This is a genomic window from Streptomyces gottesmaniae (assembly GCF_031845845.1).
In the GTDB taxonomy this organism is placed as follows: Bacteria; Actinomycetota; Actinomycetes; order Streptomycetales; family Streptomycetaceae; genus Streptomyces; species Streptomyces akebiae.
The window spans coordinates 228,988-341,554 of record NZ_JAVRFJ010000002.1 but is presented as its reverse complement, the minus strand read 5'-3'; the positions used below and the strand labels follow the sequence as shown (position 1 = coordinate 341,554).

Genomic DNA, 112,567 nt, shown 5'->3' with positions numbered 1-112,567 from the left:
GGCGCAGGCACTCACGGGCGATCTACGGCTCAGTTCCGTCTCCGGGGACCTGACCGTCATAGAGGGCTCCTGCCCCACCGTGAAGGCCGACTCGGTGAGCGGCGCCATCATCCTCGACCTCGACTCCACCGGCGGCCCCACCGACATCGGCCTCACCAGCGTCTCCGGCGAGATCGCCATCCGCCTCCCCCACCCCGCCGACGCCGAGGTGGAGGCCAACACGGCAAGCGGCACCATCTCCAACGCCTTCGACGACCTCCGCGTCAGCGGCCCCTGGGGCGCCCACAAGGTCACCGGCCGCCTCGGCACGGGCAACGGCCGCCTCAAGGCCACGACGGTCTCCGGGTCCATCGCCCTCCTCCGCAGGCCACCGGCGGAGGAGGAGCCGTGGGACGACCTCGACGCCCCCGAGACGGACGGCACGGCCGCTGACGCGACCGACGGCACGACCTCTCGCACGACCGACAAGAAGGTGCTCTGACATGCCTCCCGTCTTCGCCCACGGCCGCCTGCGGCTGTATCTGCTGAAGCTGCTCGACGAGGCGCCGCGCCACGGCTACGAGGTGATCCGACTGCTGGAGGAACGCTTCCAGGGCCTGTACGCGCCCTCGGCCGGCACCGTCTACCCCCGCCTGGCCAAGCTGGAGGCCGAGGGCCTGGTCACCCACACCACCGAGGGCGGCCGCAAGGTGTACGCGATCACCGACGCGGGCCGGGCCGAACTGGCCGACCGCAGTGGAGAGTTGGCCGACCTGGAGCTGGAGATCCGTGAGTCGGTCGCGGAGCTGGCCGCCGAGATCCGGGCCGACGTCCGGGGCGCGGCGGGCGACCTGCGCCGTGAGATGCGGGCGGCGGCCTCCGAGGCCCGCAGGGGCGGCGGGGAAGGTGCTCCGCCCGGGGAGTCCGAGGAGTACGCCGACAACGAGTCCTGGCGGGCGGCGAAGGAGGAGATGCGCCGCGTCAAGCAGGAGTGGAAGGAGCAGGCCCGCCGCGCGAAGGACGAGAGCCGCCGGGCCCGGGAGGAGGCCCAGCGCGCCCGCCGCCAGGCCAAGGAGGCTCAGGAGCACGCCCGCACCCAGGCCCAGGAGGAGTTGCAGCGCATCGCCCAGCGGGTCCAGGACCACGTGCAGGACCACTTCACGCGGGGCGACTGGCCGACGGGGGTACGCGAGGGCCTGACCGAGCTGGCCAAGGAGTTCGGCGAGTTCGGGAAGGAGTTCGGCGAGTTCGGGAAGGACTTCGGAAAGGAGTTCGGCAAGGACTTCGGCTTCGGACGGACGGGTGCGGAGCCCGGCTCGGGAGCGGCCGGCGCAGCGGGCAGCGCGGGGACCGGGACCACCACCGGCGGGGTGCCGGAGTACTCGACCACTCCCGAGGACTTCCCGGCCGGCTACGAGCCCGCCTGGGTGCACGAGACGCCCACCGGCGATCCGTCCCGGGACCTCGACCGCCTCCTGGACCGCTTCCGCGACGACATCCGCGACGCGGCCCGCGACCACGGGGTGACAGAGGACCAGCTCCGTGACGCCCGCCGCCATCTGTCGACAGCGGCGGCGCACATCGGGGCGATACTGCGAGCACCCAAGGGATGAACCCCGCGACGCCCGGAGAACCCGCCGCGGAGCACCTCACGTCCGTCGCGCTCAGCCCGCCTCGGCCTCCCCCACCCCGTAGAGAACCCGCTCCAGCGCCTCGTACGTCACCCCGTGGTCCGCGAGGACCTCGGCCGGGACCCCGGGGCGGGTGGTGAGGGCGAGGAGGAGGTGCTCGTCGCCGATGTGGCGGTCACGATGGGCGTGGGCGGTGCGCAGGGAGCGGGTGAGGACGTCCTTGGCATCGCGGGTGAAGGGACGACGCCCCGACGACCGGCGCCGCCGTCGGCCCTCCCCGCCCGAGTCCAACGCTCCTGCCCCGTGGGCCTCTTCGACGCGGGAGACGATCTCCGAGAGGTCGATGCCGAGACCGGAGAGGGCGTCCGTGTCCGCCCGGGAGAGGCCACCACGGCGTCGGGCCTCGGCGAGTGCCCGCTCGACGGAGTCGCGGCGTTCACGCTCGGCGAGCCCGAGCGCGCCCAGGGCGAAGGAGGCACGGCTGGCCTCCCTGTCCAGCAGCGAGAGGAGCAGATGCTCCTCGGTCACCTCCCCCGCACGGGCGCGTTCGGCATGCTGGACCGCGCCCAGGACCACGGCCCGGGCATCCTTCGTGAAGCGCTCGAACATCAATGCCTCCCGTACTTCTTGTGGACGGCCTGCCTGCTGACGCCGAGTTCCGCGGCGATCTCCTGCCACGACCAGCCCTGATTGCGCGCGCTGCGCACCTGCACCGACTCCAACTGCTCCAGCAGCCTCCGCAGTGCGGCGACGGCCCGCAGCCCGATCCGGGGGTCTCGGTCGCCCGCGCGCTCGGCGAGATCCGTTGCTTCGGTCATGCCGTCAACTTACGTTGACATGACCCAAGACGTCAACCCTGGTTGACATGACAACGGCCGGCCCGGAGATCCGGGCCGGCCGTGATGAAGAAGGAACCGTCAGGGGTTGGTGAGCACGATCTTGCCGAACTGGTCGCCGGCCGCCAGGCGTTCGAAGCCCTCACGGGCGCGGTCCAGGGGCAGCACCTCGTCGATGACGGGACGGACACCGGTCGCGGCGCAGAAGGAGAGGAGGTCCTCCAGCTCGTCCTTGGTCCCCATGGTGGAACCGACGACCTTGAGTTCGAGGAAGAAGATACGGGTCAGTTCGGCGTGGGAGGGGCGGTCGCCGCTGGTGGCGCCCGAGATGACGAGGCTGCCGCCGGGGCGCAGGGACTTCACCGAGTGGGACCAGGTGGCGGCGCCGACGGTCTCGATGACCGCGTCGACACGCTGCGGGAGCCGTGCCCCCGACTCCAGCGCCTCCACGGCACCGAGCTCCAGGGCCCGCTTGCGCTTGGCCTCGTCCCGGCTGGTGGCGAAGACCCGCAGGCCCGCCGCCTTGCCGAGCACGATCGCGGCGGTGGCCACACCGCCGCCGGCGCCCTGGACGAGGACGGAGTCGCCGGGGCGTACACCGGCGTTGGTGAAGAGCATGCGGTACGCCGTCAGCCAGGCGGTGGGCAGGCAGGCGGCCTCTTCGAAGGAGAGTTCGGCGGGCTTGGGGAGGACGTTCCAGGTGGGGACGGAGACCAGTTCGGCAAAGGTGCCCTGGTAGCGCTCGGTGAGGATCGAGCGGGGTTCGTCCGGGCCGACACCGTGGCCCGTCTGGCCGATCACCGAGTGCAGGACGACCTCGTTGCCGTCCTCGTCGACACCGGCGGCGTCGCAGCCGAGGATCATGGGCAGCTTGTCCTCCGCGAGGCCGACCCCGCGCAGGGACCACAGGTCATGGTGGTTCAGCGAGGCGGCCTTCACCTTCACGGTCGTCCAGCCCGGCCTCGATTCCGGCGCGGGCCGGTCGCCCAACTCCAGTCCGTTGAGCGGTTGGTCACGGTCGATGCGGGCGGCGTAGGCAGCGAACATGCGCCTGACCATAGGGCGATGCGGGGGGCGATGGAACCGGGCAACGCTGTGACACGCGTCCCGTCGCCCGAACTTCCGCCCGGAGCGGGGGACACCGGGTTGCGCGGCGAGTGACAGCACAGGGCGCAGCCCCTGCCTTTCGGGGCCGCGGGGAACGGCGCGACCAGCCCCCACCGGACGCGCACCTGACGCAGCAGGGGCACAGCCCCCTCTGCGTGGGACGGGTAAGGGGCGGTGGGGCGAAGAAAACGCCCCCACCGCCCCCAAGAGGCTCAGCTCAGCGCCGAGCCACCCCTTCCGCCCGAGCCGCCGCCGCGACCGCCGCGGTCACCGCCGGGGCGACCCGCTCGTCGAACGGCGACGGAATGACGTAGTCCGCCGCGAGATCGTCACCGACGACCGACGCCAGCGCCTCGGCCGCCGCGATCTTCATCCCCTCGGTGATCCGGGAGGCCCGCACCTGAAGGGCCCCCGCGAAGATCCCCGGGAAGGCGAGGACGTTGTTGATCTGGTTCGGGTAGTCGGAGCGCCCGGTCGCGACGACCGCCGCGTACTTGTGGGCGACGTCCGGGTGCACCTCGGGGTTGGGGTTGGCCATGGCGAAGACGAACGCATTCTCCGCCATCGAGGCCACCGCCTCCTCCGGGACCGTACCGCCGGAGACGCCGATGAAGACGTCCGCGCCCGCGAGGGCGTCCTCCAGGGAGCCCGACAGCCCGGCCCGGTTGGTGAGTTCGGCGAGTTCCCGCTTGACCGGGGTGAGGTCCTCCCGGTCCACGGAGACGATGCCCTTGCGGTCGGCGACCGCGACGTCGCCGAGGCCGGCCTCCAGCAGCATCTTGGCGATGGCCACGCCCGCCGCGCCCGCACCCGAGATCACGGCGCGCAGATCGCCGAGCCCACGGCCGGTCAGCCGGGCGGCGTTGCGCAGGGCCGCCAGCGTCACGACCGCCGTACCGTGCTGGTCGTCGTGGAAGACCGGGATGTCCAGGCGCTCCTGGAGCCGCTTCTCGATCTCGAAGCAGCGGGGCGCGGAGATGTCCTCCAGGTTCACACCGCCGAACGAGGGAGCGAGGCGGACCACGGTCTCGACGATCTCGTCGACGTCCGTGCAGGCGAGCGCGATCGGCACCGCGTCGACGCCGCCGAACTGCTTGAACAGGATCGCCTTGCCCTCCATCACGGGGAGGGAGGCCTCGGGGCCGATGTCACCGAGGCCGAGGACCGCCGTACCGTCCGTCACGACGGCGACGACCGAGGACTTCCAGGTGTAGTCGTTGACCAGGTCCGGCTGCTCGGCGATGGCGGTGCACACCCGCGCGACCCCGGGCGTGTAGGCGAGGGACAGGTCGTCCTTGTCCCGGATCGGCACGGTGGCCTGCACGGCCATCTTGCCGCCGCGGTGCAAGGCGAAGGCGGGGTCGAAGGAGTCGAGGGAATTGAGGGGCTCCCCGCCGCCTTCCTGGCCCGTACTTCCGTCGCCGTTGTCGGTGCGAGGATTGACAATCTCCGCTGCCACTTTGTTGTACCCCTTAGGTCTGCATGGTTTGAGGGTGACCGCTCCCGGTTCGGAGGCGGGCGGGCACCGCGTAAGTCCCAGGTCACCGGTACGTACGGTGACGCCTGCGGGCTCAGACGCGACGGGCGCGCCGCACACGCGCCCTGGGCCCCGGATGAGGGGTGTAAGGAACCTTCTTACCGGACGGACGGCGCCGAGGACGAGTCCATAGGTCTTCATACCTCGAAGGTCACAACTCGAAGGTCATTTGAAGACGATCATGGTTGGTTCGACTCATCGACGGATGGCGGGACAAGTCGGGTCACATCACGACAAGTCCAGTACAGCCACGTGTGCGGAGTTCGCAGCCGACCGCATCCTGAGATGCACCGAAGATCTTCCGGTCGGAAGAGGGGAATCCCGCACAAGGTCCGGTGTGATCACCTGGTCCGCGGCGGTTCGTAGGTCATTCGGGGGTCACCCGTTATCCGATTTTGACATGGCTGGTCATCTGATTGCACATGCCCGAATGGCAAGATGCCGTAATCACACGAGGTCGCCACACTCGAAGACGCGTGTTAATCGTCGACCTGTCGGCAACTCCACACCACCCCCGCCGGAGGAACCCACCATGACCGCAAGCACCACCTGTCGTACGACCGGCCTGCGTTCCCGTACAGCCGCGGTCGGAGCGATCGCGGTCGCGGGCGCCCTGCTGCTCACCGGCTGCGGTGACCAGACCAAGAAGGACAACGGCTCCGAGAGCGCCTCCACCAGCGCGGCGCCGCTGGCGGACAAGCTCCCCGCGTCCGTGCGGGACAAGGGCGTGATCAACGTCGGTTCGGACATCGCGTACGCCCCGGTCGAGTACAAGGACGAGTCGGGCAAGGTCGTCGGCATCGACCTCGACATCGCCGCGGCGATGGGCAAGCAGCTCGGTGTGGACTTCAAGTTCCAGAACGCCACCTTCGACACCCTCATCGGTGGTCTGGCCGCCAAGCGGTACGACATCGCGATGTCGGCCATGACCGACACCAAGGACCGCCAGGAGGGCATCGACGCCGACACCGGCAAGAAGGTCGGCGCCGGCGTCGACTTCGTCGACTACTTCACCGCGGGTGTCTCGCTCTACACCAACAAGGGCGACGACCAGGGGATCAAGACCTGGGACGACCTGTGCGGCAAGACGATCGCCGTGCAGCGCAACACGTTCTCGCACGACCTCGCCAAGGATCAGGCGAAGAAGTGCAAGGACGACAAGAAGAAGGCGCTCAAGATCGAGGACTTCGCCACCAACCCCGAGGCCGAGACCCGCATGCGCTCCAAGGGCGCGGACGTCGTCTCCGCCGACTACCCGGTGGCCGCGTACTCGGTGAAGACCTCGGGCGGCGGCGACTACTTCCAGATCGTGGGCGACCAGGTCGAGGCCGGCCCCTACGGCATCGCCGTGGCGAAGGACAACACCGAGCTGCGTGACGCGCTCCAGGCCGCCGTCCAGGCGATCATCGACAACGGCGAGTACGAGAAGATCATCAAGAAGTGGGGCGTCGAGGACGGCGCCGTCACCGAGGCCAAGATCAACGGCGGCTCCTGATCACAGCGCTCCTGATCCTCGGCTCGGTTCTGAAAGGCTCCACCCGTGACTGTTGACGTCAGCAAGACGGACGGTCCCTCGGACACGCCCCCCGCCGGCCCGGAGGCCCTCAAGGCCGTTCCGGTCCGGCACCCGGGGCGCTATGTGTCCGCGGCCATCGCACTCGCCCTCCTCGGTTCGATCGTCTACGCGTTCGCGCAGGCCAAGAAGATCAACTGGGGAGCGGTCCCCGACTACTTCTTCGACGACCGCATCATCGAAGGCGTCCTCAACACCCTGCTGCTCACCGTTCTGTCCATGGTGATCGGCATCGTCGGCGGCATCCTGCTCGCCGTGATGCGGCTGTCCAAGAACCCGGTGACCTCGTCGGTGGCGTGGTTCTACATCTGGTTCTTCCGCGGCACGCCGGTCCTGGTCCAGCTCTTCGTCTGGTTCAACCTGGGCCTGGTCTTCGAGTACATCAACCTCGGGCCGATCTACAAGGACTACTGGTCGTCCTTCATGACGCCGCTGCTGACGGCGCTGCTCGGCCTCGGTCTCAACGAGGCCGCGTACATGGCGGAGATCTGCCGCGCCGGTCTGCTGTCGGTGGACGAGGGTCAGACCGAGGCGTCGCACGCCCTCGGCATGAGCCACGCCAAGACGCTGCGGCGGATCGTGATCCCGCAGGCGATGCGCGTGATCGTGCCGCCCACGGGCAACGAGGTCATCAACATGCTGAAGACCACGTCGCTCGTCTCGACGGTGCAGTACGTGGATCTGCTCAAGGCGGCCCAGGACATCGGACAGGGTTCGGGGTCCACGGTGGAGATGCTGTTCCTCGCCGCCGCCTGGTACCTGATCCTGACCAGCATCTTCAGCGTCGGGCAGTACTACCTGGAGCGGCACTACGCGAAGGGGTCCTCCCGGTCCCTGCCGCCTACACCGATGCAGCGTTTCAAGACGGCCCTGCTGCCGCTGCGCCGTCCGAAGGGAGTCTCGGCATGACCGCCATGGTGAAGGCCGAGGGCATCCACAAGTCGTTCGGCCTCGTCGAGGTCCTCAAGGGCATCGATCTGGAGGTGCGGACGGGCGAGGTGTTCTGCCTCATCGGTCCCTCCGGCTCCGGCAAGTCGACCTTCCTCAGGTGCATCAACCACCTCGAGAAGATCAACGCCGGACGGCTGTACGTCGACGGCGAGCTGGTCGGCTACCGCCAGAAGGGCGACAAGCTGTACGAGCTCAAGGACAGCGAGGTCGCGCTCAAGCGGCGTGACATCGGCATGGTGTTCCAGCGCTTCAACCTGTTCCCGCACATGACGGCCGCGGAGAACGTCATGGAGGCGCCGGTCCAGGTCAAGGGCGTCAGCAGGGCCCAGGCCCGTGAGCGCGCCCATGAGCTGCTGGAGCGCGTCGGCCTCGGCGACAAGGCGGGCAACTACCCCTCGCAGCTCTCCGGCGGCCAGCAGCAGCGGGTGGCCATCGCCCGGGCCCTGGCCATGGAGCCGAAGCTGATGCTCTTCGACGAGCCGACCTCGGCGCTCGACCCGGAGCTGGTGGGTGACGTCCTCGACGTCATGCGCGACCTGGCCGAGTCCGGGATGACGATGGTCGTCGTCACCCACGAGATGGGCTTCGCCCGCGAGGTCGGCGACAGCCTGGTCTTCATGGACGGGGGCGTGGTGGTCGAGTCCGGCAACCCCCGTGACGTGCTGACGAACCCGCAGGAGGAGCGGACGCAGTCGTTCCTGTCCAAGGTCCTCTGACCGGCCCGGAACGCACGGGCGGACGAGACGCGCAACGCGGACGAAGGGCGGTACGGACATCCCGTACCGCCCTCACTCGTGTCACGGGCTCGTGGGTCACGAGCCGCGCCGCGGGCCCGGTCGTCACGCCCGGCGGCCCCCGCCACCGCCGACACCGCGGTCTACTTCACCGCCAGCACCATCGAGTCGGCGGGCGAGCACCACACCGCGCGGGCCTCGGCGAAGCCCTGCTCGCGCAGGACCCGGGCGTGCCAGTCGACGCTGTGGAAGTCGCCGTCGGCGTGTTCGCCGTAGATCTCGAAACGGCGGGCCGTCGGCGCGGCGAGCACGGGGTCCTGGGCGGCGAGCTGCCACCATGCGGCCCAGTCGACGACACCGTCCGCCTTGGCTTGTTCCATACCCGCGTGCCGGTGCGCGCGCTCCGCCGCGTTGATCCGGGGCGTCGTCTCGTCGATCATGTGGTCCGCGTTCATGAAGACACCGCCGTCGCGGAGGAGTTCCGCGACCTGACCGTAGAGGGCGGCGAGGGGTTCGCTGTGCAGCCAGTGCAGGGCTGTCGCCGTCAGGACGGCGTCGTACGAGTCGTACGGCAGCCGGGTCGGCCAGTCGGGGTCGGTGAGGTCGGCGGTGACGAAGGTGACCCGCCGGTCGCCCTCGAACGTGCCCTCGGCGATGGCGAGGAGGGCCGGGTCGAGGTCGACGCCGGTGCTGACGGCCTTCGGGAACCGCGCGAACAGCCTGGACGTGATGGAACCCGTACCGCAGGCGAGGTCGAGGACGCGGGGCTCGGGTCCGGTGAAGGCCTCGACCATGTCGAGCATCACCCGGAACCGCTCCTCACGGTCCGGCAGATACAGCTCCTGCTGCCGGTCCCAGCTCTCCTGCCAGGCCTGCCAGTCGGTTCCGGCCGTGGTGGTCATGAGGTCCCCTTCCTCGGTGCACCGCTTGTACCGCTTCTTCCGGCACATACGTAATACCCTGTAAGCACGAGCAGCCATTACTTGACCCGCACCACGACATTAGAGCGCCCCCGTAAGGACTACAAGTGGAACTGGCCCATTACTCGGACTACGCCGTACGCCTCGTCAACACCGAGGAGCCGGCCCGGGGCAAGGACACGCTCACCTCGGTCGAGGCCGTCCGCGATCTCTTCGGGCCCAGCCGGCAGGCGGCGCGGCGGGCGACGGACGCCGACGTCACCCGGTTCCGGTCGGTGCGAGCCCGGCTGCGCTCGGTCTTCGAGGCGGCGAACGACGGCGACGAGACGCTCGCCGTGGACCTGCTGAACTCGCTGCTCCTCGAATTCCCGGTGAGCCCGCAGATCTCGGGGCACGACTTCCGGGACGACGACGGCCGTCCGCTGTGGCACATGCACCTGGCGGACCACCCGTCCAACGCGACGGCGGGCTACGCCGCCATCGCCGCGATGGGCCTGGCCTTCCACCTCACCGAGTACGGCGTGGACCGGCTCGGCCTGTGCGAGGCGGCGCCCTGCCGCAACGCCTACCTCGACACCTCCACCAACCGCTCCCGGCGCTACTGCTCGGACCGCTGCGCGACCCGCGCCAACGTGGCGGCCTACCGGGCCCGCAAACGCCTGGAGGCGGACCGGTCGCCGAACACCGGCCTGGCCGCCGAGAACGCCCAGCGGGCGAGCGCGAACGGCGAACGCTGACCCTCCGGCCTGGGCCGGTACCGGAACCGCACCTTCCCCAGCACCAGTTCGTCGGGGACGACCCCGTAGTCCGTACTGTCCCCGCCCGCGTACGCGTTGTCCCCGAGCACCCACCAACCGCCGTCGCGCCGCTCGGCGATCCGTTTCACGACGAGCAGATCCTGCTGGAAGGGGTGACGCAGCACGAGGACGTCACCGACCCCCAGGCGTGCCCCGTAGTGGACGAGCAGCTGGTCCCCGTGGCGCAGCGTGGGAACCATGGAGGGCCCTGTGACCTCGGCCACCCCGAAGGGCAGGAGGGCCCTGCCCCGCTCGCTCTCCTGCGACAGCTCCGGCATCCCCGGCACCTCCCCGGTCCGTTCCTCCACCAGTCCCAGTCTGACCCCGGACTTTTGTCCTAAGCCCATGGGGGCACTCGCGAAAACCTCTCTCGTAGGGAGTAATGTCCCACCTGAGAAGACGATCACGAGGAAGGAATGCTCCATGCTTTCCCGCCTGTTTGCCCCCAAGGTCAAGGTCAGCGCCCACTGCGACCTGCCCTGCGGCGTGTACGACCCGGCCCAGGCCCGCATCGAGGCGGAGTCGGTGAAGGCCGTGCAGGAGAAGATGGCCGCCAACGACGACCCGCACTTCCAGGCTCGCGCGACCGTCATCAAGGAGCAGCGCGCCGAGCTCGCCAAGCACCATGTGTCGGTCCTCTGGAGCGACTACTTCAAGCCCCCGCACTTCGAGAAGTACCCGGAGCTGCACCAGCTGGTCAACGACACCCTCAAGGCCCTCTCGGCCGCCAAGGGCTCGACCGACCCGGCGACGGGCCAGAAGGCGCTCGACTACATCGCCCAGATCGACAAGATCTTCTGGGAGACCAAGAAGGCCTGACCCGGCCTCTCTCGTCCGCACCCGGTCCGTATACCGCCGTCTCGCACGGCGGTGTGACGGGCCGGGTGCGGTTGTGTTCGGGGGCCGTACGGGCCGTTCGGCCGGCCGGAGTCAGGTGGTCGGGGCGGGGCCGGGCCAGACCGCCGACGCGTCGTCGCGGTCGGGGTCCGGGAGGCGGAGGGGGCGGACGGGGACGGGGGCCGTGTGGTCGTCGGAGGTGACCGTCCAGGGGGCGGGGCGGCCGGAGTAGCAGAGGGCGGTCAGGGCGAAGACGCCGTCCGCGTAGACCTCGACGTATTCGCCGACCGTCAGGATGCGCAGTGACGTGGGGGGTTCCGGGAGGACCGTCTCGGCGAACGGGGTGCCGGCCGGGCCCGTGACGTGGAGGTTCTTGCCGTCGCAGGTGACGGTGAGGGCGGGGCGGGCGGGGTCGGCCGCGTCGGTGCGCAGGGCGACCTCGACGGGGCGGCCGCCGAGGGCGATGTCGCCGACCGCGTGGAGAGCCGGGTCGGTCGTCGGGTCGCCGAGCCAGGCGTCGAGGCCCGGCCACCAGGCCAGGTGCGGGGCCGAATCCGCTCCGACCACCAGGGACTTGGGCTGGGCGAGCATGCCCCGGCAGGTGGCACCGGCGTCGGTGAGGCCGACCCGGCGCGGTGTCGTGTGCAGCACGACGCGGGAGCCGTCGGGGTCGCGGATGACGCGGGGGGCGTACGCCCCCGTGGGGCCCAGTTGGCCGTGCCGCGTCCAGGGGCCGCGCAGACGGGGGGCCGTCCACGCGTCGAACCCGCGCGTCGCGCCGATCGAGCCCAGGAGGAGCAAGGTGCCGTCGTCGAGGCGCTCCAGGACGGGGCACTCCAACTCGTCCACGTCCCCGGGGGAGATCAGCGGCGGGTGGACCGTCCAGTGCTCCAGGTCCGGCGAGGTGGCGAGGGCCACGCAGCCGCTGACCTCCACGGGGAGCGAGGCGTCGCTCGCGCAGATCACCATGACCCAGCCGTCGCCCTCGTCGTCGGGGACCACGAACGGGTCGCGCCAACCCATGCGGTCGCCGGTGCGGTACCAGCGGGCGTCGGCCTCCACGACCGGTCCGGTGCCGTGGCGCCGCCAGCCCGTGCCGTCCGTACGGTCGGAGTGGGCGAGGCCGACGGACTGCAGGGGCCAGCCCTCCGGGGTCAGTCCGCTCACCCCGGTGTAGAACATCGCGCTGCCGGAGCCGTGGCGGACGGGGTGCATCGTCCACACCGCCTGCTGGTCGAAGCGGCCGGGCAGACCGTTGCCGAAGGCGGTGCCCTCGGGCCGCCAGCCGACCAGGTCGACCGAGGTGGCCCGCCCGTAGGACGTCTCCATCCGCAGATGGTCGAACTCGGCGGTCCAGGGGCCCTGGAGATGCAGCACCGTGTAGGTGCCGTCGTCCTCGCGGAGCAGGGCGAAGTCGTTCACGCAGAGGCCGGGCGGGGCGTATCGCATGCGCAGCAGTCCTGTCGGCTCGTAGCGCCCAAACGCGTGCGCTGACCATGGTTCGAAGAGGTATCGCTTGAGAATCAGCGCAAGTAAAACTGAACGCAAACGCTTGCGCAACAAGGAGGCCGGGTTTACGGTCACGTCACCCACAGACACACCGACGTGAACCCGACGGGAGAAATCCGCCGTGCCGGTCAGCATCACCGATGTCGCCCGTGCCGCCGGCGTCTCGGCGTCCACCGTGTCCCGCGCACTGCGGGGCCGGCCCGGCGTCTCGGACGAGGTGCGCACCCAGATCGCGGCCGTCGCCGCACAACTCGGCTACACGGCGTCCCGTTCGGCGTCCAGCCTCGCCAGTGGGCGCACGTACACGATCGGGGTCGTCGCCCCGTACATCGGCCGCTGGTTCTTCGGGACCGTGCTGGACGCCGCCGAGCAGGTGTTCAGCGCCGCCGGGTACGACGTGCTGCTCTACAACCTGGGTTCGGCAGAGGCGCGCAAGCGGTTCTTCACCAAGCTCCCGGTGCGCAAGCGGGTCGACGCGGTGCTGTCGCTGCTCATCCCGGACGAGGAGGAGTCCGCCGCGTTGCGCTCCCTCGGCGTGCCGCTGGCCTCCACGGTCGGCGGCGCCCGCCCCGGCTTCACGGTGGTCGGCATCGACGACCGGGCGGGCGCGGAGAGCGCCGTACGGCACCTGGTGAACCTCGGCCACCGCCGGATCGGCATGATCTCCGGGGCCAGCGGGCCGCTGCACTGGACCACCCCCGTCGACCGCCGCGCCGCCTACCTGCACGTCCTCGCCGAAGCCGGGATCGAGCACGATCCGGCGCTGGTGGCGGACGGCGACTACACCGTGGACGGCGGCGAGCGGGCGATGACCGAGCTGCTGGCCGCGTCCCGGCCGCCGACCGCCGTGTTCGCCCAGTCCGACGAGATGGCGATGGGCGCGTTGCGCGCGCTCAGACGGCATCGGCTGCGCGTGCCGGACGACGTGTCCGTGGTCGGTTTCGACGATCACGAACTCGCCGATGTGATCGGGCTGACCACCGTCGCCCAGCCGGTCGCCGGCCAGGGCGCGGAGGCCGCCCGGCTGCTGCTGCGGCAGTTGGACGAGCCGGACGTCGAACAGCCGCCCGGCCGGGTGGAGATGCCCATACGGCTCGTCCTGCGCGAGACGACGGCGCCGCCGCGCCCGCGCGGACCCCAGTGACTTCCCGCACGCCCCGCAAGTCCCGCATGTCCCGCACGGCCCGTACGCCCATACGACCCGTACGCCCCGGACCCCGCCACCCCCCTCCCGCCGAACGCCGTCCAGCCCGGCACCCGACCGCCCCAGCACCCGACAGCCCCCCGCACCTCGCACCCTCATCCCGCACGGAGGCACACACCATGAACCCGTCCACCAGCTCGACCAGCAGAAGGTTCCGCCGCACCGCCCGTACGGGGCTGGCCCTGGTCCTCCCCCTGGCGGCGCTGGCCGCCTGCGGCGGGGGCGGTGGTGGTGACACGTCCGCCGAGGCCGGCAGCGGCGAGGGGACGATCAGCGTCTGGGCCCACCAGGGTCAGAAGAGCGAGTCGGAGGCCTTGCAGAACGCGGTGAAGTCGTTCAACTCCTCGCAGGACAAGGTCAAGGTCGAACTGAAGCTGATACCGGAGACCGACTACACCAAGACGATCACCGCGACGGACGCCGGCGAACTGCCGGACGTCCTGGAGTTCGACGGCCCGACGATGGCGAACTTCGTCTACAACAAGAAGCTCGCCCCGATCGACGACCACGTCTCCGCCAAGACCCTCGACAACGCCACCGACGCGAACAAGGCGCAGGGCGAGATCGACGGAAAGCACTACGGCCTGGGCATGTTCGACTCGGGGCTCGGCATGTACGGCAGCAAGAAGCTGCTGGACGCGGCCGGTGTGACGTACCCGAAGGGCCTGGACGACGCCTGGACCGCGAAGGAGTTCGACGCCGCGCTCAAGGCGCTCAAGGCGAAGGACTCCGACGGCAAGGTCATCGACCTCCAGGAGGGCAACGGCTACGCCACCGAGTGGGGCACCTACGGATTCGCCCCGATCGTCTGGTCGGCCGGCGGCGCCCTGCTGAAGGACGGCAAGGCGGCGGGCGCCCTCGACACCCCGGCCGTGGCGTCGGCCATGAAGACCTTCCAGTCCTGGAAGGCCACCACGGACGCCAACACCGACGGCAACGCCTTCGCCAAGGGCCGGGTCGCCCTGAGCTGGGTCGGGCACTGGATGTACCCCGCCTACAGCGAGGCACTCGGTGACGACCTGGTCGTGCTGCCGCTGCCCGACTTCGGCGACGGTCCGAAGACCGGCCAGGGCTCGTGGGCCTGGGGTGTCGGGGCGAACAGCAAGAACGCCAAGGCCGCGGGCACCTTCCTGGACTTCCTCCTCGACGACACCAACGTCGGCGCCATGACGAAGGCCAACGGCGCTCCGCCGGCCACGAAGTCCGCGCTCGCCGCGAGCCCCCTCTACCGGCAGGGCGGCCCGCTCCAGCTCTTCGCCGACCAGCTCGCCAAGCCCTGCGGCGACAGTGACATCAGCAAGTCGTGTGTCGCCGTCACCCGGCCGGTGACCGCCGGATACCCCGTGGTGACCGCGAAGTTCAGCGAGGCGGTGAGCTCGATCTACGGCGGCGCCGACCCGAAGGAGGCCCTGTCGAAGGCCGCTCGCGCCATCGACCGGGACTTCTCGGACAACGCCGGCTACGAGATCCCGTAGCCACGCGCCCGGTCGGCCGCAGCGCACCCATCGGGTCCGGTTGACGGCATCCGTTCAACCGGACCCCGGTGCGACCGCGCCCATCGGCCAGTCGGACTCAACGCGTCCAGCCGAACCCATCGGCCGGGGCGGGCGCGCACCCCGTGTTCGCCCGCCCCTCCGGGAAGAGGACCCCTCCGTGAAAACCGTGGAACCCGCGCCCGCGGCGGCCCCAGGCCGACAGCAGGCCTCACCCTCCGGCGCACCGGCCCCGCGGCCGTCGCGCCGCAACCGCGAATGGCTGCACGGACTGCTCATGTCCGCCCCCGCCGTCGCCGGGCTGATCGCCTTCGTCGGCATCCCCTTCTGCTACGCCGTCGTGCTCTCCTTCTACAACGTGCGCCTCGGCTCCCCGCTGGAACCCACCTTCTTCGGTGTCGAGCAGTACCGACGGCTCTTCACCGACCCCGACCTCTCCGGCCCGTTCCTGCGGGCGCTGCTCAACAACCTGACCTTCGCCGTGGTCGTCGTCCCCCTCCAGACCGGCCTCGCCCTGGGCCTGGCGATCCTGCTGAACCGCAAGCTGAGGGCGATCGGCGTCTTCCGGTCGGTGTTCTTCATGCCGGTCGTCTTCCCGATGGCCCTGGTCGCGGTGATCTGGCGGCTGATCCTCGCCCGCAGCGACCAGGGCATGCTCAACTCGGCGCTGGACGCGGTGAGCCTCGGCAACTGGGGCGCGTTCGACTGGCTCGGCGACGGCCTGACCGCGATGGCCTCGATCATCGTCCTCTCCGTCTGGCAGGGCGTGGGTTTCCAGATGGTCATCCTGCTCGCCGGGCTCCAGCAGATCCCGGGCGAGCTCTACGAGGCCGCCCAGCTCGACCGGGCCTCGCGCTGGCAGCAGTTCCGGCACGTCACCCTGCCCGGCATCCGCTCCACCCTCGTCTTCGTCGTGATGCTCACCTCGGTGCTGTCCTTCCGCGTCTTCGACCAGGTCTACGTCCTGGTCAAGGGCGGCGGGCTCGACGAGGACGCGGCCCGCACGGTGATGTACCAGGCCGTCACCACCGCCTTCGACCAGAACAACATCGGCCAGGCGTCCGCGATCACCGTCGTGTTCTTCCTGATCGTCGTCGCCCTGACCCTGATCCAGCGCCGCGTCGTCCGGCCCGACAACGAGGACTGAGCATGAGCACCACTACGAGCACGCACACGGGTGTGGGTGGGCGCGCGGGCGTGAGCACGGGGGGCGGCCTCTCCCGTGGACCGCTGCGCCGCTTCCTCGACTACGCCGTCCTCTCCGTCCTGGCGTTCGTCTTCGCCCTGCCCGTCCTCTATCTCCTCCTCGGCAGCCTCAAGCCGTCCGACGAGGTCCTGGACGGGCTGTCCGGCTTCCTCCCCACCCATCTGTCCTTCGACAACTACTCCGCCGTCCTGGACAGCCTGAACTCCGACAGCACGGGCTACTTCTGGCAGTTCATGGGCGTCTCGCTGTTGCTGGCGTTCGTGGTGGTGACGGGCGGCCTCTTCATCAACTCGATGGCGGCGTACGGGCTCTCGCGGCTGAGGTGGCGGGGCCGGGAGGCCGTCTTCACCCTGGTCCTGCTGCTGATGCTGGTGCCGTTCGAATCGGTGGCCGTGCCGCTGTTCTACATGTTCAACGACCAGCGGAACACGCTCTTCATCCAGGCGCTCCCCTTCGTCGCCAACGCCTTCTCGGTCTACCAGTTCCACACGTTCTTCCGTTCGATCCCGCCGAGCATCGAGGAGGCGGCCCGGCTGGACGGCGCGGGCCCGTGGCGCACCTTCTTCGCGATCATCGTCCCGATGTCGAAGCCGGCCTTCGCCTCGGTCGCCATCCTGACCTTCCTCACCCAGTGGGGGTCGTTCCTGTGGCCGGTGCTGATGGTCTCGGACCCGTCGGTACGTCCGCTGCCGCTGGAGATGAGCGTGTTCCAGGGGCAGCAGCCCCCGGACTGGGGCCAGATCCTCGCCTTCGGCGTCCTCCTCGTCCTGCCGGTGCTGATCGTCTTCGCCTTCTTCCAGCGGTGGTTCGTCCAGGGGGTGGCCAGCTCGGCGGTGAAGGGGTGACGCACCACGCCGGCTCCGGGGCGGCCGTACGCCGAAGCGCTGTGGCGGGGCCCGCTGTCAGTGGCCGGTGCGATGCTGTGGGCATGAACCGGGACGATCTGGTGCGGCTGCGGCGGGCTCGGGACCGCATGGACCGCGAGTACGCCGAGCCGCTCGACGTGACCGCGCTCGCGCGCACCGCGCTGATGTCCCCCGGACACTTCCACCGCAGCTTCCGCACGGCTTTCGGCGAGACGCCGTACGGCTATCTCATGACCCGCCGGATAGAGCGCGCCAAGGCGTTGCTCCGCCGCGGCGATCTCACGGTGACCGAGGTGTGCCTGGCCGTGGGCTGTACGTCACTGGGCTCCTTCAGTTCCCGCTTCACCGAACTGGTCGGCGAGACACCGAGCGCGTACCGGGCCCGCTCGCACAAGGAGAGCGCGGCCATCCCCGCGTGTGTGGCGAAGCGCCTGACCCGGCCGACCCGACACCGCATACGCACGGCGGAACCCGGCGAGGCGTCCTAGTGCCGCGGCAGGCAACGTTTGCCCGTCAAGGAGCGGCGTCCGGTGCGTGCTCTCGGTGTGCCGGCCGAAAGCCTTCTACTGGATGTACTTGTGGATGTACTTGGGTTTTCGGCCGGTGCGGCGAGAGGGCGTGCCGGGCGTCGCGACGGGGCGAACGTTGCCTGTCGCGGCACTAGCGTGAGGACATGGCTACGAACGATCCGCACGCCGCGCCCGGGCTCCCGGCCCCGGATGTGAAGCTCGCCCAGTGCTTCCTCGCCGTCGACGACCATGACAAGGCGCTCGCCTTCTATCGTGACGTGCTCGGCATGGAGGTCCGCGGCGACGTGGGCTTCGAGGGCATGCGCTGGGTCACCGTGGGCTCCCCGCTCCAACCGGACGTCGAGATCGTCCTGGAGCCGCCGGCCGCCGACCCCGACATCTCCCCCGCCGACCGCGAGACCATCGCCGCCCTCCTCGCCAAGGGCGTGCTGCGCGGTGTCAACTTCACCACGACCGACTGCGACGCCCTCTACAGCCGTGTCGAAGCCTCCGGTGCCGACGTCCTCCAGGCCCCCACGGACCAGCCGTACGGCGTCCGCGACTGCGCGTTCCGCGACCCGGCGGGCAACATGCTGCGCTTCATGCAGCGCCGGGACTGACCGCCCGGACGCGGCGGCGGCCCGGCCCGCGGAAAACGGCGTTGCGTGGAACGGGGCGGCAGGGGACCGTACGAGTCGTTCAGCCGTGGGGCTGGACCGTACGACAGGGAGCGGCGCTGTGGGTGGAGTGGGCGACAACGGCAGTGGCGGCGGGGACGGCGGCTCGATGGGCCGGGCCGGTGGGCCGATCCGGTGGACGTACGCGTTCGTCGACCGGCCTGCGGCCCGGTTCGAGCGGGCCTGTGCCTTCTGGACGGCGGTCACGGCGACGCGGCTGTCCGCACCGCGAGGTGATCGGGGCGAGTTCGTCACGCTGCTGCCCAAGAACGGCGACGCGTGCGTGAAGGCGCACGGCGTCGAGTCGGGCGACGGCGGCGCTCACCTGGACTTCGCGGTCGAGGACGTCCACGCGCTCGTCGACCGGGCGGTCCGGCTCGGCGCCGAGGTGGTCGCCCCGCACGACGACTGGGCGGTGCTCGGCTCACCCGCCGGGCAGCTCTTCTGCGTGGTGCCATGGCGCGGAGAGGCCAAGCGGCCACCGGTGGTGGACGGGAGCCGGCTGGACCAGGTGTGCCTCGACGTGACGCCGGCCGCCTTCGGGGACGAGGTCTCCTTCTGGGCGGCCCTGACGGGGTGGGACTCCCGCCCGGGTTCCCGCCCGGAGTTCCATGTGCTGCGCCCGCCGACCGGCCTCCCCCTCCGCATCCTCCTCCAGCGCCTCGACGCCCCCCGCCCCACCTCGGCTCACCTCGACTTCGCCTGCACCGACATCGACACCACCCGGGGCCGCCACGAGTCCCTCGGCGCGACGTGCGTGTCCCGCCATCCCCCCTGGACCGTGATGCGCGACCCGGCAGGGGGCACGTACTGCCTGACGGGCCGCGCCCCTGAGACAGGCGGACTGCCTCCGACGGCGGGGTGAGGTCGGACCCTGGGGCCCGCGGGCACCGCCGGCTCAGATGTCCTCCGCGCCTTCCAGCACGGGGCGGATGACCACGGGGTACTCCGGGAGCCCCTCGGGGCCGGGGCACTGGGCGACGCGGGCCGCGATCTCCGTGACCCGGTCCAGGTCGGCGCAGTCCAGGAGCCAGTAGCCGGCGAGCAGTTCAGCGGTCTCCGGGTACGGACCGTCCGTGATCACCGGTTTGCCGTCGACGTCCGCCGTGACGAACCGGGTGCGCGCCGGCTCGGCCAGCCCCTGCCCGTCGAGCATCTCCCCGGTCTCGGTGAGGTCGTCGTTGATCGCGCTCATATAGGCGTACATGGCGCGCAACTCATCCTGCGTCCAGGCCGGAGAGTGCTCGGAGGCCTTGCCCCGCATGCCTTCGTAGTCCGCCTGCGTCCCGAGGACCATCATCAGGAACTTCATGAGTCCGCTCCTTCGTCCGCCGCCGGCCGGCTGAAGCCAGGGGCCGAAGCCAGAAACCGAAGCCAGGGGCCGAGCCCAGCCCGGTCAGGCCTTCTCCTCGGTCCTCGCCTCGGCCGGAGCCGACTCCGTCACCTCGGTCGACTCAGCGTCCGCCTCGGCTTCGCCGGGACGCGTCTCATGACCGGCGGGACCGGCATGGGCGGCACCACCAGCGTGACCGCCATGCGCACCATGGCTCCCGTGCGTCCGCCGGGCGACCGCGCGGGGCTTCTCCGCGGCGGCCTCCGCGGCCGCGACGGCCTCGTCGACGTACGCCGCACACTCGTGATTCCTGCACGGACCCGGACCCCACACGGGTACCCACGCGCCCAGCGTCTTGTGTCGCCGTACGACCGTGGCCACAGGCTGTCCGCAGACCGGGCAGACATGCTCGTCGATGCCCATGTCCTCAGGGTAGGGCCGACGGGGCCGGTGCGCTCCCCGCCGTACACCGACAATCTGCGCCCCTCGGCGTCGGCGCCCGGCGCTCAGCGCTTCCTGCTGTACTTCCGCACGACCACCCCGTTGTCGAAGCCGCGCACCTCGTCGAGCGTGAACTCGGAGAGGGCGAATCCGGAGCCGAACATCGGCATGCCGGAACCCTGCACGACCGGGTACGTCTTGATGATCAGCTCGTCGATCTCGTCGATCAGTTCTCCCGCGACCTGCGAGCCACCGCAGAGGTAGATGCCGAGACCGCCGTCCTCCGCCTTGAGCTCGCGGACCTTGCCGACCAGGTCCTCCGAGATGATCTCGACGTGCGGGTCGGGCGACTCCTTCAGCGTGCGCGAGGCGACGTACTCGCGCAGATGGGCGAACGGGCTGGTGATGCCCTCCTTCAGCGCGATGTCGTAGCTGGCACGGCCCTGGATGATCGTGTCGTAGTCCTTGTTGGGGAGGCCGTCGGTGCCGATGAGCCGGCGGACGTGGCTCGGGTTGGTGTCCGGGTGCTCCGCGCGGAGGTACTCGGCGAACTCACCCACCACATAGGGATACATGTACGACGCGTCACCGTCCGGGTCCCCGATGAACCCGTCGATCGAACACGCGATGAGGTACGTCAGCTTGCGCAAACCGGTCTCTTTCCCTCGTCCGACAGTCTTTGGCGCCAGGGCCGGCGGCAGTCGTCCGACACCGCCGCCCCGCAACCACGTCAGTTATAGTACTTCATCTGTAGTGGTTGCAAGGGAATTCGGAATTCAGCACGAAGGAGCCCCGGATGGTCAGGAACCCCGAGCGCAGGGTCGCTCTGCTGGACGCGGCGGTGGCGGTGCTGGCACGGGAGGGGGCACGCGGTCTGACGTTCCGCGCGGTGGACACCGAGGCCGCCGTACCGGTGGGCACCGCGTCGAACTACTTCGCCGACCGCGACGCCCTGCTCCACCAGATCGACGCACGGCTGAAGGAACGCCTGGCCCCCGACCCGGCCGTGGTCGAGGAGCTGCTCGCCTCACCGAAGGACCGGACCCTGGTCGTGGCCTTCATGCGTGATCTGCTGGCCCGCGTCACCGGGGACCGCACCGGCTACCTCGCCCACCTCGAACTACGCCTCGAAGCCACCCGCCGCCCTGCTCTGTACGCCTCGTACACCGAGTCGGTGCGCGGTGAACTGGACTTCGGCATGCGGTTCCACCGTGAGGCGGGCCTCCCCGGCGGCGACGAGACCGTCATGGTGCTCTACCTGGCCATGCAGGGCCTCCTGCTCGAACACCTGACCTTGCCGGACGTCCTCGACGACGCCCTTCCCGGGGTCACCGCCCCCGAGGGCCTGATGGAACGCGTCGTGCGGACGATCGTCCCGTAGGAGCGAAGAACCGGCGGGCCCCGCACACCGTGGGGATGTGCGGGACCCGCCGACCACCCGAAGGCGCCGGCACCGCGCGGGGTCAGGTCCGCACGGCACCGCACCTCCGGAGCATCGACCGCCTCCGGCGGCCCACCTCAGCTGCTGCGGCGCGTCACGAACTCGGCCAGCGCGAGCAGCCCACCGGCCGACTCCGGGTCCGGCACCGCGCGCGAGAGTTCGTGCATGGCCCTGGCCATGCGATCGGCGGCCTGGATCTGCGCCCAGTCGCGCCCGCCGGCCCGCTCCACGACCGACGCCGTGCGCTCCAGGTCCCCCTCCTCGTACGGCAGTCCGTACAGCTCGGCGAGTTCGACGGCCGCCGGGGTGCCGGAGGCCAGCGCCGCGACCACCGGCAGGGACTTCTTGCGGGCCATGAGATCCGCCCCGGCCGGCTTGCCGGTGTGGCTCGGGTCGCCCCAGATGCCGATCACGTCGTCGATGAGCTGGAAGGCCAGCCCGGCCTCCCGCCCGAACGCGTCCAGTGCCTCGACGTCCTCGTCACCGGCGCCCGCGTACAACGCGCCCACCGCACAGGCGCAGCCGAGCAGCGCGCCCGTCTTGGCCTCGGCCATGACGAGCACCTCGTCGAGAGTGACCTCCTCGGGCCGACGGCTCTCCATCTCGGTGTCGGTGTGCTGGCCCGCGCACAGTTCGACGACGCAGGCCGCGAGCCGGGCGGAGGCCGCGGCCGACGCCGGATGCGGATCCTCGGCGAGCAGTTGCTGGGCCAGGGCCTGGAGCGCGTCCCCGGCCAGGATCGCGTCGGGAATCCCGAACACGGACCAGGCGGTGGCCCGGTGTCTGCGCGTGGTGTCCCGGTCCATCACGTCGTCGTGCAACAGCGTGAAGTTGTGCACCAGCTCCACCGCTGCGGCGGCCCGCACGGCGGCGGACTCGCGCCCGCCGAGCGCGGAGACGGCGGCGAGGACCAGTGCCGGGCGTATCGCCTTGCCGGCGTTCCCCGTGACCGGGGTGCCGTCCGCGTCCTCCCAGCCGAAGTGGTAGCGCGCGACGCGGCGCATCGAAGCGGGCAACGACCCGACGGCCCGGCGCAGTTCCGGATCGACCGACCTCCGCGCCTGTTCCAGGATCTCCGCCGCCTCGTGTCCTTCGGGGCCGCTCGCCGTGGCCGCCCGGCCGACCGGCCCGCCCGCACCGGCGGCAGGCGACGTCTTCTCCGGTTCGGTGTCCCCCTCCGACTCCAGAACCTGCCTCGGATTCCACTCGACGACCGCCGCCGGCCTCGGGACCCCGGCGCCGGGGCTCCGCTTCGTCTCCGTCACGGACTCACCCATGGGATCGCCTCGGAGAGGCCGCGGAGGGTGGCGGTTCCGCTGTGTGCGGGCGCGTGCGTGCGGGGTGGTGTCCCCGCCCTGTCGGGCGGGGACATGGCGTCCGGTCGGACAGGGTCACCGCCAGCGGCCGATCTCGACGTTCTCCAGCACGCCGAGTGCGTCGGGGACCAGGACCGCGGCCGAGTAGTAGGCCGTCACGAGGTACTTGATGATCGCCTGTTCGTTGATGCCCATGAACCGCACGGACAGGCTGGGCTCGATCTCGTCGGGGATGCTCGCGGCCCGCAGACCGATGACACCCTGGTCCTCCTCGCCGGTACGCATGGCGATGATCGACGTGGTCCTGGCCTCGGTCACCGGGATCTTGTTGCACGGGTAGATCGGCACGCCGCGCCAGGTGGGGATGCGGTTGCCGGCGATGTCGACGGTCTCCGGGACCAGCCCGCGCTTGTTCAGTTCGCGACCGAACGCGGAGATCGCGCGCGGGTGGGCGAGCAGCAGCTTGGTGCCCCGGCGGCGGCAGAGCAGCTCGTCCAGGTCGTCCGGGCTGGGCACACCGTCGTGCGGCTGGAGCCGCTGGTCGTACTCGCAGTTGTGGAGGAGACCGAACTCCCGGTTGTTGATGAGCTCGTGCTCCTGGCGCTCCTTCAACGCCTCGACCGTGAGCCTGATCTGCTGCTCGGTCTGGTTCATCGGCTGGTTGTAGAGGTCGGCCACGCGCGTGTGGATGCGCAGGACGGTCTGGGCGACGCTGAGTTCGTACTCGCGCGGCGCGGCCTCGTAGTCGACGAAGGTGTGCGGGATGTCCGGCTCACCGCTGTGGCCGGCGGCGAGGTCGATCTCCTTCTCGCCGTACTTATTGGTGCGCTGCGACGGGATCGAGCGCTGTTCCTGCAGGTGCTCGCTCAGCGTCTCGGCACGCTCGGCGAGTTGCTCGACGGCCTGGCCCGGCAGGACGAGCACCGTGCACGCGGTGACCGCGCGGGCCGTGTACTCCCAGATCGCGTCGGGGTCGAGCAGGGCCTGTTCGCCGAAGTAGGCGCCGTCGGCCAGTACGCCGAGGACCGCGTCGTCGCCGTAGGGGCCGGTGCCGACCTTCTCGACCTTGCCGTGCGCGAGCAGGAACACCTCTTCCGCCGGGCTGCCGAATTCGGCCAGGACGTCGCCGGGCGCGAACTCCCGCTGCTCGCAGCGCCGGGCCAGCTCGCCCAGTACGTCGATGTCCTCGTAAGTCCGCAGGGCCGGCAGTTCGCCGAGCTCCGCGGGGATGACGGCGACCTGGTCGCCGGTCTTCACAAAGGTGACGCGGCCGTCGCCGACCGCGTAGGTGAGCCGCCTGTTCACCCGGTACGTGCCGCCCTGCACGTTCACCCAGGGCAGGGTGCGCAGCAGCCAGCGCGAGCTGATCTCCTGCATCTGGGGCGTGGACTTCGTGGTGGTGGCCAGGTTCCGGGCAGCGGCCGTGCCGAGACTCTGCTGCGGCCTGTCCTGCTGCGAGCGAACCTCTTCGCCTACCGACATTCGGATTCCCCTCCGGGTATGCACTGACAGCACTGATCGCGGTCACCGATCTCGCGATCCAGCCTTGCATCACGGAGGGTGCTGATGCTATTACCCGAAAGAGCGGGAATGGATCTTCGGAGACTGGGCAGGACCGCGGGTTCTGTCGACCACGCGTGCGCCCGTCGGAGCCCTCGCCCAATCTGACCGGATCGGTTCGCACGGCCCACGGCCGACTGGCTCCTGCCGGGAGCCGGGGGTACAAGCATGCCTACGAGGCGGCCTCGACCAGCGGCCGTCGCCCGGCACGAAGGAGCCGGCCATGGCCCCACCCATGTCCGCGAGCAGGTTTCTCACCGTCCTCAAAAACGAGGGCGTGCGGGTCGTCGAGGTAGGCGACTGGGAACATCACAACCGCAACCATGTGGGCCCGTGGGGGCCCGTCCACGGCGTGATGATCCACCACACCGTCACTTCCGGCAGCGAACGCACCGTGCGTATCTGCCGTAACGGGTACTCGGGGCTGCCCGGCCCGTTGTGCCACGGTGTGATCACCAAGGACGGCCGGGTGCACCTCGTCGGCTACGGCCGGGCCAACCACGCCGGTCTGGGCGACGACGACGTGCTGCGGGCCGTGATCGCCGAGAAGGCGCTGCCCAAGGACAACGAGTCCAACACCGACGGCAACCGCCACTTCTACGGCTTCGAGTGCGAGAACCTCGGCGACGGCGAGGACCCCTGGCCGGAGGCACAACTCGAAGCCATCGAGCGGGTCTCCGCCGCCGTCTGCCGCCACCACGGCTGGAACCAGCGGTCCGTCATCGGCCACCTCGAATGGCAGCCCGGAAAGGTCGACCCCCGGGGCTTCACCATGGCCCAGATGAGAGAGCGCGTACGGGACCGCCTGAAATAGGGCCCGGCCGCGGGCGCGCCCCACGCCGACCGGTCATGTGTCCGACAATGGGCTCGTGACCGGCCAGCCCTCCGACCCGGACGACGCCACCGTCCAGGACAGCCCCTCCGTCCCCGACGATCCCAGCGCCGCCCTGAACCCCAGGCTGCCGTCCCCCCTCCAGGAGGTCGAGGACGAGCGCTTCGCACGTCACGGCATCCGGCTGCTGCTCAAGCGCGACGACCTGATCCACCCGCGGCTCGTCGGCAACAAGTGGCGCAAACTGGCCCCGAACCTGCGCGCGGCGGCGGGCCGCCCGCTGCTCACCTTCGGCGGCGCCTACTCGAACCACCTGCGCGCCACAGCCGCCGCGGGCCACCTCCTCGGCCTGCCCACCATCGGCGTGGTGCGCGGCCAGGAGCTGGCCGACCGTCCCCTGAACCCGTCGCTGGCCCGCTGCACGGCGGACGGGATGCGGCTGCACTTCATCGACAGATCGACGTATCGCCACAAGTCCGACCCGGCCACCCTGGCGGCCGTCCTCCGCGCCGCCGACGCGCAGGACGCGTATCTGGTCCCCGAGGGCGGCAGCAACGCCCTCGCCGTGCGCGGCTGCCGGGACCTCGGCGCGGAACTGCGCGGCCGGGCCGACGTGGTGGCCCTCGCCTGCGGCACCGGCGGCACCCTCGCCGGACTGGCCGCGGGCCTGGCTCCCGACCAGCGTGCCCTCGGCATTCCGGTTCTCAAGGGCGGCTTCCTCTATGAGGAGATACGACAGCTCCAGAACAGGACGTTCGGTGGCCCGCGCGGCAACTGGAGTCTCGACGACCGCTTCCACTTCGGCGGTTACGCCCGGACCTCCGCCGAACTGGACGCCTTCGCGGACGACTTCGAGACCCGCCACTCCCTCCCGGTGGAGCGTCTCTATGTCGCCAAGTTGCTCTACGGACTTGTCGCCCTGGCGGCGCAGGACGCCTTCCCGCCCGGGACGACGGTCGCCGCGGTGATCACCGGCCGCCCCTTCCCGGAGCACACGGCCTAGGAGACCTCCCGGTAGGCCGCCGCCTCCTCCAGGTCCAGCCTGCGCAGCAGCGTGCGCAGCATCTCGTCGTCGATGTACCGGCCGTCCCGCAGCTTGACGAAGACCGCGCGTTCGGCGCCGATCATCTCCCGGGAGAGGCGGCTGTAGGTGTCGTCGGCGCTCTCGCCGGTCACCGGGTTCACGGCGCCGAGCCGCTCCCAGACGGCGTTGCGGCGCCGTTCCAGGACCGTGCGCAGGCGGTCGACGAGCGGCGGCGGCAGTTCGTTGCGCTCGTTCGCGAGGAGTTCGTCCAGCCGGGCCTCGGCCGCCCGGGACGCCTGGGCCTGGGCGTTGGCCTCGGCGAGGGTCTCGGCCTGCTGGTCACGTCCCGGCAGCTTCAGGACGCGGATCAGCGGCGGCAGGGTCAGCCCCTGGATGACGAGCGTCCCGATGACCGTCGTGAAGGTGAGGAAGAGGATCAGGTTCCGCTCGGGGAAGTCCTCCCCGCCGTGCACGGTGAGCGGGATCGAGAAGGCGATGGCCAGCGAGACGACGCCCCGCATGCCGGCCCAGGCGATGACGAACGGCGCCTTCCAGGTGGGATCGTCCTCCCGCTCCCGGATGCGCCGCGACAGTATGCGGGGCAGGAAGGTCGCCGGATAGACCCACACGAACCGGGACACCACGACCACGAGGAAGACGGCCACGGCGTACCAGGCGGCACGGCCCCCCTCGTACTCGCCGAGCCCTTCGAGGACGACCGGGAGCTGGAGTCCGATGAGGGCGAACACGGCGGACTCCAGCAGGAAGGCGACCATCTTCCACACCGCCTCCTCCTGGAGGCGGGTGGCGAAGTCGACCTGCCAGTTGCGGTGGCCGAGGTACAGGCCGACGACGACCACGGCGAGCACCCCGGAGGCGTGCACCCACTCGGCGAGCCCGTAGGCGACGAAGGGGATCAGCAGGGAAAGGGTGTTCTGCAGCAGTGCTTCCTCGAGGTGCGTGCGCAGCCAGTGCAGGGGCACCATCAGCAGCAGGCCCACCGCGACGCCACCGACCGCCGCCACCAGGAACTCCCCGATCCCGCCGGACCAGCTCGCGCCCTCGCCGACGGTGGCCGCGAGCGCCACCCGGTAGGCGGTGATCGCGGTCGCGTCGTTCACCAGGGACTCGCCCTGCAGGATCGTGGTGATCCGCGACGGCAGCCCCACCCGCCGGGCGACCGCCGTCGCCGCGACCGCGTCCGGCGGCGCCACGACCGCGCCGAGCACCAGGGCGGCGGTCAGCGGCATCCCCGGCACGATCAGGTACACGGCCCAGCCCACGGCGAGGGTGGCGAACAGGACGTACCCGACCGACAGCAGGGCCACGGGCCGCAGTTGGGCCCGCAGGTCGAGGTAGGAACTGTCGCGGGCGGCGGTGTACAGCAGCGGGGGCAGGATCAGCGGCAGGACGATCTCGGGGTCGAGTTCGTAGTGCGGCACCCCGGGCAGGTACGACACGACGAGCCCCACCGCCACCAGCAGCAGCGGGGCGGGCACCGGCGTACGCCGGGCGGCACCGGCGACCGTCGCGCTCCCTGCGACCAGCAACAGCAAGGGCAAAAAGTGCATGGCTTCCGCCGCCTTCGTTTCCGCGCGAGGTTCCGCGCGCCCGTCGTAACCTGGCAATCATGAAACAGTGCACGCACACGGACGCGCTGCCGCACCCCGAGCCCGATCCCCTGAGCGACACCTGCCCGGAGTGCCTTGCCGCCGGGAGCCACCCGGTGCAGTTGCGGATGTGCCTGGAGTGCGGGCACGTGGGCTGCTGCGACTCCTCGCCGATGCGGCACGCGACCGAGCATCACAAGGAGAGCGGCCATCCCATCATGCGTACGTTCGAGCCCGGTGAGACCTGGCGCTGGTGCTTCGTGGACCATGTACTCGTTTGACGAACACGGCCGAGACGACGTACGACGGAACCATGTCACCCCGTGACACGTCGACGTACTCGTGTGACACGGTTCGGCGGTCCGACGCCTGGGTACGTCAATCCGGCGCGCGCTCTTCCTATTTGAGGCCCGCAGACCTCTAGCCACCGAGCGTATTCATAGGCTTACTATGAGTGACAGCATGGGGTGGGGTCCTCAGGACCCCGAGGACACGGCGCTCGGTAGCGCGATAGCGTCACCGCTGAACCACGTAGCGCGTTACCCCGGGGGGCGACCCTCGGCCCCCGAAAAAGCTTGTACCACCTTGGAGGTGAGGGTGTCCCAGATCGCAGGCGAGCCCGGGACCCAGGACTTCGTGGAAGTCCGGCTGCCGGCCGCGGGTGCCTACCTGTCGGTGCTGCGTACGGCGACGGCCGGCCTCGCAGCCCGTTTGGACTTCACCCTCGACGAGATCGAGGATCTGCGCATCGCGGTCGACGAGGCCTGCGCGATCCTGCTGCAGCAGGCCGTGCCCGGCTCGGTGCTCAGCTGTGTCTTCCGTCTGGTCGACGATTCGCTGGAGGTCACGGTCTCGGCCCCCACCACGGACGGCCACGCCCCTTCGCGCGACACCTTCGCCTGGACCGTGCTGTCGGCCCTGGCGGGCAAGGTCTCCTCCGCGGTGGCCGACGACAAAACCGTTTCGATCAGCCTCTACAAACAGCGCGGCGCCGGCCCCGGGCCGGCGTGAGGAACGGGGACGGGCCGGTGCGGGACGAAGAACGCGGCACACGGGAACTGCCCGCGGAGGATGACGGCGGTCCGAGTGGGCCGGCGCATCTGGCGGACGGCGTCGACGGCATCCCCGAGCAGGCCCGGCCGCACCCGGAGGACGAGTCCTCGGCGGCGGCCGGAGCCTCTCGGTGGGCGGAGCCGTCCGACGGCGAGGCATCCTCCGACGGGCAACGGGATCCGGAGGGTGCCCTACGGAGCACCACGTCCTCACGAGGGCGGACTGGGGCCTCCCCCGCTCGACCACAGTCGAGAACTGGGGGAACGGTGACGGCGGGCGGGACTATGAGCGAGCACGAGCGACACGACGAGGCGAGCGCGCAGAGCGTGCGAAGCGCACAGCACGACCCTCATGACCGCAGCGGGGCGCGCGCCCTGTTCGTGGAGCTGCGCGCCCTGCCGGACGGCAGTGCCGAGTACGCGGAGCTACGCAACAGGCTCGTCCGGATGCACCTGCCGCTCGTGGAGCACCTCGCACGTCGGTTCCGCAACCGCGGCGAGCCGCTGGACGACCTGACGCAGGTCGCCACCATCGGCCTGATCAAGTCGGTGGACCGTTTCGACCCGGACCGGGGCGTGGAGTTCTCCACGTACGCGACTCCGACGGTCGTCGGCGAGATCAAGCGGCACTTCCGCGACAAGGGCTGGGCGGTGCGGGTACCGCGCCGGCTGCAGGAGTTGCGGCTCGCGCTGACCACGGCCACGGCCGAGCTGTCGCAGCAGCACGGGCGCTCCCCGACGGTGCACGAGCTGGCCGAGAAGCTGGCCATCTCGGAGGAGGAGGTCCTGGAGGGCCTGGAGTCGGCCAACGCGTACTCCACGCTCTCCCTGGACGTCCCCGACACCGACGACGAGTCCCCGGCCGTCGCGGACACGCTCGGCGCGGAGGACGAGGCGCTCGAGGGCGTCGAGTACCGGGAGTCCCTGAAGCCGCTGCTCGAAGACCTCCCGCCGCGCGAGAAGCGGATCCTGCTGCTGCGGTTCTTCGGCAACATGACCCAGTCGCAGATCGCCCAGGAGGTCGGCATCTCCCAGATGCACGTCTCCCGGCTGCTGGCGAGGACGCTGGCACAACTGCGCGAGAAGCTGCTCGTCGAGGAGTAGCGGGGGCGGAGCCGGGGCGCCGTTCGTGGTGCGAGACAGCTCCAGGAGCCGTCAGCGGCGCCCAGGGCCTTCGGTTTCCGCGGATGCCCGGCCGAGCAGGCCCGCTGCTTCCGCGGATGCCCGGCCGAGCAGGCCTCAGCCTCCGTCCGCCCGGTGATCGGCTGGGCCGCCGGATTCAGCAGCAGTTCGTCGGCCGGCCGGGCCGTCGGCTTCCCCGGCGGTTCGGCTCAGCGGCCGACCAGACCGTCGGCTGACGTGGCCGCCCGGCGACCCTAGGCCTTCGGTTCCCGCGCCCGCCCCGGGCCCTGGATGCCGAGGGCCTGGGTCGTGGCCGGATTGATCAGCAGGACCAGTGCGGCCACCGCGACCACCGCCAGTGCGATGCCCGCCGGGATCGCCACGCTGTCGGCACGCAGCAGGTTGTAGGCCACCGGCAGCGCCATGATCTGGGTGATGATGGCGGGCCCTCGGCTCCAGCTCCGCCGCAGCAGCAGCCCGCGCGCGGCGATCAGCGGCAGCAGGGCCAGCGCGATCAGGGTGATGCCGCCGGTGACGCCGGTGCTCAGGTCGTCCGTGTCACCGGTGACGCCGACGACGAGCATGGCCCCGCCGCCCACCAGCAGGGCCACCCCCTCCAGCGCGGCCAGCGCGGCCGCGGCGGTCAGCCGCCCGGGGCGGGGCTCGGCGTCGGAGGTGTCCGGCGTGGGGGTCTGCTCAGGGCTCACCCCTGAAGGGTAGCCCTCGCCCCGTGACCCGCTCCGCCCCCGAGCTGCCCGAGCCAGTGCTCGGTGTCCGGCACGTATGCCGCGTTCGCGCGCCCCCCACGTGCTCATCGTCACTACCTGATCTCCCCCTTGATCCGCACCTCGGTATGGGCCGGGTACCACCCAGTAGGTACGCTGCAACTCATGCGTGCACTTCTCGTGGTCAATCCGGCGGCAACCACCACAAGCGCACGTACGCGCGATGTGCTGATCCACGCCCTCGCGAGCGAGATGAAGCTGGAGGCGGTGACCACCGAGTACCGGGGTCACGCCCGGGACCTCGCCCGCCAGGCCGCGGAGGGCAAGGGCGACATAGAACTGGTCGTCGCGCTCGGCGGCGACGGCACGGTCAACGAAGTCGTCAACGGTCTGCTGCACCACGGCCCGGACCCCGACCGCCTTCCCCGTCTCGCGGTGGTCCCCGGCGGCTCCACCAATGTCTTCGCCCGCGCCCTGGGCCTGCCCAACGACGCCGTGGAGGCGACCGGCGCCCTGCTCGACGCGCTGCGCGAGAGCCGGGAGCGCACGGTCGGCCTGGGCATGGCCTCGGGCACCCCGGGCACGGAGGACGAGGCAGTGCCGTCCCGCTGGTTCACGTTCTGCGCCGGCCTCGGGTTCGACGCGGGCGTGATCGGCCGGGTCGAGCAACAGCGGGAACGCGGGCGGAAATCCACACACGCCCTTTACCTGCGTCAGGCTTTCCGGCAGTTTCTGGAAGAGCCCCACCGCAGACTCGGCACGATCACTTTGGAGCGGGCCGGCGAGGACCCCATTTCCGATCTTGTGCTGTCCATAGTCTGCAACACGTCCCCCTGGACGTTTCTGGGTAATCGCCCGGTGTACGCGTCACCTAAGGCCTCGTTCGATAAAGGTCTCGACGTGCTCGGTCTCAGCCGCATGTCGACGCCCGCGCTCGCCCGATATGGCACACAGTTGCTCACTTCGTCCCCCGAGCGCGGACCCCAGGGCAAGCACGCCACCACCCTGCACGACCTGACCGACTTCACCTTGCATTCGAAGGCCCCCCTCCCCCTGCAGATGGACGGCGACCACCTCGGACTGCGTACGAGCGTGACGTTCACAGGCGTACGCCGTGCACTGCGTGTGATTGTGTGAGCGGAACGGGCAAAAGTCCTTCCACTCGAACGTTTAGGCCAGGATCCACCCCATGGAAGTACGGCTGTGACACAGTCGACACCGAGGAATCAAAAAAAACTTTCCGGAAGGGGTTGTATCCGCCGCTGAGGTTTGCGAGTCTCTACGTGGCGCTCGGGACAGCCCGCAACACCGGCTCAAGCAAGCGCCAGAACCCCTCCTCAATCCACAGGACCACACCAGTCCGTCTGGTGATCGGCCCTTCACTTGTTGAGGGATTCGTGAAAGCGTTCACATTCACAAGCTAACGTGCATGTAATACCAAGGAGAGGTAGCAGCCATGGACTGGCGTCACAACGCCGTTTGCCGCGAGGAAGACCCCGAGCTCTTCTTCCCCATCGGCAACACCGGTCCTGCGCTGCTGCAGATCGAGGAAGCCAAGGCTGTCTGCCGTCGCTGCCCGGTTATCGAGCAGTGTCTGCAGTGGGCGCTTGAGTCCGGCCAGGACTCCGGCGTCTGGGGTGGTCTCAGCGAGGACGAGCGCCGCGCCATGAAGCGCCGCGCCGCCCGCAACCGGGCCCGTCAGGCATCCGCCTGACATCCCACCCAGCAATAGCCTGAGCTTGGCGGCGCGCACAGCGAGTGCGCTTCTCCCGCCCCCGAGCCGCAGCGCGCAGTGCCCCCGGTGCGCTTAACCAGCCACGAGCCCGAGCCCCGGACCACACAATGGTCCGGGGCTCGGTGCTGTTTCCGGCACGACGCCCCACGGTGCTGGGTTCCGCCGTACGCGCGCTACTTCTGGGCACGCACCGGGATGTCCAGGATCACCTGAGTGCCCCGCTCCGGCGCCGGGACCATGTCGAAGGTGCCGCCCAACTCCCCCTCCACCAGCGTCCGTACGATCTGCAGGCCGAGGTTGCCCGAGCGGTGTGGATCGAAGCCCTCGGGGAGGCCGACGCCGTCGTCCTGGACGGTGACGAGCAGCCGGGTCTCCTTGGAGCTGCCGCCGCGGACGGCCGAGACCTCGACCGTGCCGGTGTCGCCCTCACGGAAACCGTGTTCGAGGGCGTTCTGCAGGATCTCGGTGAGGACCATGGACAGCGGGGTGGCGACCTCCGCGTCCAGGATGCCGAACCGTCCGGTGCGCCGGCCGACGACCTTGCCCGGTGAGATCTCGGCGACCATCGCGAGCACCCGGTCGGCGATCTCGTCGAACTCCACCCGCTCGTCCAGATTCTGGGACAGCGTCTCATGCACGATCGCGATCGACCCGACCCGCCGTACGGCCTCTTCGAGGGCCTCCCGGCCGCGCTCGGAATCGATACGCCGGGCCTGGAGGCGCAACAGGGCGGCCACGGTCTGGAGGTTGTTCTTCACCCGGTGGTGGATCTCCCGGATGGTCGCGTCCTTGGTGATCAACTCGCGCTCGCGTCGCCGCAGTTCGGTCACGTCCCGCAGCAGCACCAGCGAACCGATGCGTGGCCCCTTGGGCTTGAGGGGGATCGCACGGAACTGGATCACCCCGTCACTGGACTCGATCTCGAACTCGCGCGGCGCCCACCCGCTCGCCACCTTGGCGAGCGCCTCGTCCACCGGGCCTCGGGAGGGGGCGAGTTCGGCGGTGGTACGGCCGAGGTGGCAGCCCACCAGGTCGGCGGCGAGGCCGAGACGGTGATAGGCGGAGAGGGCGTTCGGGGAGGCGTACTGGACGATGCCGTCGGCGTCGAGCCTGATCAGCCCGTCGCCGACGCGTGGTGAGGCGTCCATGTCGACCTGCTGGTCGGGGAACGGGAACGCGCCCGCGGCGATCATCTGGGCCAGGTCGGACGCGCTCTGGAGATACGTCAGCTCCAGGCGGCTCGGGGTGCGCACGGTCAGCAGATTGGTGTTGCGCGCGATGACGCCGAGGACGCGCCCCTCCCTGCGCACCGGGATGGACTCGACCCGTACGGGCACCTCCTCGCGCCACTCCGGGTCGCCCTCGCGGACGATCCGGCCCTCGTCGTGCGCGGCGTCGAGCAGGGGGCGGCGGCCGCGCGGGACCAGATGGCCGACCATGTCGTCCTGGTACGAGGTGGGGCCGGTGTTGGGGCGCATCTGGGCCACGGAGACATAACGGGTGCCGTCGCGCGTGGGAACCCAGAGGACCAGGTCGGCGAAGGAGAGGTCGGACAGCAGTTGCCACTCCGACACCAGCAGATGCAGCCACTCCAGGTCGGAGTCGCTGAGGGCGGTGTGCTGGCGGACGAGTTCGTTCATGGAGGGCACGTGTGCGAGCGTACCTGGCGGTACGAACATGACCGGAAACCGCCGTTGATATGGCCGGTACGGGCCCGGGAAGCACCCGCGGGCCGCGGCGCCTGAGAGGGACCCTCAACCCTCCCGGCACCGCAGCCCGGAGCAACATCGGCCGTGGGGTGTGCGGTCCCAGTCGGCCGAAGGATGAGGACCCGGAGCAGTCAGGGCAGAGAGCGCCGGTTCCTCGATTCCGCCTTCCTGTGCGGGGAAGACGGAGGCTTGTCGTCGCGTGCGATCCCGGCGGCGGGCCGCTGATCGATCACATGCTCTACCACGCATTGTTGACTAGACCACTGCGCGTGTCCATGCGTTGGCGGATGTTTGTTGTTGTTCCCTTGCCCGGCCTCCAGCGGCCGGCCCACCCGCAGAGTAGCCCGCTTCGGCCCGGGGCGGGCCGGAACACCGGCACCGGTCCGCCCCGGCGGGCGGCGGGCGGGCCGATCGCCCCCTGTGGAGAAGGGGCCACCCCTGCTAGATTGGTCTACACCACATGGAAGGTGCTTGGCCCCGCAGGTTCCGGTCGAGTCCTCTTGAGTCCTTACTTTCCAGATCGGCAGGCCCAGCGTGGAAGTTGTCATCGTTCCGGATGCCAAGGCGGGTGGCGAGCTCATAGCCGAGGCGATGGCGGAGTTGCTCCGACGGAAGCCCGAGGCGCTGCTCGGGGTGGCCACGGGATCGACCCCGCTGCCCATCTACGAGGCGCTGGCGCGGAAGGTGCGCTCGGGTGCCGTGGATGTCTCACGGGCACGGATCGCCCAGCTCGACGAGTACGTGGGGCTGCCGGCCGAGCATCCCGAGTCGTACCGCTCGGTGCTGCGACGGGAGGTGCTGGAGCCGCTCGGGCTCGGGATGGACGCCTTCATGGGACCCGACGGCACCGCCGAGGACGTGGCGGGGGCGAGCGAGGCGTACGACAGGGCGCTGGCCGAGGCGGGCGGTGTGGATCTGCAGGTGCTCGGTATCGGCACCGACGGGCACATCGGGTTCAACGAACCGTGCTCGTCGCTCGCCTCCCGGACCCGGATCAAGACCCTCACCGAGCAGACCCGGATCGACAACGCGCGGTTCTTCGACGGCGACATCGACCAGGTGCCGCACCACGTCATCACCCAGGGCATCGGCACGATCCTGGAGGCCCGGCATCTGGTGCTGCTCGCCACGGGCGAGGGCAAGGCGGACGCCGTCGCGGCGACCGTGGAGGGGCCGGTGGCGGCGGTGTGCCCCGCGTCGGCGCTGCAGCTCCACCGCCACGCGACCGTCGTGGTGGACGAGGGCGCCGCGTCGAAGCTGAAGCTGGCGGACTACTTCCGGCACACGTACGAAAACAAGCCCGACTGGCAGGGGATCTGAAGCCGCAGGTGGGTGCGCGAAAAGGCGCCACGGCCCGGTGAGGAGGGCCGTGGCGCCTGTGTGCTGTGGGGCGGGGTGCGGGCCGCCTCACGGGTCGTCGAGGGGCCGGGGGCCGGGGGTGCCCGCCGTACCTAGCGCCCGCCCGCGATGATCTCCGCGGCCGCTCTGCCGCAGACCCTTGCCGCGCCGTGGGTGGCGATGTGGAGGGCGGCCCGGGGCGGGGACTGGGGGATGCCCATCTCGACGACGACGGTGTCGGGGCGGGTGGTCAGGAGGACGTCCAGGGCGGCGGTCATCCAGGGATGACGGTGTTCGTCGCGGACGACGGCGACGATACGACGGGTGCCCGCGACCGCCAGGGCAGAGGCTCCGGCGCTGTCGCCGGCGAAGGTGCCCGTCTCGGTGCCGGGGAGGAGGCGGGCCAGTTCCGCGCCGACGCCCCAGGGGGTCTCGTCTCCCACGGCGATGTTCGCCACCGGGGTGAAGGCCGCTACGTACACGGGTTGGGTGGGCGGGTCGTAGGGCGCCGCGAAGGTCGCGGTCAGGGCGCGGCGGGCGGCCACGAGACCGATGTCCGCGCCGGCGCCGCCGGTCTGCCCGCGGAGCTCCTGCGACGTGCGGTCGACGCCGTCCGCTCCCCCGGCGGCCGATCGCGTCCACCGGGCCAGTGCCCGGACCCGGTGCGCCGCGTCCGCCAGGCGTTCCTCGGGGAGCTCGCCGGTGCGGACGGCGGTGACGAGGGCGTCGCGAAGACGGCGGACGGTCTCGTCGTCGGCGAGGCCGCCGCCGACACAGATGGCGTCGGCGCCGGCGGCGAGGGCGAGGACGCTGCCGTGTTCGATGCCGTAGGTGCCTGCGATGGCCTGCATCTCCATGCCGTCGGTGACGATGAGGCCGTCGTAGCCCAGTTCGTCGCGGAGGAGGCCGGTGAGGATGGAGCGGGACAACGTTGCCGGAAGGTCGGCGTCCAGGGCCGGGACCAGGATGTGGGCGCTCATCATCGCGCGCGACCCGGCGGCGATGGCGGCCCGGAACGGGGCCAGGTCCCGGGTGTCCACGAGTGAGCGGTCCGCGTCGATGCGAGGGAGGGAGTGGTGGGAGTCGACGGCGGTGTCGCCGTGGCCCGGGAAGTGTTTGGTGCAGGCGGCGACGCCCGCGGCCTGCAGGCCGGTGACGTAGGCGGCCGTGTGGCGGGCGACCAGCTCAGGATCGGCGCCGAAGGAGCGGACCCCGATGACGGGGTTGGACGGGTTGGCGTTCACGTCGGCCGACGGGGCCCAGTTGAGGTTGACGCCGCACTCGGCCAGGCGGCGGCCCAGGGCGGACGCGACCTGCCTGGTGAGGTCCACGTCGTCGACCGCGCCCAGGGCGTGGTTGCCCGGGAAGGAGGAGCCGGTGCGGACCTCCAGGCGGGTGACGTCGCCGCCCTCCTCGTCGATCGCGACCAGGACGTCCTCGTGCTCGGCGCGCAGCTGGGCGGTGAGGGCGGCGAGTTGTCCGGGCGAGACGATGTTGCGGCCGAAGAGACCGACGGAGGCGAGTCCCTCGCCGAGGCGGCGCAGCAGCCAGTCGGGGGCGGTGGTGCCGGTGAAGCCGGGCTGGAGGACCGTCAGGGCGTCCCGGGTGAGCCCGTCCTGTCCGGACGGGGAACCGGGCGAGCCGGTGGCGAATGTCGTCGGTGACATCAGGGTTGGTTATCCCTTCACGGCGCCCGCGGTGAGCCCCGCGGCCATCTTGCGCTGGACGAGGAGGAAGAGGACGACGATCGGCACGGCCATCATGGTGGAGCCGGCCATCATCGGGGCGTATTCGGTGCCGTGCTTGGTGGTGAAGTTGCCGAGCCAGACGGTCGCGGTCTGGTTCTGCTGACTCATCAGCATCAGGGCGTAGAGGTACTCGTTCCACGCCTGGATGAAGGCGTAGACCGAGGTCGCCACCATGCCCGGCGCCAGCAGCGGGAACACGACGCGGATGAAGGCGGTGGTGCGGGAGCAGCCGTCGACCATGGCCGCCTCCTCCAGTTCGCGCGGGATGTTGACGATGAAGCCGCGCAGCGTCCACACGGTGAACGGGAGGATGAAGGTCAGATAGGTGATGATCAGGCCGGTCAGACGGTCGTACTGGCCGAGGTCGTTCAGGAGCAGGAAGACCGGGATGATCATGGCGACCAGTGGGACCATCTGCACGGCCAGGATGCCGACGATGACGACCTTCCGGCCGCGGAAGGCGAAGCGGGAGATGGCCAGGGCGGCCAGCATGCCGACGACGATGCCGATCACGACGACCGTGAGGGAGACGACGAGGCTGCGGCCGACCGGACCCCAGAAGTCGGCGATGTCCAGCGCGCGGCCGAAGTTGGCGAAGGTGAGGGAGGTCGGCAGCAGGCTGGGGTCGGGGTCGATCGCGTCCTTGGCCGGTTTGAACGCCGTGTTGAGCATCCAGTAGACGGGGAAGCCCGCGGTCACGAAGACGAACAGGCCGAGGAGGTTCCAGCCGAGCTTGGACCTCCGGGGGCCGGAGACGGTGGCGGTACTCATTCGACCTCTCCGATCTTCAGCATCTGGCGCATGTAGACGCCGATCACGCCGAGCAGCAACAGCACGGTCAGCAGGGCGATCGCCGAGCCCTGCGCGTAGTCGTTGACCACGAACGCCTTGTCGTACGAGTAGGTCGTGAGCAGCTGGAACTCGGCCTCCGGGTGGCCGTTGCGCATCACGAAGACCTGGGGGAAGACGCCCATGTCCCAGATGACGGAGAGGGTCGTGAGCATCACGATGATGGGCTTGAGGATGGGGAGGGTGACGTAGCGGAAGACGCCCCAGGCACCGGCTCCGTCGAGGCGGGCGGCTTCCTCCAACTCCTTGGGGACCTGGGTGAGGCCGGCGCTGAGGGTGATGACGACGAACGGCACCGCGCCCCAGACGACCAGGAGCGTGATGACGGCCAGGCCCTCGGGTCCGCTGGCGAACCAGTTGTGGCCGATCATGTCGACGCCCGGGAGCTTGCTGAGCAGCGCGTTGAAGATGCCGTAGTCGGAGTCGAAGAGCCACTTGAAGACGGTCGTGGCCACGATGATCGGCATGCCCCAGCTCGCCACGAGCGCGATGTTGATGAGCGTCTTCACCCAGCCGGAGACCCGCTGGAGGAGCAGGGCGATCGCCATGCCGATGACCATCGTGAAGACCACGCAGGCGGCGGCGAAGACGACGGTTCGGACGACGACCGCCCAGAACTCGCTGTCGCCCAGCACCTCGGCGAAGTTGTCGAAGCCGACCGACTCCGCCGGCTTGAACCCCCACAGCTGGGACTGGCCGAACTCCTGGAAGGACAGGGTGGCGAGACGGACGAGTGGGTAGCCGAGGACGACGGCGAGAATCAGCAGGCAGGGGGCCAGGAGGGCCCAAGGGACAGCGGCCCCACCAGCCCGACGTCTGGTCGGACTGCCGGTGACCACCGGTGGAGTCGGCGGCGGCGCCGGCCGTGCGGGCGGCACCTTCGCGGGGGCAGTCGTGTCTGCGGCACTCATCGCGCGCTCCTAAGCAGATGAAGGAGGGGCCGGCAGCGAGCACCCCGAAGGGGCGCGGGGAACTGCGCGACCAGCCACGACGCACGGGCAGCGAGCCAACCACCCGTCGCGGCACTGTCTGGTGTCACCCACCGGCCCGCGTCACGCACCGGTCCGTGTCAGGCGCCGGCCTGTGTCACGCACCGGCCTGTGACGCTCCCGGTCGGGCCCGGCGTCGTCCGCCGGACCCGACCACGGGTCGCCGTCACTCGGTGTTGATGACCTTGTCGATCGCCGCGTCCGCTTCCTTCGCGGCGTCCTCGACCGACTGCTTGCCCGTGCCGATGGACTGCAGCATCTTCTGGAGGATCTGCGCCTTCTCGACCTGGCCCCAGCCCGGTGCCATCGGCACGAACCAGTTGGACTCGGCCGCGGTGGCCGGGACCGCCGTCGCCGGGTCGTCCTTCAGCGTGGCGAGGTCGGTCTTGTTGTTGGGCAGGTTGCCCTTCTCCATCAGACCCTTCTGCCCGGCGGGCCCGGTGAAGGCGTTGATCCACTCGGCGGCGACGGTCTGCGCGTCGGACTTCACCGGGACGGCGAGGTCGCTGCCGCCGAGGAAGACGGGCAGGTTCTCGCCGGACGGGCCGGGCATCACGAAGTTCTCGACGTTGCCCTCGAGCTTGCCGGTCTTGTCGTTCTCCTTGGCCGCGGCGGTCGCACCCTCCCAGGCGGGGGCGAAGATCATGCCGGACTTGCCCTGGCCGTAGACGATGTACCGGTCGGACTCGTCCTTGGTCTTGTCGCCGTGCATGTAGGTGTCGACGACGTTCTCGAACTCTTCGAGGCCCTTGAGGGACTCCGGGGAGGAGAGGCTGGCCTTCCACTTGCCACCGGACTCGACGGCTATGGAGCCGCCTGCGTCGTAGACGAAGGACATGGCCGCGTACCAGTCACGGGTGGGCTGGTACCAGGCGCTGAACTTGTCGCCCTGCTTCTTCTGGACCTTGTCGAGGGCGGCGGTGAGCTCGTCGTACGTCTTCGGCGGGGACTTGACGCCCGCGGCGGCGAAGACGTCCTTGCGCCAGTTCGCGACGCGGCCACCGGCGTAGTACGGGACGCCGTAGGTCTTTCCCTCGTAGGTGACGGAGGCCTTGAGGCCGTCCAGCCAGGCGTCGGAGTTGTCGAACTTCGCCTGGTCGAGAGGGGCGAAGGCGCCCTTGACCATGTAGGCGAGCATCTCCGTGTTGCCCATCTCGACCACGTCGGGGGCCTTGTCGGTGGCGAGGACGGCGTCGAGCTTGGCGTTCTTGTCGGGCCAGCCGTAGTACTCGTGCGTGATCTTGATGCCGGGGTGCTTCTTCTCGATCGCCGTGTCGGCGGCCTTGACCAGTTCCGGCCAGTTGTTCTGCGCGTCGACCGTGAGCCAGACCGTCAGCTCCTTGGTGTCCGCCCCCGTGTCCGAACTCTTGTCCTCGCCGCCCCCGCACGCCGCGATGGAGACCATCATGCCCGCGACACAAATCGCGGTCGTCAGCTTCCTCTTCACGCCACCCTCCTCAGGGATGCCATTGCTCAGGGATGCCACAAACCCCCCTGCTCCCCGCGGTGACAGACGTACCGCCCATGGGGCCAGGACCTGGACCAATGGTGTAGACCAGTACGCCGGAGCTTGGCTCAGACCATTCACCGTGTCAAGGGTGCTCGAACCCCCTCCCACCAGCCGTTATGCGACCTACATATGCAGGAACCTTTATGTAATAAGCCAGCGAAAACCGCGCGACTGAGCCACACTCTTCGGGTAGACCACTGCGCCCTCCTCAGGTGGACCAGCGGAGACCTCTCCGTGGACTAGACCAGCGAGGCCTGCGAAGGTATACAGAGGGATCACGCCACGAGGAGCCGGGAAGGCGGAGCATGAGCACCGACGTCAGCAGTGCGGAGAACGAGAACGGGGCGACCGTCCGTACCGCACGCGTGCCCAAGTACTACCGGCTGAAGAAGCACCTGCTCGACATGACCGAGACGCTTCCGCCCGGCACCCCGGTACCGCCCGAGCGCACCCTCGCGGCCGAGTTCGACACCTCACGCACGACGGTGCGTCAGGCGCTGCAGGAGCTGGTGGTCGAGGGGCGGCTGGAGCGCATCCAGGGCAAGGGCACGTTCGTGGCCAAGCCGAAGGTCTCCCAGGCGCTGCAACTCACCTCGTACACCGAGGACATGCGCGCCCAGGGCCTCGAACCCACGTCGCAGCTGCTGGACATCGGCTACATCACCGCCGACGACACGCTCGCGGGACAGCTCGACATCACCGCCGGCGGCCGGGTGCTGCGCATCGAGCGGCTGCGCATGGCGAACGGCGAACCGATGGCGATCGAGACGACCCATCTGAGCGCCAAGCGTTTCCCGGCCCTGCGCCGGTCGCTGGTGAAGTACACGTCCCTCTACACCGCGCTCGCCGAGGTGTACGACGTCCGGCTCGCCGAGGCCGAGGAGACCATCGAGACCTCGCTGGCCACCCCGCGCGAGGCCGGCCTGCTGGGCACGGACGTGGGCCTGCCGATGCTGATGCTCTCGCGGCACTCGCTGGACAAGGACGGTCAGCCGGTGGAGTGGGTGCGGTCCGTGTACCGGGGCGACCGGTACAAGTTCGTGGCCCGGCTCAAGCGGCCGCAGGACTGAACCGCCCGGATCCTCCGGACCGACGAGTCGGCGCGCGGCCGCTGTGCCGGGCATCCGCGCGCACGCCCCCGAAGCGGACCTCCGGCAGGCATCCCGCTGCTGTCGAACCATGGGCTTGAACACAGAACCTCCGCATCCGATATCCGGACAGGGGGTTCCGTGCGAAGGAAGCCGTCCCTTACATTTCCTGCGCGTTGAGCAGGTGATCAGCGGTGACCAATGGTGATCAGCGAGGGGACGGAACCGGGACATGTCAGAAGCGTCCGAAGTGAGACCACCGGCCCCGGAAGCGGGACCACCGACGGTGACACCTGTCAGGGTGGTCATCGCCCTGTGCCTGCTCGCACCGTTCGCCGCGATGCTCTGGGTCGGCTCGTACGCCAAGACGGACCCGGCGTTCATCGGCATCCCCTTCTTCTACTGGTACCAGATGGCCTGGGTGCTCATCTCCACCGCGCTCACCGCCACCGCGTACGTCCTGTGGCAGCGTGACCAGCGCGCCCGGAAAGACGGCAGGTCTCAGCAGCCTCAGCAGCCGGAGCAGTCCCAGGACGGGGGTGTCGAGAAGTGAAGGACGGCGTGAACGGCGTGGCACTCGCCGTCTTCATCTTCTTCTTCCTGGCCGTCACGGTCATGGGCTTCCTGGCCGCGCGCTGGCGCAAGGCCGAGAACGAGCACAGCCTCGACGAATGGGGCCTGGGCGGCCGGTCGTTCGGCACCTGGGTCACCTGGTTCCTGCTGGGCGGCGACCTCTACACCGCGTACACCTTCGTCGCCGTGCCGGCGGCGATCTACGCGGCGGGCGCGGCCGGTTTCTTCGCGGTGCCCTACACGATCCTGATCTACCCGCTGATCTTCACGTTCCTGCCCCGTCTGTGGTCGGTCTCCCACAAGCACGGCTATGTGACGACCTCTGACTTCGTCCGCGGCCGCTTCGGCTCGAAGGGCCTGTCGCTGGCGGTCGCGCTGACCGGCATCCTCGCGACGATGCCGTACATCGCCCTCCAACTCGTCGGCATCCAGGCCGTCCTGGACGTGATGGGCGTCGGCGGCGGCGAGGACACCAACTGGTTCATCAAGGACCTGCCGCTGCTGATCGCGTTCGGTGTCCTGGCGGCCTACACCTACTCCTCCGGCCTCCGGGCCCCCGCACTGATCGCGTTCGTCAAGGACACCCTGATCTACATCGTCATCGCGGTGGCGATCATCTACATCCCGATCAAGCTCGGCGGCTTCGACGACATCTTCGCCAAGGCGGGCGAGGCCTACAGCCAGACCAACCCGGCGACCGACAAGCCACGCGGCGCGCTGGTCCCGGGCGACGCCAACCAGTGGACCTACGCGACGCTCGCCCTCGGCTCGGCGCTGGCGCTCTTCATGTACCCGCACTCGATCACGGCGACGCTGTCGTCGAAGAGTCGTGAGGTCATCCGCCGCAACACCACGATCCTGCCGCTGTACTCGCTCATGCTGGGCCTGCTGGCCCTGCTCGGCTTCATGGCGATCGCGGCCGGGATCCAGGTGCAGAACGGGCAGCTGGCGATCCCGCAGTTGTTCGAGACGATGTTCCCCGACTGGTTCGCGGGCGTGGCCTTCGCCGCCATCGGCATCGGCGCCCTGGTGCCCGCGGCGATCATGTCCATCGCGGCGGCGAACCTCTTCACCCGCAACATCTACAAGGACTTCATCAAGCCGGACGCCACGCCCGCACAGGAGACCAAGGTCTCCAAGCTGGTGTCCCTGCTGGTGAAGGTCGGCGCGCTGGCCTTCGTCCTCACCATGGACAAGACGGTCGCCATCAACTTCCAGCTCCTGGGCGGCATCTGGATCCTCCAGACCTTCCCGGCCCTCGTCGGCGGCCTCTTCACCCGCTGGTTCCACCGCTGGGCCCTCATCGCCGGCTGGGCGGTCGGCATGCTGTACGGGACGATCGCCGCGTACGGCGTGGCCTCCCCGACCCAGAAGCACTTCGGCGGCTCGTCCGCCGAGATCCCCGGCATCGGCGAGATCGGCTACATCGGTCTGACGGCCTTCGTCCTCAACGTCGTGGTCACGGTGGTCCTCACCTTCGTCCTGCGGGCCGCCAAGGCTCCCGACGGCATCGACGAGACCAGGCCGCAGGACTACACGGCGGACGCCGGCGACCCGGGCGTCCAGGTGGAACTCCCTCCGGCGACGGCGGGAACCAGCCACTAGGCGGGCGCGGGTCCAGGGGGCTGGCGGCCTGAAAAAGCAGGGGCGCAGCCCCGCTTTTTCAGGGGCGCGGGGAACTGCGCGACCAGCCCCCACCGGACTCGCGGACAGGGGTCGAAGGGGCGCAGCCCCTGGTGGAAGGGACCGGGTAGGGGCGGCGGGGGCGCGCACCCGGCTACGCTGCAACGGTGACCGCTCGCCCCCCGATCGTCCTGGACAGCGACCCCGGCATCGACGACGCCGTAGCCCTCCAGTACCTGCTCGGCACCGACCTGTGGGACCTCAAGGCGTACACCTCGACCGGCGGCAACCTCCCCGCCGAAGCCACGTACACCAACGCCCGCGCCCTCGCCCGGGCCCTGCGCATCGACGCCCACGTCCCGGTCCACAGAGGCGCCGGCCGCCCCCTCTCCCGCCTCCCCTACCGCGAGGCATCCGCCTTCCACGGCCCCGCGGGCCTCGGCGACGAGACCCTCCCCGACTCGACGGCCCCCCACCCGACGGAGTCGTCCGCCCAGGCCCTGCTGCGCCTGTCGAGGGAGTACGAGGGCGAGCTGACGGTCTGCGCCACCGGCCCCCTCACCAACGTGGCGATCGCCCTGCTGGAGGACCCGCACTTCGCCCACCGCGTCCGCAAGTTCGTGTTCATGGGCGGCGCCGCGCAGGTCCCGGGCAACTTCACCCCGGTCGCCGAGTTCAACATCTGGGCCGACCCGGACGCCGCCGAGATCGTGCTGTCCTCCGGCATCCCGTTCACCATGGTCGACCTCGACGCCTCGCACCGCTGGCTGTTCCGCCCCGACGACCTGGCCGCGCTGGAGGCCGCGGGGCCCGGCACGGCCCTCGCCGCCCGGCTGATGCGCACCTACATGGCCGCCTACACCCGCCACGGCGGGGACGGCACCTGCCCGCTGCACGATCCGCTGGCCGTCGGCGTCTGCGGCGACGAGGCGTTCGTCGAGGCCGCCGACGGGGCCGTCGTCGTGGAGTGCGCGAGCGAACTCACACGTGGCCAGACCGTGTTCGTGCCGGCCGCCGCCCGGCGCGTCTACTACTCCGAGTCCCCCGCCCTGACCGCCCGTCTGCAGGCCACCGGCCGCGTCGCGCTGGGACCGGGCACCCGCGACTTCAGCGCGGACTTCGTGACGACGCTGCCCAGGTGGCCGGCGACACCCTGACGCGATCTGATTGTCCGACCATCGGCGGCGCCTGTGGAAAACCGCCGCCGTGCGAAGCCGCCCCTCGTGCACACTGCGACGCATGGACATCACGATCAGGCCGGTGGCTCCCGAGGAGTACGCCACGCTCGGCGAGATCACCGCACAGGCCTACCTCCGCGACGGGCTGCTGGACTTCGGAGAGAGCGACCAGTACCTCGACGAGCTGCGGGACGTGGCGAAGCGGGCCGCCCGGGCCGACGTGCTCGTGGCGGTCGCGGAGGGACAGGTGCTGGGCGGAGTGACCTTCGTCCCCGCGGGCGGGCCCATGGCCGACATCGCCCGCGAGGGAGAAGCCGAGATACGGATGCTCGCGGTCTCCCCGAAGGCCCGCGGACGAGGTGTCGGTGAGGCACTCGTACGGGCCTGCCTGGAGCGCGCCCGCACCGTGGAGGGCTGTACGCGTGTCGTCCTGTCGACCCAGCGGAGCATGCACGCGGCCCATCGCATCTACGGACGCCTGGGCTTCACTCGCACACCTGAGCGCGACTGGAACCCCCTCCCCGACGTTCTGGACCTCACGCTGCTCACCTACGAGTTGACACTCTGACACCCTGCGAAGCCGATGGCGACACAACATGTGGGGGTGACACCGCGCCCCGGCACTAGATGTATGCTCATGCTCGCTGTCGCCGCAGGGGAATCCGGTGTGAATCCGGAACTGTCCCGCAACGGTGTACTCGCGTGCATACGTCGTCAAATGTGCACGCCTGTTCAGTCCGAACACCTGCCGACAGTGCGCCCGGCCGTCCGGTCCGGGTGCCCTGACGTCCGGGCCTCGTGGAATGGGCCGGTGGACGCGACGCCCCCGTGCGCTCGTGTGCTGCCGCCTGCCTTCCGCAGGGCCCCAGCCGAGCGAGGGAGAGCCCCACGTGACCATCGCGCCAGCCGATCCGGTGTCAGCCGACCCGGCCGCAGCCAGGTCGGTTCCAGCAGACCCGACGACGGAGACCGACGGTCCTGGTACCGCGTTGCTGCGGACCCTGACCGAGCTGACCGCCGACCTCCCCGACGCCGATCCCGGCCGGGTCGCCGCCGCCGCGCTGCGCGGCCGGTCGGTGCGTGTGTCCTCCGCCGAGATGGTCGCGGAGCTGCGTGAGCTGGCCACGGAGGCGGCCGCGGGCCTCATCTCCGAGGATCCCGCCTACTCGAAGCTGGCCGCCCGGCTGCTGGCCGTCGGCATCCGTGCCGAGGCGGCCTCGCAGGGTGTCACCACGTTCACCGAGTCCATCGCCGTGGGCCACCGGGAGGGACTCGTCGCCGACCGCACGGCCCAGTTCACCCGCACCCACGCCGAGCGCCTCGACGCCCTGATCGACCCGGCCGGGGACGACCGCTTCGGCTACTTCGGCCTGCGCACCCTGCACAGCCGCTATCTGCTCCGGCACCCCCTCACCCGCAAGGTCGTCGAGACGCCCCAGCACTTCATGCTGCGGGTCGCCGCCGGCCTCGCCGAGGACACGGGTGCCGACGCGGAGGCGGGCATCCGTGCCCTCGACGAAGTCGCCGCGCTCTATGGGCTCATGAGCCGCCTCGACTACCTCCCCTCCTCCCCCACGCTCTTCAACTCCGGTACGCGACACCCCCAGATGTCGTCCTGCTACCTCCTCGACTCCCCGCTGGACGAGCTGGACTCCATCTACGACCGCTACCACCAGGTGGCCCGCCTCTCGAAGCACGCCGGCGGCATCGGCCTGTCGTACTCCCGCATCCGCTCGCGCGGTTCGCTGATCCGGGGCACCAACGGGCACTCCAACGGCATCGTGCCGTTCCTGAAGACGCTGGACGCCTCGGTCGCCGCCGTGAACCAGGGCGGCCGGCGCAAGGGCGCGGCCGCGGTCTACCTGGAGACCTGGCACTCCGACATCGAGGAGTTCCTGGAGCTTCGCGACAACACCGGCGAGGACGCCCGGCGTACGCACAACCTGAACCTGGCGCACTGGATCCCGGACGAGTTCATGCGCCGGGTGAACGCGGACGAGCAGTGGTCGCTGTTCTCCCCCGCCGACGTACCCGAGCTGGTCGACCTGTGGGGCGAGGAGTTCGAGGCCGCGTACCGCAAGGCGGAGGCGGACGGCCTGGCGAAGAAGACCATCGCGGCCCGTGACCTGTACGGCCGGATGATGCGCACCCTCGCGCAGACCGGCAACGGCTGGATGACCTTCAAGGACGCCGCCAACCGCACGGCGAACCAGACGGCCGAGCCGGGCCACGTCGTCCACTCCTCCAACCTCTGCACGGAGATCCTGGAGGTCACCGACGACGGGGAGACGGCGGTCTGCAACCTGGGCTCGGTGAACCTGGGCGCGTTCGTCGACCGGGCGACGGGCGACATGGACTGGGAGCGGCTGGACGCGACCGTCCGCACCGCCGTCACCTTCCTCGACCGCGTGGTCGACATCAACTTCTACCCGACCGAGCAGGCGGGCCGCTCCAACGCCAGGTGGCGTCCGGTCGGACTCGGCGCGATGGGCCTCCAGGACGTCTTCTTCCAGCTGCGTCTGCCCTTCGACTCCCCGGCGGCGAAGGCCCTGTCCACGCGGATCGCCGAGCGCGTCATGCTCGCCGCGTACGAGGCCTCCGCCGACCTCGCCGAGCGGGCCGGCCCGCTTCCGGCCTGGGAGAAGACCCGTACGGCGCGCGGTGTGCTGCACCCCGACCACTACGGTGTCGAGCCCACCTGGCCGGAGCGCTGGTCCGCCCTGCGCGAGCGCGTCGCGACGACGGGCCTGCGCAACTCCCTGCTCCTCGCCATCGCGCCGACGGCCACCATCGCCTCGATCGCCGGTGTGTACGAGTGCATCGAGCCCCAGGTGTCCAACCTGTTCAAGCGCGAGACGCTGTCCGGCGAGTTCCTCCAGGTCAACTCGTATCTGGTGAAGGACCTGAAGGAGCTGGGCGTCTGGGACGCCCGCACCCGTGAGGCGCTGCGCGAATCCAACGGCTCGGTGCAGGACTTCGCGTGGATCCCGGCCGACGTACGGGCGCTGTACCGCACGGCCTGGGAGATCCCGCAGCGCGGTCTGATCGACATGGCCGCCGCCCGCACGCCGTATCTGGACCAGTCCCAGTCGCTCAACCTGTTCCTGGAGACGCCGACGATCGGCAAGCTCTCCTCGATGTACGCGTACGCGTGGAAGTCGGGCCTGAAGACCACGTACTACCTGCGCTCTCGCCCGGCGACCCGCATCGCCCGCGCGGCACAGGGCCAGGGCCAGGCGCAGACCCCGGCCCGGCCCGAGAACACCATCCCCGTCCAGCAGCCGGCCGACCCGGATGCCGTCGCCTGCTCCCTTGAGAACCCCGAGTCCTGCGAGGCCTGCCAGTAATGCCCAGCAACCAGAATCTCCTCGACCCCGGCTTCGAGCTCACGCTCCGCCCGATGCGCTACCCGGACTTCTACGAGCGCTACCGGGACGCGATCAAGAACACCTGGACCGTCGAGGAGGTCGACCTCCACTCGGACGTCTCCGACCTCGCGAAGCTCTCCCCGGCCGAGCAGCACCTGATCGGCCGCCTGGTCGCGTTCTTCGCGACGGGCGACTCGATCGTGGCGAACAACCTCGTACTGACCCTCTACAAGCACATCAACTCCCCGGAGGCTCGGCTCTATCTGAGCCGCCAGCTCTTCGAGGAGGCCGTGCACGTCCAGTTCTATCTGACGCTCCTGGACACCTACCTCCCCGACCCGGAGGACCGGACCGCGGCCTTCGCGGCCGTGGAGAACATCCCCTCCATCCGGGAGAAGGCGGAGTTCTGCTTCCGGTGGATGGACTCGGTCGAGAAGCTGGACCGCCTGGAGTCCCAGGCGGACCGCCGCCGCTTCCTGCTCAACCTGATCTGCTTCGCGGCCTGCATCGAGGGCCTGTTCTTCTACGGCGCCTTCGCGTACGTCTACTGGTTCCGCAGCCGGGGTCTGCTGCACGGCCTGGCCACCGGCACCAACTGGGTCTTCCGCGACGAGACGATGCACATGTCCTTCGCCTTCGAGGTGGTGGACACCGTCCGCAAGGAGGAGCCGGAGCTCTTCGACGACGCATTGCAGCAGCAGGTCACGGACATGCTGAGGGAGGCCGTCGAGGCCGAGCTGCAGTTCGGGCGCGACCTGTGCGGTGACGGTCTCCCGGGGATGAACACGGAGTCGATGCGGCAGTACCTGGAGTGCGTGGCCGACCAGCGCCTCACACGTCTCGGCTTCGCCCCGGTGTACGGCTCGGAGAACCCCTTCTCCTTCATGGAGTTGCAGGGCGTCCAGGAGCTGACCAACTTCTTCGAGCGACGTCCGTCCGCGTACCAGGTCGCGGTGGAGGGCACCGTCGACCTGGACGAGGACTTCTAGTTCGGCGGCCTTGGCCGAACGGGCGGGGAGCCGTGGTCTTCACGCGATCAGGCGGGGCGGGCGACGCGGTGCGACGCCCGCCGCTCCTCCGCCGCCCGTTCGAGCTGCCGGTCGACGCGCCGGTCGTGCACGGCGCCGATGACCGCGGGCAGCACCACCAGGGCGAGGAGTCCGAGGACGGCCAGTGTTCCGATGAGTCCTTGCAGCTGTGTCGTATCCATGGACACCACTGTCGCGCCGAACGCTCCTGACAAACAGTGGCAGGACTGCCGCGCCCCCTCGAATTACTGCCACTTCCGAGGCACACTGGCAGCATGCTGAAGAACGTGGCCGCGATCCTCATGGACGGCGTGCACCCCTTCGAACTGGGAGTCGTCTGCGAGGTGTTCGGCCTCGACCGCAGCGACGAGGGCCTGCCGGTGTACGACTTCGCGGTCGCGTCGGCGGAGGGCCCGACCCTGCGGACGCACGCGGGCTTCACCGTCTCCACGCAGCACGGCCTGGACCGGCTCGAAGAGGCCGACCTGGTGGTCGTACCGGCGGGCGAAAGCTATGTGCACCGGATCTACCCGGCCGAGCTGCTGGACGCGCTGCGCCGGGCCACGGACCGGGGCGCCCGGGTGCTGAGCGTGTGCTCGGGCGTCTTCGTGCTGGGCGCGGCCGGACTGCTGGACGGCCGGTCGTGCACGGTCCACTGGCGGCACGCCGAGGAGCTGTCCCGGCAGTACCCGCGCGCGGTGGTCGAGCCGGACGTGCTGTACGTCGACGCGGACCCGGTGATCACCTCGGCGGGCACGGCGGCCGGTATCGACGCCTGTCTGCACATCGTCCGCAAGGAGCAGGGGCCGGAGGTGGCGAACAAGATCGCCCGGCGGATGGTGGTGCCTCCGCACCGCGACGGCGGCCAGGCCCAGTACATCGAGCGGCCGCTGCCGCGCTCGCAGTGCGACACGGTCGGCGAGGTGCTCGTGTGGATGGAGCGGCACCTCGACGAGGAGGTCACCGTCGAGCAGCTCGCCGCCCGCGCGCACATGTCCCCGCGCACGTTCGCGCGCCGCTTCCAGCAGGAGACCGGAACCACCCCGTACCGCTGGATCCTGCGCCAACGGGTCCTGCTGGCCCAGCGGTTGCTGGAGGCGACGGACGAGACGGTGGACGCCATCGCCTGGCGCACCGGATTCGGCACCGCCGCCGCCCTGCGTCATCAGTTCGTCCGGTCGCTGGGTACGACCCCGCAGGCCTACCGCCGGACGTTCCGGGGCCCGGAGGCCGCCTGAGGCGCCGCCGATCCGGCTCAGTCGTTGGCGACCACGGGGTAGCGGGGCTCGTTCTCGGCCATCTGCCGCAGGGCGTCCTTGCGCTCGCGCTTGGAGAGCCGGTCGATGTAGAGGTAGCCGTACAGGTGGTCGGTCTCGTGCTGAAGGCAGCGCGCGAAGTAGCCGGTGCCGCGCACCTTGATCGGGTTGCCCTTCTCGTCCTGCCCGGTGACCTCGGCGTAGTCGGGGCGGGCGAGCGGCATGTACGCCGTCGGCACGGACAGGCAGCCCTCGTTGCTGTCGTCCAACCGGCGCTTCTCGGCGGGCAGTTCGACCAGCTTCGGGTTGCAGATGACACCGGTGTGGCGCTTGCCCTCGTCGTCCGGGCAGTCGTAGACGAACACCTTCAGATCGACGCCGACCTGGTTCGCGGCCAGGCCCACGCCCTCCGCCGTGCGCTGGCTGGCGAACATGTCGTCCACCAGCTTGGCCAGCTCGTCGCCGAACTCCGTGACGTCCTTGCACTCCTTGTGCAGCACCGGGTTCCCGACCACGGTGATCGGCAACGACGTGCCACGCTCGCGGTACGCCTGCTCGCGCTCCTCGCAGTCCTCCGTGTCGATGACGAAACCCTCGTCATCGACGGGGAGCACGCCCACGTGCTGCTGATCGGTGTCCTGCTGGGCCATGACAGACGTACGCCTTCCTCAAAACAACAAGCGGTGAAGTTGCTGATACAGGGTACGGGGATCGCGCCCCGCGAGGGGCGCGGGATACCGCGCGAGCAACCCGACGAACCCGCGACCGGCATCGAACGGCCCGCCCCTCTAGCAGACCTCTTCCAGATCCCGCCAATCCCGGGAATCCGGACTGTCGGCCACCCACCCGTCCAGCAGCCCCCGGACCAGCGACGCAGGCGCGGCCACCCCGCACTCCCGCTCCGGCGCCCACAACTGCCCGTCCGTCACGTGCCCCAGCGGCCCGGGATGCCCCGGTTCACTGTGATCGTGCGGGTCGAGATGCTCGCCGTCGCCCTCGTCGGACGGCATCCGCGACTCCGAGCACAGCCGGCACAGCAACCGCACCGACGACGACCAGTCCTCCGCCGCGAACCCCGCGTCCGCCGCGAGCCGCTCCAGCGCGTCCCGGTCCGCCTCGGTCGCGGCCTCCAGCAGCACCACCCACGTGGGCACGGGAGACGGCGCCCACAACTCGATCTCGTCGAACACCGGATACGCGTGCCCCGCGACCGTGGTCCGCTCTCCGTGCGGCACCCCGTCGTGCAGGACGACCTCGCCCCAGCGCCGCCCGGAGGACGGCAACGGGATGGAGAGCACCTCGATCCGGGCGGGGTCGAGCCGCCGCCCCCACACCACCTCGGCCTCGCCCTCGGGCGAGAGCCGTACGGCCGCGCTGCCGAGGTCCATGCCCACCGGCTCCCCGGTGTCGCCGGGGCCGCTTCCGGGCTTAGGCCGGGACGCGCCTCCGGGCACCCGCAGCCCGTACGCCTGCCAGGCCCGGCGGGCCAGCGGCCAGTCCTGCAGGGCCGTGGCGGCGATGCCCACGTTCCACCAGTCGGGCGCGCCGGTCTCCCGGTCGAGCAGTGCGACGGCCCGTAGGCCGGCCGCTCTCGCCTGTTCCCAGTCGTGCCGGAACTTGTGCAGCAGGGCGAGGTTGAACCAGGACTCGGACAGCCACGGCTCCAGGTCCGCGGCACGTGTCAGAAGCGCCCCCGCGTCCTCGTACCGACCGTCGCCGATCAGCGTGAACGCACGATCGGTGGCCTGCCGCCAAGAGGCGGAGGGCCGATGCCGTCCCTTGCCGAAGATCCTCACGATTCCCGCCTGCCAGTTACGGTTCCCGCCTGCCAGTTCCGTCGGAGTGGGCTGGCCGTCGCCCCCGGTACACCCTCTCCCTCGCATCCAACCACGACCGGATGGAGGGCCGCTCATTACCCATGGGTTACCCCACCGCGGGCAAGGTCAGACAGTCTCTCGACAGTACCCGCGCGAGCGACTCCACCACCTCCGGGTGATGGTCCCGAGCCGTGCCCAGCCGCAGTTCCTCCAACGCCCTGAGCGGCCCTTCGGGCCCTGCTTCCCGGCCCTTCTCCTCGTATGCGTTCACATCGCGCACGATTCTCGCGCCGACCGGCTGCCCACGGTACGGATCCGCCTGCCGCTCCACCACCACGGCGACCTCGGCGCCCACTCCGGTCCGCCGTACGACGACGCCGCCCAGCAGGGCGATCCGGCGCTGCTCGGCCGCGGGGAGCCCGGCGGTGGCCCCGCCTGGGACGGGGTCGACGAGGCTCAGCCGGCATCGTCGAGACCGTGCCAGAGGGTGTGACCGAGGGCCAGGAGAGCAAGGGCCCGGTGAGGCAGCGGAGGCCGACCAGTGGACTCACGACACTCGCCGCCCACCACCACGGGACGTGGCTGCCCGGTAGGGGCGCGAGGCAGACCAGGTCCCGAAAGGACGACACAGGCGACGTACCAAACGTGCCCACGTGCCCACGTGCCCACGTGCCGGCACCGTCCTCATGGCACCCCTCCCGAGTGCAGGCGCCGGAGCCTGGGACGGGGCGCGGCGGGAGGGCACGGCTAGGGGTGACTCCATCGAGCTACGACGGCCGGCACGGCAGCCGACGCGACGGCCGGATTAACTCCTTCGGGTGATGTGACGCTCCTGCGTCGACCGCCCGGTCGACGCACCGCCGAGCCTCTTCCGCTCAGTGCGCCACATCCGCGGCGAGCACCTTGTTGAGCTGTTCCACGGTCGCCGGGGACTCACGTTGGAAGGCGGCGAGGTCCAGGCCGTCGTCGCCCATGACGGTCAGCAGGGTGCGCTCGCCCACGGCGACGACGATGACGTGCCCCGCGCCGCACCGGACGACGACCTCGCGGAGGGCCCCGGCGCCGGACTGATCGGCCATACGACGGCTGACACCGAGGGTGGCGGCGGCGAGGGCGGCGACGGACTCGGGGTGGACCTTGTCGACGTCGGCGACGACGAGGAGCCCGTCCACGGTGGACAGGACGCTCTCGGCGACGCCCATCACCCGGTCACGCAGCGAGGCCAGGATGCCGATCAGCGATTCGGTCGATGCGTCTGCGGTCATGGGCACGCGCTCCTTGGTCCATACGTCTGCGGTGGGTGTGCGGTCCGAGCGGCAGGGGGTGATCGCGGACTTTCCCGTCCCGGGGCTAGGGCCCTTCGGGCAGGTGCCGGTCGGACTCGGGGAGAGCCCGCAGCCCGCGGCGGACACGCCGCAGCATGTCGACGGAGGGTCGGTCGGCGAGGAGTTCCTCGGCCGACAGCAGGGAGATGGGCGGGAACGGGGACGGCACGGCCGGGTTGTCCGGTGTGTCGTCCGCGGCGTCGGGGGGAAGAGGCGCCGCGCCCCGCACGGGTAACGGCGGCGGCTTGGCGGCGACATCACCGGGGCCGGCGGACGACGGCCGTTCTGCGGCCGGTGCGTCGGTCTCGGTGGGCGGTGGCGGTGCCGATCCGGCCGCCGTCCCACCGGACGGGGGCCGTTCCGCCGCGCTGTCACCGGGTTCGGTGGACGGCGGTCGCAGCGCGTTCGTGGGGACGGGCGCTGCGGACGGTGGGGTTTCGGCGGGCGGGACGGGGCGGTCGTCCACGGGTGCTTTCGGCACCGGACGCCGTCGGAGGCGGGCGACCTTGCTGCGTATACGGCGTTTACGGGCCGGGTCCTTGTGGGGGCTCACTACCCGCCCTTCGCTCCGAGGTCTCCGGCAGGAGAGCCTCCACCGGGCCTGCGTCTGGGCAGGGGACCGGCTCTCGGTGACGGTTCGTCCGGTGCCGGCTGTCCCTGGGGGACCCGGGGCGCGGTGCTGGGCCGGCTGTCGGGGGCCGCCCTGGTCTCCCAGTGGACGGCCCGGCGCGCTTCCAGCCGGATGAGGTCCAGCATCACCGCGTACAGCCCGCGCCCCCGGGCGAAGGCGATGTCACGGGGGGTGCGGCGGCCGTTGGCGCTCTCGACGAGGTCCCGGTGGCGCCCGGTCAGCCGCCCGTCGGACTCCGGGGTGTCGGGACCGTCGACGGGTCGGGGCCGGATCCGGGCCAGTTCGCCCGCCGGACCCCATGACCGGGCCAGCAACGCCATACGGCGGGTGGTCTCCTCGGCCAGCGGTCGCGGCTCGACCCCGGGGCGGGCGAGGAGGGCGGGGCGGCGTCCGGTCAGCTCCCAGCCGCCGGGCGGGCTGAGCGCCATGGCGAAGGCCCCGTCGAACACGGCCGCCGTGCAGACCACCTCCAGTTCGGCGGCACCGATCAGACCGGCGGTGATCAGATGCGCGGCGAGCCGGTCCGCGTCGGGTTCGGCCGCGCAGGCCGCCAGCCAGGCGTCGTCGTCGATCCGGCCCGAGGCGAGCAGCGTGGACGTCGCGGTCGGCGCGCCCGGTGTCTCGATCGCTCCGATCAGTCCGTCCCGCAGGTGAATCGTGCCACCGGGGGAACCGGAGACTTCCACCGTGCCGGTGTAGCCCTCCTGATGCAGGGCCTGCAGCAGAGCGGGGACGTTGCGCGCCGAGGGTGTCTTCACGCCAGCACCTCGCGCGCCCGGTCGCCGAGGCTGCGCAGAGCCAGTGCCATGTTCGCGCGGTCACGGTCGAGTCCGGCCGCCAGCAGCAGCGGGTCACCGGCCGTCCGGTCCACGGAGAGCAGTACGTGATGGCGTCGCCTGCTGGTCATGACCACGCTCTCCAACTCCCCCTCGGCCCCCGCCGCGCCGAGCCGATCGGAGATGAGGGTGGCCAGATCCGAGCACTCCGCGCCCGTCCCGGCCTGAGCGGCGTCGCCGGCGACGGCGTAGGTGAGTCCCGTGACCGCGTCGATCAGGGCGAGGCCGGTGACACCGGGCGAGTCGAGAAGCCGGTCCAGGGAGGCCTGGAGCGCGGGCTTCCTTTCCTCAAGTCCCCCCATTCGCCCTCCACGTTGACGCGCCGCACAGTACTTTGAACGCCAACTTCCGTAACACACAGAAAAGTTGATGTTTGTGACCGGTGAGTCACTCGTGTCGATCGTAGTTGGCCGGACAGTGACCGGTCAGCAGCACTGAGGAATTGGGGCAGCAAATGAACATCGAGACGGCACTCAAAGAAGCCATGGCCCTCGACGGTCCGGTCGGTGTCGCGCTGGTCGACTACGAGAGCGGTATGTCACTCGGCTCCCTCGGTGGCGGGCAGCACCTCGACCTGGAGCTCGCGGCGGCCGGCAACACCGAGGTGGTGCGCTCCAAGATGCGCACGCTGGCCTCGCTGGACATGGACGACGTGATCGAGGACATCCTGATCACACTGGGCCGGCAGTACCACCTGATCCGCCCGCTGAGCAGCAGCAAGGGATCGCTCTTCCTCTACCTGGCGCTGGACCGCACCCGCAGCAACCTGGCGCTGGCCCGGCACGGCCTGAAGCGCATCGAGAGCGGCCTGGAGGTCTGAGGCCGCCGCGCCACCGCGCTCCGCACACGACTGAGCCCGTTCGGGGGCTGCCGGTCGGCAGCCCCCGAACGGGCTCAGAAAAAGGTCAGCTCTCCTGCGGCGTGACCGGCGAGGCCGTCACATCATGCTCGGGAACGGTCTGTCCCGATCGGATCAGATCGATCCTGCCCATCACCTTGGCGCGCAGATCGGTGGGCACGTCGTCCTGCCCGCAACACCGCTTCACCAGCTTCTTGACGGCCTGCTCGAGCCCGTACTTCTCCAGGCAGGGCGAGCACTCCTCGAAGTGGTGCTCGAACTTGGTGCAGTCGGAGTCGGGCATCTCCCGATCGAGGAACTCGTAGAGATGATCGAGGATCTCGCTGCAATCCGTCTCATGCGGCTCTCCGCAGCTCATGAGCCCGAGCCTTTCGCTTCGTTCGACTCTCCGGCGCCGGCCGGGACAAGCCCGCGGTCACGGGCGTAGTCCTCGAGCATGCCGCGCAGTTGACGGCGGCCCCGGTGCAGCCGGGACATCACCGTACCGATGGGTGTCCCCATGATGTCGGCGATCTCCTTGTACGCAAAGCCCTCGACATCGGCGAGATAGACGGCGATGCGGAACTCCTCGGGGATCGCCTGCAGCGCCGCCTTCACGTCCGAGTCGGGCAGGTGGTCGAGCGCCTGCGACTCGGCGGAGCGCAGCCCTGTCGACATGTGCGACTCGGCGCGCGCCAGCTGCCAGTCCTCGATCTCCTCGGCCGCGCTGCGCTGGGGTTCGCGCTGCTTCTTGCGGTACGAGTTGATGAAGGTGTTCGTGAGGATGCGGTACAGCCAGGCCTTCAGGTTGGTGCCCTCACGGAACTGGTGGAAGGACGCGTACGCCTTCGCGTACGTCTCCTGCACCAGGTCCTCGGCATCGGCCGGGTTGCGCGTCATGCGCAGCGCGGCCGAGTACATCTGGTCGAGGAATTCCAGAGCATCCCGCTCGAACCGGGCGCTGCGGTCCGCGGCGGTCTCGGTGCCCTCGGGCTGCTCCGCCTGGCCCCGTTCGGTCCCTGCGTCGGTCCCAGTGACCGGACCCACCTCCTCCAGCGTCTGGGCGATACCGAAACCGGTACCACCAGAATCGGAGGATAGACGACGATCCATGCCCGCCGCCGCCCGAACAGGCGCGCTCTTGGCCGCGTGCAGCACCGTCCAGTCCAGGTCAGCGCGGCTGCTGCGGCTCGGGCAATAGGTCGAACCCATGCGGCGGACTTCCTCTCCTACGGCGGTCAGCACGGTCCTTCGCGCTGTCTGATCCGCACAACAGAGGCCTGTCGCTCCGCATTCCCGCCACCACCGGACGGGTCATCGGAGTGACGCGATCCACTCCACGACACCCTCGGTGATCACCGTCAGCGCCTCGTCCTGCCCGAGGGGAGCCCGCTTCGGCACGGCGAACCCGTGATCGCCGTACGGCACCTCCACGAGGCCGTACGCACCGTCCGGGAACTCCTCCGGCCTGCCGAACGGATCGTTCCCGCCCTGGACGACCAGCGTGGGCACCCCGGCCCCGAGCAGCTCGTCGGCCCGGGACTTCTCCGGTCTGCCCGGCGGATGCAGCGGAAAACTCAGCGCCAGTACGGCCGCCGCGCCCAGCTCCGCCGCCGTACGGCAGGCCACGCGGGCCCCGGCACTCCGCCCGCCGGCGATCACCGGGAGCCCCGGCTTCGCCAGCGCGGGCCACAGGCCCCGCCAGCCCACGTCCAGCGTTCTGGGCGCGGGCGCGAGCTTCTTCCCCGCCACCCGCCACGGCTGCTCCACCAGGGCGACGGTCACGCCGTGCGCGGGGAGGACGGCGGCGAGGGCCCGCAGATCCCGGGCCTCGACGCCACCGCCGGCGCCGTGGCTGACGGCGAGCACGAAGCCCGGCCTCCCGGCCTCGTACCAGCTGACGCGGCCGGTACCGGCCTCGGTGTCGATCTCTTCCCGCGCTGATGCCTCGATCTCGGTCACGTCAGAAGAGTGTGCCCTCCTCGGGCCCCTCCAGCTCCTTCAGCAGCTCCGGGCCGTTGTTGCGGACGTTGCTGACGGCCGTGGTGACGGGGTAGGCCCGCATCAGCCCGGCGGGCGGCGGTTCGAGCAGCCCGCGCAGGGCGTCGGGGTCCGTACGCGCCGGATCGAGCCAGTCGTCCCAGCGGTCGGGCGTCAGCATCAGCGGCATCCGGGGGTGGATCTCGGCCAACGCGTGCGGACCGTCCTCCGGTGCCACCGCCAGCGGGCTCGTCTCGGCCTCCGTCGTGATCACCGAGCAGGTCGCCCACCAGGCCTGCGGATGGTCGTCCGGCAGTGTCCTGTCCCGCCAGAACTCGTAGAGCCCGGCCATCGCGAAGACCGAGCCGTCCGCCGGGAGCACGAAGTACGGCTGCTTGCGCGGCCGCTTCTTCTTCCCCTCCACCTCCAGGTCCCGCTCCCCCTTGCCGGTGACCCACTCGAAGTAGCCGTCGGCGGGCAGGATGCAACGCCGGGCGGCGAAGGCACGGCGGTACGACGGCTTCTCGTGCACGGTCTCCGCACGGGCGTTGATCATCCGCGCGGCGCCCTCGGGGCTCTTGGACCAGGAGGGGACCAGCCCCCACTTCAGCTTCCGCAGCTGGCGAACCGGCCGCTTGTCGTCGGCGTCCTTCAAAGGACGGTCGAGAACCGCGTAGACCTCCTTGGTGGGAGCCACGTTGAAATCCGGCTCCAGGGTCTCCTCCGGGTCCCACTTCTCGATCTCAAAGATTCCTGCGAGATCCTCGGGCCTACGACTCGACGCATACCGTCCGCACATAAGTGCCACACTGCCAGGCCCACCCGTCACCCGACCACCACCCCCGACGATGGCGCCACGCGCCAGCACCTGTCGACAGCGACCCGAGGGAGCCACCGCAGAACATGGAAAGCACCGCAGCCACCTCGCTGGCCTCCTTGTGGGACGAGGTCTTCGGCACTCAGCCCGACCCCGACCTCTGGGTCGTCATAGCCACCGCGGTCGCCGCGCTCGCGGCGATCGTCCCGCACAGCGTCTGGCGGCTCTCGCGCAACGCCATCACCATCGCGCACGAGGGCGGCCACGGACTGGTCGCGCTGCTCACCGGCCGCACCCTCACCGGCATCCGGCTGCACTCCGACACCAGCGGCCTCACGGTCAGCCGTGGCAAGCCCACCGGCCTCGGCATGATCCTCACCGCCGCCGCCGGCTACACGGCTCCCCCGCTCCTCGGCCTCGGCGGCGCCGCCCTGCTCGGCTCCGGCCGCATCACCCTGCTCCTCTGGCTCGCCACGATCCTGCTGGTCGCCATGCTGGTCATGATCCGCAACGCCTACGGCGCCCTGACGGTCCTCGTCACCGGCGGCACCTTCGTCGTCGTCTCCTGGCTGGCGGGCCCCCAGGTACAGGCCGCCTTCGCCTACGCGGTGGTCTGGTTCCTGCTGCTGGGGGGCGTACGCCCGGCGTTCGAACTCCAGGCGAAGCGCCGCCGGGGAGGGGCCGGCGACTCCGACGCCGACCAGCTCTCCCGCCTGACCCACCTCCCGGCGACGGTGTGGCTGGTGATGTTCCACGTGGTGTCGCTCTGCGCCCTGATGGGCGGCGGCCGCTGGCTGCTGGACCTCTGAGATCCGGCGAAGCCGGGGGCCACAGGCGCGCCCCGCGAGGGGCGCGGCCGTATCGGTGTGCGGCTCCGCCGTGCGGGCGCGACCAGCCACAACGGACCCGCGGACAAAAGCCGACCCTGGTTCCCCGGCGCGACCCGGCGGAGCGAACCCCCACTAAAGTGGGCTCATGGCCCTGAACGCACAGCCCGCCCTCTGGCCCGCCCCCGCCGCGAGCGGAGCCGTCGACGCGACGGTCCACGTCCCGGGGTCCAAATCGGTCACCAACCGTGCCCTCGTCCTCGCCGCCCTCGCGAGCGAACCCGGCTGGCTGCGCCGCCCTCTCCGCTCCCGTGACACCCTCCTCATGGCGGGCGCCCTGCGCGCGATGGGCGTCGGCATCGAGGAGACCGTCTCCTCCAGTTCCTCCGGCGCGGGCGGCTCCGGCGAGGCCTGGCGCGTCCTGCCCACCGGCCTGCACGGCCCGGCCACCGTCGACGTCGGCAACGCGGGCACGGTCATGCGCTTCCTCCCCCCGGTGGCGGCCCTGGCCGACGGCCCCATCCGCTTCGACGGCGACCCCCGCTCCTACGAGCGCCCCCTGAACGGCGTGATCGACGCGCTGCGCCTCCTCGGCGCCCGGATCGACGACGACGGCCGGGGCGCGCTCCCCCTGACGGTCCACGGCGGCGGCGCCCTGGACGGCGGCCCGGTGGCGATCGACGCGTCCTCCTCGTCGCAGTTCGTCTCGGCGCTCCTCCTCTCGGCCCCCCGCTTCAACCAGGGCGTCGAGGTCCGCCACACCGGCGCGACTCTGCCTTCTCTCCCCCACATCCGGATGACCGTGGACATGCTGCGCTCGGTGGGCGCGCAGGTGGACACCCCGGAGTCGGGCGGCGAGCCGAACGTCTGGCGGGTCACGCCGGGCGCCCTGCTGGGCCGCGACCTCACGATCGAGCCGGACCTCTCCAACGCGCAGCCGTTCCTGGCGGCGGCCCTGGTGACCGGGGGCAAGGTCGTCGTGCCCGACTGGCCGGCGCGCACCACCCAGCCCGGTGACCAGCTCCGCGACATCTTCACGGAGATGGGCGGCGCCTGCGAACTGACCGAGTACGGACTGGTGTTCACCGGTTCGGGCGCGATCCACGGCATCGACGTGGACCTGAGCGAGGTGGGCGAGCTGACCCCGGGCATCGCGGCGGTGGCCGCCCTCGCCGACTCCCCCTCCACGCTGCGCGGCGTGGCCCACCTCCGCCTGCACGAGACGGACCGCCTGGCCGCGCTCACCAAGGAGATCAACGAACTCGGCGGCGACGTCACCGAGACCGCCGACGGCCTCCACATCCGCCCCCGTCCACTGCACGGCGGTGTCTTCCACACCTACGACGACCACCGCATGGCCACCGCCGGTGCGATCATCGGCCTGGCCGTGGAGGGTGTGCAGATCGAGAATGTGGCGACGACGGCCAAGACGCTGCCGGACTTCCCCGAAATGTGGACCGGGATGCTGGGGAAGAACTGACGGGCGGACCGGGATCATGCGCCGTTACGGCAAGCACACCGACGAGGACGACATCCGCAGCCGCCCGAACCGCAAGGGCAACCGTCCCCGGACGAACATCCGCCCGAAGCACGAGGACGCCGCCGAGGGCATGGTCCTCACGGTCGACCGGGGCCGGCTGACCTGTCTCGTCGAGGACCGTGTCGTCTTCGCGATGAAGGCCCGTGAACTGGGCCGCAAGGCCGCGGTCGTCGGCGACACCGTGGCCCTCGTGGGCGACCTCTCCGGCAAGAAGGACACGCTGGCACGGATCGTCCGCATCGCGGGCCGCACGTCGGTCCTGCGCCGCACGGCCGACGACGACGACCCCTACGAGCGCGTCGTCGTCGCCAACGCCGACCAACTCGCCATCGTCACCGCCCTCGCCGACCCCGAGCCCCGCCCCCGCCTCATCGACCGCTGCCTGGTGGCGGCCTACGACGGCGGCCTCGCCCCCCTCCTCGTCCTCACGAAGTCGGACCTGGCCTCCCCGGACAAACTCCTGGAGCTCTACGGCGACATCGACATCCCGTACGTCGTGACGAGCCGCGAGGAGCTGGAGACGGGCGGCGCCGCCGACCGTGTGCGCGAACACCTCGCCGGCAAGGTCACGGCGTTCGTCGGTCACTCGGGCGTCGGCAAGACGACCCTGGTGAACGCCCTCGTCCCGGAGGACCGGCGCCGTATCACGGGCCACGTCAACGCGGTGACCGGCCGCGGCCGGCACACCACGACCTCCGCGCTCGCCCTCCCCCTCGCGGACTCCGACGGCGGCTGGGTCGTGGACACCCCCGGCGTGCGTTCGTTCGGCCTCGCGCACGTCGATCCGTCGCGAGTGATCAACGCCTTCCCGGACCTGGTGCCGGGCACGGAGGGCTGCCCGCGCGCGTGCAGTCACGACGAGCAGGACTGCGCGCTGGACCAGTGGGTGGCGGACGGTCACGCGGACCCGGCCCGGCTCTACTCCCTGCGCAGGCTGCTCTCGACGCGCGAACGACGGGAAGGCGACTGACCTCCGCGTTGTTTGCGCCCCCGTCCACCCGGTAAGTGCATAATCGCACCGAGTCGGACCCAGACCAGACGAGATCAGCCGAGAACAGACGAAGCGGTCACGGAACGTGGGCACACGGGAGGACGAGACATGGCGTGGCTGCTGGTGGTCGTGGCGGGGTTTCTGGAGACCGGATTCGCCGTCTGTCTGAAACTCTCGCACGGCTTCACCAGACTCTGGCCCACGGTCGCGTTCTGCGTCTTCGCCCTCGGCAGCTTCGGCCTGCTGACCCTCTCCCTGAAGAAGCTCGACGTCGGCCCCGCCTACGCCGTCTGGACGGGCATCGGCGCGGCCGGCACCGCGATCTACGGGATGATCTTCCTCGGCGACGTCGTGTCGACCTTGAAGATCGTCTCGATCACCCTGGTGATCGTGGGAGTCGTGGGACTCCAACTGTCTGGCTCGGCACACTAGTTGGCCCCGCACGTCACTTCGGCGACTTCGCCCCGCCTGGTTCGCCCCGCACGTCACCGCTGGCGCCGGCTAGCCGAGAGTCCGACTGAGCTGGCGGGGCAGGGCCGTCCGCACGAGATCCGTGACTCCCCCTTCGACCGGGGGCGCCGCCACGCACGAGAGGGCGAGCCGGACCGCGAGCTCACAGGACCGGGCGAGTTCCGCCGCGTCGGACCGGGGGGTGCCGGGCGCGGACAGCACGGCCACGGCCCGCTCGCGCACCAGGGCCACGAAGTCGGCGGGCGCGGGCAGCGGTCCGTCCGCGCGGCGCTGCGCGGGCACCGCGGAGGACGAGCGCACCGCGGCGAGCGTCGGTGACGGCAGACGCTCGCTCCAGCATCCGGTGAGCATGGCGCGAACCAGCGCGTTGTTGCGGGAGGCCGCCACGGTCCACTCGGCGGTCGCGGCGAGCCGGTCCCGGGAGTCCGCGGGGGTGGCCAGCGCCCGCTCGACGCCCGCCAGATAGCCGTCCGCTTCCCTGCGGACCAGGGCCCTGGCGAGCCCGTCCTTGCTGCCGAACTCGTTGTACAGCGTCTGACGTGACACTCCGGCCACCGCCGCCACGTCCACCATGCGCACGGCGGACCACGGCCGACGCACCAGCGCCGTGTAAGCGGCGTCCAACAAGGATTCCCGCGCTGCAGGCATCATCGCCTCCCTAAAAGCGAGCGGGCGGCTCTGGCCCTCAGATTTGACGCGCATCAAGTCACTGTCAAGGGTTCACGGCGCTCCCGAGGGGCGCACACCGGCCAACGTGCGCGGCACGCTCCGCCGACGCCCGAGACCCCACACCGAAGAGAAGTACGAGCCCCCGTAACGCCACCCCACCGGACGGACAGCACCCCCTCGTGTGCCCACCACCACGGCCGACATGCGCGGGGCTCGGTGGCGGCCCACCGCGCCGCCGCTCGGACCACCGCGCCCCCGACCGACCCCCGGCCCCCCTGTAGCCCCGCACCGACCTCGGCGGATACCGTTCGCCACATGGCCGATTACCTCGACGACCTCCGTCTCGCCCACGTCCTCGCGGACGCCGCCGACGCGACCACCATGTCCCGCTTCAAGGCCCTCGACCTGAAGGTCGAGACGAAGCCCGACATGACCCCGGTGAGCGAGGCCGACAAGGCCGCCGAGGAACTGATCCGCGGCCAACTCCAGCGCGCCCGCCCCCGGGACGCCATCCTCGGCGAGGAGTACGGCGTCGAGGGCACCGGCCCCCGCCGCTGGGTCGTCGACCCCATCGACGGCACCAAGAACTACGTCCGCGGCGTCCCCGTCTGGGCCACCCTGATCTCCCTGACGGAGGCGGCCGAGGGCGGCTACCAGCCCGTCGTCGGCGTGGTGTCCGCCCCCGCGCTCGGCCGCCGCTGGTGGGCCGCGAAGGGCCACGGCGCCTTCACCGGCCGCAGCCTGAGCTCGGCCTCGCGCCTGCACGTCTCCCGCGTCGCCGATCTGCGGGACGCCTCCTTCTCGTACTCCTCCCTCAGCGGCTGGGAGGAGCGCGGCCTCCTCAACGGCTTCCTGGACCTGACCCGCGAGGTGTGGCGCACCCGCGCGTACGGCGACTTCTGGCCGTACATGATGGTCGCCGAGGGTTCCGTGGACATCTGCGCCGAACCCGAACTCTCCCTCTGGGACATGGCCGCCAACGCGATCATCGTCACCGAGGCGGGCGGCAGCTTCACCGGACTGGACGGCCGCCCCGGCCCGCACAGCGGCAACGCGGCGGCATCGAACGGTCTCCTCCACGACGAGCTCCTGGGCTATCTGAACGAGCGCCACTGAGCCCTGGAGCAACCCGAGGCGCCCCGAACTGACCACGCCCGCCCCCTTGTTGACCTCCGCTTTACCTGCCACATTGAGAGTCCCCCCACTTGTGAACTTGTGAATCCTTGAACAATCCGTTCACCGGATTCCCTAGGAGGTGGCTGAACTCCATGCTCGTCCGCGACGCCATGAGCACAGTGGTCCTCACCATCGGCCCCGATCACACCCTCCGCCAGGCCGCCGCCCTGATGGCGGCTCGCCGGATCGGCGCGGCCGTGGTCCTCGACCCGGACGCCGGCGGACTCGGCATCCTGACCGAACGCGACGTCCTCATCTCCGTCGGCCTGGGCCAGAGCCCCGACGCCGAACGCGCCCACGCCCACACCACCACCGACGTCGTGTTCGCCACGCCGTCCTGGACCCTGGAGGAAGCGGCCCGCGCCATGGCCCACGGCGGCTTCCGCCATCTGATCGTCCTCGACGAGGGCGCCCCCATCGGCATCGTCTCGGTCCGCGACATCATCCGCTGCTGGGCACCCGCCCGACAGCACGCACCGGCATAGCCGCCGACCCCGGACGCACGAACGGGCCGGGAGTCTCCTACGAGATCCCGGCCCGCCCCAACGGCAAGCGGTCCAACCCCGGTCGGCCGCACAGGGCCTGGACGGCGACCTCCAGGCGCTTGCCGAAGCCTGCGTCGATCAAGCGAGATCCTACATTGGACATAATCCAAGTCAAGTCAAGCTCTAAAGTCACACCCGTTCGGGATCTGGTTCCGCTGCTGTTACGCTGACCGGTATGAGTGACCTTCTGGAGCGGCTGCGCGGACGCGGATGGCGTATGACCGCGCAGCGGCGTGTCGTGGCCGAGGTCCTCGACGGCGAACACGTCCATCTGACGGCCGACGAGGTGCACGCGCGCGCTGTCGCCAAGCTGCCCGAGATCTCCCGGGCGACCGTCTACAACACCCTCGGTGAGCTGGTCTCCCTCGGCGAGGTGCTCGAGGTCGCCACGGACAGGCGCGCCAAGCGGTACGACCCGAACGCGCACCGTCCGCACCACCACCTGGTCTGCGCCCAGTGCGGCACGATCCGCGACGTGCACCCGACGGGCAACCCGCTGGCCGACCTCCCCGCCTCCGAGCGCTTCGGCTTCTCCGTCTCGGACGTGGAGGTCACCTACCGAGGCGTCTGCCCGACCTGCACCAAGGCATAGCCTCACCACCGAACGACCGAAGCCCCCGGCTCCACTGCCGGGGGCTCTCTTTTCGTCGCGCGTGCACGAGAACACCGATGGCCCGGAACCAAACTGGTTCCGGGCCATCGGTCTTCAGTAGCGGGGACAGGATTTGAACCTGCGACCTCTGGGTTATGAGCCCAGCGAGCTACCGAGCTGCTCCACCCCGCGGCGATGAACAGAACACTACGTCACCCCTGCCGACCAGAGCAAATCCATTAAGGCCGCCCTCTGACCAGCACCGCCGCAGGCCCCTGCGGCAGGTCCCGAGGCGACCCGGGCCCCCTACGCCGACAGCTCGTCCCGCAGCGCGTCCCGCAACCGCGCCGCCCGCTCCGCCACCTCCGCCGGGCCGAGCGCCACGGCCCGATCGGCCCACCGCTTGCCCTCCGCCAGCTCACCCCGACGCGCGTAGACGAGCGCGAGCCGCAACGCCGCCCGCCCGTGCCCCGCGTCGGCGGCGCGGGCCCACCAGACCGCGGCCTCCGGCTCGCTGCCCTCCCGAGCCAGCAGCAGCCCCAGATTGAACGCCCCGTTCCGCGACCCGGACTCCGCCGCGACCCGGTACCACCGCGCCGCCTCGACCACGTCCCCCCGTCCGGCCGCCAGCATCCCGACCCGCACCTGCGCCCGACGGTGCCCCTGCGAAGCGGCCCTCTCGTACCACTCCTCGCACTCGTTCTTCTCCCGCACGGGCTCCCCCAGCTCATGCGCGGGCGCGGGCGGACGGCGCGCGTCGAGCACGGCGGCCAGCCGGTACGCGGCCTCCGCGCTCCCCCCGCCGGCGGCACACCGCAGGTGGCGCTCGGCGGCCCGCTCGTCACCGTCCCGCAGCCGCGCTATGGCGACCTGGAGTGCCGCCTCGGTGTGCCCGGCCGCGGCCGCCCGCTCGTACCAGACCAGCGCCGTCGTGTCGTCTCCCCGCCCGGCGAACAGAATGCCCAGGTTGAAGGCGGCGTCGACGCTGCCGGCCTCCGCGGCCTTGGAGAACCACGGCTCCGCGCCGGACGCGTCGCCGACCTGGAGCAGCAGGATGGCCAGCGCGTTCGCCGCTTCCCGGTGCCCGGCGTACGCGGCACGCCGGTACCACTGCTCGGCCTGCGCGGTCCGCCCCTGCTCGGCGCAGAGCAGCCCGAGGTTGAACGCGCCGTTGACGTCCCCGGCGTCCATCGCGGCCCGGTACCAGCGCTCGGCGGTCTGTGTCTCGCCGCGCTCGGCGTGCAGCGCGCCCAGCGCGTTCGCCGCGTTCCCGTCGCCGTCCTGGGCGGCCCGCAGCCACCACACGGCCGCGCTCTCGGTGTCGCCGGCGTCGCGCAGCAGGAACCCGAGCGCGCACGCGGCGCGCGGCTCGCCGTCCTTGGCGGAGGTCAGGTACCAGCGCCCGGCCTCTTTGAGCTCGCCGCGCCGCTCCAGGATCGCCCCGAGGTGCAGCGCGGCCCGCCGGTGCCCGCGCGCGGCGGCCTGCCGGTACCACTGCTCGGCCTCCTCGGCGGCACTCGTCCCGACACCGTTGTCGGTGCCGCGTCCCCCCGCGCCCACGGCAGGCCCGCCCTCACGCACGGCAGCACGCCCGTCCCGCGCGGGGCCACGACCCTCGCGTCCCCCGCGTCCCGCGTCACGCCCTTCTCGCACCGCTTCGCGGCCGCCGCTCCCGATCTCGAGCGCCGCGCGCGCGATCTTCCGCCCCTCGCGCGCGGCGGCGCGCTCCTCCTGCTCCGCACGCTTGTCGAGCACCCGCGCGAGCCGGTACGCGGCCTCGCGGTGCCCGCGCTCGGCGGCCACTCTCATCCACCGCTCGGCGGCGGCGTCACTGCGGTGCTCCAGCAGGTCGGCGAGCGCGTACGCCCCCAGGGCGTGCCCCTGCTCGGCGGACTGGCGCAGCCAGTATTCGGCGGCCGGTTCGTCACCACGCTCGCGATGGTGCCGGCCGAGCGCGTGCGCGGCCGCGGCGGAACCGGCGACGGCCGCGACCCGCCACCAGCTGGCGGCCTCGTCGGCGTACCCACGCTGGTGCAGCAGGACACCCAGGTTGTTGGCGGCCGCGCGGTCCCCGGCGGCCGTGGCACCCCGCAGGCAGGGCTCGGCTCCGTCGAGGTCGCCGCGGCGCAGCAGCATGGCGCCGAGGACACTCATCGCCTCGGTGTCGCCTGCTTCCGCGGCGAGCCGCTGACGTGCCTCCTCGACGGCGTCCCCCGTCTCGTCCTCGTCCGCTGCCCCCACGGACTCGACCGACGAGGCGGGCTCGGCGGGCACCACGAAGTCGGCAGGCAGCGCAATGTCGGCAGGCTGCGCAAACCGCCCTGTCTCCAACAGAGTTGCCTTGTCCCCCATAACGTCCATCGTCGCACCACCTGCAACCTGGGTACACCTGGTATACCGCAGCCATTGAGGTCACTACAGCGTTTTGTCGACATGCCCACAGAGCGACAAGTCAAACACAGATTTCCCGACCACCCCAGGCAACACGTCGAAGGCCCGGATCCTTTAGAGGATCCGGGCCTTCAACTTCAGTAGCGGGGACAGGATTTGAACCTGCGACCTCTGGGTTATGAGCCCAGCGAGCTACCGAGCTGCTCCACCCCGCGCCGTTGCGTTGCAACCGTACCACGGCGCGGGACGGAGCCTTGCATCAGCCGCTTCCGGAGCCCCCGTCGCCGCTCTGGTCGCTGTCCTCACTGCCGCTGCCGCCGGTCCCGTCGGCCTTGGCCTGCGCGTCCTCGGCCCGCTTCAGCGCGTCCTCCAGGTCCTGTTGGGCCCGGCCGTACGCCTCCCAGTCGCCGTCCTTGAGGGCCTGCTGCCCCTCGTCGAACGCCTTCTGGGCTTCCTCCAGGGCCTGTTGGACCGTCGGATCGCCGGACGTCGGCGGCTCGTCGGTGCCCTCGTCGCCGTCGTCCACCGGTGGCTCGGTGGGCGGCGGCGAACCCTCGGTCTCGAACACCTTGTTGAGCGCCGCGTCGAGGGTGTCCTCGAAGGCCGTGTTGCCGCCGTAGGTGACCAGCACCTTGCGCAGCAGCGGGTACTTGAGTCCGCCGCCTCGCACATAGACGGGTTCCACATAGAGCAGTCCACCGTCGAGCGGGACCGTCAGGAGGTTGCCGTACTCGACCTGTGAGTCACCTCTCTTGAGGAGGCTGATCGTCTCGGCGATGTCCTGTTCGGAGTTGAACTGGCTCTGGACCTGTTTCGGTCCGTCGATCGGTTCGCTGGTCGGCAGTTTCAGGATTCTGATCTTGCCGTAATCCTTGGTGCCCGCCTCGGCGTTGACCGCCACGAAGGCACTGAGGTTGTCCCGGCCGTTCGGTGTGAGCGTGGTGGTCAGCGAGAACGACTGTTCCGTCTGGCCAGGCAGCTTCATGCTCAGGTAGTACGGCGGCACCGCGTTGCCCGACGTGTTGGTCGGGTCGTCCGGGACCTGCCACACCTCGCTGCCGCTGAGGAACGTCTCGGCGTCCTTCACGTGATAGCGGGTCAGCAGTTCGCGCTGCACCTTGAACAGGTCCTGCGGGTACCGCAGATGGGCCAGCAGCGAGTCGGAGATGTCGTCCTTCGACTCCACCGTGCCCGGGAACGCCTTCATCCAGGTCTTCAGGACCGGATCCTGGGTGTCCCACTGGTAGAGCTTGACCTGACCCGTGTACGCGTCGACGGTCGCCTTCACCGAGTTGCGGATGTAGTTGACCTGGTTCTGCTGTGCCACCACCGCGCGCTGGCTGTTGTCCGCGGTCAGCGAGTCGGCCGTCGTGTCGCCCAGGGTGGTGCGGGAGGCGTACGGATAGCCGTTGGTGGTGGTGTACGCGTCGACGATCCACTGGATCTTGCCGTCGACGACGGCCGGGTAGGCGTCGCCGTCGATGGTCAGCCAGGGGGCGACCGCCTCGACCCGCTCCTTGGGCGTGCGGTTGTACAGGATCCGCGAACCCTCGCCGATGGCACCGGAGTAGAGGATCTGCGGCTCGTTGAACGCCACCGCGTACGCCGCCCGGTTGACCGGGCTGGAGAGGTTGATCCCGCTGCCGCCCTTGTAGCTGGTGGTCTTCTCACCGCTGTCGTCGGAGTAGTCGATCTCCTTCTGGGGACCGCCGACGATCGAGTACTGGGTGGTCTTCTCGCCGTAGTAGACCCGCTGCTGGTACTCGCCCAGGTCGCCCTTGGACGGCAGGTCGGACTCGGTGAACACCGGACGGCCGCCGGAGGTGGCCTCGGTGCCCTTGGCGGCGACCACGCCGTACCCGTGGGTGTAGCGGAAGTGGTCGTTGATCCAGTTGTTCTTCGGGATGCCCGCCAGGTTCAGCTCGCGCAGGCCGATGACGGTGTCCTGCTCCGCGCCGTCCTCGTTGCTGTACCGGTCGACGTCCAGGTTCGTGGGGAACGCGTAGTAGTTCCTCATCTGCTGGAGCTGCTGGAACGTCGGCGAGACGATGTTCGGGTCGAGCATGCGGATGCTGGCCGTGGTGTCGGCGTCCTTGCGGAGCTTGGCCTTGTCCGTGGTCTCGCTGACACCCGAGTACTCCTCGACGTCCGTCCCGTCGATGCCGTAGGCCTGCCGGGTCGCCGCCAGGTTCTTCTCGACGTACGGCGCCTCCTTGGCCTGCTCGTTCGGCTGGACCTGGAACTTCTGCACGATGGCCGGGTACAGCCCGCCGATGAGGATCGCGGAGAGCACCATCAGGCCGAAGCCGATGACCGGCAGCTGCCAGGTGCGCCGCCAGATGGTGGCGAAGAACAGCAGCGCGCAGATCACGGCGATGCAGAACAGGATCGTCTTGGCCGGCAGGTAGGCGTTGGCGTCGACGTACCTCAGACCCGTCCAGTTGCCCGTCGCCTTGAAGTCGCTGGACTTCACGGCGAGCCCGTACCGGTCGAGCCAGTAGGCGACCGCCTTCAGGGCGACGAAGATGCCGAGGAGCACCGACAGGTGCCCGGTGGCCGCGGCGGTGGCGCGCGCACCCGGGGAGGTGACCCTGAGGCCGCCGTAGAGGTAGTGCGTGAGCGCGGCGGCGATCACCGAGAGCACGGCCGCGGCGAAGCCGAAGCCGAGCAGGAAGCGGTACCAGGGCAGGTCGAAGGCGTAGAAGGCGACGTCCAGATTGAACTGGGGGTCCTTCTGTCCGAACGACACTCCGTTCACCCACATCAGCCAGGTGCGCCACTGCCCGGAGGCGGAGGCGCCGGCGATGAGGCCCACCAGGGAGGTGATCCCGAGGAGCAGCCACTTCTTGTAGGGCGCGATGCCCATGCGGTACCTGTCGAGGCTCTGCTGTTCCATCGACATCGCGCTCAGCGGCGGGCGCAGCCGGTGCGCGAGCCAGATGTTGAAGCCGACCGAGGCCGACATCAGCAGGCCGAAGACGAAGAAGAGCCCGATCTTCGTCCACAGGGTGGTGGTGAAGACGGACGAATACTTCACCGACCGGTACCAGAGCCAGTCCGTCCAGAACCCCGCGAACATGACGAACGCCATGCCGAGGACGGCAAGGACGCCCAGCGTCATGAGCAGGGTCCGGACACGTCGGGACGGTCGGCCCACTCTCATCCGCGGCCCCGTCGGGCCTCCGCCGCGGTCCGGCATCTGGAAAGCCAAGGTGCGCACCTCGAAGTTCGCTGTCGATACGTCAGGCCCGCGTCTACGGACCCTCCAGCGGGCCCCGTGATCGTAGGGGCCTCACCTATGCAACTTACTCACGCTTTACTCGGTTCCCGCTTCGGGGAACGAACGAGGCAGGATTGTGACCATGTCCAACACTCCCATGGCAGCGAACCCCCTCACCCGGGCCGTCCTCGAGATCGACGAGTACGCCTCGGGCCTCGGCTGGGACCAGCCCGCTCGCCTCTTCGCCCTCGTGGATACCGCGCGTCTGCGGGACCAGGAACCCGCGCTCGCGGACCAGCTCGGTCTTCAGGAAGCGCCCGAGGCAGCCGGCCTCACCCCGATCGAGCAGGACGAGATCCCCGCCGGCAAGGCGCTGGACGAGTTCCTCGGCACCATCGCCTGGCCCGACGCGGTGGTCGGCTGCGCGCTGACCGTGGAGCGGCTGATGCTGCCGCCGTCCGCCGAGGCGTCCGTCCCTGAGGACCTCGACGGGTCCCGTCTCACCAAGTGGGTCGCCTCCCACCCGGACCGCCAGGAGGTCCGGATGACGGTCGCCGTCCTGCGCGACGGCTCCCGCGACTCGGCCCTGCGCCTGCGTGAGAAGGACACCCCGACGGAGGTTCTCACCGGCCCCGAGCTGGTACCGGGCCTGGCGGAGGCCCTGTCCGCGACCTTCGTGGACTGATCTTCGGAACGACGACGATCCGATCTACGACAGTGGGGGCGCCCTCCGCGCGCGAGGGCGCCCCCACGCGCGCGTACGCCGTCCTCTGCTCCTGTCAGCCCTTGGTCGTGCACTTCGGCAGGTCGGCCGTGTCGCCGGCCCGGATGTCCTTCAGGGCTCCGAGCGCGTCCTCGATGGTGTCCACCTTGACGAGGGTGAGTCCGTCGGGGGTGTCCTTGGCGGCCGCGGCGCAGTTGTCCTTGGGCGTCAGGAAGTACTCGGCGCCCTTGTCGCGCGCGCCGACCGTCTTCATCTCGATGCCGCCGATGGGGCCGACCTTGCCCTCGTCGTCGATCGTGCCGGTGCCGGCCACGAACTTGCCGCCGGTCAGATTGCCCGGCGTCAGCTTGTCGTAGATACCGAGGGCGAACATCAGTCCGGCACTCGGGCCGCCGACGTCGGCGAGCTTGATGTCGATGGTGAACGGGAAGGTGTGGTCGGTCCCGGCGGAGATCCCGACGATCGCCCGCTCCTCGCCCGTGTCGTCGGACTTGGCCGTGGTGATCGTGACCTTCTCGGTCTCGGTCGCCGTCCTGTTCGCCTTCTCGGCGGCGGCCTGCGCCTTGGCGGGCACGATGACGAAGTCGACGTCCTCGCCCGGCTTGTGCTTGGTGACCAGCTTCGCGACGTCCTCGGGCGCCTTGACCGCCGTACCGTCGACGGACTTGATCACGTCACCGGCGTGCAGCTTGCCCTCGGCCGGCGAGTCCTTGAGAACGGTGGAGACGATCACCCACGACTTCACCGGGATGTCCAGCTCCTCCAGGGCCGCGACCTTGGCGCTCTCCTGGGACTGGCTGAACTCCTCGGCGTTCTCCTGGGTGGACTGCTCCTCGGTCTTGCCGTCGGGGTAGAGCGTGTCGTGCGGCACGACCTTGTTGTCGTGTGCCAGCCAGCCGTAGACGGCCTCGACGAGGTTCATCCTGTAGTCGGCGCTGGTGACACGGACCGTGGTCATGTTCAGGTGCCCGGTCGTCGCGTACGTCTTGTGTCCCGAGATCTGCAGCACCGGCTCGCCGTCGTGCTCCCCGAGCGTGTTCACCGTCGGCCCCGGCGACATCTCCGCATAGGGCACGGGAATGATCACTCCCGCGCACAGGAGCGCGATCAGCATCAGGGTGGAGGCGAGCATCGTCGCGGTGCGGCGTGGCATGGAACGACAGTACGGGACAGGCCTGTCAGTGCACCGTCGGGGCCGTCCGTCCGGGGGCCGGGTGCGGGGGCGTCAGCCGCCGGTGTGGGACCGCTCCATGGCCTCGCGGAAGCGCGAGTATCCCGCGAGTTCGGTGCCGTCCTCGATGCTCCTGCGGTTCCGACTGGCCCAGCCACCCCACAGTCCGGCACCGATCGCGGCCACCAGTGGAATCAGCAACCAGGCAAGCGCCGCCATGCCGGCCTCCCAACCCCTATGAAGCAACCACAACTGACTGATCAGCAGATTATCCGTCCGCCCCGTCAACGCTCTCGCCGGGGGGCGGGTTACGCAACCGGAACGCACAGGGACGCATTCCGGTCACGACCTCGGCAGGCTCCCACCCGTCCTCCCCCGCCCGGCCACCACCCCTCACCGACGGCGCTACGCGCCGACCCATTCATCGGTGCCGTCGGAGAATTTCTGGTGCTTCCAGATGGGCACCTCGTGCTTGAGATCGTCGATCAGCCTGCGGCACGCCTCGAAGGCCTCGCCCCGGTGCGGACAGGACACGGCGACGACGACGGCCAGGTCCCCGACCTGCAGGTCTCCCACCCGGTGCACCGCCGCCAGTGCCCGCACCGGATAGTCGGCGACCACCTTCTCCGCGATCCGCCGCATCTCGGCCTCGGCCGTGGGGTGGCACGAATAGCCGAGTTCGTCGACATCGGCGCCCCCGTCGTGGTTCCGCACGGTCCCCACGAACAGCGCGGTCCCCCCGGCCGCGTCGTCCCCGACCGCCCGGAACACCTCGTCGAGGGAGAGCGCCGTCTCCCGGATCCCGATCAGCTTGACGGGCTCCTGGGCCCCCCGCTCACCGGGGTGATCATCATTCACAGCCATACCCCCATCGTGCCCCACCCGACACCGGGACGTCTCCCTGCCGTGGCCGCGGGCAGCCGGGCGGCACAGGTGGGCGCAGCGCACCCGACACGCGCCGACCGACGGGACCCGACCCCCGGCCCGGACCAGCGAGGGCCCCTCAACGCCTGCCCCGAGCCTTCCGCGCCCGCCGCACCAACGCCGCGGTACCCAGCAGCGCGACCGTCGCACCGGCGGCACCCGCGGCCGTCGCGTCCTTCCGCCCCAGCCGCCGTCCGGCCACCGTGTGCCGCCCGGCGACCTCCTCCAACAGCTCCGCGAGCACTTCCTCGTTCGTCCACAGCGGCCGCCACCCGGCGTCGTGCAACCGGCTCCCGCTCACGACCCACGGGTACATCGTGTACGCCAGGTCCCCCGCCGGTGACGGCGTGAGCCCGATCCGGTGCAGCCGGGCGGCGGCCCCGAGCGCGACCGCGGACGGCAGCTCCATGCGCCGGATCCCGCTGAGCTCCTCGACCTCCTCCTGCTCCAGCCACCCCTCGCATCCGACGGCCAGCTCCCCGTCGACCTTCTCCAGCACGGCGTACTCCAGCGCCCCGCAGAGGTCCTCGACGTGACAGAACTGCCAGGCGGGTCTGGACCCGGCCACCACCAGCAGTCGGGGCGACTCGAAGTACCTGGTCAGCGCTGTGTCCGTCCCTCCGACCAGGGTCGCGGGCCGCACCACGGTGACATTGAGGCCCGGATGGGCACGCGGCGCCCGGCGCGCGAGCCGCTCGATCTCCAGCAGGTCGCCGACCCCCGTGGCCTCGGCGGTCGCCCGAAGCTCGGCGTCCTCCGAGAGCGGCAGCTCGTTGTCGGGCAGCGCCCCGTAGACCATCGCCGACGTGCACAGCACGACCCGGTGCACCCCGGCCGCGGCGGCGGCCGTGAGCACGGTCTGCGTACCGCGCACGTTGTACGCGCTGCGGGCCGCCGAGTCCGCCCCCAGGTCGAGGTCGACGGCGAGGTGCACCACCACGTCGGCCCCGCGCAGCTTCTCGGCGATCGCCGGGTCCCGCACATCCAGGATGTGCCACTGAGCGGCGGCGCACTCGCCGCGCCGCTCGTCGATGGCGATGACCTGCCGGATCTCGTCGGACTCGGCGAGCCGCTCCGTGAGCAGCGCTCCTACGCCGGACGCGGCACCGGTGACCGCGACGACGGGCCCGCGCACGGCGGGACTGGTTGAGTGGTTTCGCGCTGCGCGAACCTGCGGATCTGGGGAACTCACCGGGCGTCTCCAGCGGTTGTCTTCAGTACGAACGCGGGTGACGCGTACGTACCAGGTGGCATCCATCCTGCCGCAGGCCTTCGGTCGGCGGAGCACCGAGGCCTTAACCCGCCGTGGTGTCTACGCTGGGTGGTGTTCGGGCAGCCGTGCCGTCGGAGAAAACCGATGGCCCTATCAGCCGAGGAATCCCGTGAGTGACACCCCATTCGGATTCGGCCTTCCGCCGGAGGAGCCGGACGACGGCGACGAGGGCAAGAAGAAGGACCAGCAGAGCGGTGGTGGTCAGGGCCCGGCCAACCCGTTCGGTTTCGGGTTCCCCGGGGCCGGGGGCCCCGGCGCCGACAATCCGTTCGCCGCGATGTTCGGTTCCATGAACCCCACCGACCTGGGCGCCGCCTTCCAGCAGCTGGGCCAGATGCTCTCGTACGAGGGCGGCCCGGTGAACTGGGACATGGCCAAGCAGATCGCCCGCCAGACGGTCGCCCAGGGGACCGCCGACGGCACGAAGGACGAGAGCGTCGGCCCCGCCGAGCGCACCGCCGTCGAGGAGGCCGTCCGCCTGGCCGACCTGTGGCTGGACGACGCGACGTCCCTGCCGTCCGGCGCGGGCTCCGCCGTGGCGTGGAGCCGCGCGGAGTGGGTCGAGGCCACCCTGCCCGCCTGGAAGGAACTGGTCGACCCGGTGGCCGAGCGGGTCGGCGGCGCCATGGGCGACATCCTGCCGGAGGAGATGCAGGCCATGGCCGGCCCGCTGATCGGCATGATGAAGTCGATGGGCGGCGCCATGTTCGGCCAGCAGATCGGGCAGGCCGTGGGCGTGCTCGCGGGCGAGGTCGTCGGATCCACCGACGTCGGCCTGCCGCTCGGACCGGCCGGCAAGGCCGCGCTGCTGCCGCTGAACGTGGCGGCGTTCGGCAAGGACCTGGGCGTCGGCAAGGACGAGGTGCGGCTCTACCTGGCCCTGCGCGAGGCCGCCCACCAGCGCCTCTTCGCGCATGTGCCGTGGCTGCGCTCGCATCTGTTCGGCGCTGTCGAGGGCTACGCGCGCGGGATCAAGGTCGACACGGCCAAGCTGGAGGACGTGGTCGGCCAGTTCGACCCGCAGAACCCCGAGGAACTGCAGCAGGCGCTCCAGCAGGGCATGTTCCAGCCGGAGGACACCCCGGCGCAGAAGGCGGCCCTTGCCCGTCTGGAGACCGCTCTGGCGCTGGTGGAGGGCTGGGTGGACGCGGTGGTGCACGCCGCCGCGAAGCCGCGTCTGGCGTCCGCCGACGCCCTCCGCGAGACCCTGCGCCGCCGCCGTGCCACCGGCGGTCCGGCCGAGCAGACCTTCGCCACGCTGATCGGTCTGGAGCTGCGCCCCCGCCGCCTGCGCGACGCCTCCCGCCTGTGGGCGTCCCTCACGGACGCGCGCGGTGTCGACGGCCGCGACGCCCTGTGGGCCCACCCCGACATGCTGCCCACCGCCTCCGACCTGGACGACCCGGACGGCTTCGTCCACCGCGAGCAGATGGACTTCTCCGAGCTGGACAAGATGCTCGGTGAGGCCGCGGACGGTTCCACCGAGAAGCCGGACCTCAAGAAGAAGGACGACGACACCGAGTGAGCCTGCACGAAGACGCGGTCCTCGTGCTGAAGTGCTACGAGGACCAGGCCGAGCTGCGCCAGGCGTACCTCGACCATCTCGCGGCCCATCCGGACGGCATGTGGAAGGCCAGCGGCGCCGGGCACATCACGGCGAGCGCCCTGGTGATCGACCCCGAGCGCGGCCAGGTGCTGCTCACTCTCCACAAGAAGCTGCGCATGTGGCTCCAGATGGGCGGCCACTGCGAACCGGAGGACATCAGCCTGGCCGGCTCCGCCCTCCGCGAGGCCACCGAGGAGTCCGGCATCGCGGGCCTGACGCTGCTGCCGGGCGGCCCGGTCCGCCTCGACCGCCATCACACCCCGTGCGCCTGGCACCTGGACGTCCAGTACGCGGCCCTCGCCCCGGCCGACGCGGTCGAAGCGATCAGCGACGAGTCCCTCGACCTGCGGTGGTTCGCCTACGACGAGGTGCCGACCGTGGCCGACGATTCGGTCGTACGCCTGCTGGAGGCCACGCGAGCGCGGCTCTGACCTCGCTCTTTCGCATGACGTCGGCGGTCTGTCGGCATGGCGCCGCCGGGCCGTGGGCATGCCCCCGCCGGGGGCACGAACGCGGTAAGGGGCGTCCGCAAGGCGGAACGCCCCTTACACGTGGACCCGCTGACCCATACCTGGGCATGGCCCGGCTCGCCCATCGGCCCGTCGATCAGTTGCGGCTGCCCCCGAGGGAGTTCCCGCTCAGTCCGCCCGCGCCCATGCCGAACTGCCCGAGCACCCCGGACGTCCGCAGGTGCTGCGGCGGAAGCAACTCGCTCGGCTGCACCAGGACGTGCCCGTGGCCACCGAAGTGCATCTCCCAGCCCTCACCGGTGGACCCCCTGCGGCGCCACACGGCGGACGTGGAGGTCGGCGCCTGGAGCTGTGTGCGCAGCGAGGTGGACCAGGCGATGACGGCGTCCGAGTCGACACAGATGTTCTTCTCGGGCGTCACCTCCAGCGCGAGCGGTTCACCCGAGGTCATCAGGACGACCTTGCCGCCACCGGACAGCTCCAGGTTGTACGCCCCCGCCGAGGCCACCTCGACCGCGCTGTCCACGGCGACGATGCCGACGTTCAGAGAGCCGTCGAACGCGAGGACGGCGGAGGAGTCGACGGTGATGCCGCTGCCGACCTCCATGATGTGCAGGTACTGCGCGAAGTTGGCGAGATACACGATCCCGTTGCCCTTGCAGCGCATGAGTTCGAGCCGCTCACCGGTCATCCGCTCGGCGTTGCGCCAGCTGCGGTTGCGGTACTGGCTGTCGAACTCGATCTGCCCCTCGAAGGCGACCATGGCTCCCTGACGGGCCAGGACCGGGCTGCTGCCGATGGTCACATCGGTCTTGAGCAGCTGCGGGTTCTGCAGTGTGTAGCGCTCGGTGTGGTTCACCGGGATGTGCGCGAAGAGTGTGCTGTGCATGGTGTGCTGTTCTCCTCTCAGCCCCGGTCAGCCACGGATCTTGAAACGGTCGCCGGTGTCCTCGCTGGGCTGGACGACCACGAAGCCCCGCCCCTTGAACCCGATCTGGAAGGCCTCGCCGCTGCCCCGGCCGATGAGCGCACTGGCCTTGATGGTGCGGCGCGCCTTCATGTCGAGGCCGTCGGTCCAGGCGATCAGCGCGTCCGGGTCGACGTACGTCTCCCGTTCGGCGCAGTCGAGGGAGATCGGCACGCCCCGGCTGACCAGGGCGACCCATCCGGTGCCCCGGATCACGAGGTTGGTGAGGCCGGAGCCCGAGAGCTTGGCGAGGCCCTTGACCGGCTCGATGGCGAGCTGGAGGGAGGCGTCGCAGGCCAGCAGAGTCGGGCCGTTGACCGACAGCGCCTCGTTGTTCAGGTGGAGGATGAGGACGTCGCCGCCGTAGTCGGCGAGGTACAGGTCCCCGTCGCCCCGGCAGAGCATCAGCTTGCCGCCCTCGCCGGTGACCATCTCCTCCGCGCTGCGCCGCAGCGTCGCGGGCGGGCCGTCGAACTGTACGTAGCCGTCGTACGCGATCATCGAGCCGGCCTTGGCCAGGAGGTCCTGGCCCGTGACCATGGCGACCTTGAGCGTCTTGGAGCTGTGCACGCTCATCCGGACGCCGGTGGAGGCGGAGCGGTGCGCGTTGAGTGTCTGGAGGTCCATGCTCTGCCTCACACCTCGAAGGGCTGGACGACGACGAAGTTGCCGGGGGCACCGCGGAACTGGAGGTTGATGGCCTCCTGGGTCTGCCGTGCGTACCCGGAGCGGCGCAGCCTGAGCGAGGTCGTGGTGACAGCCTGCGCGCCGGCGGACCAGGCGATGACGGCGTTGCCGTCGACGTAGGTGGCCGGGCCGACGGGCAGCACGACGGGAACCCCGCGTGTCTTGACGACGACCGCGCCCGTGCCGGAGAAGAGCATGCTGAACAGGCCGCCACCGGGCAGGCCCGCGCCCTCGATGCGGCGGATCTCGGTGTCCAGGGACTCGTCGAAGGCGAGGACGCCGCGTGCGCTGGTGTAGAGCTGCTCGTTCTCCAGGCGGATGACGAAGAGACGGCTGCCCTCGTCGGCGAGGAACACCTCACCGTCTCCGGAACACCGCATCAGGGCCATGCCCTGGCCGGTGAGCTGGCCCGTCAACTTGCCGAGCAGGCCGGAACCCTTGTGGGCGAAGTCGATGTCGCCCTGGTAGGCGACCATGCTGCCCTGCTTGGCGAGGATGTTGGCGCCCTTGGTGAGCGTGGCCCGCACCATCTGCGGGTTCTGCTCGGTCCAGCGGTCCCCGACGGGGGCCTCGGAGTACTTCGTCAGGACGACTCGCAGCCCTGCCTCCGGCGGCACCGGCGCGAGCTGTGTACCGCCGCCGAAAGGCTGTGCCTGGCCCGGGAAGGCACCAGGGGCGCCCGGGGGCGTGAACGGACCGCCTTGCGGAGCTGCGCCCGGCGGGGTGAAGGGGCCACCCTGGGGCGGGGCACCGGGAGGAGTGAAGGGCCCACCCTGGGGCGGAGCGCCGGGCGGGGTGAAGGGGCCACCCTGGGGCGGAGCGCCGGGCGGGGTGAAGGGGCCACCCTGAGGTGTGGGGGCTGCCGGGGGCGGGACGGTGCCGCCGGGCGGCGTGTTCAGGGGCGCGGCGATCGTCGGAGCGGCGTGCACGGAGGGTGAGGGCGCCGGGGGCCCGAACGGCTGGGCGGGCGCCGGGGTGGCCGGAGCCGCGGGGGCACCGAACGCGGGTGGGGCGAAGCCCGGCGTGGCGTCGGCCTGCGGCTGCTGCGGGGCGACGGGCTCCTCCTCGGCGACCTCGCCGCCGAAGTTCTTCAGCAGCGCGTCGAGGCCGCCGTCGAAGCCCTGCCCGACGGCCGCGAACCGCCAGACGTCCTTCAGGTAGAAGTCGCCCAGCATCACGGCGCGCTCGGTGGAGAACTCCGAGCCGTCGAACGGATACCTGGCCACCTCCTCGCCGCCCGCGACGATGCGGACGTAACCGGGGCCGATCTGCGACATCTGCCCGTTGCCGTCGATCGTCGCCGTGAAGGACAGCTTCTGGATCTGCGACGGGATCTTGTCGAGAGTGACACGGAAGGACTCGGTGTCACCCGACTGGGCGCCCAGGAGCTGGATCGACTCCTCGGGGGTCTTCGGCTGGTTGAAGAAGACGAAGTAGCGGTCGTCCGAAAGCCGTTCGTCGGCGTCCAGTCCGAAGCAACTGATGTCGAAGCTCAGCCCGGGGGCGGAGATCTGTACGCCTACGTACAGATCCGTACCCGCGGTGAGGTCACTGATCTTGGCCTTGTGGCCGCGTTGGAATTCCCTGGCCATGCGTAACGACCGTCCCCCATCCCGAAAGTGCGTGCGCCTGCGAATGCGTCGCGCCAGGCTAACCGCAAAGTCCTGAGACGTACGAGGCTGGTACAGAGACGGTACAAAAGCGCGACTTCGGTCACCGGTCCCACAAACGCACACGCGCGCGTGAAGCGCCCGTTTCGTGGCACCCACGCCCGGGGCACCGGCGGGGCGACGCCTTAGGGCAACGGGTCGCGGACCGTTTCCGGGCGAGCGGCCACGCGAGGTGTCACTCGTCCCGTGTGAGGGGCAGGTGAGGCAGCCGGTCGGCGGCGACCACCCCTTCGAGGTAGCCGCGAGCACGCTCAGTGCGTGGATAGGCGTCCAGCAGCTGCCAGAAGCGGGGGCCGTGACCTGGTACGAGCAGGTGTGCGAGTTCGTGGAGGAGGACGTAGTCGACGACGTACTCGGGCATGCCCTGCAGCCGGTGCGAAAGACGGATGCTGCCCTCGGCGGGGGTGCACGAGCCCCAGCGGGTGTTCTGGTTGGTGACCCAGCGCACGGAGGTGGGCCGGGCGCGACCCCCGAAGTACTGGTCCGAGAGCCGGGCGGCCCGCTCCGCCAACTCGGTGTCGCCGAGGCGCCGTTTGCTCTCCTGCGCGGCCAGCTTGTCGAGCATGACGGTCACCCAGCGCTGCTCCTCGGCCTCGGACATCCGGGCGGGGATGAGCACGACGGTGCGATCGCCCTCGCGGTACGCGGAGACCGTTCTGCGCCGGCGCGCGCTCCTGCGGACCTCGATCGCGCTCGCCCCCGAGTTGTTTGGCGGCTGGCTCGTCGTGCTGCGCGGTGACTTCGCGGCGCGGTGCAGTGGGTCGGCGGGCACGCCCCGACGTTACCCGCTGCACACGGGGGAAGTCCCGCCTCCGGGACGGTTCGATATCGATCCGCACTCCGAGCGCCTGATTTGTACGACGAATGCCGTCGCCTGTGGACAACTCTCGACAGACGTCGTCGCTGTCCGTGCATGCTGGCACTCGTCGGCGGACCAGGCACTCGCACCGTCGGCATACGGAACCGATCTCTGGCTACGGGGGCCGATCATGCATCCGATGGTGAAGCCCGCGCTCCGGCGCGGTTGGCGGGATCTCAACACCGTGCAGTTCGGTCTGGCGCCGGCGCACGCCATGGTGCTGGGCCCGATGGACACGGCGACGGGCAGTTTCCTCGCCCTGCTCGACGGCACACGCGGTGTGCCGCTCCTGCGCGACGAGGCGCGCCGCATGGGCCTGCCGGACGGCCACGTGGACGGCCTGGTGGACCGGCTGTCCCGGTCGGGCCTGCTGGACGACGCGACGGGCGGCGGCCCGGCCGCCGACGAACTGCGCGCCAAACCGGAGGTCCTGGACCGGCTGCGGCCCGACGCCGCCACCCTCTCCCTGATCGCCTCCGAGCCGGGCGACGCCATGAGTCGTCTGGCCGCGCGCCGGTCACTGAGAGTGCAGGTGCGGGGTGCGGGACGCGTGGGGGCGGTGCTCGCCTCCCTGCTGTCGGGCGCCGGGGTCGGAGAGGTCGACGTCCGCGATGTCGGCAGGGTCGAGCCATGTGACGTGGCACCGGGTGGGTTGCCGGCCGAATCGATCGGCGAGCGCAGGGACACGGCGGCACGCCGGGCCGCTCGCCACGCGGCGCCCGATCGCCCGCCTCGGCGTCGCCGCGGCCCCCGGCCGCCCGAGGCTCCACCCGGGGACCTGCCGGTGGACCGTCTCCGCGAGGAGCCCGGCTTCTCGCTGGTGATCCTCGCCTCACGCGACGGTGTCGACGTCCACGCTCCGAGGCCCATGGCCGCCGAGCCGCTCATCTCGTCGGGCACGCCACACCTCTATGCAGGTGTGGTCGAGGGGACGGGCGTCGTCGGCCCTCTGGTCCTGCCGGGTGAGACGGGTTGTGCGGGCTGCCTCGAACAGAGCCGCACCGACCGCGACGAGACGTGGCCGCGGCTGGTCGCGCAGTGGCGGTCCGGACGCCCGCACCAGTTGGAAGCGTGCGATCTGGCCCTGGCCACGACGGTCGCCGGACTGGCCGCGGCACACGCGCTCGCCTTCCTCGACGGGCGGACGCCGTCCAGTGCGGGAGCCCGCTGGGAGGTCTCGGTACCAGGGTTCGACTGGCACCCGCGTCCGGTGTGGCCGCACCCTTCATGTTCCTGCGCGGCCGCGGAAAACAGTGCCGCCGGAAAAGGTAACGGGGAACACACCGCAAAGGAGGGGGAGGCGCGCGAGACAATGGCGGAGCATCAGCGGTCAACGAGGTTGTCCCGCAAGGCACACGCGGCACGGCCTGCTGGGACTTGGAGGGCGCATGTCTGATCTTCCCCGGAAGGCGGTCACCCGGACCGCCAAGCTCGCCGCGCTTCCGCTCGGCATCGCAGGCCGGGCCACCTGGGGACTCGGCAAGCGGATCGTCGGCGAGTCGGCCGATCTCGTGGGCCGTGAACTCCAGCAGCGCACGGCGGAGCAGTTGTTCAAGGTGCTGGGCGAGCTGAAGGGCGGCGCGATGAAGTTCGGGCAGGCCCTGTCCGTCTTCGAGTCGGCGCTTCCCGAGGAAGTGGCAGGCCCCTACCGCGCGGCTCTGACCAAGCTCCAGGACGCGGCACCCCCGATGCCGACCCGCACGGTGCATGCCGTGCTGGAGGAGCGCATCGGAGCGGACTGGCAGGAGCTGTTCCTGGAGTTCGAGGACAAGCCGGCCGCCGCGGCCTCGATCGGCCAGGTGCACCGAGCGGTGTGGCACGACGGCCGAGAGGTCGCCGTCAAGGTGCAGTACCCGGGGGCGGGCGAGGCCCTGCTTTCCGATCTCGGTCAACTCAGCCGGTTCGCGCGCCTGTTGGGCCCGCTGATCCCTGGCATGGACATCAAACCGCTCATCGCGGAACTGCGGGACCGTGTCTCCGAAGAGCTCGACTACGGCCTGGAGGCCCAGGCTCAGCAGGCGCACGCGGAGGAGTTCGAGGGCGACCCGGACGTGGTGGTCCCGGCTGTGGTGCACCAGTGCGAGCAGGTGCTGGTGACCGAGTGGATGGAGGGCATCCCTCTCTCCGAGGTGATCGCCGACGGCTCTCAGGAGCAGCGCGACCGGGCGGGCCAGTTGCTGACCCGCTTCCTCTTCTCGGGTCCGGCCCGCACCGGTCTCCTGCACGCCGACCCCCACCCGGGGAACTTCCGCCTCCTGCCGGACGAGAAGAGCGGCTGGCGCCTCGGCGTCCTCGACTTCGGCACGGTGGACCGACTGCCGGGCGGCCTGCCGTCCCCGATCGGTGACGCCCTCCGGCTGACCATCGAAGGTGAGGCCGAGGCGGTCTACGAGATGCTCCGCACGGAGGGTTTCGTGAAGGAGTCGATAGACCTGGACCCGGACGCCGTCCTCGACTATCTGCACCCCATCATCGAGCCGGTCCGGGCGGACGAGTTCACCTTCGCCCGCGGTTGGATGCGCAGCCAGGCCGCTCGGATCGCCGACCCGCGCTCCCCCGCCCACCAGTTGGGCAAGCAGCTGAACCTGCCCCCGTCCTACCTCCTCATCCACCGGGTGACCCTGAGCACCATCGGTGTCCTGTGCCAGCTCGGCGCGACGGTTCGTATGCGCGACGAGTTGGAGGAGTGGCTGCCGGGCTTCCTGGCCGAAGAGGAGGAGGGCGAGTCTGCCGCGGAGGCGTAGCCGGTTCGGGCGAGGGCGGGTTCACCACCAGGCCGAGTCCAGCCGGCCTTCGATCGCGCGCAGGTTCTCCCGGGCGCAGGTCTCGCAGAAGTAGCGCCGTGCGCCGTTCTCCACGGAACAGATCCACAGGGGTCGAGGGGCCTCGGCGGTGGTGCCGCAGCGGGCGCACACGAGGGTCTGGGGTTCTGCGGCGCGGCCGCCCTGGTCACTGTCCCCGGAAAGACTCGTCACTCGGCGACGATATCGCCGCCCTCGACGGATCCGTGGGCACAACGCACCGCGGGGGCCGGTCCCTTCGGACCGGCCCCCGCGGGGAGCCACTGCTGGTGGAGGTGACGTGCCTGTCAAGGCCGGGTCATGCCGGTCGCCGCGTGGCGGCTACTGCATGACCGCCATGGCGAGCGCACGGCGGGCGCGCAGCGAGGCGCGCTCGGCCCTGCGCTGCATCCGCTGAGCGACCGCCAGGCGCATGGCCCGGCGTTCCTGCTCAGCCTGGTGCAGGCGCTCGTGCATATGCGCACGAGCCAGGGCTTCTGGCATGAGATGCATTTCTCGGGTCCTGTTCTGACGCGAGGCGTTCGCGCCGGTGGTGGTGAAATCAGGTGTCGCGGAGCCGACGGGCTCGCTCGTGGACGGCTTCATCGGGGCCTGCTTCTTGGGGTCGTGCGTGAGGGGGCGGTCGATCGTTCCGGTGATGTTCATGCTGTGACCGGGTTCTTGCGCGGGCGACCACGGGGCCGCTTGCGGGCCACGACGACACCCTGGACGAAGAGCTCGCCACCCCAGACGCCCCAGGGCTCACGCCGCTCCTTGGCGCCGGCGAGGCAGGCCTCCATCAGCGGGCAGGTGCGGCAGAGGGACTTGGCGTACTCGACATCGGCCGGCGACTCGGCGAAGAAGACCTCCGGGTCGTAGGAGCGGCAGGGGACGGGCACGCCGAGGTTCTCGATGGCGTCGTCGAGCGCGGTGAGCGCGGTGAGCGGGGTCAAGGTGGAGTCCTCCGTGAGGCCGGGCGGGGGGATCGTTTCGGAAGGCGGTACGGACGGGGCGTGCGCTTCGAGTTGCACGGTTCGTCTTCCTCGTCTGGTCGTTCCGGCCTGTTGGCCGGTTGCGGCTGGTACCGGGTTCTTTTCTTGTCCCGAGGCCCCTTCGCTCTGCAGTCCCTGGTCGGGGACAAACAGAAGGGCCGCGGATCCCGGATGGGGTTCCGCGGCCCTGAAGGCGCCGGCCTGATCGTCGATCAGGCTGGATCACTCCAGGGTTCAGGCCCACGGAAGGCCCACATCAGGTGGTGCTGCGTCGTCTGCTTCCGGAATCCGGCACCGGCCGCCGCGAAGGCATAGGCGTGGGCCTGTGCCTCTACTGCTGCTTCCAGTGCCTTGGTCGGTCGCTCATTGCGCTCACGGACGGGGAGACCCGCCAGAGACACGGAGGACGCCGGACGGCCGCCACTGAGGGCGGACAGACCGGTGCCCAGGTTCGAGACGCCGAGCATGCACAGGGAGACGGCCGAGCGATCGGTCATTTTGACCGTGCTGATGTAGCTGGTGTTGATGCTGATCACTGGACTCGCCTCCTCTCGGCGTCTACGGGGACCGGCGCGAACCAATCCGACGGATATGAAGTACATCACGAAACCAGGGCCTTCGAGAAGGCCGCTGCTCTCGTGCCTAAGAACCTATGGGGATTGCTGGGGCATGCGCAAACTATTTTTTCGACGAGTTGGTATCAGTCGTTCTCGTCGTCGCCCGCAGGCTCCCGACCTGCACAGATGTCGAGAACATCGGCGCCGTAGCGCTGCAACTTGCGGGCGCGGACGCCTGGGATGCGGGCGAGTTCAACCGGAGTGCTCGGCCCCGCTTCCGCGATCGCCATCAATGTCCGGTCCGTGAAGACACAGAAGTCGGGTTGGCCACTGCGCCGTGCCTGAACCGCGCGCCACTCCCGCAGTCGCTCGTAGAGGCCCTCGTCCATGTCGGAGGGACAGTCCTCGCAGCGCATCAGCTTCATCTCGCCGGCGTCCCGCAGGGTGCGCCCGCAGACACGGCAGCGCGCCGGGGTGCGGCTGGTGCGGCGCGGCGCTCCCTCGGTGCCGCCGCCCACGAGGTCACCCGTCCGGGCGCCCGGGAAGCCCACTTCGACGCCCCCGGAACCGCCTGTGCCGGTCCGTCCCGGGGCAGCGGTGGATCCGGGGCGCAGGCCGTTGAGGAACCGGCTGGGGCGACGATTGGGGCGGGTACCGGGCGAGCGAGACAGGGCCCAGGAGACGGAGAGCTGTTCGCGCGCGCGGGTGACGCCCACGTAGAGAAGTCGTCGCTCCTCCTCGATCTGTTCGTCCGTTCTCGCGTAGGTGATCGGCATCATGCCCTCGGCGACCCCGACGAGGAAGACGACGTCCCACTCGAGGCCCTTCGCGGAGTGCAGCGAGGCGAGGGTGACGCCCTGGACGGTCGGGGCGTGCTGGGCGCTGGCCCGCTCGTCGAGTTCCGCGACCAGGTCGCCGAGCGTGGCGTGGGGCTGGGCGGCGGCGAAGTCGTGGGCCAGGTTCACCAGGGCCGCGAGGGAATCCCAGCGTTCCCTGACCGCTCCGGAGCCCGCCGGTGGTTCACCGGTCCAGCCCTCGCCGGACAGCACGGCCCGTACCTGTGAGGGGAGGTCCACGGCGTCCTCGAGGAGGGTGTCGTTGCCCCCGAAGCGCGCGGCCGCCCTCAGCGCGGCCCCGGCCTTGCGGACCTCGGGGCGGTCGAAGAACCGTTCGGCGCCGCGCAGCTGATACGGCACTCCGGCGTCCGCGAGTGCCTGTTCGTAGGTCTCGGACTGGGAGTTCGTGCGGAACAGGATGGCGATCTCGCTCGCGAGGACTCCGGAGGCGATGAGGTCGCGGATGCGGCGGGCGGCCCCCTCGGCCTCGGCGGGCTCGTCCGCGTACTCGGTGTACCGGGGCTCGGGGCCCGGGGGCCGCTGGGAGATCAGTTCGAGGCGGTGGTCGGCGGCGCGGCCGCGGGCCTGGGAGAGCAGGCCGTTGGCGAGGTGGACCACCTGCGGGGTGGAGCGGTAGTCGCGGACGAGCTTGACGACGGTGGCCCCGGGATGACGGTGACGGAAGTCGAGCAGATGGTCGGGAGTTGCGCCGGTGAACGAATAGATCGTCTGGCTGGCGTCGCCCACGACGCACAGGTCGTCCCGGTCGCCGAGCCACAGTTCCAGCAGGCTCTGCTGGAGGGGGCTGACGTCCTGGTACTCGTCGACAACGAAGTGCTGGTACTGGGAGCGGACCTGCTCGGCGATGTCGTGGCGGTCCTGGAGGATACCGACCGTGAGCAGGAGCACGTCCTCGAAGTCGATGACGGCCCGCTCTCGCTTCAGGTCCTCGTACGTGGCGTAGATCTGGGCGATCTCGGCGGGGTCACGGGGTGCCTCACGGCCGTGTCGGGCGGTCGCGGCGGCGTAGTCGGAAGGGACGGTGCGGGTGACCTTGGACCACTCGATCTCGGCGGCCGCGTCGCGCAGTTCGTTGCGATCGAGACGGATGCGGCAGGCGGCGGCGGCGTCCGCGACGAGTTGGATCTTGCGGTCGATGATGCGAGGCATGGCGCCGCCGACGGCTTTCGGCCAGAAGTACTGGAGTTGCCGCAGTGCGGCCGAGTGGAACGTCCGGGCCTGGACGCCGGCGGCGCCGAGTTGGCGGAGACGTCCGCGCATCTCTCCGGCGGCCCGGTTGGTGAAGGTGACGGCCAGCACACTGGCGGGCTGGAGCATGCCGGCCCGCACCCCGTAGGCGATGCGGTGGGTGATCGCACGAGTCTTGCCCGTCCCTGCGCCGGCCAGCACGCACACCGGACCGTGCAGCGCGGTGGCCACCGCGCGCTGCTCGGGGTCGAGCCCTTCGAGCACCGCGTCGGCCGAGTCGGGGACCTGCGGGAAGAGGGTGGAATGCGTTGCTGCTGTCACACGGCCATGCTGCCAGGTCGCCGGAGGCGATCGAGCAGGTTGTCCACAGGCAGGCCTCCGCAGTCGTACTAATGCGGCAGGCGCTCCTGTGTTCCGGTGCGCCCGGCGCGGGCGGCGGTGCCGGGCGTCACCCGTGTAGGGGAATGGCGGACCTGTCGCGTACGTTCCACTCACTGCGACCACGCACCCCTCTGACCGTGAAGGAGCGCCAGGGACATGCCGGGCACTGTGACGATGTACAGCACCACGTGGTGCGGCTACTGCCGTCGGCTGAAGAGCCAGATGGACCGCGAGGGCATCACGTACGAGGAGATCAACATCGAGCAGGACCCGGAGTCCGCCGCGTTCGTGGAGAAGGCGAACGGTGGGAACCAGACGGTCCCCACCGTCCTCTTCCCGGACGGTTCGACGCTCACGAACCCTTCGCTGGCGCAGGTCAAGCAGAGGATCGGCGCGTAACCACGGCCGGGCTCTAGCCGGTGTGACCTCGCGTCGGCAGGGGCTTGCCGTACCAGAGTTCGATCAGTCGGGCCGCGATCGAGATGCCGTAGGGAGGCAGGACCTCCCCGGACTCGAAAGCGGCCCGCAGTTCTTCGCGGGAGAACCAGCGGGCCTCGTGGATCTCGTCGCCGTCGACGTCCACGGTGGTGGAGGTGGCCCGGGCCATGAACCCCAGCATGAGGCTGGAGGGGAAGGGCCACGGCTGGCTGGCGATGTACTCGACCTGGCCGACGGTGATGCCGACCTCTTCCTGGACCTCGCGCCGCACGGACTGCTCGATGGACTCGCCGGGCTCCACGAAGCCCGCGAGGGTGGAGAAACGACCCTCGGGCCAGTGCATCTGGCGGCCGAGCAGGATGCGGTCCTCGTCGTCAGTGACCGCCATGATCACCGCCGGGTCGGTGCGCGGGTAGTGCTCGGCGCCGCAGGCCGGGCAGCGCCGGATGTGGCCGGCCGCCGCGATGACGGTGCGCTCTCCGCACCGGGAGCAGAAGCGGTGGGTGCGCTGCCAGTTCTCCAGGCCGACCGCGTGCACCATGAGACCCGTGTCACGCGGCGACAGCAGCATGCCTGCCTCACGCAGCCCGGCCGGGCGAGCCGACTGGTCCATGCGGCCGGGCAGGGCGTCCTTCTGCAGTGCGAAATAGCTCACACCGTCGGTGTCGGTGCCCAGGAAGTAGCGGTGCGCCTCGGTGAGCGGAGCCTCGAAGGAGGGGGTCATGACGAGTTCGGTGGTGCCGTCCGGGGTCTCGTCGATGAGGACCTGACCGCCGGACACCACGAAGCAGCGGGTCGTGGGGTGGCTCCACGCCGCCGCGAGCCAGGCCTCGTCGAGCCGGTGGTGGGCGGCCCGGTCGATGCCGCTCGGGGCGGTGAGCGCGATGGGTCGGTCGGCGGTGTGGTCGGTCCAGGTGGTCACGGGTGCTTCCAACTCCCCCGGTGAAACGGTTGATTGGGCGGGCGGTTCGGCGAGGCGTGCGGCGGGCTGGGCGTCCTGGGGCGGGCGGGGCCTTCTTCAGTGTGCCTCGTGGGTGCTTTCGGCCAGTTCGGCCCAGAGGTACGCACTGGTCTCGACGCCCTTGAACAACAGATCGAGTTCGACCTTCTCGTTGGGGGCGTGCCAGCCGTCGGAGGGGACGGAGATGCCCAGGAAGAGCACGGGGGCGTCGAGAACTTCCTGGAGGTCGGCGGCGGGGCCGGAGCCGCCCTCGCGCGTGTGGCGGATCGGCTGCTGGAACGCGCGGCCCATGGCCCGTACGACCGACTGCAGGGCCGGGTGGTCCAGGGGCGTCAGGCAGGGGCGGGTGGAGCCGCTGAACGTGATCTCGTGGCGGATCCCGGCGGGGATCCGCTCGGCGGCCCAGGCGGTGACAGCCTTCTCGATGTGGTCCGGGTTCTGGCCCGCGACCAGGCGGAAGGACAGCTTCACCATGGCCGAGGACGGGATGATCGTCTTGCTTCCCGCACCCTGATAGCCGCCGCCGATGCCATTGACCTCGGCGGTCGGGCGGGCCCAGATGCGCTCCAGCGTGGTGTGACCGGCCTCGCCGCACGTCGCGGTCGACTTGGCCGTGCGCAGCCATCGCTCCTCGTCGAAGGGCAGTTCGGCGAAGAGTTCGCGTTCCCGGTCGGTGAGTTCGATGACGCCGTCGTAGAAGCCGGGGATCGCCACGCGCCCGTGCTCGTCGTGCAGGGCGGCGACCAGGCGGGCGATCTCGGTGGCCGGATTCGGTACGGCGCCGCCGAAGGAACCGGAGTGGATGTCCTGGTCCGGGCCGTACAGCTGGATCTCGCACTCGGCGAGGCCGCGCATGCCGGTGCAGACGGTGGGGGTGTCCTCGGCCCACATTCCGGTGTCGGAGACGATCACCGCGTCGGCGGCGATCCGTTCGGCCTGTGCCTCGACGAGGGTGCGGAAGTGCGGGGAACCGGATTCCTCCTCGCCCTCGATCAGCATCTTGAGATGGACGGCGGGGGCGGTGCGGCCGGTGGCGGCGAGGTGGGCACGCACACCGAGTGTGTGAAAGAACACCTGACCCTTGTCGTCGGCCGCCCCGCGCGCGTGGAGTCGGTTCGCACGGATCACCGGGTCGAACGGCTCGGTGTCCCAGCCGTCCTCGCGTGCCGCGGGCTGCACGTCGTGGTGTCCGTAGATCAGGACGGTGGGGGCGTCGGCGTCCGCGGAAGGCCATTCCGCGAAGACGGCGGGGGCTCCTGGCGTCTCCCAGACCTCGGCGGTCGGGAAGCCGGTCTCCCGGAGTTTGGCGGCCAACCAGTCGGCGCTGCGGCGTACGTCCGTCGCATGCTCGGGCTGGGCCGAGACCGACGGGATGCGCAGCCATTCCACGAGGTCGTCGAGGAAGGCGGCACGGTGGCTGTCGATGTACGTACGGACGACGCTGACGTCGCTGTCAACGGACTGGCTCATGCTCACGAGCCTATCGGCCCGCGCCGACATGCTCGTCCGGCGGTTCGTCCGTGATCGGCTCCCGTCCGTCCTCCGGCCACTCCGGCCCCTCCGTGCTCGAGTCCGGTCCCTCCTCGGCTCCGGGTTCCTCCCTGAGCAGCCGCTCCAGAGCGTCCCGACCGGGGAGGTTCGCGGGCCGTACGACGTCCCCGGTGCGGACGTGCAGGAAGACCGCGTCGACGGACTCCAGGGGCACGCCGTGCTGCTCGGCCCAGGCCAGACGGTAGACGGCGAGCTGGAGCGGGTCGGCGGCGCGGGTGCGGCTGGTCTTCCAGTCGACGATCTCGTACGTCGTCGTGCCGTCGCCGTCGTCGGTCCGGTAGACGGCGTCGATGCGGCCGCGTACGACACGGCCGGCGATGTCGATCTGGAAGGGTGCCTCGACCCGGTGCGGGGTGCGGTGCGCGTACGGCGTGCGTTCGAATGCCTCCTTCAGGGCCTCCAGGTCCAGTTCGTCGGCGATCTCGGCCTCGCTGCCGGGCAGTTCCTCGGGCTCCAGCATGGGCAACCGAAGTTCCTCGAAACGGGCTTCGAGCCAGGCGTGGAAACGGGTGCCGCGGCGCGCCGCAGGCTGCGGGGGGCGCGGCATGGGGCGGGCGAGCTCCTGCGCGAAGCCGTCCGGGTCGGCGGCCAGACGCATCAGCTGCGAGGTGGTCAGGGACGCCGGCAGGGGTACGTCGGTGACCTTCGCACGGGCTCGCATGAGCTCTCCGGTGAGGGTGTCCAGGTCGCGGTCCCATGAGGCGACGGTGCGGGACTCCTCGGGGGTGAGTGCGGAGGCGGAGGGGTGTCTGCGGGCGTGCGGCACGGCCGGCGAGCGCTCGGCCGGTGCGGGACGTTCCACGCGCGCGTGGGGGCCCTGCGCGGGGCGGTCCGACGACCAGGAGTCCCAGTCGTCGGTGTCCTCGTCGATCGAGGGGTCGTCCGGGAACTCCTCGTCGGCGGCACCCGGACGCGTGTCGTCGTGGGCGGCGGCCGCGTCCAGGTGCGCCAGCACGGTGCGGGCCGCCGCACGGCGGCGCGTCAGGGCGGTGTCGTCGAGCGGAAGCGGCCAGGCGTGGTCGGCCGCCCTCGCGTGGAGGGCGGGGTTCTCGGCGTCCTCCTCCGGCTCGTCGGCCCAGGCTTCGATCTCGCCGTGCCCGGCGACGCAGTGGTCGTACAGGGCCTTGAGGAAGTCGGACGGCCCGCGCGGGCGTTTCTGGGACGGGCCCCACCAGTGGCCGGAACCGAGGAGCAGGGAGCGGGGCCGGGTGAACGTGACGTAGCCGAGGCGGAGTTCCTCGGTGTGCTGGTGGTCCTTCATGGCCTCCTGGAAGGCCTTCAGGCCGCGCGAGTCCCAGGCCTCGACGTCGGGGAGGGTGTCGGCGTCGCCGCGCAGCTCGTGCGGCAGGACCTTGCCCTGGGCGGTCCACTTCTCGCGGCCCTGGGTGCTGGGGAAGGTACCGGTGACCAGGCCGGGGACGGCGACGACGTCCCACTCCAGGCCCTTGGACTTGTGGGCGGTGAGGACCTTGACGGTGTTCTCTCCGCCCGGCAGGGCGTTGTCGAGGCCCTTCTCGTACTGGGCGGCCGTACGCAGGAAGCCGAGGAAGGCGAGCAGGGTGGCCTCACCGGCACTGTTGGCGGCGAAGGAGGCGGCGACGTCCAGGAAGTTGGACAGGGTCTCGCGGCGGCGGGCGGCGAGCGCGTGGGGGGACGCGGAGAGTTCCACCTCCAAGCCGGTGACGGCGAGGACGCGGTGGAGGACGTCCATGAGCGGGTCCGCGAGCGAGCGGCGCAGATCGCGCAGTTCGGCGGCGAGCCGGGCGAACCGGACGCGCGCGTCCGGCGAGAACGGCAGCCCGTCGTCCTCCCCCTCGGCTTCGAGAGGGAGTTCAAGGAACGTGTCCAGCGCGTCCGCGAGCGAGATCACCTCGGACGGGTCGACGCCCTCGACGGCCGCGGCGAGCCGGCGGTCCGGGTCGGCGTCGCCGTCCACGCGCGCGTGGGAGACGAGCAGCCTGGCCCGGCGCCCCAGAAGGGCGAGGTCGCGGGGGCCGATCCGCCAGCGCGGGCCGGTGAGGAGGCGGACGAGAGAGGCGTTGGCGCCCGGGTCCTGGAGGACCTCGCAGACGGCCACGAGGTCGGCGACCTCGGGGAGGTGGAGCAGCCCGGAGAGGCCGACCACCTCGACCGGGATGTCCCGGGCGACGAGCGCGCCCTGGATCTCGGCGAAGTCCCCGGCGGTGCGGCACAGGACCGCGATCTCGCCGGGTTCCTTTCCTGTGCGCACCAGGTGGGCGATCGAGTCGGCGAGCCAGTCCAGTTCCTCGGCGTGCGTGTTCAGGAGGGCGCAGCGGACCACACCGTCGCGTTCGGCGCCGGGGGCGGGGCGGAGGGCCTCCACGCCCGCGTGCATGGCCCGCAGGGGCTCTGCGAGGCCGTTGGCGAGGTCGAGAAGACGGCCGCCGCTGCGGCGGTTCTCACTGAGCGCCTGGCGGGCCGCGGGGCGGCCGTCGGGGTGGGCGAAGTGCTCGGGGAAGTCGTCGAGGTTGGCGACGGAGGCGCCGCGCCAGCCGTAGATGGCCTGGCAGGGGTCGCCCACGGCGGTCACGGGATGACCGGTGCCGCCACCGAACAGACCTGCCAGCAGGACGCGTTGGGCGACCGAGGTGTCCTGGTACTCGTCGAGCAGAACCACTCGGAACTCGTCCCGCAGGATGCGCCCCACCTCGGGGAGTCGGGCGAGGCCGGCGGACAGGGCGATCTGGTCGCCGAAGTCGAGGAGGTCCCGCTCGCGCTTGGCCGCGCGGTAGCGGCCGACCAGTTCGGTGAGTTCACGTCGGGCGGCGGCCGCCTCGGGGACCTTGCGCAGATCCGCGTTGGTGAGCTTGGCACCTTCCAGTTCGCGCAGCAGTTCGGCGTCGTACGCACGTAGGTCCTCGGGTCGTACGAGGTGCTCGGCGAGTTCGGCATCGAGGGTCAGAAGGTCGCTGACGAGGTCGGGGAAGGAACGGGTCAGCGCCGGGTAGGGGCCCGGGGACTCCCTCAGGACGCGCGCGGCGAGCTGGTAGCGGGTGGCGTCGGCGAGGAGCCGGGCGGTGGGCTCCAGGCCGACGCGCAGTCCGTGGTCGGTCAGCAGGCGGCCCGCGAAGGCGTGGTAGGTGGAGATGACCGGTTCCCCCGGCGGGTTGTCCGGGTCGATCACGTCCGGGTCGGTGATGCCTGCTTTGACCAGGGCCTTGCGTACGCGCTCGGCGAGTTCGCCCGCCGCCTTGTTGGTGAAGGTCAGGCCGAGCACCTGTTCGGGGGCGACCTGTCCGGTACCGACCAGCCACACCACGCGCGCGGCCATCACGGTGGTCTTGCCCGACCCGGCTCCGGCCACGATCACCTGCGGAGCCGGCGGCGCGACGATGCAGGCCGTCTGCTCCGGGGTGAACGGGATGCCCAGGAGCTCCTTGAGCTGCTCGGGATCGCTGATACGGGCGGACATTCAAGAGAGGCTAACGCCGCCCACTGACAGCGGCTGCGGGACCGCCGAGCGGGCACCGTCACTCGATCACGTGACGGCCCTCGGGGCGGGCGCTGCACGATGCCCGGAAAGCGCAGTGTGCACAGTGTTGTCCGGTAGTCGGAGAGAAACGCTCGTCCAGGACCTTGCCCGCGGCGGTGGCCAGGAGGTCCCCCACCCACTCCCCTTCCGTGCCCTCCAGCGGGCCCTGCGCCTGCACCTTGGGGACGGTCTCGCCACCGTTCTTCTTGGCGGCACCCTGCCGCAGCTGGACGAGTTCGGCGCCGCCCGGTTCCGGGCGCACGCCGCCGAAGGGCTCGTCGACGGCCCCCTCGCGGACCGCGAGCTGGTACACCGCGAGCTGGGGATGGCGGGTCACCTCCGCGGAGCTCACGGACTGCTTGCCCGTCTTGAAGTCGACGACGTACGCGCGGCCCTCGGTGTCGGTCTCGACGCGGTCCATGGAGCCCCGGATGCGCACCTCGTAGTCGCCCGCCTCGAGAGTGACGTCGAAGTCGTGCTCACTGACCACCGGGGCACGCCCCGCGCGGTCCATGACATGCCACTTCAGGAAGCGTTCCAGTGCCACGCGCGCGTGCTGCTTCTCCTGCTCCGACTTCCAGGGCGCGTCGAAGGCGAGCGCGTTCCACACGGAGTCGAGGCGCTCCATGAGGACGTCGAGATCGGCGGGGGTGCGCCCGGAGGCGACCTCGTCGGCGAGCACGTGGACGACGTTGCCGAAGCCCTGGGCGGCGGTCGCGGGCGCGTCGGCCTTCACCTCACGGCCCAGGAACCACTGCAGGGCGCAGGTGTTGGCGAGCTGGTCGAGGGCGCTGCCGGACAGCACGACGGGCTGGTCACGGTTCCTCAGCGGCACCTTGCTCTCGGTGGGCTCGAACATGCCCCACCAGCGGTAGGGGTGCGCCGACGGCACGAGCGGACGGCCGTCCTCGTCGCTCAGCGCGGCCAGCCGGGCCAGCCGCAGGGCGGCCGCCTCGCGGAGGGTCTCCGACACGCGCGGGTCCACCGTGGTGGCGCGCAGTTCGGCGACGAGGGCGGCCACGGACAGCGGGCGGCGGGGACGGCCGGTGACGTCCTTGGGCTCGACCCCCAGTTCGGTGAGGAAGCGCGAGGGCTGGTCGCCGTCGTCGGCGGGGGCTTTCACCGCGGTGACGACGAGGCGTTCACGCGCGCGCGTGGCCGCCACGTAGAACAGCCGGCGTTCCTCCGCGAGGAGCGCGCCCGGCGTCAGCGGTTCGGCGAGACCGTCGCGGCCGATGCGGTCGGCCTCCAGGAGCGAGCCACGTCGGCGTAGGTCCGGCCACAGACCCTCCTGGACGCCCGCGACGACGACCAGGCGCCACTGGAGGCCCTTGGCGCGGTGCGCGGTCATCAGACGTACGGCGTCGGGGCGGACGGTCCGCCCGGTCAGCGTGTCGGCGGCGATGTCCTCGGCCTCGAGCTCCGCCAGGAGGTTGAGTGCGCCCAGACCGCCGGTGCGCTCCTCCGCGCGCGCCGCCGTGGCGAACAGCGCGCACACGGCGTCGAGGTCACGGTCCGCGTTCCGCCCGGCCGCGCCGCCGCGCCGGGCGGCGCGCTCCAGCCTCCTGGGCCACGGCGTGCCGTCCCACAGCTCCCACAGCGCCTCCTCGGCCGTACCGCCCCCCGCGAGGCGTTCACGGGCCTTCCGCAGCAGCGCGCCGAGGCGTTGCGCGCCCCGTGCGTACACCGGGTCGTGCGCCACCAGCCGCTCGGGCTCCGCCAGCGCGCGTGCCAGCAGTTCGTCCGAGGGCGGCGGTACGGGGTTGCCACCGGCTCGCTCCTCCTCGCGCAGCGCGCGGCCGAGACGCCGCAGATCGGCGGTGTCCATGCCTGCCAAGGGGGAGGACAGGAGGTCGAGTGCGGTTTCGGTGTCGAGCCAGCAGGGCCGCGCGTCGGGCGTGCGGGACGCCGCGGGCGAGTCTGCCGAGGCCTCGTCGGGAGAGTCGGGAGAGTCGGGGTCGACGGGAGAATCGGGCTCGTCCGGGGGCTCGGGCACGTCGGGTGAGTCGTGGGGTTCCGCTGCCGAGGCCGTCGAGGCCGTCTCGCTCAGCTCCGCCCGTGCCACCGCCCGCAGTGCCGTCAGCAGGGGCTGTACGGCCGGTTCGTGGCGCAGGGGCAGGTCGTCGCCGTCGATCTCCAGAGGAACACCCGCCGCGGTGAGGGTGCGCCGGATCGAGGGGATCGTGCGCGCGCCGGCACGCACCAGGACGGCCATCTCGCTCCAGGGGACGCCGTCCTCCAGATGGGCCCGGCGCAGCACGTCCGCGATGTTGTCCAGTTCGGTGCCCGGCGTCGGGTACGTGTAGACCTCGACGCGTCCTCCGTCCCGTACGGGCCTCAGCTCGCGGTGGGCGCGCACCTTCTCGGCGGGGAGGCGGGTGAGTGGCATGCGCTGGGTGAGCAGGCGGGTGGCGGCGAGCAGGTTCGCTCCCGAGCGGCGGGAGTTCCTGAGGACCGCGACCGGAGCCTGGCGTCCGTCCGCGCGCGGGAAGGCCTGCGGGAACTCCAGGATGCCGTTCACGTCGGCGCCCCGGAAGGTGTAGATCGACTGATCGGGATCGCCGAAGGCGACCAGGGTGCGGCCACCGCCGGCGAGGGTCCTCAGCAGCCGTACCTGTGCGGGGTCCGTGTCCTGGTACTCGTCGACGTAGACCGCGTCGTACTGCGCGGCCAGCCGCTCGGCGACATCGGGGCGACCGGCCAGGAGCACCGCGCGGTGGACCAGTTCCGCGTAGTCGAGGACGCCCTGCAGGTCGAGGACGTCGAGGTACTCGGCGAGGAAGGCGGAGGCCGCGAGCCAGTCCGGTCGGCCGATGCGCGCGGCGAAGGCGCGCAGGTCCTCGGGGGCCAGACCCAGTTCGCGGCTGCGGGCGAGGACAGCGCGGACCTCGTCGGCGAAGCCGCGTGTGGTAAGGCAGGCGCGCAGTTCGTCCGGCCAGCGCACATGTGCCAGACCCAGGCGCTCGAGGTCCGGTTGGCCCGCGAGCAGTTCACGAACCGCCACGTCCTGCTCCGGGCCGGACAGCAGACGCAGCGGCTCGACGAACAGGTCGCTGTCCTGGTGGGCGCGGACCAGGGCGTAGCAGAACGAGTGGAAGGTGGTGGCCTGCGGGGCGCGCGCGGCGCCCATGCGCAGCGCCATGCGGTCGCGCAGCTCCACGGCGGCCTTGCGGCTGAAGGTCAGGACCAGCACGCGCGCCGGGTCGGCCCCGCGGGCGACGCGCGCCCCCACCGACTCGACGAGCGTGGTCGTCTTGCCGGTGCCGGGACCTGCGAGAACGAGCAGGGGTCCGTTCTCGTGGTCAACCACGCCGCGCTGCTCGGCGTCCAGACGAGGGGGGTCCGTCCGGGCCGGTGGGGTACGCACCAGTCGGTAAGCGCCACGGTTCCCCTGTCGCACCTGGGTGTGCGACAGGCGCCTGGTGGAGAAAGAGGAGCTCACGTGGTTCGCCGGTCCTGGTGGGTGTGCGAGGTGTCACTGCCGGCGCGGTGCGCCGGTGTCGAGGGGTGGTGGTCGGGAAAGGGGTGCGCGGCGCGCCGCCCGTCGAGGAGGGTGGTCGCGGGGTGAGGGGGACACGCGCAGCCGACGCTACGCCGACGGGTGGTGCGGAAGCATGGCTTCCCCTTATTGCCCCCCGACTCGCGCGACACGTGCGTCCCTCGCCCCACGAACGTACGGCATGGCACCGACGTGCCCCGCGTCCCCCGTACGGACCAGAGGTCGCACCGAGGTCCCTCGGATGCCGGAAGCTGTCAGGTGTGACCCTCCGCGCCTCCACCGCCGTCCCAGCGCGCCCGCCTCATGTCGACGCGCGGCACATGGCCCTCGGTGGCGCGGCCCGCTTCGCGCAGGGGAGTCGCCTCCGCACGGTAGTGGTCCAGGGCTCTCAGTTCGTGGCCGGGCAGCAGGACGCCGTCGGCACGGACGACCCGCCACCACGCGGCCGCGCCCCCGTAGAGGGCCATGACGCGGCCCACCTGCCGCGGACCGCCCTCCCCCAGCCATTCGGCGACGTCCCCGTATGTCATGACCCGCCCCGGCGGGATCAGGTCGGCGACCTCGAGGACCCGCTCCGCGTACTCCGGCAGGGCGTCCGCCGGAAGGCTCTCCTCGCTCATCCGCCCCATCCTGCCCCACCCCACCGACAATGGGACGTGGTGGCCGACGCGTGCGTCCCTCGCCCCGGGGGCGGTCTTCGGGCAGACTGTGCGCCCCCGCATTGCACCCTGATGCCCCTGTGTGCCCACCCGGCATGCCACCATCGTGCGGGCGGTGACTGGTGATAAGAGACCAAGAAGAGACGATGAAGCAGCAGAGCGTGCACCCGGATGACGCGGCGGGCACCTCTGACGCCTCGTCGCGCCCGGACGCCTCCGAGGGGGGCGACGTGGGCAGCGACAGCGTCTCGAGGAAGGCCTCCGGCACCACCCCTCCCTCCACCGAAGAAGACTCCCCCACGGCGCACGAGGACGAGAAGCAGCAGAACGAGCAGGACGAGGAGGACCTCGAGGAGACGCACGCCGACGAGGTCGAGGGCGACGAACCACTGCTCCCCGCGCGCGTGCACCGTCCTTCGGACCTCATGCGGCTGTCGGTCGGCATCCTCGGGATCATCGTCCTGCTGGCGATCGCCGCGTTCGCCCACGGCACCACCTCCGGGCTCGAGCAGGACATCAACAAGGGCACGGGGCAGGCACCCGATCTTCTGATCAAGCTCGCCGGCCTGGGATCGAGCATCGCGATCCTGCTCGTACCGGTCGCCTTCGCGATCGAACGGCTGATCAAGCGGGACGGTCTGCGCATCGCCGACGGTGTGCTCGCGGCTGTCCTGGCGCACGGTGTGACGCTGGCCACCGACCTGTGGGTCGCCAGGGCGGCCCCGGACTCGATCCAGGAGGCGCTCACCCAGCCCTCCCCCGGCGACATCCACGCCCTCACGGACCCGGTACACGGCTACCTCGCGCCGGTCATCGCGTACATGACCGCCGTCGGCATGTCACGCAGACCCCGCTGGCGGGCCGTGCTGTGGATCGTGCTGCTGTTGGACGCCTTCTCGATGCTGGTCACGGGCTACACGACACCGTTCTCGATCATCCTGACGGTGCTGATCGGCTGGACCGTCGCCTACGGAACGCTGTACGCGGTCGGCTCCCCGAACGTCCGCCCGACCGGCCGGACTCTGATGGCCGGCCTCAGGCGGGTCGGCTTCAAACCGGTGAGCGCCGCCCGTGAGGAGATCCCGGAGACGGCGGAGGGTGGGGACCGGGGGCGCCGGTACTTCGTGACGCTGGAGGACGGCCCACCGCTGGACGTCACCGTCGTGGACCGGGAGCAGCAGGCTCAGGGCTTCTTCTACCGCGTCTGGCGGCGTCTGACACTGCGCGGCATCACCACGCGCCGCAGCCTCCAGTCGTTGCGCCAGGCGCTGGAGCAGGAGGCCCTCCTGGCATACGCGGCCATCGCGGCCGGTGCCAACGCGCCGAAGCTGATCGCCACGTCCGAGCTCGGACCGGACGCCGTGATGCTCGTCTACGAGCACACCGGCGGCCGCACCCTGGACTCCCTGGCGGACGACGAGGTCACCGACGAGCTGATGTCGGACACCTGGCACCAGGTGAAAGCACTGCAGTCGCGGCGCATCGCGCACCGCAGGCTCGTGGGTGACGCCATTCTGGTGGATCGTTCCGGCACGGTGATTCTCACCGATCTCCGTGTCGGCGAGATCGCGGCGGGCGATCTGGTGCTGCGCATGGACGTCTCCCAGTTGCTGACGACCCTCGGTCTGCGCGTGGGCGCGGAACGCGCGGTGGCCTCGGCGGTCGCCGTGCTCGGCCCCGACGCAGTGGCCGACTGTCTGCCGATGCTCCAGCCGATCGCCCTGTCCCGCTCCACACGCGCGACGCTGCGCCGACTCGCCCGGGAGCGCGCCGAACGCGAGCGCGAGGCGGTCCTGGAGGCGTCCCACCTGGCCAAGCAGGCCCGTGCGGAGGAGCACAGCAGGGCCGCCGAGCCGAGCAAGGCCGACAAGAAGGCCGTGCGGGCCGAGCAGCGGGCCGAGAAGCGGGCGATCGACGAGGCCCTCGAGGAGGCCCGCGAGGAGGACCTGCTCACCCAGATCCGCCATCAGGTGTTGCTGATCAGGCCCCAGGCACCGGTCGAACCGGCCCGGCTGGAACGGGTCAAGCCGCGCACGCTGATCAGTCTCATCGCCGGTGCGATCGGCGCGTATTTCCTGCTGACCCAGCTCACCCACATCGAGTTCGGGCCGCTCATCGAGAACGCCGAGTGGGGCTGGGTCGCCGCGGCGGTGTTCTTCTCCGCGCTGAGCTACGTCGCGGCGGCCATGAGCCTGCTGGGCTTCGTGCCGGAGCGGGTGCCGTTCCTGCGGACGATCGGGGCGCAGGTCGCCGGATCGTTCGTGAAGATCGTGGCGCCGGCCGCCGTGGGCGGTGTGGCACTCAACACACGCTTCCTGCAGCGTGCGGGAGTGCGGCCGGGGCTCGCGGTGGCGAGTGTCGGCGCATCGCAGCTCTTCGGGCTCGGTTGCCACATCCTGATGCTCTTGGCCTTCGGCTATCTGACCGGTACCGAGAAGACGCCGTCCTTGTCGCCGTCCCGCACCGTCATCGCGGGCTTGTTGACGGTCGCGGTGCTCGTGCTGGTGGTGACGTCGATCCCGTTCCTGCGCAAGTTCGTCGTCACGCGCGTGCGGTCGCTCTTCGCCGGTGTCGTGCCTCGCATGCTCGACGTGCTGCAGCGGCCGCAGAAGCTGATCACCGGCATCGGCGGCATGCTGCTCCTCACGGGTTGCTTCGTGTTGTGTCTGGACGCCTCCATCCGCGCGTTCGGCAATGAGGACGTGTCGATCAGCATCGCCAGCGTCGCGGTCGTCTTCCTCGCGGGCAACGCGCTCGGTTCCGCGGCCCCGACCCCGGGCGGTGTGGGTGCCGTCGAGGCCACCCTCACCGTCGGTCTGATCGCCGTCGGGCTCCCCAAGGAGGTCGCCGCGCCCGCCGTGCTGCTGTTCCGTCTGCTGACCCTGTGGCTGCCCGTACTCCCGGGATGGCTGGCCTTCAACCAACTGTCGCGCAAGGGCGCGCTGTAGAGCTCACGCGCGCGTGAGGTCCCTCTCGACGACTCACACGGTCCACGCGCGCGTGGCCACGCCCGGGGCTCACTCGCACGGCCCGCGCGCCGAGCGCATCGCCCTCGACGATTCCAGGATGGGGGGCATGCCCCACTGTGCCCGACCGCGTGCCGTCGCCGTGACCGCCATCGCCGCCCTGCTGTCCCTGACGGCCGTGGGCTGCGGCGACGACGCCCAGGGGGACGAGGGGGACCTGGCGACGCAGAAGCTGAGCTGGAAGACCTGCGAGGCACCGTCCGAGTCCCAGGGGGGCGGCACCGCACCCTCACCGCTGCCGGACGGTGACGTCTGGCAGTGCGCCACCATGAAGGCACCTCTCGACTGGGACGAGACGGACGGCGACACCATCGGCATCGCACTGATCCGGGCCCGGTCCAGTGGCCCCGAGAGTGAGCGGATCGGCTCGCTCGTCTTCAACTTCGGCGGCCCCGGCCTCTCGGGCGTCAAGACGCTTCCGTCGTTCGGTGAGGACTACGCCAAACTGCGCACCCGCTACGACCTGGTGAGCTTCGACCCGCGTGGCGTCGGGCGCAGCGCCGGCATTGAGTGCGAGGACGACGAGGCACTCGACGAGTACTTCCAGCAGGACATGACACCGGACGACGCCTCCGAGCGGACGGAGTTCCTCGACAACACGAGGACGTTCAACTCCGCCTGCGAGGACAACTCCGGCAAGACCCTCCCGCACGTCCCCACCACGGACGCCGCCCGCGACATGGACCTCATGCGCCGCGTTCTCGGCGACGACGAACTCCATTACTTCGGCTTCTCGTACGGCACCGAACTCGGCGGCGTCTACGCCCATCTCTTCCCCGAGAACGTCGGGCGGGCCGTGTTCGACGCGGTCGTCGACCCGACCCAGACCTCGGAGCAGGGCTCGCTCGCCCAGGCCAAGGGCTTCCAGCGGGCGCTAGACAACTACGCCCGGGACTGCGTCTCCCAGGTGGCGGAGTGCCCCGTGGGCGACACCGAGCAGGACGTCGAGGACCGAATCGTCAAGCTGCTCGAAGACCTCGACAGAAAGCCGATCACCGGGGTCTTCCCCCGCGACCTGACCGAATCCGAGGCGAGGAACGGTATCGCCCAGGCCCTGTACTCCCAGGATCTCTGGCAGTACCTGACGGAGGGCCTGGACCAGGCGTACGACGGGGACGGCCAGGTGCTGATGCTGTTGTCCGACTCGTTGAACGGGCGCAGCGAGAACGGCGAGTACAGCAATATCTCCGCGGCGAACGTCTCCATCAACTGCGCGGACGACAAGCCGCGCTACACCACCGAGGACGTGGAGGAGAGGCTGGCCGAGTTCCGGGCGGCCTCGCCCGTCTTCGGTGAGTGGCTCGCCTGGGCCATGCTCAGCTGCACCGACTGGGCGGTCGCCGGCGCGGCCGACCATCCCGATGTGCGGGCCCCGGGCTCGGCGCCGATCCTCGTGATCGGCAACACGGGCGACCCGGCCACGCCGTACGAGGGAGCGCGAAGGATGGTCGAGGCGCTCGGGCCGGGGGTCGGAGTGGGGCTGACGTACGAAGGGCAGGGCCATGGCGCGTACCGCAGCGGCGACGCGTGCGTCCGGGCGGCCGTGGACGGTTACCTGCTGACGGGGAAGGTACCGAAAGCCGACACCGTCTGCTCGTGAACCCGCAGGTAAGAACGTTATCCACAGGCAATCTCGGTATTCTCCGCAGCCCGCATACCATGGCATGACCGTCATTCGGGACAACCGACGGACTGTATCTCGAGAGGGGGGAAGTGTTCATGGCGCGTTTTCCACGGGGGGCGGCTCTGGTCGCTGCCGTGCTGCTGATCGCCGGCTGCAGCGGCGGCACGGACGACGGAGCCGACGACGAGAAGGACGACGGCAAGGCCTCCGCGTCCGCGCCGACGCCCTCGGCCGCGTCCCAGGAACTCGACTGGGGGCGCTGCAAGGCGACGTCGGAGGGTCCGTCGCCGGGCGACGACTGGCAGTGCGCGACGTTGAAGGTGCCGCTGGACTACGCCGAACCGGACGGCGCGACGATCGGGCTCGCACTGATCCGCAGCAGAGCGACGGGCGACGCCGACGAACGTGTCGGCTCCCTCCTGTTCAACTTCGGCGGACCGGGCGGCTCCGGTGTCTCCATGCTGCCGTCGTACGCGGGCCTGACGAGCGAACTGCACAAGCGGTACGACCTGGTGAGCTGGGACCCGCGCGGGGTGGCCCTGAGCGAGGGGGTGCGCTGCCGCAGCGACAAGGAGATCCAGGCGGGCGAGTCGGTGGACGCCACACCGGACGACACGGCCGAGGAGACGGCCTTCTTCAACGACGCGGCCGACTTCGGCGCGGGCTGCGAGAAGGCCGCGGGCAGGCTGCTGTCGCACGTTTCGACCACCGAGACCGCCCGCGACATGGACCTCATGCGCCAGGTGCTCGGCGACGAGAAGATGCACTACTTCGGCATCTCCTACGGCACCGAACTGGGTGGCGTCTACGCCCATCTGTTTCCCGAGAACGTGGGACGCCTGGTCCTGGACGCCGTGGTCGACCCGACCGCCGACACGGTCGGCCACGCGAAGAACCAGGCCCTGGGCTTCCAACGCGCCCTCGACAACTATCTGCAGTCCACGGGCCAGGACCCCGAGGAGGGCACCCGGAAGATCGAGAAGCTGCTGGAGCGCATCGACGCCGAGCCGCTGGCGACGACGTCCGGCCGCGAGCTCACCCAGAGTCTGGCGACCACAGGGATCGTGCTGCCGCTCTACAGCGAGCAGAGCTGGCCCACATTGACCAGCGCGCTCGACGCGGCCGAGGACGGCGACGGCACGGAACTGCTCGCGCTGGCCGACGGGTACAACGAGCGTGACCCGTCGGGCCGCTACGGCACGACGACCCACTCGCAACGGGTCATATCGTGCTTGGACCAGAAGCAGCGGCCGACTCCGGCGGAGACGAAGAAGCTGCTTCCCGAGTTCCGGGAGATCTCGCCCGTCTTCGGCGAGTTCCTGGGCTGGGACACGGCGGGCTGGTGCCACGACTGGCCGGTGCCCGGTCTCACGGACTCACCCGAGGTGAGCGCCCCTGGAGCGGAGCCCGTCCTCGTGGTGGGCAACACCGGGGATCCGGCGACGCCCTACGAGGGCGCGCGGAAGATGGCCGAGGAGCTCGGCGAGGGCGTCGGTGTGATGCTCACGTGGAAGGGCGAGGGCCATGGCGCGTACGGCAGCGGCAGCAGCTGTGTCGACTCGACGGTGAACGCGTACCTGTTGGACGGGACGGTGCCCAAGGACGGCAAGGTCTGCACGTAGACCGGAGCGGCAACCGGCTCGCGCCTGTCCGGTGGGCAGCGGAGAGGGGCCCGGCACCCGTGGTGCCGAGCCCCTCCCCGGAAGGCGTTCGTGCCGTGAGCCGGCCTGTGCGGCTAGTAGACCGGCTTGCTGGGCTCGATCTGGTTGACCCAGCCGATCACGCCACCGCCGACGTGGACCGCGTCGGCGAACCCGGCCGACTTCAGGACCGCGAGGACTTCCGCACTGCGGACACCCGTCTTGCAGTGCAGGACGATCTTCTTGTCCTGCGGGAGTGCCTCCAGGGCCGTGCCCATGAGGAACTCGTTCTTCGGGATCAGCTTGGCGCCCGGGATGGAGACGATCTCGTACTCGTTGACCTCGCGGACGTCGATGATCTCGATGTTCTCGCCGTCGTCGATCCACTCCTTGAGCTGCTTGGGAGTGATCGTCGAACCCGCGGCCGCCTCCTGGGCCTCCTCGGAGACGACGCCGCAGAAGGCCTCGTAGTCGATGAGCTCGGTGACGGTGGGGTTCTCACCGCAGACGGCGCAGTTGGGATCCTTGCGGACCTTGACCTGGCGGTACTGCATCTCCAGGGCATCGTAGATCATCAGACGGCCGACCAGCGGCTCGCCCGTGCCGGTGAGGACCTTGATGGCCTCGGTGACCTGGATGGAGCCGATGGAGGCGCACAGCACACCGAGGACGCCGCCCTCGGCGCAGGAGGGGACCATGCCCGGCGGCGGGGGCTCCGGGTAGAGGCAGCGGTAGCAGGGACCGTGCTCGGACCAGAAGACGGAGGCCTGGCCGTCGAAGCGGTAGATCGAACCCCAGACGTACGGCTTGTTCAGCAGCACGGCCGCGTCGTTGACCAGGTAGCGCGTCGCGAAGTTGTCCGTGCCGTCGACGATCAGGTCGTACTGGCTGAAGATGTCCATCACGTTCTCGGCCTCGAGCCGCTCTTCGTGGAGGATCACGTTCACGTACGGGTTGATGCCGAGGACGGAGTCGCGCGCGGACTCGGCCTTGGAGCGGCCGATGTCGGCCTGGCTGTGGATGATCTGGCGCTGCAGGTTCGACTCGTCGACCTCGTCGAACTCCACGATGCCGAGCGTCCCGACGCCCGCCGCGGCCAGGTACATCAGCGCCGGCGAGCCCAGGCCGCCGGCGCCCACACAGAGCACCTTTGCGTTCTTCAGCCGCTTCTGCCCGTCCATCCCGACGTCGGGGATGATCAGGTGGCGGGAGTACCTGCGGACCTCGTCTACGGTGAGCTCGGAAGCGGGCTCGACCAGGGGTGGCAGCGACACGGGGACTCCGTTGGTCGGTCAATCACTACAGTTGTTCTCCCCGTAACACTGCCACGCCCTTTTTCATTCCGAGACACCCGTTCCAACCAGCGAGACGATTTCGTCCCAGTAACCGGGCATCGACTCCCACGGGTCGAGCCTGCCCTCTCGATCCGTGCGGTCGGTGAAGTAGATCGTGGCAGCGCCCTGCCAGCGGGCGATGCGCAGCGCCTCGTCGAGGTGGCCGCGCGGGACCCCGTGGACGAAGTGGCAGAAGCGCTCGGGTGGATGGTCGGCGGTCCATTCGGCCACCTGAGACCACCGGTAGTCGCTCCAGGAGCCGGAGAAGGTCACCAGCTGGTCGGCGGTCTCGACATATCCGGGGTGCGGGTGGCTGCCGTGGCCGAGGACGATGTGGCCGCCGCCGAGGAGGGCACGGAGGGTGGTGACCGTGCGGCCGGTCTCGGCGAGGGCGCCGCACTCGGTGGGGCAGCGGTCCAGGAGGAAGCCGTCGACCAGGTACCAGTCGAGATAGCGGCGGGCGTCGGCAACGAGCTCGGCGAAGGCGCGCGCCCCGTAGGTCATGTCCAGACGGCCGAGAACCTGGACGCCCGCGTTCCGCAACCGTCCGGCGGCCTCCAGGCAGTGCCGGTCGGGGCGGATGCCGGGGCCGTCGGAGACGTCGAGGGCGGCCCAGTGCAGAGGGGTGCCGGGGCGGGTGAGTTCGCCCCATTCCAGTGGAGCGACAAGGGGGTGGGCATAGCCGGGGACCCCGATGCCGAGGCTTAAGCCGGTGCGGGCGATGCCGGACGGGGCGGTGGTCAGATACGGCATGCCGCCTCCATCCAGATGTCGGCCAGGGACTCCTCCAGGTTGATGCGGGGCCGCCAGCCGAGCCGGTCGCGCGCGGTGCGCACATCGGCCTGCTGCCAGCTGCCGCAGCCGTCCGGGTAGGGGTAGGAGACGGGGGCGGCGTGATCGGGGTCGGGACGGGGGTGGCCGATGGTCGACCTGAGGGGGTTGGGCGGGGAGTCCAGTTCGTGGAGGGCGCCGCCGTAACCGGCGACGCGGGCGAGTACGGCCGCGGCGTCTCGGAGGCGTACGGCGCGACCGGAGCCGATGTTGATCACGCCTTGGGCCGCGGAGAGCGAGGCGGCGTGGACGGCGCGGGCGACATCGCGGACGTCGACGAAGTCGCGCTGGACGCCGAGGCCGCCGAGTTTGAGTTCGCCGTCGCCCGACTGCATGGCGCGGCGCATGGCTTCGGCGAGGCGGCCGAGCGGGGAGCCGGCGGGTGTGCCGGGCCCGGCGGGCGAAAAGACGCGCAGGACCACGGCGTCCAGACCGGAGCCGAGGACGAGTTCGGTGGCGGCGAGCTTGCTCACCCCGTACGGACCGCCGGGGCGGGGCACGGCGTCCTCGGCGGTGGAGGAACCGGGCTGGCTCGGCCCGTACTCCGCGCCGCAGCCGAGCTGCACCAGGCGCGCCCCGCAGCCGCTGCGGCGCAGGGCCTCGCAGACGGTGGCGACGGCGACGGTGTTGTGCCGGGTGAGTTCGCGGGCACCGCCCCGGGTGGCGCCGGCGCAGTTGACGACGACTCCTGGGTGGACGGCGTCCAGGAAGCGGGTGAGCGCGCCGGGGCTGCCGGTGGCGAGGTCGAACCGTACGTCGGCGTCGTCGCCGCGACCGAGCGCGGTGAGCTGGACGGCCGGGTCGGCGAGCAGACGTTCGGCGACGAAGCGGCCGAGATATCCGTTGGCTCCGATCAGCAGGACCCTCATCGGGCGGCTCCCGGGGCGGGCTCTCCGGTTCGGGAGGTGATCATCTGACGTTCTCCTTATGGGGTGGTGCCGTGGCTGATGAGGTGGCCCCGCGGTGTCGGCCCCGCGGGAGGGGACGCCCGGGACGGAAGCCCCGCGCGTCGATCGGGCTCGGGCTTCGCGCGGCGGTCTGATCCGTCGTGCGAAGCCCGAGGGGGTCAGGTCGCCCCGGAGGGCGGGGCATGGGCCGAGGCCCGGGTCAGCGTGCGGGTGGTGTGGACGAGCAGGGCGAGCGCGGCGGCGCCGCACACGAGGGCGGGAACGGCCCCGGGCCCCCACGCGTGGACGACGGTCTCGGCGGGGGAAGCCAGGAAGGAGCAGCCGGGCAGGCGGCCGGCGAAGACGGTGCCCAGCGCGACCGCCTCGGCGAGGGCGGCTGCGCGGAGGGCGATGACCGGGGCCTGGGCGAAGCCATGGGCGGTGAGGAGACGGGCGAGCAGCAGGAGGGCGCCGAGAGCCGCGGCGCCCGCGTACCCGGTGGGCTCCTTCAAGATCGTGCCGCACAGCGTGAGCAGGGCGGTCAGGGCACCGAGGTGGAGTGCGAACACACCGAGGATAAGGGGCCTCATGGACTCGGCGAACTCCGTGAGACCCCGGCTGGCGGTGAGCTTTCGGCGGGCCCGTGCGGAGAGGAGGTGGGCGCACCAGACGGCGGGAGCGCAGGACAGCGCCAGGGCGAGCACGGGCGCGAGGGCCAGGGGCCAGGGGCCGTGGGGCCCGCCTTCGAGACCGGCGGCGAGCAGGCCGTCGCCGAGAAGGGCGTACGCGATCAGCCAGCAGGTCCAGGTGCGGGTGCGGCCCGCCGTACCGGACGGGGCACGCAGCGGCCCCCGGTCGAGTGCCGCGCGAAGGCCCAGCGCCACCGCGAGGGCGCCGAGGGCCGCGGCCATGAGCCGGGGTTGGCCGTCGGTGAGCCGCACTCCGATGACGGCAGCCGCGCACAGGGCGCCCGGCATCAGGGCGAACACGGCCCATCCCCGGCGCGGGCCGGACGCGCACGGCACCGGCTGGCGCTCCGCGGATTCCTCCCCGTCACGCGACACGCGCGCGTACATCTCCTCGGCGAGCGAGAACACGTCGCGGTGCCGGAAGCGGGCGGCCGTCCGGTCGGTCACCCCGTGGGCCTCCAGCCCGGCGGCGATCTCCAAGGGGTCCACCGCCCGCTCGCAGAGCTCTCGGTGCCGGTGCATCAGGGCCTTCACGGGGTCCACGGCACCGCGCCGGGGAGCAGGCCTGGGCACGGCCTCGGGTACGCCGAGGCCGTCGCCGGCCGCCCGGAGGACAGGGTCGGGCGGGGCGACCAGGTCCCGGGAGGCCGAGACGTCGTCCGACGTCATGGCATCCGACGGGAGCTTCGCATCGAACCCGTCCAACCGGTCCAGCCCGTCCAACCGGTCCAGCCCGTCCAACCGCAGCTCGCTCACAGCGCCCCCTCCCCCACGGGCACCGGCTCCACGGCAGCGGTACCCGAAGGCCGCTCCGCAGCCCGCGCAGAAGCCGCCCCAGGTACAGAACCAGCAGCCGGCGTCGCATTCGCCGCCAAAGCCGCGTCCAGCCCAGCCACGCCACCCGGCAGAGCCGCCCCGCCCTGCCCCGGAACAGCGCCCCTGACCGGCACCCCGTCCCGTTCAGCCACCCCGTCCCGCCCAGCCACCGCATCCCGAACAGACGCCGTATCCCGACCTGGCCCCGTGGCCCGCACAGGCGAGCCAACCGCCCAGCGCGGTCTCCCGACGGCGCCTCCACCCGAACCCACCGCACCGGCGTCTGCGGCGGCCCCGGTCACCCCCGCCGCTCCGGCGACCCCCACGACCCCAGCGACTCCGGCGACCCCCGCGACCCCGAAGCCGCTCGCCGCCGGTCGCGGCTCGGTCCAGCGTCCGGGGACGTGGGCCTCGGCGGGGGATCCGAAGGGCAGTGGTTCACCGGCGTGATCGAGGACGATCTTGCGTACCGGGGCGTGGGAGACGATCTCCAGGTAGATGCCACGAAATGCCTCGACGTTCTGCTCCACCGTGAAGAGTTCGAGAGCGCGGGCGCGGGCGGCCGCGCCCAGGCGCGCACGGCGCTCGGGTTCTCGCAAGAGCGCCACGCACGCTTCGGCGAGCGCCCGCGGATTGCGCGGGGGGACGACGAGCCCGGTGCCGCCGATGACCTCCACGACCGCTCCCACGTCGGTGGAGACCGTGGGCCGGGCGCAGAACATCGCCTCGACCAGACTGATCGGGAAGCCCTCGACGACGCTCGACAGCACGACCACCGCACCGGCGGCGTAGGCATCGGCCAGGTCGGGGACGGCCGGGTCGCCGACCTCCTCGAAGGAGACGGGGTTGTCGCCGACCGCGTGGACGCCGGCCGCCTCGTCGGGGAAGAGCTGTGCGGCGAGGGCCTTGCAATGGCCCAGATAAGCGGTTGCCTCGGCCCCCGCCGCCGCTCCCACGATCCTGAGCCGCGCCCTGGGCTCCGCCCGGCGGACCTCGGCGAAGGCGTGCAGCAGCGAGATCAGGTCCTTCGCGGGTTCGATGCGGCCCACCCAGACCAGCGTGTGCGGATCCGCACGCTCCGGCGACTCGCCCACCTCCGCGAAGCGGGTGGCGTCCATGCCGGGGTAGACCGTTCGGATTCTGGCTCGGTCGGCGCCGCAGCGCTCCTGCCAGCGCCGGGCATGGGTGTTCCCGGGGGTGAGGCAGGCGGCCCGCCGGTACACCTCTGCGGTCAGCCGTCGGTGGAAGGCCGCGAGGAGCGCGCGTACCGGCGCCTCTCCCGACGTCCCGAGGTAGTGCGCCCGCAGCGGCACGCCGTACTCGGTGACCAGGAGCGGCACCCCGTGGAAGTGACGGGCCAGCAGTCCGGGCAGCGCGGCCGACCCGCCCGCAGCCGCGTGGCACAGGTCGACCGAGCCGAGTCCGTCGTCCTCGTACCAGTCGAGTGAGAGGGGGCGCAGAGCGCGTTCGAGGTGGGCGGCGACCGTCAGCAGATCCGGTACGCGGGCCTCGCGCGCCCCTCGCAGGGCGCCCGGCGCGCGACAGGCGCGCTCCAGTGTGCGGACGGCGGCCTCGGAGCGCAGTGCGCCGACCAGCCCGCCTTCGTCCCGGGCCAGCTCGGCCAGCCCGTACAGCGCGTTGCCGAAACGGTCCGCCTCAGCACCGGCCGGACCTTCGAGGACTTCTCCAGCGGCGTCGGCACCGCCCGCTCCTCCCGAACAGACAGCCGCCACCAGCTCGCCGTACGCCTCCGCGAAGCGCCTTCGCGCCTGGCGGCCATGAACGACCCCGTCGTCCTCGGCCGTCCACAGTGGTGCCGTACGGACGCGGTTGACCTGTGGCGGCAGCGAGATCCAGCCTTCGTCCTCCTGCCGCTCGCTCCGACTGAGCGCGTAGACGTCGAACTCGTGTCGCTCCAGCCCACGTACGAGTCGGTCGCACCAGAGCCTGGCGTCACCGCTCACATACGGATAGCCACCCTCCGTAAGCAGTCCGATGCGCACGCGTGCACCCCCGATCTCCCGTTTGAGGAGCCGCCGTTCGCCCGGCGGCCCGCAGCGGGAAGAACGTATGCGGACAAGGCGGTGGCGCGACGGACGGTTGTCCATCGCGCCACCAAAAGGGGTGAACGGTCGTAACTTTCACTAGCGGGACGCGTTTTGTCGCGCTAAGGGATCACACGATCACGTTGCGTCGGCCGACGGGGGGCCGCCCGTCAACTCCCCGGGTAGGGCCAGGGATTGGCCTTGCACGTGATGCCGCGGTAGGTCAGGAACTTGCTCTGCTGCTGCATGACGGGCGCGAGTTCGCCGTTCTTGTCGCAGGTCACGTGGCTGTACCCGAGGCGGTGGCCGATCTCGTGATTGATCAGCATCTGCCGGTACGCGTGGATCTGGTCTCCGTACGTCTTCGAACCCTGGGCCCAGCGGTACGCGTTGATCATCACGCGCTCGGTGGCGGCCGAGTCGCAGGAGACGTTGTCCACGGTGGTGTCGAGCCCCGACTTGTCGCACCAGAACGCGGTGGTCCCGG

105 protein-coding genes, 2 tRNA genes, 1 pseudogene and 1 riboswitch (2 of these 109 running past the window's edge) are annotated in these 112,567 nt (G+C 70.7%); of the genes and pseudogenes, 48 read left to right on the top strand and 60 right to left on the bottom strand.

Annotated elements, in window-relative coordinates; all coding sequences use genetic code 11:
- Both RM704_RS04020 and RM704_RS04015 read left to right on the top strand, forming a co-directional pair.
- Window positions 1-481: the 3' portion of a DUF4097 family beta strand repeat-containing protein gene (locus RM704_RS04020; protein ID WP_052145837.1), read on the top strand. The gene continues 431 nt to the left of window position 1, outside the view; only the last 481 of its 912 coding nucleotides appear in the window; the start codon falls outside the window, past its left edge; it ends in the stop codon at window positions 479-481.
- Between the two features lies 1 nt (window position 482).
- A complete protein-coding gene (locus RM704_RS04015; protein ID WP_033525399.1) occupies window positions 483-1,592 on the top strand; it encodes a PadR family transcriptional regulator in 1,110 nt (369 codons plus the stop codon).
- Between the two features lie 51 nt (window positions 1,593-1,643).
- Here the strand turns inward: RM704_RS04015 and RM704_RS04010 are convergent, their stop codons facing one another.
- The 4 genes from RM704_RS04010 to RM704_RS03995 form a co-directional block, all read right to left on the bottom strand.
- Window positions 1,644-2,219, bottom strand: coding sequence for a Clp protease N-terminal domain-containing protein (locus RM704_RS04010; protein ID WP_033525400.1), 576 nt, complete (start codon window positions 2,217-2,219; stop codon window positions 1,644-1,646).
- The gene (locus RM704_RS04005; RefSeq protein WP_033525401.1) at window positions 2,219-2,428 is read right to left on the bottom strand and encodes a helix-turn-helix domain-containing protein; all 210 of its coding nucleotides are present in this window, start codon (window positions 2,426-2,428) and stop codon (window positions 2,219-2,221) included. The genes RM704_RS04010 and RM704_RS04005 overlap by 1 nt, the downstream gene beginning before the upstream one ends.
- 99 nt (window positions 2,429-2,527) lie before the next feature.
- Window positions 2,528-3,493: a zinc-binding dehydrogenase gene (locus tag RM704_RS04000; protein WP_033525402.1), complete on the bottom strand. Its 966-nt coding sequence runs from the start codon at window positions 3,491-3,493 to the stop codon at window positions 2,528-2,530.
- A 277-nt stretch (window positions 3,494-3,770) separates the two neighbouring features.
- Window positions 3,771-5,012 carry an NAD(P)-dependent malic enzyme gene (locus RM704_RS03995; RefSeq protein ID WP_033525403.1) on the bottom strand — a complete coding sequence of 414 codons (1,242 nt, stop codon included), beginning with the start codon at window positions 5,010-5,012 and terminating at the stop codon, window positions 3,771-3,773.
- Window positions 5,013-5,622: 610 nt separating this feature from the next.
- Here RM704_RS03995 and RM704_RS03990 point away from each other — a divergent pair.
- From RM704_RS03990 to RM704_RS03980, 3 genes are read left to right on the top strand one after another with little or no spacing between them, the layout of a single operon-like run.
- The gene (locus RM704_RS03990; protein ID WP_033525404.1) at window positions 5,623-6,585 is read left to right on the top strand and encodes an ABC transporter substrate-binding protein; all 963 of its coding nucleotides are present in this window, start codon (window positions 5,623-5,625) and stop codon (window positions 6,583-6,585) included.
- A gap of 45 nt (window positions 6,586-6,630) precedes the next feature.
- Complete coding sequence (locus RM704_RS03985; protein ID WP_033525405.1) at window positions 6,631-7,572, top strand: amino acid ABC transporter permease; 942 nt, start codon at window positions 6,631-6,633, stop codon at window positions 7,570-7,572.
- Entirely contained in the window at window positions 7,569-8,330 is a 762-nt protein-coding gene (locus RM704_RS03980) for an amino acid ABC transporter ATP-binding protein (protein ID WP_033525406.1), read from the top strand. Before RM704_RS03985 ends, RM704_RS03980 begins: the two co-directional genes overlap by 4 nt.
- 161 nt (window positions 8,331-8,491) lie before the next feature.
- Here RM704_RS03980 and RM704_RS03975 read toward each other — a convergent pair whose 3' ends face one another.
- A complete protein-coding gene (locus RM704_RS03975; RefSeq protein ID WP_033525557.1) occupies window positions 8,492-9,250 on the bottom strand; it encodes a class I SAM-dependent methyltransferase in 759 nt (252 codons plus the stop codon).
- A gap of 125 nt (window positions 9,251-9,375) precedes the next feature.
- Between RM704_RS03975 and RM704_RS03970 the strand changes: the two genes are divergently transcribed.
- A complete protein-coding gene (locus tag RM704_RS03970; RefSeq protein ID WP_033525407.1) occupies window positions 9,376-10,005 on the top strand; it encodes a CGNR zinc finger domain-containing protein in 630 nt (209 codons plus the stop codon).
- Here RM704_RS03970 and sodX read toward each other — a convergent pair.
- Window positions 9,909-10,343, bottom strand: a complete 435-nt coding sequence (gene sodX, locus RM704_RS03965; protein ID WP_078936961.1) for a nickel-type superoxide dismutase maturation protease — start codon at window positions 10,341-10,343, stop codon at window positions 9,909-9,911. The genes RM704_RS03970 and sodX overlap by 97 nt on opposite strands.
- A 145-nt stretch (window positions 10,344-10,488) precedes the next feature.
- Here sodX and sodN point away from each other — a divergent pair, with 145 nt between their 5' ends.
- The gene (sodN, locus tag RM704_RS03960; RefSeq protein WP_031140564.1) at window positions 10,489-10,884 is read left to right on the top strand and encodes a superoxide dismutase, Ni; all 396 of its coding nucleotides are present in this window, start codon (window positions 10,489-10,491) and stop codon (window positions 10,882-10,884) included.
- A gap of 111 nt (window positions 10,885-10,995) precedes the next feature.
- Here sodN and RM704_RS03955 read toward each other — a convergent pair whose 3' ends face one another.
- Window positions 10,996-12,351 carry a glycoside hydrolase family protein gene (locus tag RM704_RS03955; protein ID WP_033525409.1) on the bottom strand — a complete coding sequence of 452 codons (1,356 nt, stop codon included), beginning with the start codon at window positions 12,349-12,351 and terminating at the stop codon, window positions 10,996-10,998.
- 181 nt (window positions 12,352-12,532) lie between these two features.
- Here RM704_RS03955 and RM704_RS03950 point away from each other — a divergent pair, with 181 nt between their 5' ends.
- From RM704_RS03950 to RM704_RS03920, 7 genes are all read left to right on the top strand, one after another.
- Window positions 12,533-13,555 carry a LacI family DNA-binding transcriptional regulator gene (locus RM704_RS03950; protein WP_033525410.1) on the top strand — a complete coding sequence of 341 codons (1,023 nt, stop codon included), beginning with the start codon at window positions 12,533-12,535 and terminating at the stop codon, window positions 13,553-13,555.
- 179 nt (window positions 13,556-13,734) lie between these two features.
- The gene (locus RM704_RS03945) at window positions 13,735-15,090 is read left to right on the top strand and encodes an ABC transporter substrate-binding protein (protein WP_033525411.1); all 1,356 of its coding nucleotides are present in this window, start codon (window positions 13,735-13,737) and stop codon (window positions 15,088-15,090) included.
- Window positions 15,091-15,268: 178 nt separating this feature from the next.
- Window positions 15,269-16,255: a carbohydrate ABC transporter permease gene (locus RM704_RS03940; protein WP_033525412.1), complete on the top strand. Its 987-nt coding sequence runs from the start codon at window positions 15,269-15,271 to the stop codon at window positions 16,253-16,255.
- 2 nt (window positions 16,256-16,257) lie between these two features.
- Window positions 16,258-17,160 (top strand): carbohydrate ABC transporter permease, encoded by a 903-nt coding sequence (locus RM704_RS03935; RefSeq protein WP_033525413.1) that lies wholly within the window; start codon window positions 16,258-16,260, stop codon window positions 17,158-17,160.
- 83 nt (window positions 17,161-17,243) lie between these two features.
- Window positions 17,244-17,669 (top strand): helix-turn-helix transcriptional regulator, encoded by a 426-nt coding sequence (locus tag RM704_RS03930; RefSeq protein ID WP_033525558.1) that lies wholly within the window; start codon window positions 17,244-17,246, stop codon window positions 17,667-17,669.
- Window positions 17,670-17,854: 185 nt separating this feature from the next.
- Window positions 17,855-18,310, top strand: a complete 456-nt coding sequence (locus RM704_RS03925; RefSeq protein ID WP_052145838.1) for a VOC family protein — start codon at window positions 17,855-17,857, stop codon at window positions 18,308-18,310.
- A gap of 166 nt (window positions 18,311-18,476) precedes the next feature.
- A complete protein-coding gene (locus tag RM704_RS03920; RefSeq protein ID WP_052145842.1) occupies window positions 18,477-19,232 on the top strand; it encodes a VOC family protein in 756 nt (251 codons plus the stop codon).
- A 33-nt stretch (window positions 19,233-19,265) separates the two neighbouring features.
- Here the strand turns inward: RM704_RS03920 and RM704_RS03915 are convergent, their stop codons facing one another.
- From RM704_RS03915 to RM704_RS03905, 3 genes are all read right to left on the bottom strand, one after another.
- Window positions 19,266-19,679: a YciI family protein gene (locus RM704_RS03915; RefSeq protein WP_033525416.1), complete on the bottom strand. Its 414-nt coding sequence runs from the start codon at window positions 19,677-19,679 to the stop codon at window positions 19,266-19,268.
- Window positions 19,680-19,763: 84 nt separating this feature from the next.
- Window positions 19,764-20,123, bottom strand: a complete 360-nt coding sequence (locus tag RM704_RS03910) for a hypothetical protein (protein ID WP_033525417.1) — start codon at window positions 20,121-20,123, stop codon at window positions 19,764-19,766.
- Between the two features lie 83 nt (window positions 20,124-20,206).
- Window positions 20,207-20,791, bottom strand: a complete 585-nt coding sequence (locus RM704_RS03905) for a dihydrofolate reductase family protein (protein ID WP_033525418.1) — start codon at window positions 20,789-20,791, stop codon at window positions 20,207-20,209.
- Between the two features lie 146 nt (window positions 20,792-20,937).
- Between RM704_RS03905 and RM704_RS03900 the strand changes: the two genes are divergently transcribed.
- Entirely contained in the window at window positions 20,938-21,522 is a 585-nt protein-coding gene (locus RM704_RS03900; protein ID WP_033525419.1) for a TetR/AcrR family transcriptional regulator, read from the top strand.
- 137 nt (window positions 21,523-21,659) lie between these two features.
- On the opposite strand, the gene RM704_RS03895 is transcribed toward RM704_RS03900, so the two are convergent.
- Complete coding sequence (locus RM704_RS03895; protein ID WP_033525420.1) at window positions 21,660-22,859, bottom strand: family 2 encapsulin nanocompartment cargo protein polyprenyl transferase; 1,200 nt, start codon at window positions 22,857-22,859, stop codon at window positions 21,660-21,662.
- A gap of 114 nt (window positions 22,860-22,973) precedes the next feature.
- Window positions 22,974-24,380, bottom strand: a complete 1,407-nt coding sequence (locus RM704_RS03890) for a family 2B encapsulin nanocompartment shell protein (protein WP_033525421.1) — start codon at window positions 24,378-24,380, stop codon at window positions 22,974-22,976.
- Window positions 24,381-24,681: 301 nt separating this feature from the next.
- Here RM704_RS03890 and RM704_RS03885 point away from each other — a divergent pair, with 301 nt between their 5' ends.
- Both RM704_RS03885 and RM704_RS03880 read left to right on the top strand, forming a co-directional pair.
- Window positions 24,682-25,272 carry an N-acetylmuramoyl-L-alanine amidase gene (locus RM704_RS03885; protein ID WP_192829572.1) on the top strand — a complete coding sequence of 197 codons (591 nt, stop codon included), beginning with the start codon at window positions 24,682-24,684 and terminating at the stop codon, window positions 25,270-25,272.
- A gap of 133 nt (window positions 25,273-25,405) precedes the next feature.
- A complete protein-coding gene (locus RM704_RS03880) occupies window positions 25,406-26,293 on the top strand; it encodes a 1-aminocyclopropane-1-carboxylate deaminase/D-cysteine desulfhydrase (protein WP_033525559.1) in 888 nt (295 codons plus the stop codon).
- Here the strand turns inward: RM704_RS03880 and RM704_RS03875 are convergent.
- On the bottom strand, window positions 26,290-27,885 hold the full coding sequence (locus RM704_RS03875; protein WP_033525423.1) for a Na+/H+ antiporter: 1,596 nt from the start codon (window positions 27,883-27,885) through the stop codon (window positions 26,290-26,292). The two genes, RM704_RS03880 and RM704_RS03875, sit on opposite strands and share 4 nt — an antisense overlap.
- A gap of 59 nt (window positions 27,886-27,944) precedes the next feature.
- Between RM704_RS03875 and RM704_RS03870 the strand changes: the two genes are divergently transcribed.
- The 3 genes from RM704_RS03870 (at window position 27,945) to RM704_RS03860 (ending at window position 30,080) form a co-directional block, all read left to right on the top strand.
- Window positions 27,945-28,205: a UBP-type zinc finger domain-containing protein gene (locus RM704_RS03870; protein WP_033525424.1), complete on the top strand. Its 261-nt coding sequence runs from the start codon at window positions 27,945-27,947 to the stop codon at window positions 28,203-28,205.
- A gap of 316 nt (window positions 28,206-28,521) precedes the next feature.
- Window positions 28,522-28,935, top strand: a complete 414-nt coding sequence (locus tag RM704_RS03865; RefSeq protein ID WP_033525425.1) for an ATP-binding protein — start codon at window positions 28,522-28,524, stop codon at window positions 28,933-28,935.
- Window positions 28,932-30,080: a SigB/SigF/SigG family RNA polymerase sigma factor gene (locus RM704_RS03860; protein ID WP_078936951.1), complete on the top strand. Its 1,149-nt coding sequence runs from the start codon at window positions 28,932-28,934 to the stop codon at window positions 30,078-30,080. The genes RM704_RS03865 and RM704_RS03860 overlap by 4 nt, the downstream gene beginning before the upstream one ends.
- A 272-nt stretch (window positions 30,081-30,352) precedes the next feature.
- On the opposite strand, the gene RM704_RS03855 is transcribed toward RM704_RS03860, so the two are convergent.
- Complete coding sequence (locus tag RM704_RS03855) at window positions 30,353-30,805, bottom strand: hypothetical protein (protein ID WP_033525426.1); 453 nt, start codon at window positions 30,803-30,805, stop codon at window positions 30,353-30,355.
- Between the two features lie 183 nt (window positions 30,806-30,988).
- On the opposite strand from RM704_RS03855, the gene RM704_RS03850 reads away from it, so the two are divergent.
- Both RM704_RS03850 and RM704_RS03845 read left to right on the top strand, forming a co-directional pair.
- Window positions 30,989-31,960 carry a diacylglycerol/lipid kinase family protein gene (locus RM704_RS03850; RefSeq protein WP_033525427.1) on the top strand — a complete coding sequence of 324 codons (972 nt, stop codon included), beginning with the start codon at window positions 30,989-30,991 and terminating at the stop codon, window positions 31,958-31,960.
- Between the two features lie 319 nt (window positions 31,961-32,279).
- Window positions 32,280-32,537: a WhiB family transcriptional regulator gene (locus RM704_RS03845; protein WP_003992873.1), complete on the top strand. Its 258-nt coding sequence runs from the start codon at window positions 32,280-32,282 to the stop codon at window positions 32,535-32,537.
- A gap of 194 nt (window positions 32,538-32,731) precedes the next feature.
- Here the strand turns inward: RM704_RS03845 and RM704_RS03840 are convergent, their stop codons facing one another.
- The gene (locus RM704_RS03840) at window positions 32,732-34,198 is read right to left on the bottom strand and encodes a sensor histidine kinase (protein ID WP_033525428.1); all 1,467 of its coding nucleotides are present in this window, start codon (window positions 34,196-34,198) and stop codon (window positions 32,732-32,734) included.
- A 603-nt stretch (window positions 34,199-34,801) separates the two neighbouring features.
- Here RM704_RS03840 and nagB point away from each other — a divergent pair.
- Entirely contained in the window at window positions 34,802-35,587 is a 786-nt protein-coding gene (gene nagB / locus RM704_RS03835) for a glucosamine-6-phosphate deaminase (protein ID WP_033525429.1), read from the top strand.
- Between the two features lie 131 nt (window positions 35,588-35,718).
- On the opposite strand, the gene RM704_RS03830 is transcribed toward nagB, so the two are convergent.
- The 4 genes from RM704_RS03830 to RM704_RS03815 all read right to left on the bottom strand — a co-directional run bounded on the left by RM704_RS03830 (window position 35,719) and on the right by RM704_RS03815 (window position 40,638).
- Window positions 35,719-37,272: a glycoside hydrolase family 3 protein gene (locus RM704_RS03830; RefSeq protein ID WP_033525430.1), complete on the bottom strand. Its 1,554-nt coding sequence runs from the start codon at window positions 37,270-37,272 to the stop codon at window positions 35,719-35,721.
- Between the two features lie 9 nt (window positions 37,273-37,281).
- Window positions 37,282-38,124, bottom strand: a complete 843-nt coding sequence (locus RM704_RS03825) for a carbohydrate ABC transporter permease (protein ID WP_033525431.1) — start codon at window positions 38,122-38,124, stop codon at window positions 37,282-37,284.
- Window positions 38,121-39,113, bottom strand: a complete 993-nt coding sequence (locus RM704_RS03820; protein WP_033525432.1) for a carbohydrate ABC transporter permease — start codon at window positions 39,111-39,113, stop codon at window positions 38,121-38,123. The genes RM704_RS03825 and RM704_RS03820 overlap by 4 nt, the downstream gene beginning before the upstream one ends.
- A 244-nt stretch (window positions 39,114-39,357) precedes the next feature.
- Window positions 39,358-40,638 (bottom strand): extracellular solute-binding protein, encoded by a 1,281-nt coding sequence (locus RM704_RS03815; protein ID WP_033525433.1) that lies wholly within the window; start codon window positions 40,636-40,638, stop codon window positions 39,358-39,360.
- A gap of 368 nt (window positions 40,639-41,006) precedes the next feature.
- Between RM704_RS03815 and RM704_RS03810 the strand changes: the two genes are divergently transcribed.
- From RM704_RS03810 to RM704_RS03780, 7 genes are all read left to right on the top strand, one after another.
- Window positions 41,007-41,771, top strand: a complete 765-nt coding sequence (locus tag RM704_RS03810) for a GntR family transcriptional regulator (protein WP_033525434.1) — start codon at window positions 41,007-41,009, stop codon at window positions 41,769-41,771.
- A 250-nt stretch (window positions 41,772-42,021) separates the two neighbouring features.
- A complete protein-coding gene (locus RM704_RS03805; RefSeq protein ID WP_063774449.1) occupies window positions 42,022-42,342 on the top strand; it encodes a DUF3311 domain-containing protein in 321 nt (106 codons plus the stop codon).
- Entirely contained in the window at window positions 42,339-43,967 is a 1,629-nt protein-coding gene (gene mctP, locus RM704_RS03800; protein WP_033525436.1) for a monocarboxylate uptake permease MctP, read from the top strand. Before RM704_RS03805 ends, mctP begins: the two co-directional genes overlap by 4 nt.
- Window positions 43,968-44,152: 185 nt before the next feature.
- Entirely contained in the window at window positions 44,153-45,142 is a 990-nt protein-coding gene (locus tag RM704_RS03795) for a nucleoside hydrolase (RefSeq protein WP_033525437.1), read from the top strand.
- 82 nt (window positions 45,143-45,224) lie between these two features.
- Window positions 45,225-45,731 (top strand): GNAT family N-acetyltransferase, encoded by a 507-nt coding sequence (locus RM704_RS03790; RefSeq protein ID WP_033525438.1) that lies wholly within the window; start codon window positions 45,225-45,227, stop codon window positions 45,729-45,731.
- Window positions 45,732-45,794: 63 nt separating this feature from the next.
- A riboswitch (cobalamin riboswitch) is annotated at window positions 45,795-45,930 on the top strand.
- A 123-nt stretch (window positions 45,931-46,053) separates the two neighbouring features.
- On the top strand, window positions 46,054-48,510 hold the full coding sequence (locus RM704_RS03785; RefSeq protein WP_033525439.1) for a ribonucleoside-diphosphate reductase subunit alpha: 2,457 nt from the start codon (window positions 46,054-46,056) through the stop codon (window positions 48,508-48,510).
- A complete protein-coding gene (locus RM704_RS03780; RefSeq protein WP_192829573.1) occupies window positions 48,510-49,520 on the top strand; it encodes a ribonucleotide-diphosphate reductase subunit beta in 1,011 nt (336 codons plus the stop codon). The genes RM704_RS03785 and RM704_RS03780 overlap by 1 nt, the downstream gene beginning before the upstream one ends.
- Window positions 49,521-49,567: 47 nt before the next feature.
- Here RM704_RS03780 and RM704_RS03775 read toward each other — a convergent pair whose 3' ends face one another.
- Window positions 49,568-49,741 (bottom strand): hypothetical protein, encoded by a 174-nt coding sequence (locus tag RM704_RS03775; RefSeq protein ID WP_192829574.1) that lies wholly within the window; start codon window positions 49,739-49,741, stop codon window positions 49,568-49,570.
- A gap of 93 nt (window positions 49,742-49,834) precedes the next feature.
- Here RM704_RS03775 and RM704_RS03770 point away from each other — a divergent pair, with 93 nt between their 5' ends.
- Window positions 49,835-50,797, top strand: coding sequence for a GlxA family transcriptional regulator (locus RM704_RS03770; RefSeq protein ID WP_033525442.1), 963 nt, complete (start codon window positions 49,835-49,837; stop codon window positions 50,795-50,797).
- Window positions 50,798-50,814: 17 nt separating this feature from the next.
- On the opposite strand, the gene def is transcribed toward RM704_RS03770, so the two are convergent.
- The 7 genes and pseudogenes from def to RM704_RS03735 all read right to left on the bottom strand — a co-directional run bounded on the left by def (window position 50,815) and on the right by RM704_RS03735 (window position 55,684).
- Window positions 50,815-51,465: a peptide deformylase gene (gene def / locus RM704_RS03765; RefSeq protein ID WP_033525443.1), complete on the bottom strand. Its 651-nt coding sequence runs from the start codon at window positions 51,463-51,465 to the stop codon at window positions 50,815-50,817.
- A gap of 138 nt (window positions 51,466-51,603) precedes the next feature.
- Complete coding sequence (locus RM704_RS03760) at window positions 51,604-52,611, bottom strand: tetratricopeptide repeat protein (protein WP_033525444.1); 1,008 nt, start codon at window positions 52,609-52,611, stop codon at window positions 51,604-51,606.
- Window positions 52,612-52,738: 127 nt separating this feature from the next.
- A pseudogene (locus RM704_RS03755) lies at window positions 52,739-53,095 on the bottom strand (metal-dependent phosphohydrolase); the annotation flags it as partial.
- A gap of 412 nt (window positions 53,096-53,507) precedes the next feature.
- Window positions 53,508-53,897 (bottom strand): roadblock/LC7 domain-containing protein, encoded by a 390-nt coding sequence (locus RM704_RS03750; RefSeq protein ID WP_033525446.1) that lies wholly within the window; start codon window positions 53,895-53,897, stop codon window positions 53,508-53,510.
- An 85-nt stretch (window positions 53,898-53,982) separates the two neighbouring features.
- Window positions 53,983-54,510, bottom strand: a complete 528-nt coding sequence (locus RM704_RS03745; protein ID WP_311589355.1) for a hypothetical protein — start codon at window positions 54,508-54,510, stop codon at window positions 53,983-53,985.
- On the bottom strand, window positions 54,510-55,346 hold the full coding sequence (locus RM704_RS03740; RefSeq protein WP_033525447.1) for a DUF4388 domain-containing protein: 837 nt from the start codon (window positions 55,344-55,346) through the stop codon (window positions 54,510-54,512). Before RM704_RS03740 ends, RM704_RS03745 begins: the two co-directional genes overlap by 1 nt.
- Window positions 55,343-55,684: a hypothetical protein gene (locus RM704_RS03735; RefSeq protein WP_033525562.1), complete on the bottom strand. Its 342-nt coding sequence runs from the start codon at window positions 55,682-55,684 to the stop codon at window positions 55,343-55,345. The genes RM704_RS03740 and RM704_RS03735 overlap by 4 nt, the downstream gene beginning before the upstream one ends.
- A 194-nt stretch (window positions 55,685-55,878) precedes the next feature.
- Between RM704_RS03735 and RM704_RS03730 the strand changes: the two genes are divergently transcribed.
- Window positions 55,879-56,244, top strand: coding sequence for a hypothetical protein (locus RM704_RS03730; RefSeq protein ID WP_033525448.1), 366 nt, complete (start codon window positions 55,879-55,881; stop codon window positions 56,242-56,244).
- Window positions 56,245-56,329: 85 nt separating this feature from the next.
- Here the strand turns inward: RM704_RS03730 and rsrA are convergent, their stop codons facing one another.
- The 4 genes from rsrA to RM704_RS03710 all read right to left on the bottom strand — a co-directional run bounded on the left by rsrA (window position 56,330) and on the right by RM704_RS03710 (window position 59,041).
- Complete coding sequence (gene rsrA, locus RM704_RS03725) at window positions 56,330-56,641, bottom strand: mycothiol system anti-sigma-R factor (protein ID WP_033525449.1); 312 nt, start codon at window positions 56,639-56,641, stop codon at window positions 56,330-56,332.
- Window positions 56,638-57,309 (bottom strand): RNA polymerase sigma factor SigR, encoded by a 672-nt coding sequence (gene sigR / locus RM704_RS03720; RefSeq protein ID WP_033525450.1) that lies wholly within the window; start codon window positions 57,307-57,309, stop codon window positions 56,638-56,640. Before sigR ends, rsrA begins: the two co-directional genes overlap by 4 nt.
- A 267-nt stretch (window positions 57,310-57,576) precedes the next feature.
- Window positions 57,577-58,224, bottom strand: coding sequence for an alpha/beta hydrolase family protein (locus tag RM704_RS03715; protein ID WP_033525451.1), 648 nt, complete (start codon window positions 58,222-58,224; stop codon window positions 57,577-57,579).
- Window position 58,225: 1 nt separating this feature from the next.
- Window positions 58,226-59,041, bottom strand: a complete 816-nt coding sequence (locus RM704_RS03710) for an SOS response-associated peptidase (RefSeq protein ID WP_078936953.1) — start codon at window positions 59,039-59,041, stop codon at window positions 58,226-58,228.
- A 104-nt stretch (window positions 59,042-59,145) separates the two neighbouring features.
- Here RM704_RS03710 and RM704_RS03705 point away from each other — a divergent pair, with 104 nt between their 5' ends.
- The 4 genes from RM704_RS03705 to RM704_RS03690 all read left to right on the top strand — a co-directional run bounded on the left by RM704_RS03705 (window position 59,146) and on the right by RM704_RS03690 (window position 62,849).
- Window positions 59,146-59,868 (top strand): M50 family metallopeptidase, encoded by a 723-nt coding sequence (locus tag RM704_RS03705; RefSeq protein ID WP_033525453.1) that lies wholly within the window; start codon window positions 59,146-59,148, stop codon window positions 59,866-59,868.
- A gap of 166 nt (window positions 59,869-60,034) precedes the next feature.
- Entirely contained in the window at window positions 60,035-61,366 is a 1,332-nt protein-coding gene (aroA, locus tag RM704_RS03700; protein ID WP_033525454.1) for a 3-phosphoshikimate 1-carboxyvinyltransferase, read from the top strand.
- 16 nt (window positions 61,367-61,382) lie between these two features.
- Window positions 61,383-62,396: a ribosome small subunit-dependent GTPase A gene (gene rsgA, locus RM704_RS03695; protein WP_033525455.1), complete on the top strand. Its 1,014-nt coding sequence runs from the start codon at window positions 61,383-61,385 to the stop codon at window positions 62,394-62,396.
- A 129-nt stretch (window positions 62,397-62,525) separates the two neighbouring features.
- Window positions 62,526-62,849, top strand: coding sequence for a DMT family transporter (locus RM704_RS03690; RefSeq protein WP_033525456.1), 324 nt, complete (start codon window positions 62,526-62,528; stop codon window positions 62,847-62,849).
- 69 nt (window positions 62,850-62,918) lie between these two features.
- Here RM704_RS03690 and RM704_RS03685 read toward each other — a convergent pair whose 3' ends face one another.
- Window positions 62,919-63,536: a TetR/AcrR family transcriptional regulator gene (locus RM704_RS03685; RefSeq protein WP_033525457.1), complete on the bottom strand. Its 618-nt coding sequence runs from the start codon at window positions 63,534-63,536 to the stop codon at window positions 62,919-62,921.
- Between the two features lie 336 nt (window positions 63,537-63,872).
- On the opposite strand from RM704_RS03685, the gene hisN reads away from it, so the two are divergent.
- The 3 genes from hisN to RM704_RS03670 all read left to right on the top strand — a co-directional run bounded on the left by hisN (window position 63,873) and on the right by RM704_RS03670 (window position 65,870).
- Entirely contained in the window at window positions 63,873-64,673 is an 801-nt protein-coding gene (gene hisN, locus RM704_RS03680; protein WP_033525458.1) for a histidinol-phosphatase, read from the top strand.
- A gap of 152 nt (window positions 64,674-64,825) precedes the next feature.
- Window positions 64,826-65,218 (top strand): CBS domain-containing protein, encoded by a 393-nt coding sequence (locus RM704_RS03675; RefSeq protein ID WP_033525459.1) that lies wholly within the window; start codon window positions 64,826-64,828, stop codon window positions 65,216-65,218.
- A gap of 235 nt (window positions 65,219-65,453) precedes the next feature.
- Entirely contained in the window at window positions 65,454-65,870 is a 417-nt protein-coding gene (locus tag RM704_RS03670) for a Fur family transcriptional regulator (RefSeq protein ID WP_033525460.1), read from the top strand.
- Window positions 65,871-65,988: 118 nt separating this feature from the next.
- Here the strand turns inward: RM704_RS03670 and RM704_RS03665 are convergent.
- From RM704_RS03665 to RM704_RS03650, 4 genes are all read right to left on the bottom strand, one after another.
- Window positions 65,989-66,062, bottom strand: a tRNA-Met gene (locus RM704_RS03665).
- Window positions 66,063-66,176: 114 nt separating this feature from the next.
- Window positions 66,177-68,231 (bottom strand): tetratricopeptide repeat protein, encoded by a 2,055-nt coding sequence (locus RM704_RS03660; protein WP_192829576.1) that lies wholly within the window; start codon window positions 68,229-68,231, stop codon window positions 66,177-66,179.
- 171 nt (window positions 68,232-68,402) lie between these two features.
- A tRNA-Met gene (locus RM704_RS03655) sits at window positions 68,403-68,476 on the bottom strand.
- A gap of 44 nt (window positions 68,477-68,520) precedes the next feature.
- Window positions 68,521-71,460, bottom strand: coding sequence for a UPF0182 family membrane protein (locus RM704_RS03650; protein WP_311589516.1), 2,940 nt, complete (start codon window positions 71,458-71,460; stop codon window positions 68,521-68,523).
- Window positions 71,461-71,623: 163 nt separating this feature from the next.
- On the opposite strand from RM704_RS03650, the gene RM704_RS03645 reads away from it, so the two are divergent.
- Window positions 71,624-72,166, top strand: a complete 543-nt coding sequence (locus RM704_RS03645; protein ID WP_033525463.1) for a PPA1309 family protein — start codon at window positions 71,624-71,626, stop codon at window positions 72,164-72,166.
- 94 nt (window positions 72,167-72,260) lie between these two features.
- Here RM704_RS03645 and RM704_RS03640 read toward each other — a convergent pair whose 3' ends face one another.
- From RM704_RS03640 to RM704_RS03625, 4 genes are all read right to left on the bottom strand, one after another.
- Window positions 72,261-73,358, bottom strand: a complete 1,098-nt coding sequence (locus tag RM704_RS03640; RefSeq protein WP_033525464.1) for a YlbL family protein — start codon at window positions 73,356-73,358, stop codon at window positions 72,261-72,263.
- A 72-nt stretch (window positions 73,359-73,430) separates the two neighbouring features.
- Window positions 73,431-73,595: a hypothetical protein gene (locus tag RM704_RS03635; RefSeq protein ID WP_179201718.1), complete on the bottom strand. Its 165-nt coding sequence runs from the start codon at window positions 73,593-73,595 to the stop codon at window positions 73,431-73,433.
- A 186-nt stretch (window positions 73,596-73,781) separates the two neighbouring features.
- Entirely contained in the window at window positions 73,782-74,240 is a 459-nt protein-coding gene (locus tag RM704_RS03630) for a molybdenum cofactor biosynthesis protein MoaE (protein WP_033525465.1), read from the bottom strand.
- 139 nt (window positions 74,241-74,379) lie between these two features.
- Entirely contained in the window at window positions 74,380-75,492 is a 1,113-nt protein-coding gene (locus tag RM704_RS03625) for an SDR family oxidoreductase (protein WP_033525466.1), read from the bottom strand.
- A 190-nt stretch (window positions 75,493-75,682) separates the two neighbouring features.
- On the opposite strand from RM704_RS03625, the gene RM704_RS03620 reads away from it, so the two are divergent.
- Both RM704_RS03620 and RM704_RS03615 read left to right on the top strand, forming a co-directional pair.
- On the top strand, window positions 75,683-77,098 hold the full coding sequence (locus RM704_RS03620) for a zinc-dependent metalloprotease (RefSeq protein ID WP_033525467.1): 1,416 nt from the start codon (window positions 75,683-75,685) through the stop codon (window positions 77,096-77,098).
- A complete protein-coding gene (locus RM704_RS03615) occupies window positions 77,095-77,610 on the top strand; it encodes an NUDIX hydrolase (RefSeq protein WP_033525468.1) in 516 nt (171 codons plus the stop codon). The genes RM704_RS03620 and RM704_RS03615 overlap by 4 nt, the downstream gene beginning before the upstream one ends.
- A gap of 175 nt (window positions 77,611-77,785) precedes the next feature.
- Here RM704_RS03615 and RM704_RS03610 read toward each other — a convergent pair whose 3' ends face one another.
- From RM704_RS03610 to RM704_RS03595, 4 genes are all read right to left on the bottom strand, one after another.
- The gene (locus tag RM704_RS03610; protein ID WP_033525469.1) at window positions 77,786-78,538 is read right to left on the bottom strand and encodes an AIM24 family protein; all 753 of its coding nucleotides are present in this window, start codon (window positions 78,536-78,538) and stop codon (window positions 77,786-77,788) included.
- Window positions 78,539-78,565: 27 nt separating this feature from the next.
- Window positions 78,566-79,243, bottom strand: coding sequence for an AIM24 family protein (locus RM704_RS03605; RefSeq protein WP_033525470.1), 678 nt, complete (start codon window positions 79,241-79,243; stop codon window positions 78,566-78,568).
- An 8-nt stretch (window positions 79,244-79,251) separates the two neighbouring features.
- Entirely contained in the window at window positions 79,252-80,895 is a 1,644-nt protein-coding gene (locus RM704_RS03600) for a TerD family protein (RefSeq protein WP_033525471.1), read from the bottom strand.
- Between the two features lie 253 nt (window positions 80,896-81,148).
- On the bottom strand, window positions 81,149-81,745 hold the full coding sequence (locus RM704_RS03595) for a M48 metallopeptidase family protein (RefSeq protein ID WP_033525472.1): 597 nt from the start codon (window positions 81,743-81,745) through the stop codon (window positions 81,149-81,151).
- Window positions 81,746-81,962: 217 nt separating this feature from the next.
- Here RM704_RS03595 and RM704_RS03590 point away from each other — a divergent pair, with 217 nt between their 5' ends.
- Entirely contained in the window at window positions 81,963-83,228 is a 1,266-nt protein-coding gene (locus RM704_RS03590) for a TOMM precursor leader peptide-binding protein (protein WP_033525473.1), read from the top strand.
- Window positions 83,221-84,576, top strand: coding sequence for an ABC1 kinase family protein (locus tag RM704_RS03585; protein WP_033525474.1), 1,356 nt, complete (start codon window positions 83,221-83,223; stop codon window positions 84,574-84,576). Before RM704_RS03590 ends, RM704_RS03585 begins: the two co-directional genes overlap by 8 nt.
- 21 nt (window positions 84,577-84,597) lie before the next feature.
- Here the strand turns inward: RM704_RS03585 and RM704_RS03580 are convergent, their stop codons facing one another.
- The 5 genes from RM704_RS03580 to RM704_RS03560 all read right to left on the bottom strand — a co-directional run bounded on the left by RM704_RS03580 (window position 84,598) and on the right by RM704_RS03560 (window position 88,527).
- Window positions 84,598-84,807: a hypothetical protein gene (locus RM704_RS03580; protein ID WP_033525475.1), complete on the bottom strand. Its 210-nt coding sequence runs from the start codon at window positions 84,805-84,807 to the stop codon at window positions 84,598-84,600.
- 147 nt (window positions 84,808-84,954) lie between these two features.
- A complete protein-coding gene (locus RM704_RS03575; RefSeq protein WP_033525476.1) occupies window positions 84,955-85,278 on the bottom strand; it encodes a putative WhiB-interacting protein in 324 nt (107 codons plus the stop codon).
- Entirely contained in the window at window positions 85,275-85,643 is a 369-nt protein-coding gene (locus RM704_RS03570; protein ID WP_005480495.1) for a WhiB family transcriptional regulator, read from the bottom strand. Before RM704_RS03570 ends, RM704_RS03575 begins: the two co-directional genes overlap by 4 nt.
- Window positions 85,644-85,816: 173 nt before the next feature.
- Window positions 85,817-86,140: a hypothetical protein gene (locus RM704_RS03565; protein ID WP_033525477.1), complete on the bottom strand. Its 324-nt coding sequence runs from the start codon at window positions 86,138-86,140 to the stop codon at window positions 85,817-85,819.
- A 164-nt stretch (window positions 86,141-86,304) separates the two neighbouring features.
- Entirely contained in the window at window positions 86,305-88,527 is a 2,223-nt protein-coding gene (locus tag RM704_RS03560; protein WP_033525478.1) for an ATP-dependent DNA helicase UvrD2, read from the bottom strand.
- A gap of 216 nt (window positions 88,528-88,743) precedes the next feature.
- Here RM704_RS03560 and RM704_RS03555 point away from each other — a divergent pair, with 216 nt between their 5' ends.
- Window positions 88,744-88,986 (top strand): mycoredoxin, encoded by a 243-nt coding sequence (locus RM704_RS03555; protein WP_033525479.1) that lies wholly within the window; start codon window positions 88,744-88,746, stop codon window positions 88,984-88,986.
- Between the two features lie 13 nt (window positions 88,987-88,999).
- Here the strand turns inward: RM704_RS03555 and nudC are convergent, their stop codons facing one another.
- The 5 genes from nudC to RM704_RS03530 form a co-directional block, all read right to left on the bottom strand.
- Window positions 89,000-89,947, bottom strand: a complete 948-nt coding sequence (gene nudC / locus RM704_RS03550; RefSeq protein ID WP_033525480.1) for an NAD(+) diphosphatase — start codon at window positions 89,945-89,947, stop codon at window positions 89,000-89,002.
- Between the two features lie 96 nt (window positions 89,948-90,043).
- A complete protein-coding gene (locus RM704_RS03545; protein ID WP_033525481.1) occupies window positions 90,044-91,456 on the bottom strand; it encodes a dipeptidase in 1,413 nt (470 codons plus the stop codon).
- 10 nt (window positions 91,457-91,466) lie between these two features.
- The gene (locus RM704_RS03540) at window positions 91,467-94,970 is read right to left on the bottom strand and encodes an ATP-dependent helicase (RefSeq protein WP_033525482.1); all 3,504 of its coding nucleotides are present in this window, start codon (window positions 94,968-94,970) and stop codon (window positions 91,467-91,469) included.
- Between the two features lie 58 nt (window positions 94,971-95,028).
- On the bottom strand, window positions 95,029-98,472 hold the full coding sequence (locus RM704_RS03535; RefSeq protein WP_107072219.1) for an ATP-dependent helicase: 3,444 nt from the start codon (window positions 98,470-98,472) through the stop codon (window positions 95,029-95,031).
- Between the two features lie 311 nt (window positions 98,473-98,783).
- The gene (locus RM704_RS03530) at window positions 98,784-99,149 is read right to left on the bottom strand and encodes an MGMT family protein (RefSeq protein WP_033525484.1); all 366 of its coding nucleotides are present in this window, start codon (window positions 99,147-99,149) and stop codon (window positions 98,784-98,786) included.
- A gap of 185 nt (window positions 99,150-99,334) precedes the next feature.
- Between RM704_RS03530 and RM704_RS03525 the strand changes: the two genes are divergently transcribed.
- The 3 genes from RM704_RS03525 (at window position 99,335) to RM704_RS03515 (ending at window position 105,460) form a co-directional block, all read left to right on the top strand.
- Window positions 99,335-102,136 (top strand): lysylphosphatidylglycerol synthase transmembrane domain-containing protein, encoded by a 2,802-nt coding sequence (locus RM704_RS03525; RefSeq protein ID WP_033525485.1) that lies wholly within the window; start codon window positions 99,335-99,337, stop codon window positions 102,134-102,136.
- Window positions 102,137-102,263: 127 nt separating this feature from the next.
- Window positions 102,264-103,814, top strand: a complete 1,551-nt coding sequence (locus RM704_RS03520; RefSeq protein ID WP_033525486.1) for an alpha/beta hydrolase — start codon at window positions 102,264-102,266, stop codon at window positions 103,812-103,814.
- Between the two features lie 119 nt (window positions 103,815-103,933).
- Window positions 103,934-105,460: an alpha/beta hydrolase gene (locus tag RM704_RS03515; RefSeq protein ID WP_033525487.1), complete on the top strand. Its 1,527-nt coding sequence runs from the start codon at window positions 103,934-103,936 to the stop codon at window positions 105,458-105,460.
- Between the two features lie 113 nt (window positions 105,461-105,573).
- Here RM704_RS03515 and moeZ read toward each other — a convergent pair whose 3' ends face one another.
- From moeZ to RM704_RS03485, 6 genes are all read right to left on the bottom strand, one after another.
- Window positions 105,574-106,752 (bottom strand): adenylyltransferase/sulfurtransferase MoeZ, encoded by a 1,179-nt coding sequence (gene moeZ / locus RM704_RS03510; RefSeq protein ID WP_033525488.1) that lies wholly within the window; start codon window positions 106,750-106,752, stop codon window positions 105,574-105,576.
- A gap of 63 nt (window positions 106,753-106,815) precedes the next feature.
- A complete protein-coding gene (locus RM704_RS03505) occupies window positions 106,816-107,565 on the bottom strand; it encodes a spherulation-specific family 4 protein (RefSeq protein ID WP_033525489.1) in 750 nt (249 codons plus the stop codon).
- Window positions 107,553-108,512 (bottom strand): NAD-dependent epimerase/dehydratase family protein, encoded by a 960-nt coding sequence (locus RM704_RS03500; protein ID WP_033525490.1) that lies wholly within the window; start codon window positions 108,510-108,512, stop codon window positions 107,553-107,555. Before RM704_RS03500 ends, RM704_RS03505 begins: the two co-directional genes overlap by 13 nt.
- 197 nt (window positions 108,513-108,709) lie before the next feature.
- The gene (locus tag RM704_RS03495) at window positions 108,710-109,888 is read right to left on the bottom strand and encodes a hypothetical protein (RefSeq protein ID WP_438828886.1); all 1,179 of its coding nucleotides are present in this window, start codon (window positions 109,886-109,888) and stop codon (window positions 108,710-108,712) included.
- An 83-nt stretch (window positions 109,889-109,971) separates the two neighbouring features.
- Window positions 109,972-112,038 (bottom strand): DUF3492 domain-containing protein, encoded by a 2,067-nt coding sequence (locus RM704_RS03490; protein WP_033525491.1) that lies wholly within the window; start codon window positions 112,036-112,038, stop codon window positions 109,972-109,974.
- 212 nt (window positions 112,039-112,250) lie between these two features.
- Window positions 112,251-112,567, bottom strand: the end of a protein-coding gene (locus tag RM704_RS03485) for a DUF3152 domain-containing protein (RefSeq protein ID WP_192829577.1). The gene runs 1,447 nt beyond the window's last position; the window shows 317 of its 1,764 coding nt (coding positions 1,448-1,764); its start codon lies beyond the right edge, outside the window; its stop codon occupies window positions 112,251-112,253.

Bases quoted from the DNA above. Each gene is read 5' to 3' on its own strand.
- RM704_RS04015 (WP_033525399.1), top strand. From the start codon at position 483: ATGCCTCCCGTCTTCGCCCACGGCCGCCTGCGGCTGTATCTGCTGAAG.
- RM704_RS04010 (WP_033525400.1), bottom strand. From the start codon at position 2,219: ATGTTCGAGCGCTTCACGAAGGATGCCCGGGCCGTGGTCCTGGGCGCG.
- RM704_RS04005 (WP_033525401.1), bottom strand. From the start codon at position 2,428: ATGACCGAAGCAACGGATCTCGCCGAGCGCGCGGGCGACCGAGACCCC.
- RM704_RS04000 (WP_033525402.1), bottom strand. From the start codon at position 3,493: ATGTTCGCTGCCTACGCCGCCCGCATCGACCGTGACCAACCGCTCAAC.
- RM704_RS03990 (WP_033525404.1), top strand. From the start codon at position 5,623: ATGACCGCAAGCACCACCTGTCGTACGACCGGCCTGCGTTCCCGTACA.
- RM704_RS03980 (WP_033525406.1), top strand. From the start codon at position 7,569: ATGACCGCCATGGTGAAGGCCGAGGGCATCCACAAGTCGTTCGGCCTC.
- RM704_RS03975 (WP_033525557.1), bottom strand. From the start codon at position 9,250: ATGACCACCACGGCCGGAACCGACTGGCAGGCCTGGCAGGAGAGCTGG.
- sodX (WP_078936961.1), bottom strand. From the start codon at position 10,343: ATGCCGGAGCTGTCGCAGGAGAGCGAGCGGGGCAGGGCCCTCCTGCCC.
- sodN (WP_031140564.1), top strand. From the start codon at position 10,489: ATGCTTTCCCGCCTGTTTGCCCCCAAGGTCAAGGTCAGCGCCCACTGC.
- RM704_RS03955 (WP_033525409.1), bottom strand. From the start codon at position 12,351: ATGCGATACGCCCCGCCCGGCCTCTGCGTGAACGACTTCGCCCTGCTC.
- RM704_RS03945 (WP_033525411.1), top strand. From the start codon at position 13,735: ATGAACCCGTCCACCAGCTCGACCAGCAGAAGGTTCCGCCGCACCGCC.
- RM704_RS03935 (WP_033525413.1), top strand. From the start codon at position 16,258: ATGAGCACCACTACGAGCACGCACACGGGTGTGGGTGGGCGCGCGGGC.
- RM704_RS03930 (WP_033525558.1), top strand. From the start codon at position 17,244: ATGAACCGGGACGATCTGGTGCGGCTGCGGCGGGCTCGGGACCGCATG.
- RM704_RS03925 (WP_052145838.1), top strand. From the start codon at position 17,855: ATGGCTACGAACGATCCGCACGCCGCGCCCGGGCTCCCGGCCCCGGAT.
- RM704_RS03920 (WP_052145842.1), top strand. From the start codon at position 18,477: ATGGGCCGGGCCGGTGGGCCGATCCGGTGGACGTACGCGTTCGTCGAC.
- RM704_RS03915 (WP_033525416.1), bottom strand. From the start codon at position 19,679: ATGAAGTTCCTGATGATGGTCCTCGGGACGCAGGCGGACTACGAAGGC.
- RM704_RS03910 (WP_033525417.1), bottom strand. From the start codon at position 20,123: ATGGGCATCGACGAGCATGTCTGCCCGGTCTGCGGACAGCCTGTGGCC.
- RM704_RS03900 (WP_033525419.1), top strand. From the start codon at position 20,938: ATGGTCAGGAACCCCGAGCGCAGGGTCGCTCTGCTGGACGCGGCGGTG.
- RM704_RS03895 (WP_033525420.1), bottom strand. From the start codon at position 22,859: ATGGGTGAGTCCGTGACGGAGACGAAGCGGAGCCCCGGCGCCGGGGTC.
- RM704_RS03890 (WP_033525421.1), bottom strand. From the start codon at position 24,380: ATGTCGGTAGGCGAAGAGGTTCGCTCGCAGCAGGACAGGCCGCAGCAG.
- RM704_RS03885 (WP_192829572.1), top strand. From the start codon at position 24,682: ATGGCCCCACCCATGTCCGCGAGCAGGTTTCTCACCGTCCTCAAAAAC.
- RM704_RS03875 (WP_033525423.1), bottom strand. From the start codon at position 27,885: ATGCACTTTTTGCCCTTGCTGTTGCTGGTCGCAGGGAGCGCGACGGTC.
- RM704_RS03870 (WP_033525424.1), top strand. From the start codon at position 27,945: ATGAAACAGTGCACGCACACGGACGCGCTGCCGCACCCCGAGCCCGAT.
- RM704_RS03850 (WP_033525427.1), top strand. From the start codon at position 30,989: ATGCGTGCACTTCTCGTGGTCAATCCGGCGGCAACCACCACAAGCGCA.
- RM704_RS03845 (WP_003992873.1), top strand. From the start codon at position 32,280: ATGGACTGGCGTCACAACGCCGTTTGCCGCGAGGAAGACCCCGAGCTC.
- RM704_RS03840 (WP_033525428.1), bottom strand. From the start codon at position 34,198: ATGAACGAACTCGTCCGCCAGCACACCGCCCTCAGCGACTCCGACCTG.
- RM704_RS03830 (WP_033525430.1), bottom strand. From the start codon at position 37,272: ATGTCACCGACGACATTCGCCACCGGCTCGCCCGGTTCCCCGTCCGGA.
- RM704_RS03825 (WP_033525431.1), bottom strand. From the start codon at position 38,124: ATGAGTACCGCCACCGTCTCCGGCCCCCGGAGGTCCAAGCTCGGCTGG.
- RM704_RS03820 (WP_033525432.1), bottom strand. From the start codon at position 39,113: ATGAGTGCCGCAGACACGACTGCCCCCGCGAAGGTGCCGCCCGCACGG.
- RM704_RS03810 (WP_033525434.1), top strand. From the start codon at position 41,007: ATGAGCACCGACGTCAGCAGTGCGGAGAACGAGAACGGGGCGACCGTC.
- RM704_RS03805 (WP_063774449.1), top strand. From the start codon at position 42,022: ATGTCAGAAGCGTCCGAAGTGAGACCACCGGCCCCGGAAGCGGGACCA.
- RM704_RS03790 (WP_033525438.1), top strand. From the start codon at position 45,225: ATGGACATCACGATCAGGCCGGTGGCTCCCGAGGAGTACGCCACGCTC.
- RM704_RS03780 (WP_192829573.1), top strand. From the start codon at position 48,510: ATGCCCAGCAACCAGAATCTCCTCGACCCCGGCTTCGAGCTCACGCTC.
- RM704_RS03775 (WP_192829574.1), bottom strand. From the start codon at position 49,741: ATGGATACGACACAGCTGCAAGGACTCATCGGAACACTGGCCGTCCTC.
- RM704_RS03770 (WP_033525442.1), top strand. From the start codon at position 49,835: ATGCTGAAGAACGTGGCCGCGATCCTCATGGACGGCGTGCACCCCTTC.
- def (WP_033525443.1), bottom strand. From the start codon at position 51,465: ATGGCCCAGCAGGACACCGATCAGCAGCACGTGGGCGTGCTCCCCGTC.
- RM704_RS03750 (WP_033525446.1), bottom strand. From the start codon at position 53,897: ATGACCGCAGACGCATCGACCGAATCGCTGATCGGCATCCTGGCCTCG.
- RM704_RS03730 (WP_033525448.1), top strand. From the start codon at position 55,879: ATGAACATCGAGACGGCACTCAAAGAAGCCATGGCCCTCGACGGTCCG.
- rsrA (WP_033525449.1), bottom strand. From the start codon at position 56,641: ATGAGCTGCGGAGAGCCGCATGAGACGGATTGCAGCGAGATCCTCGAT.
- RM704_RS03710 (WP_078936953.1), bottom strand. From the start codon at position 59,041: ATGTGCGGACGGTATGCGTCGAGTCGTAGGCCCGAGGATCTCGCAGGA.
- RM704_RS03705 (WP_033525453.1), top strand. From the start codon at position 59,146: ATGGAAAGCACCGCAGCCACCTCGCTGGCCTCCTTGTGGGACGAGGTC.
- aroA (WP_033525454.1), top strand. From the start codon at position 60,035: ATGGCCCTGAACGCACAGCCCGCCCTCTGGCCCGCCCCCGCCGCGAGC.
- rsgA (WP_033525455.1), top strand. From the start codon at position 61,383: ATGCGCCGTTACGGCAAGCACACCGACGAGGACGACATCCGCAGCCGC.
- RM704_RS03690 (WP_033525456.1), top strand. From the start codon at position 62,526: ATGGCGTGGCTGCTGGTGGTCGTGGCGGGGTTTCTGGAGACCGGATTC.
- RM704_RS03685 (WP_033525457.1), bottom strand. From the start codon at position 63,536: ATGCCTGCAGCGCGGGAATCCTTGTTGGACGCCGCTTACACGGCGCTG.
- hisN (WP_033525458.1), top strand. From the start codon at position 63,873: ATGGCCGATTACCTCGACGACCTCCGTCTCGCCCACGTCCTCGCGGAC.
- RM704_RS03675 (WP_033525459.1), top strand. From the start codon at position 64,826: ATGCTCGTCCGCGACGCCATGAGCACAGTGGTCCTCACCATCGGCCCC.
- RM704_RS03670 (WP_033525460.1), top strand. From the start codon at position 65,454: ATGAGTGACCTTCTGGAGCGGCTGCGCGGACGCGGATGGCGTATGACC.
- RM704_RS03660 (WP_192829576.1), bottom strand. From the start codon at position 68,231: ATGGACGTTATGGGGGACAAGGCAACTCTGTTGGAGACAGGGCGGTTT.
- RM704_RS03650 (WP_311589516.1), bottom strand. From the start codon at position 71,460: ATGCCGGACCGCGGCGGAGGCCCGACGGGGCCGCGGATGAGAGTGGGC.
- RM704_RS03645 (WP_033525463.1), top strand. From the start codon at position 71,624: ATGTCCAACACTCCCATGGCAGCGAACCCCCTCACCCGGGCCGTCCTC.
- RM704_RS03640 (WP_033525464.1), bottom strand. From the start codon at position 73,358: ATGCCACGCCGCACCGCGACGATGCTCGCCTCCACCCTGATGCTGATC.
- RM704_RS03635 (WP_179201718.1), bottom strand. From the start codon at position 73,595: ATGGCGGCGCTTGCCTGGTTGCTGATTCCACTGGTGGCCGCGATCGGT.
- RM704_RS03630 (WP_033525465.1), bottom strand. From the start codon at position 74,240: ATGGCTGTGAATGATGATCACCCCGGTGAGCGGGGGGCCCAGGAGCCC.
- RM704_RS03610 (WP_033525469.1), bottom strand. From the start codon at position 78,538: ATGCACAGCACACTCTTCGCGCACATCCCGGTGAACCACACCGAGCGC.
- RM704_RS03605 (WP_033525470.1), bottom strand. From the start codon at position 79,243: ATGGACCTCCAGACACTCAACGCGCACCGCTCCGCCTCCACCGGCGTC.
- RM704_RS03600 (WP_033525471.1), bottom strand. From the start codon at position 80,895: ATGGCCAGGGAATTCCAACGCGGCCACAAGGCCAAGATCAGTGACCTC.
- RM704_RS03590 (WP_033525473.1), top strand. From the start codon at position 81,963: ATGCATCCGATGGTGAAGCCCGCGCTCCGGCGCGGTTGGCGGGATCTC.
- RM704_RS03585 (WP_033525474.1), top strand. From the start codon at position 83,221: ATGTCTGATCTTCCCCGGAAGGCGGTCACCCGGACCGCCAAGCTCGCC.
- RM704_RS03575 (WP_033525476.1), bottom strand. From the start codon at position 85,278: ATGAACATCACCGGAACGATCGACCGCCCCCTCACGCACGACCCCAAG.
- RM704_RS03555 (WP_033525479.1), top strand. From the start codon at position 88,744: ATGCCGGGCACTGTGACGATGTACAGCACCACGTGGTGCGGCTACTGC.
- RM704_RS03545 (WP_033525481.1), bottom strand. From the start codon at position 91,456: ATGAGCCAGTCCGTTGACAGCGACGTCAGCGTCGTCCGTACGTACATC.
- RM704_RS03540 (WP_033525482.1), bottom strand. From the start codon at position 94,970: ATGTCCGCCCGTATCAGCGATCCCGAGCAGCTCAAGGAGCTCCTGGGC.
- RM704_RS03530 (WP_033525484.1), bottom strand. From the start codon at position 99,149: ATGAGCGAGGAGAGCCTTCCGGCGGACGCCCTGCCGGAGTACGCGGAG.
- RM704_RS03525 (WP_033525485.1), top strand. From the start codon at position 99,335: ATGAAGCAGCAGAGCGTGCACCCGGATGACGCGGCGGGCACCTCTGAC.
- RM704_RS03520 (WP_033525486.1), top strand. From the start codon at position 102,264: ATGCCCCACTGTGCCCGACCGCGTGCCGTCGCCGTGACCGCCATCGCC.
- RM704_RS03515 (WP_033525487.1), top strand. From the start codon at position 103,934: ATGGCGCGTTTTCCACGGGGGGCGGCTCTGGTCGCTGCCGTGCTGCTG.
- RM704_RS03505 (WP_033525489.1), bottom strand. From the start codon at position 107,565: ATGCCGTATCTGACCACCGCCCCGTCCGGCATCGCCCGCACCGGCTTA.
- RM704_RS03500 (WP_033525490.1), bottom strand. From the start codon at position 108,512: ATGAGGGTCCTGCTGATCGGAGCCAACGGATATCTCGGCCGCTTCGTC.
- RM704_RS03495 (WP_438828886.1), bottom strand. From the start codon at position 109,888: ATGACGTCGGACGACGTCTCGGCCTCCCGGGACCTGGTCGCCCCGCCC.